This is a genomic window from Actinomycetospora sp. C-140 (assembly GCF_054796175.1).
The window spans coordinates 227,125-331,927 of sequence record NZ_JBTWNF010000006.1; the positions used below are offsets into that span (position 1 = coordinate 227,125).

The following is a 104,803-nucleotide window of genomic DNA, read 5'->3' on the forward strand; positions in this document are numbered from 1 at the left end:
ACTCATCCCCAACTCCGTGCCACGGGTGTCCCACGCAGGGTGATGTGCGCCCTAGCCTCACCCGGCGGGTGAGACCCACGCCACCTCCACCCGGGGTGGGGATGGTGGACCGGAAGGAGACATCGATGTCGACGCAGGAAGCCGACGCGCGCCCCGCGCCCGAGCCGGGCGGGTCCGGCGGGACGGCCGGGTCGGGGCGCCGCGGGGTCTGGGCCCAGCTCTGGTTCTGGGTGGTCATCGGGATCGCGGCCGGCGTGGTCGTCGGCCTGGCGGCGCCGGACTTCGCCTCGGACCTCAAGTTCCTGCCCGACATCTTCATCCAGCTGATCAAGATGATCACGGCACCGGTCATCTTCTGCACGGTGATCGTCGGGATCGCCTCGATCGGCCGCCTCGCCACCGCCGGCGGCATCGCGGTCCGGGCGCTCGTGTACTTCCTGCTCATGACGCTGGTCGCGCTCGGGCTCGGGCTGATCGTGGTCAACCTCGTGCAGCCCGGCGCCGGCTTCCCCGCGATCCCGCCGGACCCGGCGACCCTGGCCGAGGCCCAGGCCGACGTGGCCAGCGGCAGCGAGGGCGGCGGCGCGCTCGACTTCATCGAGAACACCCTGCTGCCCGACAGCTTCGTCGGCCCGTTCGTCGAGAACGAGATCCTGCGGGTCCTCGTGCTCGCGATCCTGGTCGCCATCGCGACCTCGATGCTCGCCCTGTCGCTGCGCAAGCGCGTCGTCGGCGGCATCGACCTCATCGCCAAGGTCATCTTCGGCATGATCCGCCTGATCATGTTCCTGGCCCCGATCGCGGCCTTCGGCGGCATCGCCTACACCGTCGGTGCGCTCGGCGGCGAGAGCCTCGGCAACCTGCTCGCCCTGATGCTGACCTTCTGGGGCACGTGCGCGATCTTCGTCGTGGTCGTGCTGGGCGGCGTCGCGGCGTTCTCCGGGTTCAACATCTTCAAGCTGATCCGGATGATCAAGGACGAGATCCTCATCATCGTCGGCACGTCGTCCTCGGAGACGGTGCTGCCGCGCCTGCTCGCCAAGCTCGAGTCGGCCGGCGCCTCCCGCTCGACGGTCAGCATGGTGCTGCCGACCGGGTACTCGTTCAACCTCGACGGCACCTGCATCTACCTGACGATGGCGGCGCTGTTCATCGCCCAGGCCGGCGGCCAGGATCTGCCGTGGGGCGTCCAGCTCGGGCTCGTGGCGCTGATGCTGCTGACGTCCAAGGGCGCGGCGGGCGTCTCCGGCGCCGGCCTGGTCACCCTCGCGGCGTCGCTGCAGGCGTTCGGCGGCGAGTTCTACACGACCGAGTCGATCGCCATCGGCATCGCGATCATCGCCGGCATCGACCGGATCATGAGCGAGGGACGCGCGCTGACCAACGTCATCGGCAACTCCGTCGCCACCATGGTCGTCGCGGGCTGGTGCGGCGAGCGCGACGACGAGCGCTTCCAGGCCGCGCTCGACGACCCGTCGCTCGTGCGCGACGCGATCGAGCAGGAGACCCACGGCGCGGACGACGGTGACTCCGACGAGAGCCCGACCTCGACCGACCGCACCCCGGCCGCCGCCGGCGCGCACTAGACCGCCCGCGCACGGCGGCTACGCCGAGCGCCGACACCCCCGAGAAACGAACGGCGCTCTCGCTGCTTCGGTAGCAGCGAGAGCGCCGTTCGTTCGTTCCGGGCGCGCGCGCACAACGTCGCGACGCAGCGCCCTGGACCCTGTGGCTCAGTACGTGGGCAGCGAGGTGTCGACCTGCTGCGCCCAGCCCGTGACGCCGCCGCCGACGTGCACGGCGTTGGAGAAGCCGGCCTTCTGCAGCGCGGAGAGCGCCTCGGCGGAGCGCACGCCCGACTTGCAGTAGAGGATCGTCTGGCGGTCCTGCGGGATCTCCGCGAACGCCTCGCCCGACAGGATCTTGTCCTTCGGGACCAGCTTCGCGCCCGGGATCTTCACGATCTCCCACTCGTGGGGCTCACGGACGTCGATCAGCTCGAACTTGTCGCCCGCGTCGATCTTCTCCTTGAGCTCTACCGGCGTGATGGTGTGGCCGGCGGCCGCGGACTGGGCGTCGTCGGAGACGGTGCCGCAGAACGCCTCGTAGTCGATCAGCTCGGTGACCGGCGTGGCGTTCGGGTCGCGCCGGATCTTCACCTCGCGGTAGTCCATGTCCAGCGCGTCGTAGATCTTCAGACGGCCGAGCAGGGTGTCGCCGATGCCGGTGATGAGCTTGATGGCCTCGGTGACCATGATCGAGCCGATCGACGCGCAGAGCACGCCCAGCACGCCGCCCTCGGCGCACGACGGGACCATGCCCGGCGGCGGGGGCTCGGGGTAGAGGTGCCGGTAGTTCAGGCCCTGGCCGTTCGGGGCGTCCTCCCAGAACACCGAGACCTGGCCCTCGAACCGGAAGATCGAGCCCCACACGTACGGCTTGCCGAGCAGCACGGCCGCGTCGTTGACGAGGTAGCGCGTGGCGAAGTTGTCGGTGCCGTCGAGGATGAGGTCGTAGTCGCGGAAGATGTCCAGCGCGTTCGACGAGTCCAGCGGCGTCTCGTGCAGGTTCACCGTCACGAGCGGGTTGATCTCGGCGACCGACTCCTTGGCCGACTGCGCCTTCGACTTCCCGATGTCCGACTGCCCGTGGATGACCTGGCGCTGCAGGTTCGACTCGTCGACGACGTCGAAGTCGACGACCCCGAGCGTGCCGACGCCGGCCGCGGCCAGGTACAGCAGCGCCGGGCTGCCGAGGCCGCCGGCCCCGACCACGAGCACCTTGGCGTTCTTCAGACGCTTCTGACCGTCGACGCCCACGTCAGGGATGATCAGGTGGCGGCTGTAGCGGGCGACCTCGTCCTTGGTCAGCTCCGCGGCCGGCTCCACCAGGGGCGGCAGGGATGCCATGACGGCGCTCAACTCCCGAGTGTTGTTCTCACTGGTCCTCACGGCGCACAACCACCGCGCGGCCCGCCATGTTCCCCGACGTGACGCGCCTCGTCAGCCCGCGGGCGGCACGGCGCCCTGTGGGTACGGCCACGCGTTGGGCTGGCACGTCTTCCCGTCGCGCGGGATCTGCGTGCCCTGCGGGTTCTCCTCGGTGAGCTGCGCGAGGTAGTCGTTCGCGGTCCCGAAGCTCTGCTGCATCATCACCGGCGCCAGGGCCCCGTTCTGGGGACACGGCACGTGCCGGTTGTCGAACACGTGGCCGACCTCGTGGTTGATGGCGTACTGCCGGTAGAGCCCGAGCTGCCCGTCGAAGGCCGCGGCGCCCCGCACCCAGCGGGAGCCGTTGATGAGCACCCGCCCGATGTCGGACTTCCAGCACGACGCCTCGTAGCGGATGTCGTAGCCGCACTGCTGCCGGTCGGTCATCTGCGAGGTCAGGCTGACGCGGAAGTCGGGCACGCCGGTGTCGACGCGGCGGACCGCGATCTGGCCGGAGCCGACCCAGCTGCGCGGGTCGGTGAGCGTCGCGTCGACCGCCGTGGCGAACGCCTGCTCCCCCTCGGGGATGACGGCGCCGTCCTCGACCTCGACCGAGTACGTGTAGACGCGGCCGGTGCCCGCCTGCGGGGTCGTGCCGGGCACGACGTGCCAGGTGCCCGCGCCGGTGACCGGGAACTCGCCCCCCGCGGGCAGCTCGGCGGTGGGGATGTCGACGTTCTGCCCGACGCCGGGCGGGGCCTCGGTGACCACCGGCGAGGAGCTCTGGGGCGGCGCGAGGAGCGGCGACGCCGAGCCGGCGTCCCCGCCGGGCGACAGGGCCTCCACCACGGCGAGCACGGTGAGCACCACGAGCCCCGGGATCACCCACAGGCGCCAGGACCGCAGCACCGAGGCGCCCGCCGAGCGGCGGGGCGGGGGCGGCCAGGCGCGTCCCGGGGGCGGCCCGGACCGTCCCCCGGACCGTCCTCCCGGGCCCTGACCAGGACGGGACGGGCGTCCGCGCGGGGGTTCGGCACGGCGCCGGGACGGCGCCTCGTCCGACGGGAGATCGGGGCGGTCAGCGAGGTCGGAGTCCTCGTCGGCAGCACGCCGGACCGGCCGGGTCACACGGGAACTGTGCCATACGCGCCCCGTCCCGCCGCCGCGACGCCCGGGGCGAGGCGATCAGGGAGCCGGCTCGCGGAGGTGCTCCGCCACCGGGTGGGGGCCGGGGCGGGCGCGCCCGGCCAGGACCCGTCGGCCGCGGCGTCGAGCATCCCGAGCACGGCCCGGGCGACGGTCTGGGGGCGTTCGATCTGGGCGACGTGCCCCACGTCGGGCAGGCGGAGCAGGCGCCCTGCCGGGAGCGCCGCCGCGGTCCGCGCGGCGCGGTACACGCCGACGAGACGGTCGACCTCGCCCCACACGACGAGGCTCGGCACGGTGACCTGCGCGGCCGCGGCCCACAGCGAGCGCTGCGACGGGGCGAACCACGTGCCGAGCAGCCCGACGAACGAGCGGTGCAGGGCCTCGGGCGCCCAGTCCAGCCCCGCGCGCTCCTCGGCCTCCTCGGCGGCCATCGCGAACGCACGCGGGCCGACGCGCTCCGGGTCGGCGTGGCAGAGCGCCATCGTGAACGCGAGGCGCTCGCGCGGCGTGCGGGCGTCCTGCTCGGCCCGGGCGCGCCCGCCGACCACCGGCAGCAGGGCCAGCGCCGCCCGCCTGCCGCCGAGGCGCGAGGGCAGCGGACGCAGGTCGGGCATCGCGGGGCTGACGAGGGTCAGCGTCCGGACGAGGTCGGGCCGGGCCGCGGCCGCCAGCAGCGATACGGCCCCGCCCAGCGAGTTGCCGAGCAGGTGCACGGGCCCGCTGCCCTTCCGGCGCAGGTCCTCGAGGAAGGCGGTGAGCGTGGCCGCGTGCGCCGTCGGCCGGTAGTCGCCGGTCGCCGGCGGCGGGGTGCGCCCGAAGCCGGGCAGGTCCACCGCGAGCCCGCGGCAGCGGGCCGAGAGCGCACCGGCCAGCTCGGTCCAGTTGTTCGACGAGCCGCCCAGGCCGTGGACGTAGACGGCGGTCTCCCCCGCCGGGCCCGGCGTCTCGCGCACGTGCAGCGTCGACTCCCCGACCGTCACCTCGCGCCCGGGCCAGTACGGCGTCGGGGCCGCGGCGTCCCCCATCGGGCCCAGCGCCGACACCGAGGCGAGGGGAACGTCGGTGGGAGCGTCACCGTGATCGCGGGGATGGCCGACGGGTGACGGTCCGGTGGACGGCACGGGGCGGCGGATGATCACGGGCACCATGATGCGGTAGCGAGGTGACGGCGTCACGGTGACATCCGGATGAACGCGGACCGACGGGTGACGACACGCGTGGCGGGACCGGCGCGGTCGTCACCCGATGGGTAGGGTCATCCGTCCGAGGCGGTCGAGAACCGTGCCGCCGCGCGAAGGGTGTCTGGGGGCGGGGGAATGAACGGGCAGGCGAGCCCTCCGGAGAGCCCGGGCGTCGCCGCGGGGCGGCCGCGGATGACGCGGTCCGCGCGCCGGGCGCAGCTGCTCGAGGCGGCGCGCGAGGTGTTCGGCGGCCGCGGGTACCACGCGGCGGCGATGGACGAGATCGCCGAGCGGGCCGGGGTCAGCAAGCCGGTCCTCTACCAGCACTTCCCGGGCAAGCTCGACCTCTACCGGGCGCTGGTGCAGGGCGCGGCCGACGACATGGTGCGCACCGTGCGCGCGGCGATCCGCTCGACCACGGACAACAAGGCCCGCGTGCAGGCCACGATCCAGGCCTACTTCGACGTCGTGTCGTCCCGCGACGGCGCGATGCGCCTCGTGTTCGAGACCGACACCCGCGCGACGCCCGAGATCGCGGGGGTGGTCGACAAGGCGACGTCCGACTGCATCGACGCGGTCACCGAGGCCGTCACCACGGACGCGGGGCTCGAGCCGGAACGGGCCCGGCTGCTCGCGGTCGGGCTGGTCGGCCTGTCGACCACCGCGGCGCGCTACTGGCTCGACGCCGGGCTGCAGCCGCCGCGCGAGGACGCGATCACGCTGATGTCCCAGCTCGCCTGGCGCGGCATCGGCGGGTTCCCCCGCCAGGAGGGGTGAGTGCCGGGGCGGGTCGGACCCGCCCCGGCGTCGTTCCCCGGCACCGTCACCGGCACCGTCCCCGGCGCAGCGCTCAGGCGCCGACGCCGAAGCCCACGCGGCGGCCCTCGCCGGGGCCGATCTCCACGTAGGCGATGCGGGCCGCGGGGATGATGTACCGGCGGCCCTTGTCGTCGGAGAGCGCGAGTGTGCCGCCGTTCGAGGCCAGCGCCTCGTCGACGAGGCCCTGCACCTCCTCGGGCGACTGGTCGCTCGCGACCACGAGCTCGCGGGGGCTCTCCGCCACGCCGATCTTGACCTCCACGCGTTCCTCCGCTCAGCACGTCCGTCGCTGCACTCGTCGCTGCAGCGCCCGCGCGAGGCTAGTCCACCGCGGCGACCGGCTGTGGCCTCCCGGGCCCGACCGGAGTGGGCCTACAGGCCCAGCGCGTTGATGCGCTTCGTGTGCCGCGACTTGAGGGCCTTGAACACGGTGGCGCGCGCCGTCCCGCCGAGCAGCGCCGCGGCGGCGTCGGGGTGCTCGTCGAGCACCTCGTTGGCCGCGGCGAGCGTCTCGCCGAGCAGGCGGCGCCCCCAGAGGGCGAGCCGGCCGCGGGTCTCGGCGTCGACGGCGACGTCGGCCACGGCGCGTTCGGCGAACGCGTCGAACCCGCTCTCGCCGGCCGCCTCGCGTCCGGCGTCGGGGCCGCGGAGCAGGTCACCGTCCTCACCGTCGCCCCCGGCCCCCGTCGCCGCCACCAGGTCGACCGCGAGGGTCCGGCTCACGTAGGCCCCCACCAGCGCCTCGCCCCAGTCGCGCGACGCGGTCCGGGCGGCGAAGGCGTCGAGGACGGCCGCGAAGGGCGTCATCGCGGTGACGAGGTCCACACCGCGCGCGGTGAGGTGGGCGCGGACCCGTTCGACGTGCGCCATCTCGACCGCGGCGAGCGCCGCCATCTCGGCGCGCCCGGTCAGGTCCGGGGCGAGGGCGGCGTCGGCGGCGAGGCGCGTGAACGCCGTGAGGGCGCCGTACGCGACCGCCCCGAGGAGGTCGGCGGGCGGGGCGGCGGGCTCCGTGGTCGCGGGTCCGTTGTCGCGCTCGGTCACGGCGGACCAGCCTAGGGGGCCGCGGGGCTCCCGCGGCGCGTTCCCACCGGCGGTGACGCGTCCGTCACGGGTCGCCAGGTACCATGAGGGCGTTCCGCGGTGCATGCACCGTCGCCGACCACCGAGGTCGCCGTCGTGCGCTGTGTGCACCGCAGAGCGCAACCGAGCGTGCGGGCGCCTCCACCGGCTCTCCCGCGTCCGGTGACGGTGGTCCGGCCCCGACGACGGGGCGGGTCACGCACCCCAGAGACGTGCACCGTCGCCGACCCCGACGTGGTCGAGCCAGCCGGCCCGCCTCGCGCGCACGAGCCGCGAGAGAGGCAGACCCCTGACCACCGTGACCACCGACTCCCCGTCCTCGCCCGAGGACACCGACGAGCCGGTCGCCGAGCCGCTGCACGCCGGCGCCCCCGTCGACGAGGAATCCCCCACCTTCGCCGAGCTCGGCGTCGACCCGAAGATCGTCTCGGCGCTGACCCGCGCCGGCATCGAGCGCACGTTCGCCATCCAGGAGCTGACGCTGCCGCTGGCCCTGGCCGGCGAGGACGTCATCGGCCAGGCCCGCACGGGCACCGGCAAGACCCTCGGCTTCGGCGTCCCGCTCCTGCAGCGCCTGGGCACGCCGGGCGACGGCACGCCGAAGGCGCTGGTCGTCGTCCCGACCCGCGAGCTGTGCGTGCAGGTCGCCAAGGACATCGAGGGCGCCGCCGCCGACGTGGGCACGCGCGTCGTGTCCATCTACGGCGGACGGCCCTACGAGAACCAGATCGCCGCGCTGCAGCGTGGTGTCGACCTCGTGGTCGGCACCCCCGGCCGGCTGCTCGACCTCGCCCAGCAGGGCCACCTGGTGCTCGCCAAGGTCGCCGGGCTGGTGCTCGACGAGGCCGACGAGATGCTCGACCTGGGCTTCCTGCCCGACGTCGAGCGCATCCTCGGCATGCTCCCCGAGAAGCGCCAGACGATGCTCTTCTCGGCGACGATGCCCGGCCCGATCATCACGCTGTCGCGCACCTTCCTGACCCAGCCGACCCACATCCGGGCCGAGCAGGTCGACGCGAGCGCGATCGGCGAGAAGACCGCCCAGTTCGTCTACCGCGCCCACGCGCTCGACAAGGTCGAGATGCTGGCGCGCACCCTCCAGGCCACCGACCGCGGCGCCACGATGGTGTTCACGCGCACCAAGCGCACCGCGAGCAAGGTCTCCGAGGAGCTCGCCGAGCGCGGGTTCGCGGTCGGCGCCGTCCACGGCGACCTCGGCCAGGGCGCCCGTGAGCACGCCCTGCGCGCCTTCCGCGACGGGCGCATCGACGTGCTGGTCTGCACCGACGTCGCCGCCCGCGGCATCGACGTCACCGGCGTCACGCACGTCATCAACTACCAGTGCCCGGACGACGCGAAGACCTACATCCACCGCATCGGGCGCACCGGCCGGGCCGGGCGCACGGGCGTCGCGGTGACGCTGGTCGACTGGGACGAGATCCCCAAGTGGAAGACGATCTCCGACGACCTGGGCCTCGGTGCCCCGGAGCCGCCGGAGACCTACTCCAGCTCGCCGCACCTCTACGCCGACCTCGGGATCCCCGCCGACGCCCGCGGGCGCGTCGCGCGGCGTCGCCGCCCGGCCGAGGAGGAGGCCGAGGACGGCCCGAAGCGCGAGACCCGCGAGACCGGCGGTCGCCGGTCGTCCGGCCGCTCCCGTTCGCGCGGCCGCGGCGGCTCCGGCGGGGACGACGAGACCGAGTCGTCCGACGGCGAGGGTCCCGGACGCCGCAGCCGGCGCTCGCGCACCCGCCGGCGCAGCGGCGAGGTCGTGGCCGGCGGCGAGGACACCGCCGAGGGCTCTGTCGGCTCTGTCGACTCTGTCGGCTCTGTCGGCTCTGTCGGCTCTGTCGGCTCTGTCGGCTCTGTGGGCTCTGTGGGCTCTGTGGGCTCTGTGGGCTCCGAGGACTCCGGGAGCACCGACGCCGCCGCGGAGCGCACCGAGGAGGCGTCGGGCACCGCCGACAACACCGACACCGCCGAGAGCTCCGACGGCAACGGCCGTCGTCGCCGGCGCCGTCGCGGCGGCCGCGGTGGGTCGCGCTCGGGATCGGGTGAGGCCACGGAGACCCCGGCCGACGCGACCGAGCCGGCCGCCGCCTCGGCGGGCGAGTAACCCGGCGCCGGTGGGCTCACCGACGTCGACGGAGCCGGACCCCGCCGCCTCCCCGGAGCCGGAGGGGCGAGCCTGGTTCCCGCCGGCCGAGCGGCGCCGTCGCGGCGACCTCGTGGCGATCGCGCTGATCGCGGTCGCCGCGGTCGTCGGCACGCTGCTGGTGCTGGCCTCCGGCGACGCCGAGCACACCGAGGACCGGGTCGCGACGCCGCCGCTGGCGGCGCTGCCGGACGGGCCGCTGCCGACGGCGCTGGCCGAGGCGTGGCGCGCCGAGAGTCCGGCGACGCCGGCGCCGCTGGCCGTCGGACCCGCGGTGGTCACCGCGGGTCCCGACGGCGTCGTCGGCCACGACCCCGTCACCGGCCGCGAGGCCTGGAGCTACCGCCGCCCCGAGCCGCCCTGCACGGTCGGCTCGGGGTTCGGTGACGTCCTGGCGGTCTTCCGCACGCAGGGCGCGCTGGGCACCTGGTGCTCCGACGTGGCGGCCCTCGAGCCGGACACCGGCGCCCGCGGCCCCGCCCGCAACGCCGACCTGCGCGACGGCACGCGCCTGCTCGCCGACCGCGACCACGTCACCGGGACGGGCACCGACCACGTCGAGACCTGGCGCTCCGACCTCGTGCTCACCACCGAGGTCGGGCGCATCACCACGCCGGTGCAGCCCCCCGACGCCCAGCCGCGCGCGGGCTGCACCAACGGCTCCGTGGCGGTCGGCGGCGGCACGGTCGGCATGATCCAGCGCTGCCCCGGCGAGGACTCCGATCGCCTCACGGTCGTCGACGCCGACCCCCAGAGCTCGGAGAAGCCCGAGGAGCGCTCCTCGCAGCTGCTCGGCGTGCGCGGCGCCCGGCTCGTCGCGCTCACCGACCAGCGCGCCGCGTGGGCCGCGCCGGACGGCACGCTGCACGTCGTCGGGACCTCGCCCGACACCGTCGACCTGCCCGCCGCGGTGATCCCGCTCGGGGCGGCCGCCGGGCCGACGACGGACCCGCCCGGACTCGCGGCGACCGTGCGCCCGGTCGGCCCGGTGCTGCTGTGGTGGACGGGCACCGCGACCGTCGCCCTCGACGGCGGCGACCTCACCCCCCGCTGGACCGTGCCGGGCGCGCTCGGCGCCGGCGCCGCCTGGCCGGGCAGCGCGCCGGCCACGGCCGCCCTCGTGCCGGTGGCCGAGGGGCTCGCCGTGCTGGACGCGACCACCGGCGCCCCCCGCGCGCCCGTCATCCCCGTCGCCCGCGGGCTGCCGGCCGGCACCCCCGTCAGCGTGGCCACCACCGGCACCGTCGTGGTGGAGCTGCGCGGGTCGACGGTCGTCGCGCTGCGCCCGCCGGGCTGAGGCCCGTTCGGCGACCCGGAGTGTCGCGGGATGGGGCAGACTGACCGAGGTGGGACGCCCCGACACCCCCGAGCGCGCCGGCGACCCAGCGCCCGCGTCGGCCGCCGGATCGAACGGCGTGCCGGCGGCGCGTGCGCCCGACGCCACGCCGGCGGCGGTCCCGGCCGGGCGCAGCGAGGCGCAGTGCCACCCGCACGCCGCCTACGGGGTGACGATCCGCTCGGAGCTCGGCCCGCTGGCGGCCCTGCGCGCCGACCCGGACGCCGACGCGGCGGTCGGGGGCACGCCGGCGACGGCAGTGCTCGTACCCGGGTACTCGGGCTCCAAGGAGGACTTCGCCCCGCTCATCGACGCGATCACCGCGGGCGGCATCGGGGTGCTGGCCCTCGACCTGCCCGGGCAGTACGAGTCGCCGGGGCCGGAGGCCGAGACCGACTACCACCCCACGCGGCTCGGGCCCGTGATCGCCGGGGTCGTCGCCGACGAGGAGGCCGCCGGACGGCGCGTGCTCCTGCTCGGGCACTCCTACGGCGGGCTCGTCGCGCGGGCCGCGGTGCTCGCGGGGGCGTCGGTGCGGGGCCTGACCCTCATGGACACCGGTCCCGGCGAGCTGCCCATGGGCCGGCGGCGCACCCAGCTCGACGTGCTCGAGCCCGTGCTGCGCCGCCGCGGGATCGACGCGGTGATCGCGCTGCGCGACGCGGGCGGCGAGTGGTCGTCCACCGATCCCCAGGTGGTCGCGCTGCTGCGCGAGCGCCTGCGGCGCTCGACGGTCGCCGGGCTGCTCGGGATGGGCGACGCGCTGCGCGCCGAGCAGGACCGCACCGCCGAGCTGGTCGCCGCCGTCCGCACCCGCCGCGTGCCGTGCCTCGTGGTGTGCGGGCTCGACGACGACGCCTGGCCGGTGAGCATGCAGCGCACCATGGCCGACCGGCTCGAAGCCGAGTTCGCGGCCGTCCCGCGCGCCGCGCACGCCCCGAACGTCGAGAACCCGGCGGCGCTGCTCGACGTCCTCGTACCCACGTGGCGGACCTGGCTGCGGGACGACATCCTCGGGTGATGCGCCCGCACGACCCGGCCGACGGCTACTTCGGGCCCGGCAGCGTGACCTGGCGGGTGCTCGCCGACCCCGCCGCCGGCCCGGGCGGGCTCTCGGCGCTCTTCCTGCAGGCCCTGCACCCGCTCGCGATGGCCGGGGTCTCGGAGCACTCGGACTTCGACACCGCCTTCTGGCCCCGGATGCAGCGCACCGCCGAGTACGTGATGACGGTGACGTACGCGGGCCGCGACGACGTCGACGCCGCCGCGGCCCGTGTGCGCCGCGCCCACGAGTTCGTGCGCGGCACCGATCCCGTCACCGGGCGGCCCTACGCCGCGGGCGACGCGGACCTCCTGCGCTGGGTGCACGTCACCGAGGTCAGCTCGTTCCTCGAGGCGGTGCGCCGCGCGGGCGCGCCGATCAGCGACGCGGAGGCCGACGAGTACTACCGCGAGCAGGTCGTCGCCGCCCGCCTGCTCGGCGCGACGGACGTCCCCGCCAGCCGGGCCGAGGTCGCCGACTACGTCGCCGACGTGCGCCGCCGCGACCTGCGCGCGTCGCCCACCAGCCGCGCCGCCGCCCTGCGCCTGCTCGTGCCCCCGATGTCGCTGCGCACCACGTTGACCACCCCGGCCCGCCCGGCGTGGACCGCCGTCGCCGCCCTCGGCTTCGCCCTCCAGCCGCGCTGGGCGCGCCGGATGCACGGCGTGCCCGTCCTGCCGACCACGGACCTCGGCGCGACCCTGACGATCCGCGCCCTGCGCGCCGCGGTGCTGCGGCTGCCCGAGGACTGGCGCCACGGCCCCCTGGCGCGCGAGGCCCTCGCGCGGGAGCGCACCGCCTCCTGAGCCCCGAGGTCGCAGCGAACGCCCTATCGGCGTGCTCATTAGGATGTTCGCTGCTTCTACGCGCGCGAAGTCCCCGTTCGCGCTCGATCCTCAGGCCCACCAGACGAGGCTGAACAGCACCACGAGGATCACCGGCACCGCCGCCGCGGCGAGGACCGCGGCCACCGGACCGGTGCGCCGGTGGGCCGCGACCGCCGTGGCCGCGACGGCACCGCCGCCGGCCAGGAGGTGCGCGACGACGGTGTCCGCGCCCGGTCCCGGCCCGCCGAGCAGGTACGGCGCCGCGACCACGACGACCGCGAGCACCACGAGCCCGCCGGCGAGCACCCGGGCGACGGCGACGAGGCGGCGCCGGGTCCGGACGAGGCGGTCGGGACGGTCCGGGCGGGCCGCCGGGACGCCGGCGGGCGGGGTCGGCCGCCCCGTCGAGCGCCGGGCGCGCTCCCGCCGGTCCGCGGCGCGCGGCACGCCGGACGGGGTGGTCCAGGTGCCCGTCGCGACGAACGAGCCCGTCTCCGTGACGCCGCGCGGCTCCGGCGCGGCCCCGTGCGGCGGGGTCGGCGCCTCGCCGGACGACCAGCCCTGGGGCGGGGTCGGGCCGGTCTCGGGGCCGTACGCCCAGGCGTAGCCGGAGCCGTCGTCGGGGTCGGGCTCGTCGTCCGGGCGCGGGCGCGCCTGGCTCACGGCGCGAGCCCGGCCCACGCCGGGTCGGCGGGCGCGGCGGCGCGGCCCTCGGGGCAGTGGCGGCGCACGTCGCACGCCCCGCACCGGGGTCCGGGTGCCGGCGGGAAGAGGGTCTCGGCGACGCCGGGATCCGCCGCGAACGCGTCGGCCGCGGCCCCGAGCTCGGCTGCCGCGCCACCGGCGCGCTCGCGGTGCCGGGCCAGGGAGTCCTCGTCGTGGTCGGCGGCGGCGATGGTGCCGCTGGGCAGGTGGTGCAGCTCGACGCGCCGGCACGGGCGGCGCAGCGTCCGGCGCGCGGCAAGGGCGTAGAGCGCCAGGGCGGGCGAGCGGCGGGCGTCCTCGGCGTCGGGCACGCGGCGGCCGGTCTTGTAGTCGACGACGACGATGTCCCCGTCCCGCTGGTCGAGACGGTCCGCACGTCCCTCGGCGACCATGCCGCCGACCGGGGCGGAGAGCCACCGCTCGCGCCCGACGGTCTCGCCCAGCGGCTCCGGCGCGTCGGCGACGGCGTGGCGCTCGACGTAGTCGGCGACCCAGCTGCGGGCGCGCTCGCGGTACGTCGCGGCCTGGGCGTCGTCGCGGAACCCCTCCGACGACCACTGGCGCTCGACGAGGGCGGCGGCACGGTCGCCGCCGCGCCGGCGGGCCGGCTCGGCGTACACGGCGTGCAGCACGGTGTGGACCACGGCCCCGAGCGTGCTCGCCGCCCGCGGCCCGCCCCGCGGCGGCGCGGGGCGGTCGAGGTAGGTCAGGCGGTACCGGCGCGGGCAGTCCTGCCAGGTGGCGAGGCGCGACGGTGTCACGCGCACCAGGCGGTCGGGCATGCCCTCCAGACCCAGCTGCATGCTCATCACCGTCCACCCTAGGCCCGAGGACGACAGCGTCGACGGTCCGGCTCCGCTCCGCTCCGCGTCCTCAGCCCGCGAGCACCTCCGCGCCCCTCGCGCGCCGGACGAGCGCGTCGAGGACCGGCGTCGCGGTGGTCTCCGCGGCGATCGGGGTCGTCTTGTTCGTGCCGTGGTAGTCACTCGAGCCCGTGACCAGCAGGCCCTCCTCGGCGGCCAGCGCGCGCAGGGCGGCCCGGTCGTCGGCGTCGTGGTCGGGGTGGTCGACCTCGACCCCGTGCAGGCCCGCCGCCGCGAGATCGCGGATCACCGCGGCGTCGACGCACGGCCCCCGGCGACGGGCGAACGGGTGCGCGAACACGGCCACCCCGCCCGCGGCCGCGATCATGGCGATCGCCGCCGCGATGGGGGTGTTGTACTTCTCGACGTAGTACGGGCCGTCCTTGCGCAGCAGCTCCTCGAAGGCCTGCGGCACCGAGCCCACGACGCCGGCGTCGACGAGTGCCTGCCCGATGTGCGGCCGCCCGGCCGGCGAGTCGGCCGGCAACCGGGCCAGCAGGGACTCGCCGTCGATGCCGGTGTAGTCAGCACCGATCCGGTCTCCCATGGCACGCACCCGGTCCCGCCGCGACCCCCGGACCCGCTCCTGCTCGGCCACGATGTCGGGGTCGGCGGGGTCGAACAGGTAGCCGAGCAGGTGCGCGGTCACCGTGCCGCCGTGCCCGTCGGGGCTCACGGTGGAGAACTCCGCGCCGCGCACCAGCCGCATGCCCGGCGAGCCACTCGCGGAGCCTGCGGAGCCGAGTCCGGACAGCGCCGCGGCGGCCTCGTCCCAGCCGGCGGTGGTGTCGTGGTCGGTCAGCGCCAGCACCGTGACACCGGCGGCCGCCGCCGTCACGACCAGCTCCGTCGGGGTGTCCGTGCCGTCCGAGACCGAGGAGTGGGTGTGGAGGTCGATCACACCCCGCAGTATCGACGGGTCAGCGACGACGCCCGCGCGCCCCGCCGAACCCGGACCCCGGCAGCGTGTACGAGCGGGTCTGGCGCTTGTCGCCGAACACCAGCTCGGAGATCGCCTCGTAGACCTCTTCGGGGTCGGGCAGGTAGTGGATCTGGTTGAGCGCCTGGATCTGGCCGGCCGACTCGATGACCATCGTGCCGTAGCCGAGCAGGCGGCCGTTGAACGTGCGCACGAAGCTGAGGTCGGTCACCTTCGTCAGCGGCATCATGCCGACGCTGTGCGTGAAGATTCCCTTGGTGAGCATCACGCGCTTGTCGGTCACGACGACCTTCTCGACCCACCACTCGCTGACCTTGTAGCTGCTCTTGAGCAGCACCAGCAGCGCGCCGTACCAGAAGAGGTTGTCCAGCACGACGTTCTGCGGCAGGAACGCGGCACCCAGGGCGAGCAGGACGAACAGGACCACGGCCTGCAGGACCTCGCCGACGATCACCGCCCAGTGACGCCGGAAGCGGATCACCCGCCGCTCGGTGGGCAGGACGTACTCGTCGACCTCGCGGGGTGCCAGCACGTCGGACCTCCCGGCCTAGGTGAACAACGCGCGCACGAACTCGACCACGGCGGCCGCCGCGTTGCCCAGGATCGTCAGGATACTGAGCACGAGGTCCGCAGAGTTCTGAGGCTGCGAGATGACGAAGAACAGCGCGAACGCGACGCCCACGATGATCCCGACCTTCTTCGCGTTCACTCGGTTTCCCTCGCGTGGTTCGGGGTCGACGTCCGGTCGTCGGCAGTATGGGCTCGTCCGGGCCGGGACGGCTATCCGGCTCACGGTGATACTAGTGTGATCCAGTGTGACGACGTGTGATCCCCGGGGCGATCCCGGCGCGTCGCCGTCACCTGATGCGGTCGTGCTGTGCGTCGGGGGGATCGTCACCGACGCCGACGGCCGCCTGCTGCTCGTCCGCCGTGCCCACGACCCCGAGGCCGGACGCTGGTCGCTGCCGGGCGGGAAGGTCGAGCCGGGCGAGACCACGGCCGACGCGACGGCCCGCGAGGTCGCCGAGGAGACGGGGCTCGCCGTCGCCGTCGGCGAGGAGGTCGGGCACGTGCGCCGGCCCGCTCCGGGCGGTCGTGTCTTCGCGATCCACGACTTCCGCTGCCGGCCGGTGGACGCGGACGCCGTCCCGCGCGCCGGCGACGACGCCGCCGACGCGCGGTGGGTGGACGCGGCCGCCTACGCCGCGCTCGACGAGGCCGGGGACCTCGTCACCGGCCTGACCGACGCCCTGCGCGGCTGGGGCTGCCTGCCGGACTGATCAGTCGCGCTGCGGGACGGGGCGGCGGGGCTGCTCGGCCTCGAAGCCCTCGTCCGTGCCCTCGGGCGCCGGACGCTTCGGCACCATGACCTTGCGCCGGTAGATGCAGACGACGACGCCGTCCTGGTTGTAGCCGATCGTCTCGACCTGGACGACGCCGCGGTCGTTCTTCGACGACGACTCCTTCTTGTCCAGCACGGTCGACTCGCCGTAGATCGTGTCGCCGTGGAAGACCGGCTTGACGTGGCGCAGCGACTCGACCTCGAGGTTGGCGATCGCCTTGCCCGAGACGTCGGCCACCGACATCCCCAGCAGCAGCGAGTAGACGTAGTTGCCGACGACGACGTTGCGCCCCTGCTGCGTCCCCTCGGCGTAGTGGGAATCGAGGTGCAGGGGGTGGTGGTTCATCGTGATGAGACAGAAGAGGTGGTCGTCGTACTCGGTGACCGTCTTGCCCGGCCAGTGCTTGTAGGTCGCCCCGACCTCGAACTCCTCGAAGTACCGCCCGAACTGCACGGATCCGCCTCCTGAACATCGTCGGTCGTCACGCCGTCGGGGCCTCCTCGATCCGACGGCGTCGAACAGGGCAGCTAGGATGGCCCATCGGCCGACGTCATGTCGCACGAGGCGAGGGAGGTGAGACGTGGACGACTCCACGAGGAGGGCGGACAACACGCCCCCCAGTACGGGCCGCGTCTCCTCCCCGGTGACGCCCACGCGCTGAGGAGTCGCGCGGTGGCCCGGGAGGGACGCGGAGGCACAGCGGTGCCATCTGCCCCCGTCACACCGTCCGGTCCCCGGAGGTCCCCATGCCCAGCCTGCCCACGCTGCGCAACGCCGGTTCCCGCGTGATCCGCCCCGGCCGTCCCCGCCCGCAGGACCCGCGGGTCCCGCACGTCCCGCTGTCGGCGTTCGTCGTCGACTGCGCGGTCTACGTCGACGGCAAGCGCCTCGAGGGCCGGTGGAACCACCGCGACGCGATCGCCGAGGTCCGCCGTCGCGAGGAGGGCTTCGTGTGGATCGGGCTGCACGAGCCCGACGCCGAGCAGATCCAGGACATCGCCGAGGTCTTCGGCCTGCACCCGCTGGCCGTCGAGGACGCCGTGCACGCCCACCAGCGCCCGAAGATGGAGCGCTACAGCGGCACGGGCTCCGGCGCCGCGGGCAGCGGCGACATGCTGTTCTCGGTGTTCAAGACCATGCGCTACGTCGCGCACGCGTCGCCGACCACCGCGAACGAGATCGTCGAGTCGGGCGAGCTCATGGTGTTCCTGGGCCGCGACTTCGTCGTGACGGTGCGGCACGGCCAGCACTCGGGGCTGCGCCGCGTGCGCCACCAGCTCGAGGCCGACCCCGAGCACCTCGCCCAGGGTCCGGCCGTCGTCCTGCACGCCGTCGCCGACCACATCGTCGACGCCTACCTCGAGGTCTCGCAGAGCGTCGAGGGCGACATCGACACCATGGAGACCGAGGTCTTCGCCCCCTACAGCGAGGTCGGCGCCGAGCAGATCTACCTCATGAAGCGCGAGGTCCTCGAGCTGCGCCGCGCCGTGACCCCGCTGGTCACGCCCATGCGCCGGCTCACCGAGGGCTACTCCCCCCTCGTGCCGGCGGAGGTGCGCAGCTACTTCCGCGACGTCGACGACCACCTGACGACGGTGGCCGAGCGCGTCGGCTCGTTCGACGAGCTGCTGACGACGCTGGTCGACGCCGTCCTCGCCAAGATCACGCTGCGCCAGAACAACGACATGCGCAAGATCACCGCCTACGCGGCCCTGCTCGCGGTGCCCACCATGCTCGCCGGCATCTACGGCATGAACTTCGACTACATGCCCGAGCTGCACTGGCAGTTCGGCTACCCCGCCGTGATCGTGGCGATCCTGCTGATCTGCGCGGTCCTCTGGCGGACATTCCGCCGCAACCGCTGGCTGTAGTCGACATCCGGACAAAACAGCCCTGACATCGGCCGTTTTCGTCCTTTTCGCGGTCGTTGCGTCCGGAAAGTACCGGAATCTCTGATCACTCTGCGTCAGTTCGAGCTGTGACCGCTCGGCTACGAAGAGGTATTTCCGCAGCCCATGGCGGTGCCCCTGTGACTAGAGTCCCCCGAGTTGTGAACGCTCGGTGACACGGGAGGTGCCATGACGACGCAGTACCCATCGCCCGCCCAGGAATCGGTCCGGAGCCTCATCCCGGCCCGCATCGACAGACTCCCGTGGTCTCCCTTCCATACGCGGATGGTGCTCGCGCTCGGGTCCTGCTGGATCCTCGACGGGCTCGAGATCACCATCGCGAGCAACGTCGGCGAGAAGCTCTCGGGGGCCGACCGGCTGGGCATCTCGACCACCGCGGTCGGCCTGCTCGCCACCGTCTACCTCATCGGCCAGGTGGTCGGCGCCCTCGTGTTCGGCCAGATCTCCGACCGGCTCGGGCGCCGGAAGCTCTTCTTCATCACCCTGGCGATCTACTTCGGCGGGAGCGCCCTCACCGCGCTCACCCTGGGCTCCGGGGCCGCGTCGATCACGTTCCTCTACCTCACCCGGTTCATCGCCGGCGCCGGCATCGGCGGCGAGTACGCCGCGATCAACTCCGCCATCGACGAGCTGATCCCCGCGCCGTACCGCGGCCGCACCGACATCATCGTCAACGGCACCTACTGGGCGGGCGCGGCGATCGCGGCCGTCATCCAGATCCCGCTGCTGTCCGGGGCGATCTCCCCCGCGCTCGACTGGCGCCTCGCGTTCCTCATCGGCCCGGTGCTGGCGATCGTCATCATCTTCCTGCGCCGGTCGGTGCCCGAGAGCCCGCGCTGGCAGATCATGCACGGGCGCGGCGCGGAGGCCGAGGAGTCGATCAAGTTCATCGAGCACGAGGTCGAGACGACCACCGGGAAGCACATCGACCCGGTGGACGAGGGGAAGGCCATCGAGATCCGGCCGACCCCGCAGGCGGGCTACCTCACGCTGCTGCGGATCCTGTTCCGCGAGTACCCGGGGCGCTCGACGCTCGGCGCGACGCTGATGATCACGCAGTCGTTCCTCTACAACGCGATCTTCTTCTCGTACGCGATCGTGCTCACGCACTTCTACCTCGGGCCGGACGCGGACACGTCGATCTACTACATCCCGTTCGCGATCGGGAACTTCCTCGGCCCACTCCTGCTGGGACGGCTGTTCGACACGGTCGGGCGCCGGCAGATGATCGCCGGCACCTACCTGCTGGCCGGCACGCTGCTCATCATCACGGCGTTCCTGTTCCAGGCCGGGGTGCTCAACGCGCTGACCCAGACGATCGCCTGGTGCATCATCTTCTTCTTCGCCTCGGCGGGCGCCAGCGCGGCGTACCTGACGGTCAGCGAGATCTTCCCGATGGAGGTCCGGGCGAAGGCCATCGCGGTGTTCTTCGCGATCGCCCAGATCTTCGGCTCGGTGGCTCCGCTGATCTACGCGGTCATGATCGGCAGCGAGGACAACCCGAGCACCTCGGGCCTGTTCTGGGCCTACATCCTCGGTGCCGTCATCATGATCATCGGCGGCATCGTCGCGGCGGTGCTCGGTGTGGCGGCCGAGCAGAAGTCGCTCGAGGACATCGCCACCCCGCTGTCGGTCGTGCGCGCGACCGGCGTGGGCGGCGTCGGGACCTGACGCCGGCGTGACGTCACGAGGCCCTCGTCCGCTCCTGCGGGCGGGGGCCTCGTCGTGCTGCACACCTCGACGACGCCGACCGCACATCGACGGGGCAGCTGACGCGTCGTGGCCGCATCGATCGGTGTCTCGGTGACGGAGGCACTCACATCTGACACCGATCGTCACCGAGATCGCGATCGAGGGTCGAGGTGCGCGACTGGCGCGGGCCGGCCCCGGCGTGTTCCGCCGAGCATGCGGATTTCCTGACGTCCAACGTCAGCGTGGCCGCCACGCTGACACCACGCCGTGCGTCAGCCGTCGGTGCCCATCGCGAGCTTGCCGAGCATGTCGCGCGCCTTCTCGGCGTTGCGGGGCTGGCACAGCACGTCGTAGCGCCCGGCCACGAGCTGGCTCTGCGAGGTGAAGTCGCGCCGGCCGCGGGAGGCGCCGTAGGTGATCGCGCCGGACACGACGCCGAAGACGATGCCGAGCACCAGGCCGGTGAGGATCGAGCCCAGCCCGCTGCCGACGGGCGCGAGCAGGGAGAGCACGAGGCCGACGAACAGCCCCAGCCAGGCCCCGGACGCGGCGCCGGTGGCGAGCACGCGGCCCCAGGTCAGGCGGGCGATGACCCGCTCGACGAGCATGAGGTCGACGCCGACGATGGTGACGTCGGCGACGGGGAACTCGTTGTCCGCCAGGTGGTCGACGGCCCGCTGCGCCTCCTCGTACTTCGCGTAGGAGCCCACCGGCCAGCCCGAGGGCGGCTCGGGGAGGTTCGGCAGCCCCGGCTGGGCGCCCGGGCGGTTCCCGGTGAACGGCGCAGTCACGACGGTCCCTCGCTCACTTCTTGACGATCTCGTCCTGTCCAACGGCGGACCCCGCCCGGGAGTGCCCGGGCGGGGAGCCGGTGTGACGAAGCAGTGTGACGGAGGACCGTACCGCGCTCAGCGCAGCTTGTAGTCCTTCAGCAGGCCGCGGCTGATGATCGTCTTCTGGATCTCCGAGGTGCCCTCGCCGATGAGCAGGAACGGCGCCTCGCGCATGAGGCGCTCGATCTCGTACTCCTTGGAGTAGCCGTAGCCGCCGTGGATGCGGAACGACTCCTCGGTGACCTCCTTGCAGTACTCCGAGGCGATCATCTTGGCCATCCCGGCCTCGACGTCGTTGCGCTCGCCGCGGTCCTTGAGCCGGGCGGCGTTGACCATCATGTGGTGCGCGGCCTCGACCTTGGTGGCCATCTCGGCGAGCTTGAACGAGATCGCCTGGTGCTGCGCGATCGGCTTGCCGAACGTGGAGCGCTGCTGGGCGTACTCGATGCCGAGCTCGAAGGCGCGGATCGCGATGCCGCAGGCGCGGGCGGCGACGTTGACGCGCCCGACCTCGACGCCGTCCATCATCTGCGCGAAGCCCTTGCCCGGCGCGGCGCCGAGCACCTGGGACTGCGGGATGCGGAAGCCGTCGAACACCATCTCGGTGGTGTCGACGCCCTTGTAGCCCATCTTCTCGATCTTGCCGGGGATGCTCAGGCCCTCGGCGACCTTGCCGAAGCCCCGCTCCTTGTCCACGAGGATCGTGGTCAGGTTCTGGTAGGGCTTCTCGGCGCCCTCGTCGGTCTTGACGAGGGCGGCGGTGAGGTTCGACGACCCGCCGTTGGTCAGCCACATCTTGGCGCCGTTGACGACGTAGTCGTCGCCGTCGGCCTTCGCGCTGGTCTTGATGGCCGCGACGTCCGAGCCGAGGTCGGGCTCCGACATCGAGAACGACCCGGTGATCTCCCCGGTCGCCATCTTCGGCAGGTAGTGCTGCTTCTGCTCGGGCGTGCCGTGCTGGCGCAGCATGTACGCGACGATGAAGTGGGTGTTGATGACGCCGGAGACGCTCATCCAGCCGCGGGCGATCTGCTCCACGACCAGGGCGTAGGTCAGCAGCGACTCGCCCAGACCGTCGTACTCCTCCGGGATCATGAGCCCGAACAGGCCCATCTCCTTCATCCCGTCGACGATGTCCTGCGGGTAGACGTCGTCGTGCTCGAGCTGCTGCGCGTGCGGGATGATCTCCTTGTCCACGAAGTCGCGGACCGTCGAGAGGATCTCGGTCTGCACATCGGTCAGGCCGGCGGTCTGGGCGAGGCGTGCCATGCGTGGTGCTCCTGGGCGTCTAGAAGTTACCGGCGAGTATCGACTCAGCTCTCCGGCGGCGTCCAGCGCTCGCCGCGGGACATGCCGGCGGCGCGCCCCTTGCCCGCGATGACCAGGGCCATCTTGCGGCTGGCCTCGTCGATCATCTCGTCGCCGAGCATCGCGGAGCCCTTGGCGCCGCCGGCCTCCGAGGTGAACCACTCGTAGGCGTCGAGGATGTTCTCGGCGTGGTCGTAGTCCTCCTGCGAGGGCGAGAACGTCTCGTTCGCGGCGTCGATCTGGCCGGGGTGCAGCACCCACTTGCCGTCGTAGCCCAGCGCCGCGGCGCGGTTGGCCACGCGGCGGAAGCCGTCGACGTCGCGGATCTGGAGGTACGGGCCGTCGATGGCCTGCAGGTCGTTCGCCCGCGCCGCCATGAGGATCTGCATGAGGATGTAGTGGTAGGCGTCGCCCTCGGTGTAGCCGGGGGGCTGCTCGCCGACCACCAGCGACTTCATGTTGATCGAGGCCATGAAGTCGGCCGGCCCGAAGACGATGGTCTCCAGCCGCGGCGACGACTCGGCGATCGCGACGACGTTGTTGAGGCCGCGGGCGTTCTCGATCTGCGCCTCGATGCCGATGGCGCCGACCTCGTAGCCCATCGTCTTCTCGATCTGGGTGAGCAGGAAGTCCAGCGCGTGGACCTGCTCGGGGGTCTGCACCTTCGGCAGCATGATCGCGTCGAGGTTGGCCCCGGCGCCCTCCACGACCTCGGTGACGTCGCGGTAGGTCCACTCGGTGGTCCAGTCGTTGACGCGCACGACGCGCGTCTTGCCCTCCCAGCCGCCCTCGTTGAGCGCCGCCACGATCGTCTTGCGGGCCTCGGGCTTCACCAGCGGTGCGCAGGCGTCCTCGAGGTCCAGGAAGATCTGGTCGGCGGGCAGGGTGCGGGCCTTGTCGATGAACTTCTGGCTCGACCCGGGCACCGCCAGACACGACCGGCGGGGACGGTTCTCCACACTCACGAGCTACTGACCTCCACGACAGGGTCCACGACTGGTCCGCGATGCTGACACGGGCTCGCGGGCCACATCGTCCGAGGTGGCGACCCTCTCACCGGTGACTCGATCCAGCCGCACGGGCTGCGCCGGTTAGCCTGCTGCGGTGACTACCGCCATGGCCAGGGTGTTCGTGGCCCGCATGGTCGGGCTGCCCGTCCTGGGCCCGGACGGCGAACGCATCGGGCGCGTCCGCGACGCCGTGTGCGCCGTGGCGGTCGGACCCCGCCCCCCGCGGGTGCTCGGGCTCGTCGTCACGGTCGGGTCGCGGCGGCGGATCTTCGTGCCGATGCTGCGGGTCACGTCGGTCGACGCCGCGGCCGTCACGCTGGCCACCGGGCAGGTCAACCTGCGGGCGTTCGCCCAGCGCCCGAACGAGGTGCTGGTGGTGGGCGAGATGCTCGACGCCCGGGTGCGCGTCACCGACCACGACACCGACGCCCAGGTGGTCGACGTCCTCATGGAGCACCAGCGCAGCCGCGACTGGCTGGTGACGCGCCTGGCCGTGCGCGAGCTGGTGGGCCGGCTCGGGCGCCGCGGCCCGGTGCAGGTGCTGCCGTGGGCGGCGGTCTCGGGGCTCTCGCTCTCCGAAGCCGGGCAGGGGACCGAGCAGCTGCTCGCCACGTTCGAGGACATGCGCCCCGCCGACGTCGCCCACGCGCTGCTCGACCTGCCGCAGCGGCGCCGCCACGACGTGGCCGACGGCCTCGGCGACGAGCGCCTCGCCGACGTGCTCGAGGAGCTGCCGTCGGCCGAGCAGCAGGACCTCCTGCGCCACCTCTCCTCCGACCGCGCCGCCGACGTCCTCGAGGAGATGGACCCCGACGACGCCGCCGACCTGCTCGCGGACCTGCCGGGCGCCGAGTCCGAGGAGCTCCTCGGCCTCATGGAGCCCGAGGAGTCCGAGCCGGTCCGGCGCCTGCTGACGTACTCGTCGGACACCGCGGGCGGCCTCATGACGCCCGAGCCGATCGTCCTGACCCCGGGCGCGACGATCGCCGAGGCGCTCGCCCACGTGCGCAACCCCGACATCACCCCGGCGCTGGCGTCGATGGTGTTCGTCTGCCGCCCGCCGACCGCGACGCCGACCGGGCGCTACCTCGGCTGCGTGCACTCCCAGCGGCTGCTGCGCGAGGCCCCGTCCGAGCTGGTCGCGGGCGTGCTCGACTCCGAGCTGACCCGCATCGGTCCCGAGGCGAGCCTCGCCGAGGTCACCCGCTACTTCGCCACCTACAACCTCGTGTGCGGCCCGGTCATCGACGACGGCGGGCACCTCGTCGGCGCGGTGACCGTCGACGACGTCCTCGACCACCTGCTGCCCGAGGACTGGCGCTCCCAGCCCGACCCGGAGCCGCCCGCCGCCGTACCGGGAGGTGCCCGTGCCTGAGGCCAGCTCCCGGCGCCGGCTCGACCAGCCCGCCGGCACCCGACGCTTCCGGCTCTCCGTCGACGCCGAGTGGTTCGCGCGGTTCGCCGAACGTCTCGCGCGCTTCCTGGGCACCGGCACGTTCCTGCTCTGGCAGACGGTCATCGTGACGGTCTGGATCCTGCTGAACGTCTTCGCGATCAGCCTGCGGTGGGACCCCTACCCGTTCATCCTGCTCAACCTGGCGTTCTCGACCCAGGCCGCCTACGCCGCGCCGCTGATCCTGCTGGCGCAGAACCGCCAGGACGACCGCGACCGCATCTCCCTCGAGGAGGACCGGACGCGGGCGGGCCGGCTCTCGGCCGAGACCGAGTACCTGGCGCGCGAGCTGGCGTCGATGCGCCTGCAGCTCGGCGAGGTCGTCACGCGCGACTACTTGCGCGGCGAGCTCGAGCAGGTCCGCGGCGTCCGCGACGGCACCCGCGACCCCGACGGCAGCGGCAAGCCCGACAAGGCCCTGGAGCGCGCGGTGGCGCGAGCCGTCGACCGGGCCGTGGACCGCGCGGTCGACACCCGGCTCGCCGCGGCGGTCGAGCAGGCCCTCGTGCGTGCGCTCGACCGGCACGAGGCCGGGCCGGGGGCCGGGGCCGGCGCGGGCACCGGCGCGGGCACCGGGGTCGACGGAGACGGCGACCAGCCCGGGTCGTCGAGCCGCACCAACGGGCGCTGACCCCCTCCCGGCCACCCCTCCGGCCACCCTCTGCCACCGGTCCCCTGCTCGGCGTGACGTGCGACGCCCGCCGTGCCGGAGACCCCGAGGTGACCGGCACGTAGAGTGGTGGTGAGCCGATGAGGGCCGTCTGCCCTCGTCCCCGGTCTCCCAGGCGGGCCGCACCGTGACAGCGACGTGGCCGCCGTGGGCGGGACCGGTGTCCCTCGGAGAGTCGAGAAGGGTCCGATGGCCGCAGCACCGTCCGTCGACGCGATCCGGTCCGCGCTGGCCGGCGTCGAGGATCCCGAGATCCACAAGCCGATCACCGAGCTGGGCATGGTCAAGGACATCCGCGTCCTCGACCACGGCAAGGTCGAGGTGGCCGTCTACCTGACCGTCGCCGGCTGCCCGATGAAGGACACCATCACCCAGCGCGTGACCACGGCCGTCTCGGCGGTGTCGAACGTGACGGCCGTGTCGGTCGAGCTCGACGTCATGGACGACGAGCAGCGCCGCGAGCTGCGCCAGAAGGTCCGCGGCGACGCCGACGAGCCGGTGATCCCGTTCGCCCAGCCCGGGTCGCTCACCCGCGTCTACGCGGTCGCCTCGGGCAAGGGCGGCGTCGGCAAGTCGTCGGTGACGGTGAACCTCGCGGCCGCGATGGCCGACAAGGGCCTGTCGGTCGGGGTGGTCGACGCCGACATCTACGGTCACTCCGTGCCGCGGATGCTCGGCACCGACGACAAGCCGACCAAGGTCGACGACATGATCATGCCGCCGCAGAGCCACGGCGTGAAGGTCATCTCGATCGGCATGTTCACGCCGGGCAACACCCCGGTCGTGTGGCGCGGGCCGATGCTGCACCGCGCGCTGCAGCAGTTCCTCGCCGACGTGTTCTGGGGCGATCTGGACATCCTGCTGCTCGACCTGCCCCCGGGCACCGGCGACATCGCCATCTCCGTCGCCCAGCTGGTCCCGAACGCCGAGCTGCTCGTCGTGACGACGCCGCAGCAGGCGGCCTCGGAGGTCGCCGAGCGCGCCGGCGCGATCTCGCTGCAGACCCGCCAGCGCCTGGCCGGCGTCGTCGAGAACATGTCGTGGATGGACATGCCCGACGGCTCCCGCATGGACCTCTTCGGCTCGGGCGGCGGGCAGATCGTGGCCGACTCGCTGACGAAGTCGGTCGGCGGCACCGTGCCGCTGCTGGGCCAGATCCCGATCGACACCCGTCTGCGCGAGGGTGGCGACGCCGGCATGCCGCTCGTGCTGACCCAGCCCGAGTCCGCCGCCGGCGCCGCCCTGCGCGCGGTCGCCGAGAAGCTCTCCGTGCGCTCGCGCGGCCTCGCCGGGATGTCGCTGAACATCAGCCCCGCCGGCCGCTAGGCACCGAGGTCGTGCAGCGAACGCCCTATCTGCGTGGTCAGTAGGACGTTCGCTGCGTCATCTCAGTGGCCCCGCGCCCGGTAGGCGGCGCGCTGGTCCTTCGTGACCTGCTTCCACCGCCCGCGACGCTGCGCCGCGAGACGGGCGTCGGTGCGCGCCGCCGCCCACTCGTCCTCGCGTTGCAGCTTGCGGTAGCCCTCCCGGCGGCGTGCCGGGAGCTCGCCCGCCTCGACCGCCGCCCGGACCGCGCAACCGGGCTCGCGGTCGTGGGCGCAGTCGGTGAAACGGCACCGCTCGGCGAGGTCGACGACATCGGCGAACGCCCGGTCGATGCCCTCGGCGGCGTCGCGGACACCCACGGCGCGCAGCCCCGGGGTGTCCACGAGTACCCCGCCTCCCGGCAGCGGCAGGAGCTCCCGGTGCACGGTGGTGTGGCGGCCCTTGTCGTCGACGGCGCGGACCTCGCCGACGGCCAGCACGTCCTCGCCGAGCAGGGCGTTCGCCAGCGTCGACTTGCCGGCACCCGAGGGACCGACGAGCACGGTGGTGCCGCGGGCGGCCGCGGCCACCTCGGCGAGACCGTCGCCCGTCACGGCGCTGACCGGGACGACCTCCACGCCCGGCGCCGCGACGGCGAGGTCGGTGAGGGCGGCGACCAGCGACGTGCCGTCGTCCCGGTCGATCTTCGTGAGGACGACGACGGGCGTCGCGCCGCTCTCCCAGGCGAGGGCGAGCAGCCGTTCGGTCCGCCCCGCCCGCAGCGCGGACTCCAGGGCGACGGTGACGAGCACCGTGTCGACGTTGGCGGCGAGCACCTGGCCCTCGGAGCGTCCGGAGGACGACGCGCGGGTCAGGGCGGTGCGCCGCGGCAGGAGCGCGGCGACCGCGACCGGGTCGGTGGGATCCACCAGCACCCAGTCGCCGACGGCGAGGGCCCGGCGCCGGGAGTCGGCGCGCCGCCGACCCCCGTCGGTGAGGACGTCGACCCGGCCGCGGTCGACGCGCGCGACGCGGCCGGGCACGCACCCGGCGGGGACGTCGAGAGTGGGAGCGAGCTGCTCCCAGGACGGGTCCCAACCGAGGCCGGTCAGGACGGAGACGTGCGGAGAAGCGGGAAACACTGCGGGGTACGACCCTTCGGGCAGGACGCCGCGCCGCTGATCAGTGCAAACGGGGGCGTCACCGTGTGATGGCGTGACGGCGCCGGTCATGGCGCCCGCTCCGGGCGGCCATGGCGTTCACTCCTCGAAAGTCGTCCCCGGGGACCTCTCCCCGGACGGGACCGAGCATGCCCATCAGGAGCCGGGTCGCGCCAGCCCCTTTCCCGTGACGGTCAGGCCACCTGCAGTGAGCGCCGCGAGAGGCCCCACATCATGCCGTCGATGGTCGTCGTCACCGGGGCCTCGGGATCGGTGGCCGCGCCGAGGGTGACGAACAGCGGGACGAAGTGCTCGGCCGTCGGGTGCGCGTAGGGCATGCCCGGGGCGTCGCGGAAGCGGTGCAGCGTCTCGAGGTCGCGGCGGTCGAGGGCCTCGGCGGCCCAGGCGTCGAAGTCCCCGGTCCAGCCCGGCGTGTCCTGGCCGGCGAGCATCTCGCGGGTGAGGAACGGCAGGCCGTGCGTCATGAACCCCGACCCGATCACCAGCACGCCCTCGCCGCGCAGCTCGCGCAGCCGCGCGCCGATGGCCAGCAGCCGGTCGGGGTCCTCGGTCGGCAGGCTCATCTGCAGGACGGGGACGTCGCCGAGCGGGTACATGACCTTCAGCGGCACCCAGGCGCCGTGGTCGAGCCCCCGGCGCGACGTGTGCGCCGGCTGACCGTCCGGCAGCGTTGCGGCGACGCGGGCGGCGAGCTCCGAGGCGTCGGGGGTCGCGTAGGTCATGCGGTAGAAGCGCTCGGCGAACCCGCCGAAGTCGTACACCAGGGGCGTGCCGGCCTCCGCGCTCGACAGCGTCAGCGGCGCGGACTCCCAGTGCGCCGAGACGATGAGGATCGCCTTCGGGGTGGGCAGGCGGTCGGCCCACTCTCCCAGGCGCGTCATCCACTCGGTGTCGTCGAACAGCGGCGGCGCGCCGTGGCTGACGTACAGCGCGGGCAGGGGGCCGTCCTGCGGCGTCCAGGGCGTGCGGCGCGCGGCGCGCTCGCGGGCCCCCGGCTCGAAGGCGTCGAACGCCGCTCCCGGGTGGGCGGTGGCGAACGGGTCCATGGCGTCTCCCTGCACGAAGTTGATCCTTCAACTCCGAACGGTACCTGCTCGGAGTTGAAGCATCAAGTAATGTGGTCTCCATGGACGACACGCGGTGGCTGGACGCCGACGAGCAGCGGGCGTGGCGGCGCACGGCCGCGGTGATGACGCTGCTGCCGGCCGCGCTCGACGCCCAGCTGCAGCGGGACGCCGGGCTGACCCAGTTCTCCTACCTGACGCTGGCCATGCTCTCGGAGACGCCGGGCCGCACGCTACCCATGAGCGCGCTGGCGGCCACGGTGAACTCGTCGCTCTCGCGGCTCTCGCACGTGGTGGCCCGGCTGGAGCAGCAGGGCTGGGTGACGCGGGAGCCGTCGCCCGAGAGCGGGCGCGTGACCGTCGCCCGGCTCACGGACGCGGGCCTGGACAAGGTGCGGGAGACCGCTCCCGGCCACGCCGCGGAGGTCCGGCGGCTCATCTTCGACGCCCTCGACGCCGAGGGCGTCGCGTCGCTCGCCGACGTCACCGCGGCGGTCCTCGGCCGGCTCGACCCGTCCGGGAAGATGCGCGCGAACCCGCTCAGGCGGGAGAACGCCGAGCTCGACTGCGATCCACCCGCCACGGCGTGATGTCGCGGGGCACGCCCTTGCCGCGACGGTGGCGGTGCGGCCGGACGGCGAAGCGACCGGTCTCGAGGTGCGCGTGGGTCGTGCTCGACACGCACACCTCGCCCGGCCCTGCCGCGTCGGTGATCCGCGCCGCGATGTTGACGTCGCGGCCGTAGAAGTCTCCGCCGAGCTGGTGCGGGGTCCCGACGTGGACGCCGGCGCGGAGGTGCAGACGGTGCCCGTCGACCTCCAGCCCCGCCACGGCGTCGCGCGCGGCCAGCGCGGCCTCGACGGCGTCGTCGGCCTCGGGGAACACCGCCATCAGCCCGTCGCCGAGCCGCTTGACCACGCGACCGCGCCGGCGCACCAACGGCTCGACGGCGACTCCGACGCGTCGCAGCGCGCGCACCGCGGTGTCGTCGCCGACCTCGAGCGTCCAGTCGGAGAAGCCGGCGAGGTCGGTGAAGAGCACTGCGACGACCTCGTCGCCGGTGCGCTCCTCGGTCCCGGCGTGCGCCTGCCACACCTGGAGCGCCGTGAGCCCGACCTCGCGCAGGACGCTCGGCCGCGTGGCCGCCAGCGGGGCGAGCTGGGCGGCCACGCGCCCCGCCGGGTCGTCACCGGTGGACAGCGGGTCGCCGTAGTGCGCGTCGCCGGGCAGCCGGGACCGGGCCCATTCGAGCGCGGCGAGCAGCCACGGATCGCTGTCGAGCCGGCTGGCCGCGCCGCGGACCCGGCGGCGCACCGGCTCACTCGGGCGCACAAGCACGTTACCGACGGTAACAGTCACGGCGCGGCGCACCGAGCCGCGAGCCGGCCCTCGTGAGCATGCTCTCGCCGAAACAACGATCTCCGTGGGAGCGTGCGGTCCACCGCGTCGCGGTCGCCGGCGCCGTTCCCGGGAGTTGATGATGCAGGTCCCCTTCGAGATCCAGGACTTCCTCGACCGCGCCGAGATCGTCTACGGCGCGCGGACGGGGATCGTCGACGAGCCCGACCAGCCGGCCACACCGCTCGCCGAGCTGACGTACGCCCGGGTCGCGGCGCTGGCCCGGGCCCAGGCCGCGGGGCTGGACGCGATGGGGATCGGGTTCGGGGAGCGCGTCGCGATCGTGTCCCACAACAGCGCCCGCCTGCTGGTGTCGTTCTTCGGGGTCTCGGGCCACGGGCGCGTCCTCGTGCCGGTGAACTTCCGGCTGTCGGTCGAGGAGGTCACCTACATCGTCGAGCAGTCCGGGGCGAGCCTGCTGCTGGTCGACCCGGAGCTGGAGGAGCAGCTCAAGGGCGTCCCGTGCGCCCGCACGATCGTGCTCGGCGAGCAGGGCGACCAGGAGATGTACCGCTTCGGCGTCGACCCGGAGCCCTGGGAGCCGGACGAGGACGCCACCGCGACGATCAACTACACGAGCGGGACGACGGCGCGCCCCAAGGGCGTGGAGCTCACCCACCGCAACCTCTGGGTCAACGCCACCACGTTCTCGATGCACCTCGGCGTGAACGACCGCGACGTCTACCTGCACACGCTGCCGATGTTCCACGCCAACGGCTGGGGCATGCCGTACGGCGTCACCGGGCTCGGGGCGAAGCACATCGTGCTGCGCAAGGTGGACGGCGCGGAGATCCTGCGCCGGGTCGAGGCCCACGGGGTGACGGTGCTCTGCGCCGCCCCGGCCGTGATCAGCGCGGTGCTGGGCGCGGCCGCGGAGTGGAAGGGCGAGATCCCCGGGCGCGGGCGGGTCCGCATCGTGGGCGCGGGCGCACCGCCGCCCACGAGGACGATCGCCCAGGTCGAGGAGGTCCTCGGCTGGGAATTCGTGCAGATCTACGGGCTCACCGAGACCTCGCCGCTGCTGACGTTCAACCGCACGCGCGCCGAGTGGGACGACCTCGAGACCGACGAGCGCGCGGCCCGGCTCGGCCGGGCCGGCGCCCCCGCGCTGGGCGTCAAGGTCCGCATCTCCGACGACGGCGAGGTCCTCGCCCGCTCCAACGTGATCCTCAAGAGCTACTGGGAGCGGCCGGACGAGACCGAGAAGGTGCTGAAGGACGGCTGGTTCCACACCGGCGACGGCGGCACCGTCGACGGCGACGGCTACCTGACGATCAGCGACCGGCGCAAGGACGTCATCATCAGCGGCGGGGAGAACGTCTCGTCGATCGAGGTCGAGGACACGCTGTTCAACCACCCCGCGGTCGCCGAGGTCGCCGTCATCGGCGTGCCCGACGAGAAGTGGGGCGAGACGATCAAGGCGCTGGTCGTGCTCGCTCCGGGTGCCCACGCCGACGAGGCCGAGCTGATCGAGCACTGCAAGGCGCACCTGGCCCGCTACAAGGCCCCGACCTCGATCGAGTTCCGCGACGGCCTGGCCCGCACGGCCACCGGGAAGCTGCAGAAGTTCAAGCTGCGCGAGGAGTACTGGGAGGGCCGCGACCGTCAGGTCAACTGATCACGGTCGGGGCGGCTGACGACGGTCAGGGCCGTCCCGGCGACGAGGAGACGACTCGACAGCGCTCCTCCGTCGCGCTGCCGTGCCGTTCCCGCGCCTCAGGTCGCGTCGGGGTCCACCGGCGCGATCTCACCGGGCTTCAGTGGCGGCCCGCTGTCGGCACGCCCGGCGCGCGGCGTGCTCGGCGTGGCGGTCGACGGAGCGATCGCGGGGGTGCCGGCCACGGCCGGGGTGGCAGGGGCGGCCGGGGTGGCCGACCCGCTCCACGTGCCGTCGGCGGGCGGGTCGGTGAACAGGTGCTGGCGCACCGCCCGGCGGGGGTCGAGGTCGCGCACCGAGCGCAGGTCCTCGAGCGGCTTGCGGAGCTCGTCGAACTCGGGGCCGAGCTCCTGGCGCAGCTGGTCGCGCGCGCCGGTGGCGTAGTCGCGGATCGTGCGGACCGTGTTCGCCACCCACGCCGCGGCCGCCGGCAGGCGCTCCGGGCCGAGGACGAACAGGCCGACGAGGGCGAGGACCAGCAGCTCCGGCCAGCCGATGTTGTCGAACACCCCGACCTCCTAGAGCGTCACCTGCAGGGTCAACGGCCGTCCCTGGCGGACGACGCCCAGCTGGATCGTCTGCCCCGGAGGATGCTCCCGCACGGCCACGACGAGCTCGTCGGCGGAGGCGATCGGGCGGTCGTCGACCCGCAGGACCACGTCGCCCTCGAGCAGCCCGGCACGCGACGCCGGCCCGCCCTGGCGCACGTTGAGCACCTGCGCGCCGTCCGAGGTGCCGTCCGTGACCGACTTCGCGTTCACGCCGAGGTCGCTGTGGGCGTAGCTGCCGGTCCGGATGATCGACTCGGCGATGGTGCGGACGTCGTCGATGGGGATCGCGAAGCCGAGCCCGATCGAGCCGCCCTCGCCGCCGCCGAGCGTGCGGATGGCGGTGTTGATCCCGACCACGGCGCCGGACGTGTCGACGAGCGCGCCGCCGGAGTTGCCGGGGTTGATCGCCGCGTCGGTCTGGATGGCGTCGATGACGGGGTTCGCGTCGCTGGTCTCGGCGTCGAGGCGCACCGGGCGGTCCAGCGAGCTGACGATGCCCTCGGTGACCGTGCCGGCGAGCCCCAGCGGGGAGCCGATCGCGATGACGCCGTCGCCCACCCGCAGGTCCGAGGACCGCCCGAGCTGCGCGACGACCGGGTTCGCGATGTCGACCTTGACGACGGCCACGTCGGTCTGCGGGTCGCGGCCCACGACACGCGCCGGCGCCCGCAGCCCGGACGCGAAGACGGCCTCGAGCGAGGCCCGGGGGTCGTTGGCCGCCAGCTCGACGACGTGGTTGTTGGTGACGATGTAGCCGTTCGGGTCGAGCACGACGCCCGAGCCGGTGCCGCCGCTCGTGCCGGCCTGCAGCTCGAGGGAGACGACGGCGGGCGCGACACGACCGGCGATGTCGGCGACCGAGCCCGGCGGCCGCTCGTGACCCGCCGAGACCGGGCTCAGGGACGCGCCCGGATCGACGAGGCTGTCGGCGCCACCGGCGACCGCCCAGCCCACGATCCCGCCGACGCCGCCGATGAGCAGGGCCACCACCGCGAGCAGCGCGAGCGCGGTCGGCCGCACGCGGCGCCCGAGGACCAGCTCGCGCGCCGAGAGCCGCGGCCCGGTCGGTGGCGTCGCCGTCGCGCTGCGGGTGTCGCCCAGCGCGGGCCCGCCGAGCTCGGCGCCGGCGCCCGGGTCGCGCCACGGGTCGGCGCCGGCCTTCTCGTCGCCCTCCCAGAAGTCGTCGGGACGGTCGTCGCCGCGGTCGGCGGGACGCTCGGGGCGCTGCAGGGAGGTGGCGCCGGACGCCGTCGAGCCCTCGGGACGGCCGAACGCGGCGACCAGCGCCGGTGCCGGCGGGTCGCCGTGCGACGCGCGTGGGGCGGGCCCGTGAGACCCGACGCTCTCCGCGGTGCGGTCGCCGAAGCCGCCGGACACGCCGGCCGGACGACCGAACGCGGCGGCCAGATCACGGTCGCCGACGCCGTGCCCGTTCCCGGCGCCGTTGCTCACTCCGTAGCCCGTGCCGTTCGCGGCACCGCCGCCCGCGCCGTTCGCGGTGCCGTGGTCCGAGCCGTTCGCGGTGCCGTGGCCCGAGCCGTTGGCGGTGCCGTGGCCCGAGCCGTGGCCCGAGCCGTTCGTGACGCCGTGGCCCGAGCCGTGGCCCGAGCCGTTCGCGACGCCGTGGCCCGCGCCGTTGCCGGTGCCGTCGACGGTGCCGTCGACGTGGTGCGCGTCGTGACCGTTGCCGTGCCCGTCGACGCCCTCGGCCGGGCCGTGCGTGTCCGCACCGTCGGGGTACGCGGCGCCGTTCGCCGACCCCCCGTGCTCGCGGTCGTGGCCGGGCTCGGTGGGAGACGTGTCGGCCGGCTCGTGGGGCGGGCGGCCGCGCGGGTCGGTGCTCATCGCCCCTCCACCGTAGAGCCTCGGGGGGCGGGCCGCGTCGACACGGTCACAGCGTGCGACCGCGGTGGTGAAGGTCCGGTGTGCAGCGCCGGGTCGGGGCGTGCCGGGTCAGGGCGTGCCGGGACCGGGCAGCGCGGTGCCGGGTGCGGCCCCGCGCTCGCTGCGCACCGACAGGTCGGCGGCCGCGGCGGTGGTGGGCAGCGGGCGTTCGGCACGTGCGGTGCTGCCGGGCGGGGCGGGCGCCGGGGTGCCGGCCACGACGACCGGGCCGGTGAGGGCCGCGAGGGCGGCCGCGCCGACGACGACACCGGAGCTCACGGCCACGGGCACCGCGAGGGCGCGCCGGCGACCGCGGCGCCGGCCCCGGCGCTCGGCACGGGGGGCGTCCGACGCGTCGGCCGGCACGACGAACTGCCCGTCCGCGTCGACGGCGAGCCCCGCGGGCGGGCCGGGCAGCGGCGCGGCGTCGGGGATGGAGCACAGGGCGCTGAGCAGGGAGCTCGGCGCGGCCGGGTCACCGGCGGCGCGGACCCGGCGCCGGGCCTGCCGCTGGGCGGCGACCTCGGCGGCGCAGGACAGGCAGCGGTCGACGTGCATCGCGGCGCGGTGCGCCGGTCCGGGCGGCAGCTCGTCGTCGACGAAGGCGACGACGGCGTCGAGCGCGAGGTGGCCGGCCTCGGTGAAGCGCTCGGACCACCACCCCGAGCCACCGCGACCGGAGATCATGCCTGGTCCCGGAGAGGTGTCCGCTCGGCGGCGCGGGACTCGAGAGCGGCGCGCAGCGACTGGCGCCCACGGTGGATGCGGCTTCGCACGGTCCCCAGTTTGACACCGAGCGTCGCCGCGATCTCCTCGTACGACAGACCTTCCACGTCACAGAGCACGACCGCGGCGCGGAACTCGGGGGCGAGGGCGTCGAGCGCAGCCTGCAGATCGGGGTCGAGGTGCGCCTCCGACCAGACCTGCTCCGGGTCGGGACCGCCGCCGGGCAACCGGTCGGTGTCCTCGGGCAGACCCTCCATCCGCAGGCGGGCGCGGCGGCGCACCATGTCGAGGAAGAGGTTGGTGGTGATGCGGTGCAGCCAGCCCTCGAAGGTGCCGGGCTTGTAGCCCGCGAGCGACCGGAACACGCGGATGAACGTCTCCTGCGTGAGGTCCTCGGCGTCGTGGGCGTCGCCGGTCAGGCGGAAGGCCAGGCGGTAGACGCGGTCGGCGTGCAGGCGCACGACGTCGTCCCACGTCGGGGGCACCCACACGTCGGCCGCGTCGAGACCGGACTCGGCGTCCTGGAAGGCCTGGTCGCGAGCCGTGGTGTCGGGGCGGTCGAGGACCGCGGCGGAGGCGGAGGTGTCGGGCATCGGGGTGCGGGCTCCTCGGCTCGTCCTGGCGGCGCCGGTCGGGGGTGCCGGCGACGTGACACCACTCTGGCGCGCCGTGATGTCACAGGGGTGAGGTCGTGCTGAGAGACCGCTGAGTTTCCGCGTGCGGCGGAGATCCACCGGTGGTGGGCGCGACCCCGACCGTGTGGTCGGCGTGTCGGCGCGGCACGCCGACCGGGCCCCGTTCTCGATCTAGCCTGCTCCCATGGCGACGGGACGCCCGGGCGGGCCGGGCGGTCGAGGCGGTGGCGTGCGCGGCGCGCAGCGCCCGTTGCGCGCCGTCCGCGCCCCCGGTGCCGCGGCGGGCACCGCCGCGCCCGGCGCCGACACCGCCGTGGACGGGTCCGCCGGGGCCGACGGCGCCGCCCGCGCGCGCACCCGGATCGCCGACCGCGCGGACGCGTTCCTCGCCGAGGACGAGCTGCTCACCCGCCTGCGCACCCGCTCCACCGAGCAGGGCGTCGTGGCCGTCTCCCCGGCCACCGCGGCGGCGCTGACGTTCCTCGCGGCCTCCACCCGGGCCCGGGCCGTCGTGGAGATCGGCACCGGCCTCGGCCTGAGCACCGTGGCGCTGTTGCGCGGGATGCCCGCCGACGGCCTGCTCACGAGCATCGACCCCGACGGGTCCCGGCAGGCCCAGGCCCGCGCGGCGTGCGTCGAGGCGGGGTTCGGGCCCGGGCGCGTCCGGATGATCACGGGCTCGTCGCGCCAGGTGCTGCCGAAGCTCTCGGACGCGGGCTACGACCTCGTGCTCGTCGACGGCGTGACCACCGACTTCCCCCGTGACCTCGAGGCCGCGATGCGCCTGCTGCGCCCGGGCGGGGTCGTGGTGCTCGACGACGTCCTCTGGCAGGGCCGCATCGCCGACCCGGTGCGCCGCGAAGCGCTCGCGGGTGCCCTGCGCGAGACCGTGCGGACCGTCCGCGAGGACGAGCGCCTCGTCCCGCTGATGCTCCCCGTCGCCGAGGGCCTGCTCTGCGCGGCCCTCCGGGACGCCTCAGCTCCCTGAGGACCGGCGGGCGCAGAACTCGACGAGGGTGCGCGCGGCGAAGCCGGTGGCGCCCTTGGCGACCTCCTCGTGCTGGCCGTCGCTGCGCGCGGGCCCGGCGATGTCGAGGTGGAGCCAGGGCCGCCCGTCGGTGAAGCGGCGCAGGAACAGCGCCGCCGCGATGCCGCCCGGCCCGCCGGGCGCCTGGCGCACGTCGGCGATCGTGGAGTCGACGTCGGGGTCGAGGTCCGCGGACAACGGCATCGGCCACCAGGGCTCCCCCGTGGCCGCGCCGGCGTCGACGAGCGCGTCGCACAGCGCCGGCTCGCTGCCGAACACGCCGCCGGTGCGCACGCCGAGGGCGACCTTCATCGCCCCGGTGAGGGTGGCGACGTCGACGACGACGTCGGGTGCGAGCGTGTCCAGGGCGTAGGCGATCGCGTCGGCGAGGACCATCCGGCCCTCGGCGTCGGTGTTGGTGACCTCGGTGGTCGTGCCACCGCGGTGCCGCACGACGTCGCCGGGCCGGTAGGCCGAGCCGGAGACGTGGTTCTCGGCCAGCGGCACGAGGCCGGTGACGCGGACCGGAGTGCCCAGCCGGGCCAGCGCCCGCAGCGCCGCGACGACCGCGGCGCCGCCGGAGCAGTCGGTGCGCATGTCCGCCATCCCGGCGTTCGGCTTGATCGAGATGCCGCCGGTGTCGAACGTGATGCCCTTGCCGACGAGGACGACGTGGTCGGTGCCCGCGTCGGGGGGCGACCAGGTCAGCTCGAGCAGGCGCGGCGGGCGGGACGACCCGCCGCCCACGGCGAGCACGCCGCCGAAGCCCTGCTCGGCGAGCCACTGCTCGTCGCGGATCGTGACCCCGAGCCCGTCGGCGTCGGCGACGAGCTCGGCGGCGGTCGCGGCGAACCACGCCGGCGACTTGGTGCCCGACGGCGTGTCCGCGAGGTCGCGGGCGCGGGCCGTGGCGGTGGCGAGCTCGACGGCACGGTCGACGGCGCGGTCGACGGCGGTCCGGTGCTCGGCGGGGATGTCGAGGTGCACCAGCAGGGCGGGGCGGTCGCCGGAGCGGACGAGGAACCGGTGCGAGCCGAGCACCACGCCGAGCGCGAGCGCGGCCCAGCCGTCGGCGTCGTCGGGGACGTCCTCGGGACGGTCCGGTCGCAGGACGGCGACGCGGGGAGCGGGCAGGTCGGCGCCGTCGGCGCCGTCGGTGCCGTCGGTGCCGGGATCGGGGACCACGGCGCCGGCGGGCGCGTCGCGCAGTGCCCGGGCCGCGGCCGCGCCCGCCGCGCGCCAGTCCTTCGCCTCGCCCCCGCCGGCGCCGACGAGCCACTGGCCGGGCGCCGGCCCGGGCAGCGCGGCCACCGCGCCGGCGGAGGGCCGCCAGCCCGGTGGGGCGCCGTCGATCGGGGGGTCGGCACCGGCACCGGCGTCGGCACCGGCGTCGGCATCGGGGCCGGCGTCGGGCTCGGCTCCGGGGTCCGAGGGCTCGTCGGGCGGCTCGGAGCGGCGTCGCCACCGCAGGACGGCGACGCGCTCCGGCGCGGGCTCGGTGGTGAGCGCGGCGAGCGGGGTGGGGAGCGCCGGGGCCGCGAAGGCCGCCCCGTCGACGTCGGCCGGGCCGACGGTGCGGTCCCCCGCTCCAGCGGCGGACGTCGGGGTGCTCAGCCGACCACGCCCTGCAGGGCCTCCCGCAGGTCGCCCGCCTCGTCGGCCGTCATCTCGACGACGAGGCGCCCCCCACCCTCGAGAGGCACGCGCATCACGATGCCGCGCCCCTCCTTGGTGACCTCGAGGGGACCGTCACCGGTCCGGGGCTTCATGGCCGCCATAGCGTGCTCCCTCCACGAGCTGGTCGTCTTCGTCCCCCGGAGTGCCCGTGTGGGCGGCCGGAGAGCGAGCGCCGTGTGTCAGGTGACGATTCTTCCCTATGGGCCCGACCGGCACGACACCGGAGCGATCATCCGGGCGTGTCCTCCCCGGTCAGGCCGCGTGTCGGCCCGCGGTCCCGTCGTGTCGGGCCCGCCCGCGGGGTCAGCCGGCGTCGATCGCGCGGAAGCATCCGGCGACGTGGTCGTCGACCATCCCGGTCGCCTGCATCATCGCGTAGCACGTCGTCGGGCCCACGAAACGGAAGCCGCGGGCGCGCAGCGCCTTCGCCATCGCCGTCGACTCCGGCGTCGTCGCCGGGACCTCCTCGAAGCCCGCCGGCGGCTTCTCCCGCGCGGGCGGCGCGAACGACCACAGCAGCGTGTCGAGGTCCTCGCCGCGGTCGGCGAGGCCGAGGACGGCGCGGGCGTTGGCGATCGTCGCGTCGATCTTCGCGCGGTTGCGGACGATCCCGGCGTCGGCGAGCAGGCGGGCGACGTCGTCGTCGCCGAACGCGGCGACGGCCTCCGGGTCGAAGTCCGCGAACGCGGCGCGGAAGGCGGGCCGCTTGCGCAGGACCACCAGCCACGAGAGGCCGGACTGGAACGCCTCGAGGCTGATCCGCTCGTAGAGCGCGTCCCGGCCGCGCAGCTCCCGGCCCCACTCGGCGTCGTGGTACTCCGCGAGCAGGTCGTTGCCGGTGCCCCAGGGGCAGCGGCCGACACCGTCGTCGCCGACGACCGCGACCGTCACGAGATCACCGTGCTCATCGCGCGGACCGCTCGCAGCGCCGGGCCAGCTCGTCGAGCGAGCGCCGCAGCCCCCAGGCGAAGGCGGGCTTGACGACGGGCCAGCCGAGCGCCCCGAGCGGGCCCAGCGGCAGGTCGAGCTGCTCGCTCCACACGAACGTCGAGCCCTCGCGCCCGTCGGCGGTGCGGCGCTCGACGACGCTGAACACGCCGCTGCCGCGCACGACCCGCCCGGTGTGCCGCACGGTCGCGCGGTGCGGCGGGTCCCAGCCGACGATCTCCATGGTGTCGGTGACGCCCAGGGGGCCGACCCCCGTGGTCGCCGCGAGCTCCGAGCCGACGCTCGTGCCGTCACCACGGGTGACCTTGACGCTCGTGCCGAGCATCCACTCGCCCTGCGACTCCCAGTCGGTGACCTCGCCCCAGACCGTCTCGACCGGGGCGTCGACGTCGACCGACAAGGTGATCTCGCGCCGTGCCATGCCCGCTGCTCCGCCTCTCGTGGTGCTCGCCTCGTGGTCCGGCCGGGGCTACCGCGCCAGGCCGTCGACCCCCGACGTTCCCCGCGGCGCGTCCACCGACGCGCCCTCGCCGCGGACGGTCGGGTCGGTGGGCGACGGGTCGGCGACGTCGGCCCTCCCCGCGGCCGCCGCGTGGCCGTTGGTGTGGGCGACCGGGGAGGCGTTCTCCTCGGGTTCCTCGGGGCCCTCCATCGCGTCGACCCGCGCGCGCAGGGCGTCGACCTCCGCGGCGAGGCGCTCGAGCGCCCAGTCGACCTCGCTGCACTTGTAGCCGCGCAGGGCCTGCTGGAAGCGCAGGTCGCGCACGTCGCCGCCGGTCAGGTCGCGGGCCGGCAGCCGCGTCGGGGTGGCGCCGGGGGGCATGGGGGCGAGCTCCTCGCCCCGGCCGAAGACGAAGGCCACGAGCAGGTAGACCGCGGCGGCCACGAGGCCGACCACGATGACGTACACCAGCGCGCTGCCCATGGGGTCCGATCGTAGGTGGGACCCCCGACGACCGGCGTCAGCTCCCGGGGGTGCCCCTGTTCGATCGGAGCGTGGCCAGGGGCGGGCGGTCGGCGGTGGCGACCGCCTGTTCGTCGGGGAGCCAGTCGCCGTCGACCGGGACGAACTGGGTGAGCGGGTCGCTGCCCGGGTGGCCGGGCACGCAGCGGCGCAGGACGGCGTCGAGCACCTCGGCGGCCGTGGCGCCCAGGGCACGCAGGCTGCGGTGGCGGTGCTTGCGCACCCCGAGGTCGACCTGCGCGATCGCGTCGAGCCCGCGCTCGCGGTGGGTGTCGAGCAGCAGCCCGATCTCGACGCCGTAGCCCGCGGCGAACGGCAGCGACTCGAGCAGCTCGCGGGTCGCGGCGTACTCGCCGCCGAGCGGCTGCACGACGCCGGAGAGCTCGGGGCGCAGCGCGGCGAGGGCGGGCCGGGCGGTGAGCTCGGTGACGCGCCCGCCGCCGGTGAGCGCGGCGTCGTGGTCGGACATCCGCAGCGGGCGGTGGTAGAAGCCCTTGACCAGCGCGACGCCGTCGACGGTGAGCAGCGGGCCGAGCAGGTGGACGACGAAGTCCGGGCCGAGGTCGACGAGGTCGGAGTCGAGGAAGACGACGACGTCGCCCGACGTCGCGGCCAGCGAGCGCCACAGCACCTCGCCCTTGCCGGGGCGCACCGGCACCTCGGGCAGGACCGCGTCGCGCGGCACGACGCGCGCGCCGGCCGCCCGTGCGCGCTCGGCGGTGGCGTCGATGGAGCCGGAGTCGACGACGACCAGCTCGTCGACCAGCGTGCCGAGCAGCGGGCGCACCGCGGCGACCACGCCCCCGACGGTCTCCTGCTCGTCGAGCGCGGGCAGCACGACCGACACCGTGCGCCCGCGCTTGGCGGCGGTCAGCTCGTCGGCGGTCCAGTCCGGGCGCGCCCACGTCCGCCGCGCGAACCAGTCCTCGGTCTGCGCCCTCACGGTGCGCTCCGCGCATGTGAGCACTTCGGAGTGCTGGAGCACTCCGAAGTGCTCACATGCCGCAGGCACCTCATGCCAGGGCCCGGACGGTGCGGATGGGGGCGCGGTCGCCGCGGATCGCCGAGACCATGTCGACGACGCGACGGGTCGCCGCCACCTCGTGGGCGCGGAACATGCGCGCGCCGCCCCAGGCCGCGACGGCGGTGGCGGCGAGGGTCCCCTCGAGGCGCTCGGTGACCTCGGTGGTGCCGAGGGTCTCGCCCACGAAGTCCTTGTTCGACAGCGCCATGAGCACCGGGCGACCGAGGGCGACGAGCTCGTCGAGGCGGCGCAGCAGCTCGAGCCCGTGGAACGTGTTCTTGCCGAAGTCGTGGGTGGGGTCGACGAGGATCCGCGCGGGGTCGACGCCCGCCTGCTCGTGGGCCTTCGCCTGCCGCGAGACCTCGGCGATCACGTCGGCGACGACGTCGCGGTAGCGCACGCGGTGCGGGCGGGTGCGGGGGACGGCGCCGCCGGTGTGGGAGCACACGATGCCCACCCCGAACTCCGCGGCGACCTCGCCCAGCTCCGGGTCCACGCCCGCCCACGTGTCGTTGATGAGGTCGGCGCCCGCCGCGCAGACCTCGCGGGCGACCTCGGCGCGCCACGTGTCGACGCTGATCGCGACGTCGGGATGGCGCGCCCGGACGGCCTCGACGGTCGGGAGCACGCGGCGCAGCTCCTCGGCGGCGTCGACGCCCGGGCCCGGGCCGGCCTTGACCCCGCCCACGTCGACGACGTCGGCGCCCTCGGCCACCGCGCGGTCGGCCGCGTCGAGGGCCGCCGACGGGTCCCAGGCGGCGCCGCGGTCGTAGAACGAGTCCGGGGTGCGGTTGACGATCGCCATCACCGCGATCCGCCCGTCGGCGGGCAGCAGCGGACGGTGATGGGTGGTCATCACCCCGATCCTGGCACGCTCCGCGCGGTGGACGCCGGGTCGAGCGCGTCGAGGGCCGCGCCGACGGTGGTGGTGCGCACCACGCCCGCCATTCCCCGGTCGGAGACGAAGCCCGTGCCGCGCAGGCCGTCGAGCCAGGCGAACAGCGGGTCGTAGTGCCCGTCGGGATCCAGCACGACGACGGGCTTGTCGTGCATCCGCAGGGCGTGCGACGTCCACGCCTCGAACAGCTCCTCGAGCGTGCCGAGACCGCCCGGCAGGGCCAGGACCGCGTCGCTGCGCGCGTCCATCTCCCCCTTGCGCGTCCGCATGTCGCCGACGACGACCAGCTCGTCGGACTCGTCGTCGGCGACCTCGTGGGCCACCAGGGCCTCGGGGATGACGCCGACCGTGCGCGCGCCGCCCTCGCGCGCAGCCCGGGCCACCGCGCCCATCATCGACACGCGCCCGCCTCCGGAGACGAGGCTCCAGCCGCGGGCGGCGATCGCCGCCCCGACCTCGCCCGCGAGGGCGATGAAGGGCTCGGGGACCGCCCCGGAGGCGCAGAAGACGCAGACGGCGTGGGGTCGCGTCACGACCCGACCGCCTCGCGGAACCCCTCCTCGACGATGGTCACCACCTCGTCGATGTCGTCGGTGAGGTGCACGAGGTCGACGTCGCGGCGGCTGATCGTGCCCGCGTCCAGCGCCGGTCCGGCGAGCCACTCGAGCAGCCCGCCCCAGTAGTCCCGCCCGAGCAGCACGACCGGGAACCGCGTGACCTTGCCGGTCTGGACCAGCACCAGCGCCTCGAACAGCTCGTCGAGCGTCCCGAAGCCGCCGGGCAGGCACACGAACGCCTGGGCGTACTTCACGAACATCGTCTTGCGGGCGAAGAAGTAGCGGAAGCCGACGCCGAGGTCGACCCAGGGGTTCAGCCCCTGTTCGAAGGGCAGCTCGATGCCGAGGCCGACCGAGAGCCCGCCGGCCTCGGCGGCCCCGCGGTTGGCCGCCTCCATCGCGCCCGGTCCGCCGCCCGTGATCACCGCGTAGCCCGCCCGCGCGAGCGCGCCGCCGAGGTCGACGCCGCGCTGGTACTCGGGGTGTCCCTGCGGGGTGCGCGCCGAGCCGAACACCGTCACGGCGCGGGGGATCTCCGCGAGGACGCTGAAGCCCTCGACGAACTCCGCCTGGATCCGCTGGACGCGCCAGGCGTCGGAGTGCACCCAGTCGGCCGGGCCGCGCGAGTCGAGCAGGCGCTGGTCGGTGGTGGAGCTGAGGCGGGCCGGGTCGCGGTGCTCGGGACGCCGGCGGTCGATCGTCGTGGGCCGCGGCGCGGTGGCGTCCTGACCGGCCGGGTCGTCGTGGAGCATGCGGACGAGCCTAAGGACCCCACACGAACGGGGTCCGAACGCGGGGTTGTGGCGCGGGTCGTCGTTTCGCGTCCGCCGGACCCAGGGGACCCGGTGGTTGAACGAGCAACCGTTCTCGACCCCAGGAGGCTCTCGTGGCCACGGTCACCCCGAAGGTGGCGATCATCTACTACAGCTCCACCGGCACGATCCACGCGCTGGCGCAGGAGTACGCCAAGGGTCTGGAGGGCGCGGGCGCCGAGGTGCGCGTCCGCAAGGTGCACGAGCTGGCGCCGCCGGAGGCCGTCGCCGCGAACGAGGCGTGGCAGCAGCACGCCGACGAGACGGCGAACGTCCCCGAGGCGACCGCCGACGACGTGCTGTGGGCCGACGCGGTCGTGTTCGGCACGCCGACGCGCTACGGCAACGTCGCCGCGCAGCTCAAGCAGTTCATCGACACCCTCGGGCCGCAGTGGGCGCAGGGCCAGCTCGCCGACAAGGTGTACTCGGGCTTCACGTCGACCGCCACGGCCCACGGCGGCCAGGAGTCGACGCTGCTCGCGCTCTACACCACGATCCACCACTTCGGCGGCGTGATCGTGACGCCGGGCTACACCGACCCGATCCAGTTCCAGGTCGGCAACCCCTACGGCCCGTCGCACGTCGACGGCCAGGGCTCGATCCCGATCTCCGAGGAGACCCGCCAGGCCACGCAGTACGCGGGCCAGCGGATCGCGACCGTCACCCGCCAGCTCGTGGCGGGGCGCAGCGAGGTCGCGGCCCTCTGAGCGCGGTCCCCCGGAGACGAACGGCGCTCTCGCTGCTCGCGAAGCAGCGAGAGCGCCGCTCGTTCTTCACCTCGCGCGGCACCCGGGCGAGCGAGCTGCTCCGGACGGACTCAGGCGCGCGTGAGGTAGGCGCGCAGGACGTCGCACGCCTCGGAGATCGCGCCGACGGGGACCGACTCCTCGCGGGTGTGGGCGAGGTTCGGGTCGCCGGGCCCGAAGTTCAGCGCCGGGATCCCGAGGGCGGCGAAGCGGGCGACGTCGGTCCAGCCGTACTTGGCGACCGGGACCGTGCCGGTGGCCCCGACGAAGTCGGCCGCGGCGGGCGCCGAGAGCCCCGGCAGCGCGGCCGGGGAGGCGTCGGTCTCGGTGAGGTCGAAGCCCGCGAACACCCCGGCCACGTACGCGCGCGCGTCGTCGAGGGACCGGTCGGGGGCGAAGCGGAAGTTGACGGTGACCTCGCACGCGTCGGGCACGACGTTCCCGGCCACGCCGCCGGCGATCCGCACCGCCTGCAGCCCCTCGCGGTAGACGCAGCCGTCGATGTCGACCTCCCGCGCGACGTGCGCGGCGAGCCGGTCGAGCACGGGCGCGGCGGCGTGGATCGCGTTCTCCCCCAGCCACGACCGCGCCGAGTGCGCCCGCCGCCCGCTGGTGCGCACGACCACCCGCAGGGTCCCCTGGCACCCCGCCTCCACCTGGCCGGACGTCGGCTCGCCGAGCAGCGCGAGGTCGGCGTCGAGCCAGTCGCGGTGCTCGCGCTCGAGGCGCCCGAGACCGTTGCGGGACGCCTCGATCTCCTCGCAGTCGTAGAGCACGAGGGTCACGTCGTGCGCCGGCTCGGCGAGCGCCGCCGCGAGGTGGGTCATCACCGCCACCCCGGACTTCATGTCGCTGGTGCCGCAGCCGTAGAGCGTGCCGCCGTCGCGGCGGGACGGGACGTTGTCGGCGATCGGCACCGTGTCGAGGTGCCCGGCCAGCAGCACCCGGCGGGGCCGGCCCAGCCGCGTCCGGGCGAGCAGCGCCTCCCCCGAGCGCAGCAGCTCCAGGTGCGGCGCCTGGACCGCCAGGGCGGCCTGCACGGCGTCGGCGAGCGCCCGCTCGTCGCCCGACACGCTCGGGACGTCGACGAGCGCCGCGGTCAGCGAGACGGGATCGGCCAGCAGGTCGAGGGTCACGGGAGGGGCGCTCACGCGGCCCGAGGTTAACCGGGGGTTCGGTCGGTTGAGCCGGGAGTCGGCGACTCACCCGGACGGGTGCCCGCCACCCGCGCGCGGTCGCGCCGTCCGAGCGTTCCCAGCGCCGCGACCAGCAGGAGCACCGCCAGCACGGGCACCGACCACCGGGCGACCCCGAGCAGCAGCGCCGCGACGGCCGCGGCGAGGACGAGCGCGCCCAGCTGGCGCAGCGCGACGACCCGGCCCCGCGACCCGCCGGCGACGAGGGCCGCGAGCCCGCCCGTGAGCGTGCCCGTGAGGTAGGTCGTCGACTCCCCGAGCCGCAGCGCCGTGCTGCTCTGCCCGCCCATCGCGAGGGCGGCGGCGCCGAGCAGGACGAGAACCACGGCACTGCGTGGCCCCGTGACGGCCCAGGCGACGGCCAGGGCGACGAGCACCCCGAGCTCGACGAGCAAGGGGGCCCCGACGGCGTGCGGTCGGCCCCGCCACGCGAACGACCAGATCGCGACCCCGACCGCGAACCCCAGCACCGCGACCAGCGGCGGCCACAGCGCCGAGAGGTCACCCCGCCCGGCCGCGCCGCCTGCGGTGACGAGGTTGCCGGTGACGACCCCGGCGAACGGCCCGCCGAGGCTCGTCACCGCCCACAGGTCGACGACGCCCGCGACGGCGGCGAGCAGCGTCGACGCGGTCGCCACCCGCCCCGCTGACCTGCCGATACCGCGCCCGGCCGCCGGTTCGCCCACGCCCGCTAGCCTGGCGGACGATGAGCACCCCCGCGCACCCGTCCCGCGCCCTCGGCGTCGGCCTGGCCACGGTGGCCACCGACGGCACCGTCCTCGACACCTGGTACCCGCTGCCCGAGCTGGCGGACGCGGGCGACGGCATGGCCGAGGAGCCGGGCACCGTGGTCGTGCCGGCCGGCGAGCTCGAGCCCTCGCTGGTCGACGCGCTGGGCCCCGACGAGGCCCGCGGCGTCGAGGTCGTCGCGGTGCGCACCGTCGCCGACCTCACCGGGCCGCCCGCGTCGGCCTACGACGTCTACCTGCGCCTGCACCTGCTCTCGCACCGGCTGGTCCAGCCCCACGGCGTCGACCTGACGGGGATCTTCGGCCACCTCGCCAACGTCGTGTGGACCAACCACGGGCCGTGCCCGGTGCCCGAGTTCGAGCGGGTTCGGGCGCGGCTGCGCGGGCGGGGTCCGGTCACCGTCTACGCGGTCGACAAGTTCCCGCGCATGGTCGACTACGTGATCCCCTCGGGCGTGCGCATCGGCGACGCCGACCGCGTGCGCCTCGGCGCCCACCTCGCGAGCGGCACCACCGTGATGCACGAGGGCTTCGTCAACTTCAACGCCGGCACGCTCGGGACGTCGATGGTCGAGGGCCGGATCTCCGGCGGCGTCGTCGTCGGTGACGGCTCGGACGTCGGCGGCGGCGCGTCGATCATGGGGACGCTCTCGGGCGGCGGCAAGGAGGTCATCGCGATCGGCGAGCGCTGCCTGCTCGGCGCCAACGCCGGCATCGGGATCTCGCTCGGCGACGACTGCGTGGTCGAGGCCGGCCTCTACGTCACCGCGGGCACGCGCGTGACCCTCGAGGACGGCAGCGTCGTCAAGGCCGCCGAGCTCTCGGGGCGCTCGGGCATCCTGCTGCGCCGCGACTCCGTGTCCGGCGCCGTCCACGCCCTGCCGCGCACCGAGGGCGCGAAGGTCGAGCTGAACGCCGCCCTGCACGCGAACTGAGGTGCGCCTGCGGCGCTCGTGACCCGCCCGCGCCCGGTATGACGATGATCGCCCCCGCCCGCCGTGCGTGTCCGGAACGGCCTCGTAGGGTGGCGGTGTGGACGTCGAGGTCACGCGGCTGCCGGGGATCGGCACCAAGCAGGAGTTCGACACCGCGTCGGGGCGGCGGATCGGGGTGCTGACGCATCGCGACGGGCACCGCGAGCTGCTGGTGTCCGGGCGCGACGACCCGGACGCGTGCACCGCGTCGGTGGCGCTGTCCGACGCCGAGGGCCAGGCCCTGGGCACGTTGCTCGGCGCGCCGAACCTCGTCGCGCAGCTGCAGGACCAGCAGCGCGAGGTCGAGGGCATCAGCACCGCGCAGTTCCCCGTCGGGGCCGGCTCGCCCTACGACGGGCGCACGCTGGGCGACACCGCGATGCGCACGCGCACCAGCACGTCGATCGTCGCGGTCGTGCGCGACCACGTGGTGTCGCCGTCCCCGGGCCCCGAGTTCGCGTTCCGCGCGGGCGACCTCGTCGTGGTCGTCGGCACGGGCGAGGGTCTCGGCCAGGCCGCGGCGATCCTCGAGGACGGCTGAGCCCGCCGGATTGGATGGCTCAGTGCACTCGACCGCCCTCTCGCTGATCGAGCTGGGCGCGCTCTTCTTCGGGCTCGGCGTCCTCGGGCGCACGGCCGGCCGCCTCGGCATCTCCCCGGTGCCGCTCTACCTGCTCGGCGGGCTCGCGTTCGGCGCGGGCGGCTTCGTGCCGCTCGAGGGCATCGAGCCGTTCACCGGCGTCGCCAGCGAGGTCGGCGTCGTGCTGCTGCTCCTGCTGCTCGGGCTGGAGTACTCGGCGTCCGACCTCGTCGGGGGCCTGCGGCGCTCGTGGCTGGCCGGGATCGTCGACATGGTCCTCAACGCGGCACCGGGCGCGATCGCCGCGCTGATCCTGGGCTGGGGACCGCTCGGGGCGTTGGCGATGGCCGGGGTGACGTGGGTGTCGTCGTCCGGGATCGTCGCGAAGGTCCTCGAGGAGCTGGGGCGGCTCGGTAACCGCGAGACCCCGGCGGTGCTCTCCGTGCTCGTCATGGAGGACCTGGCGATGGCCCTCTACCTCCCGATCACCACCGCGGCGCTCGCCGCGCTCGGGTTCGCCGCGGGGCTGCGGACCGTGGCCATCGCGGTCGGGCTGCTCGTCGTCGTGCTCGTGGTGGCGCTGCGGTTCGGGAACGTGGTGTCGGCGATCGTCGAGTCGCCGAGCTCCGAGGTGTTCCTGCTCCGCGTGTTCGGGATCGCGCTGCTGGTCGCCGGCATCGCCTCGGAGCTGCAGGTCTCGGCGGGCGTCGGCGCGTTCCTGCTCGGCATCGCGATCTCCGAGGACACCGCGGAGAACGCGACGCGCGTGCTCTCGCCGTTGCGCGACCTGTTCGCCGCCGTGTTCTTCGTCGTGTTCGGGCTCAACACCGACCCGGCGCAGATCCCCGCCGTGCTGCCGGCGGCGATCGCGCTGGCGATCGTCTCGACCGCGACGAAGATCGGCGCCGGCTGGTTCGCGGCCCGGCAGATCGGGGTCGGGCGTCTCGGACGGTGGCGCGCCGGCGCCGCGCTCGTCGCGCGCGGGGAGTTCTCGATCGTCATCGCCGGGCTGGCGCTCACCACGGGCTCGGTCGACCCGGGCCTCGCCCCGCTGGCGACGACGTACGTGCTGCTCATGGCGATCCTCGGCCCGGTCGCCGCGCGCGTCGTGGAACCGGTGCACGCCGCCGTCACGCGTCGGCTGCGGCCTGCCCCGTCGTGAGGCGGTCCCGCAGCACGTTCTTGCGGATCTTCCCCGAGGCCGTCACGGGCATGACGTCGACGAGGTGCCAGCTCGCCGGCGTCTTGAACGCCGCCAGGCGCGCCCGGCACCACGCGTGCAGCTCCTCGCCCGTCGGCGTCGCGCCCGCGGCGGGCCGGACGAACGCCGCGACGGTCTCGCCCCAGTGCGGGTCGGCCCGGCCGACGACCGCGACCTCGGCGACCGCGGGGTGGGTCTGGAGGAGCTCCTCGATCTCGCGGGGGTAGATGTTCTCCCCACCCCGGATGATCATGTCCTTGATCCGGCCCTCGACCCGCAGGCGGCCCTGCGCGTCCATCGAGGCCAGGTCGCCGGTGTGGTACCAGCCGGCGGCGTCGAGCACGGCCGCCGTCGCCTCGGGCTGGTCGTAGTAGCCCTCCATCACGAGGTAGCCCCGCGCGCACAGTTCGCCGACGTCACCGACGGGCACGGCCTCGCCGGTCACCGGGTCGGCGATCTTCACCTCGGTGTGCGGCAGCGGCGCCCCGAGCGTCCCGGTCCGCACGTCCTCGGGGTCGTCGGGCGCGGTCGCGGTGATGATCGGCGAGGTCTCGGTGGTCCCGAACACGATCGACATCCGCCCGCCGAGGCGCCGCTCGACCTCGCGCGCCACGTCCACGGGCACCGGGGAACCGCCGGAGAACAGGCAGCGCAGGGACGACGTGTCCCGGGCCTCCAGGTCGGGGTGGGCGAGCATCGCGATGAGCATCGTCGGCACGCCGCCGGAGATCGTGGCCCGCTCGGTCTCGATGAGCTCCAGCTGCAGCGCCGGGTCGAACGCCGTGACGTAGACGATCGTCGCCCCGGTCGTCAGCGCGCCCAGCACGCCCATCCCGCAGCCAGCGGTGTGGAACAGCGGCATCGGCCAGACGCAGACGTCCTCGGGCCCGACGCCCATCCGCCGCAGGGTGAGCCGCGCGTTCTCGAGCATCCCGTGGTGGCGCAGCAGCACGCCCTTGGGGAAGCCGGTCGTGCCGGACGTGTACTGGATCTGGACCCGGTCGTCGGGACGCACCGCCGGCAGCGCGGTCGCGGGGTCGCCGCCCGCGACGAAGGCGTCGAGCTCGGCGAGGTCGACGACCTCCCGCAGGTCGGGCAGCTCGCCGCGCACCTCGGCGACGATCTCGGCCATCGGGTTGCCGCGGTGGCTCGCGACGTGGAACAGCCCGGCGCTGCGCGACTGGCGCAGGACGTAGGCGAGCTCGGCGGGCTGGTAGGCGGGGTTCACGGTGACGAGCACCAGCCCCGCGAGCGCGGCGCCGTACTCGACGACGATCCACTCCAGCGAGTTGGGCGACCACACGGCCACGTGCTCGCCGGGCCGGAAGCGCGCCAGCAGCGCCCGCGCCACCTCCTCGGCCCGCACCAGGAGCTCGGCGTAGGTCAGGGTGCGCCGCGCGGAGGGCGCGCCCTCGACCACGGCGCGCCGATCCGGATCGGCCGCCGCGGCGAGACGCAGCGCGTCGCCGATCGTCTGCTCGGGCAGCGGCACCGTCGCGTCGCCGCTGCGGTGGGACGCTCCCGCACCGACCGTGGTCATGGCGGCCCCCTTCGCTCGTCCGGGGGACCACGGTGCTCGGTCGGGACGCGCGGTGTCACGCGCCGTCGAGGCGGATCGACCGATCGGCCCAGGGGGCCCGCAGCGAACGTGGCGTTCGCTGCTTCTCCGCGCGCGGAGTCCCGTTCTCGGCGGGCGGCTCAGCCGGCGAGGCGCTGCGCGGCGGCGGCGATCCGCTCGTCGGACGCCGTGAGGGCGACGCGGACGTGGGCGGCGCCGGCGGGGCCGTAGAACTCGCCCGGCGCGACGAGGATGCCGCGGGCGGCCAGGCGGTCGACGGTGGCGCGGCAGGGCTCGTCGGCGGTCGCCCAGAGGTAGAGCCCCGCCTCGGAATGCTCGATGCGCATCCCCGCCGCCTCGAGCGCCGGACGCAGGACGGCGCGGCGCGCGTCGTAGCGCTCGCGGGTCTCGGCGACACCGACGTCGTCGCCGAGGGCCGCGGTCATGGCCTCCTGCACGGGGCGGGGCACGATCATCCCGGCGTGCTTGCGGACCTGCAGCAGGCCGGCGACGAGGGCGGGGTCGCCGAGCACGAGGCCGGCGCGGTAACCCGCGAGGTTCGAGATCTTCGACAGCGAGTGCACGGCGAGGAGGCCCTCGAGGTCGCCGCCGTGCACGACGGGGTCGAGCACCGAGGTCGCGACCACGCCCGGGCCGGGCAGCCCGAGGTAGCACTCGTCGGCGGCGACGACCGCACCGAGGGCGCGCGCCTCGGTGACCCGGGACGCGAGCGCCGCGGCGTCGAGGACGCGCCCGGTCGGGTTGGACGGCGAGTTCAGCCAGACCAGGCGCGCGTCGGCCGGCAGCGGCTCGTCGTCGCCCACGCGCACGGGACGGGCCCCGGCGAGCTGGGCGCCGACCTCGTAGGTGGGGTAGGCGAGGTCGGGGAACGCCACGACGTCGCCGTCACCGAGGCCCAGCAGCGTCGGCAGCCACGCCACCAGCTCCTTGGAGCCGACGGTGGGCAGCACGGCGTCGGGGTCGAGGCCCTCGACGGCCGAGCGCCCCGCGCCGTGGCGGCGTCCCAGCGCCGCGGCCGCGGCCTCCCGCAGCGCGGGCGTGCCCCAGGTCTGCGGGTAGCCCGGGGAGTCCCAGGCGGCCCGCAGCGCCTCACCGACCGCCTCGGGCACCGGGTCGACGGGGGTGCCGACCGACAGGTCGACCACCCCGTCGGGGTGCCCCCGCGCGACGGCGGCGGCCCCGGTGAGGCTGTCCCACGGGAAGTCCGGGAGCGCCGGGAACCGCACCCCCGCCCCCGTGGTCGTCACTCGCCCTGTGGCGGCAGGCTCGGGACGGGTCCGGCGTCACGATCGACCTTGCCGACCTTGGCGGCACCGCCGGGCGACCCGAGCTCGTCGAAGAAGTCGACGTTGGCCTGGGTGTAGACCGACCACTGGTCGGGGACGTCGTCCTCGTAGTAGATGGCCTCGACCGGGCAGACCGGCTCGCACGCCCCGCAGTCGACGCACTCGTCGGGGTGGATGTACATCATCCGGCCCCCTTCGTAGATGCAGTCGACGGGGCACTCCTCGATGCAGCCCTTGTCGAGCACGTCGACACACGGTTCGGCAATCACGTACGTCACGTCTGCTCCTGCTCCTCACTCGCGTCGTCCGGCTCCCCGGACCTGGCTGTGGTGGTGTCACACGGTCACCAGGGGCGCCTGCGGCGAGTATTCCGTCCGTTGCCGCGTCACGCCCGTGCGGGGGCGCCCAGATTGCCCGACACGGGCATGTCGGGCGTCACATCCCGGTCACGTCACCGGTCCCGGGCCCGTCACGATCGGCCCTGCTCCCGGGCCACCCACCGCGCCGCGGCCCGGGCGGCCCGCTTGAGGCCGGAACGCTCGCTGCGGTAGCTCGCGACCGCCCCGACCACGGGCAGGTTGGCCAGTGTGCGCCAGAAGCGGCTGCCCTGCGGGCGCCGGTCGAGCTCGGACTGCAGGCCCCACAGCGTGCTCCCCATCCGCCAGACCGCCCGGGCCAGGGCGGAGAGCCGGCCCCGCTCCTCGCGCTGGGTGCCGACGCTCCCGGCCAGCTCGCCGGCCTCCCGCTCGACGTCGGCGCCGTGCGGGTCGCCGTGGCGGCTCGGGTCGACGTCCCGGCCGAACAGCACGGACGCGAGCAGGCGCACCTGCGCGTCGCGTCCGTCCATCCCGTGCTCGCTGGCGATCGCGCAGACCACGAGGCCCTGCGCCGCCAGCCCGAGGATGTCCGAGACCGGCAGCCGGCGGGCGAGCGCGCCGCCGATGCCCGGGATCGAGGCCACCGCCGAGGTGAAGCGCCCCACCCGGGACACCCACCACTGGTCGCGTTCGCCAGGGCTCATCGCCTGCCAGCGCGGGGTGCCCGGCAGCTTCGAGGTGGCCAGGCGGTCCAGTGCTCGGGCGCGCCCGGTCCGCACGGCGCGGCCGACCTTCCCGCGGCGTGTCGTGGCCGGCGACTCGGGCTCCCGGCCGTGCTCGGACAGCTCGACCGCCCGGCGCTGGGCGAGGCGCCCGAGACGGAACGGGTCGGCGTCGCGCAGACCGCGCAGGACCGGTCCGGTCGCGGCGACGAACGGGCGCAGGACGCGGACGACGTGCTCGTCGGGGATGGCGGGCATGGCCGCACGGTTCCCGACCGCCGCCCCGCTCAACCCCGGCCGGGCTTCAGCGGGCCTTCAGACCCACCGGGCACCGTCCGCGGCGTGAACGCCTTCCCCCGCCCGGCCCTCGTCCTGGCCCTCGCGCTCGCCCTCCTCGCGGCGGCGGGCTGCGCGGGGTCGCGCCGCGCCGACCCGTCCCCCGGACCGGAACTGCCGGGCCCCGACGTGCCGCCGGCGTCGCCCGTGGGGCACCCGAACGTCGTCCTCGTCCTCACCGACGACCTCGACACGAGCCTGCTGCGCTTCATGCCGCACGCGCAGCAGCTCGCGGCCCGGGGCGCGTCGTTCGCGGACTACTCGGTGAGCGACACGCTGTGCTGCCCGAGCCGGTCGTCGATCTTCACGGGCCAGTACCCGCACGACACGGGCGTGTTCACCAACACCAGCCCCGACGGCGGCTATGACGTGTTCCACGGACGCGGCCTCGAGCAGCGGACGTTCGCGACGACGCTGCAGGCGGCGGGCTACCGCACCGCGATGATGGGCAAGTACCTCAACGGCTACGAGCCGACCTCCGACGGCGTGCCGCCGGGCTGGAACGAGTGGGACGTCGCCGGCAACGGCTATCGCGAGTACGGCTACGACCTGAACCAGAACGGGCAGGTCGCGCACCACGGTGACGCGCCGGAGGACTACCTCACCGACGTCGTCTCGGCGCGCGGCCAGGACTTCGTGCGCACCCACGCCGGGGCCGGCCAGCCGTTCTTCCTCGAGATCGCGACGTTCGCGCCCCACGGTCCGTCCACGCCCGCCCCGCCGGACGTGGACGCGTTCCCGGGGCTCACCGCGCCGCGGGACCCCTCGTTCAACACCCCGGACGCCCCGGGCGCGCCGGGATGGCTGCGGTCGCTGGCGCCGCTCGACCAGCGCCAGGTCGACCGGATCGACGCGCAGTACCGCAAGCGCGCCCAGTCGGTGCAGGCCGTCGACCGCATGCTCGGCGACCTGCAGACGACGCTGGCGCAGACCGGGCAGCTGGCGAACACCGTGGTGATGTTCAGCTCCGACAACGGCTTCCACCTGGGCCAGCACCAGCTCGCGGGCGGCAAGCAGACCGCGTTCGCCACGGACCTGACGGTCCCGCTGATCGCCGCCGGGCCCGGCGTCACGCCGCGCACGGTGCCGCAGCTCGCCCAGAACGTCGACCTCGCGCCCACGATCGCCGACCTCGCCCACGCGCCCGGGCTCCCCGAGGCCGACGGCCGCTCGCTCGTCCCGCTGCTCGCCGGGACCGACCCGCCCGACTGGCGCACCGCCGCCCTCGTCGAGCACCACGGCCCCAACGACGACCCGTCCGACCCGGACCGCGCGCCGGGCCGGAACCGGTCGAACCCGCCCTCGTACACGGCGATCGAGACGGCGGCCGGCACCTACGTCGAGTACGTCACGGGCGAGCGGGAGTACCACGACCGCGCGACCGACCCGTTCCAGCGGACCAACGCCGTCGCGGCGCTCCCTCCGGACCGCGCGGCGGCGCTGCACACCACGCTCACGGCGCTCGCGGCGTGCCACGGACCGGTCGCCTGCGCCGCGGCCGGTCGGGCGCAGCCGTGAATCAGCCCCCGCCCGACTCGGCGGCGCGGGCCCGCCGGCGCCCCGTGCTCCACGACAGCACGACAGCACCGGGCAGCACGCCCGCAGCGAGCAGCAGGATGGCGCGCCAGTCGGCCGGGAGCACCCCGGCCCCGGCGGGGCTCCACAGACCGGCGACCAGCACGGTCAGCGTCCACACCGCGAGCGGCACGAGCGGGGCCCGGCTCGTCGGCGACGTCGGCAGCACGGCGTCGGCGGCGAGCACGAGCACGGGCGTCGTCAGGGCCGCGACCAGCGCGGACAGCGGCAACGGGATCCCGGCGTCGACGGTGCGCAGCGTCAGCCACGCCATCTCGGTCCACGCCAGCAGCACGGCGTCCAGGCTCAGCACGACGAGCACGAGGACGGCGAGGACGGTGGTGCCGCGGGTGGTGGAGCGAGGGTCGCCCTCGCTGCTCGCGCCGGCCTCGGGTGCCGCGGGCTCGTCGGCGGTGCTCACGGCGCCGGGAACAGGTCGTCGGGCGCACCGGCAGGGCCCCGTAGGTGCACGAAGCACTCGGTCGGCAGCACCGGCTGGGCGAGGTCGTTGGACAGCGCGAAGGCCGGGGGCTCGCGGCCGTCGTCGTAGACGCTGATCTGCGTCGCGTGCGCGCGCAGCGCGGCGAGCTTGGCGACCCGCGCGCCGCCGAGCGCGACGCGCGTGGTGATCGTCGCGTCGGGGACGGTGGGCAGGTCGTCGACGGGCGGCACCGGCACGCCGAGCCACGCTCGGCGCCGGAGCACGGCCAGGCCGGCGTCGACGTCGTCGTGGGGCGCGGCGGTGGCGGCGACCGAGATCGCGGTGGCGGCGGGGTCGACCACGGCGACGGCGGCCAGGGTGACCTCATGGGCGCGGACGTGGTCGGGGTGGCCGTAGCCGCCGCGCTCGTCGTAGGTGACCACCACGCGGGGCGCGACCTCGCGCAGCACGGCCACGAGCGCCTCGACCTGCGCGTCGAACCCGTCGGGGGCGGCGAAGGCGCCGGCGTCGAGCGACGCCGGTGCGGCGGCGCGGATGCCCGCGCCGGCGAGCACCATCCCCGAGTCGTGCCAGCGGCCCGCGTGGCCCAGCCAGCGATGGTCGGTGACGCCGAGCGCCGCGCAGGCCCGGGCCAGCTCGCCCTCGCGGAACTCGCCGAGCGCGTCGCCGGTGAGGTGCCGCAGCTCGGGCGGGATCACCTCGCCCTGCTCGCCGCGCGTGCACGTCACCAGCGTCGTCGGGACCCCCGCCGCGGCGGCGAGCGCCATGACCCCGCCGCAGGTGATCGTCTCGTCGTCCGGGTGGGCGTGGACGAGCAGCAGGGGGCCGGTGCTCACCCGGGGCACCGTAGGCCGTCCGGCGGCATGCGGCTCCGCGGGTCCCGGTGATCGAAGTCCCGATACGGACGCTCAGCGTCTGCGACGGCACTTCGCTGACAAACCCCGCTACTCCGCGCGGACGAGGTGCGGGGGTGCGGCGAAGTGGCAGGCGGCGGGGTGGTCGGTGCCGTCGCGGACCTCGAGGGCCGGCGGGTCCTCCGCGCACACCGGGGCGGCCTTGGGGCACCGGGTGCGGAAGCGGCAGCCCGAGGGCGGGTCGGCCGGGCTCGGGACGTCGCCCTCCAGACGGATCGCCTCCCGGCGCCCGCGCAGCGAGGGATCGGGCACGGGCACCGAGGACAGGAGCGCCTGCGTGTACGGGTGGCTCGCGCGGGTGTAGATCTCCTCGGCGGTGCCCGTCTCGACGATCGAGCCGAGGTACATCACGGCGACGCGGTCGCAGAGGTGGCGCACGACGCCGAGGTCGTGGGCGATGAACAGGTACGCCAGGCCGAACTCGCGCTGCAGGTCCGAGAGCAGGTTGAGCACCTGGGCCTGGATCGACACGTCGAGCGCCGAGACCGGCTCGTCGCACACGATCACCTTGGGCCGCAGCGCCAGCGCGCGGGCGATGCCGATGCGCTGGCGCTGCCCGCCGGAGAACTGGTGCGGGTAGCGGCGGATGTGCTCGGGGTTGAGCCCCACGACCTCGAGCAGCTCCTGCACCCGTCGGCGGCGGTCGCCCTTCGGCGCCACCTCGGGGTGGATGTCGAAGGGCTCGCCGACGATGTCGCCGACCGTCTTGCGGGGGTTCAGCGACGTGTACGGGTCCTGCAGGACGATCTGCATGTCGCGGCGCCACGCCGTGAGGTCGGCGCCGCGCTTGGCGAACAGGTCCTGGCCCTCGAACTCCGCGGTCCCGCTCGTCGGCGGGGTCAGGCGCATCAGCACCTGCGCGAGCGTCGATTTGCCGCACCCCGACTCGCCGACGACCCCGAGCGTCTCGCCGGGGTACAGGTCGAGCGAGACGCCGTCGACGGCGCGGACGTGCCCGATGGTCCGGCGGAACACCACGCCGCGGGTCACCGGGAAGTGCTTGACCAGGTCGCGCACCTGGAGGATGGGCTCGCTCACCGGGACACCACCTCGTGCGTCGTCGGACGGTCGGGATCCTCGGCGACGAAGCGCTCGGCGAAGTGGCACGCGGCCTGGTGGTCGCCCCCCAGCTCGCGCAGCAGGGGCACCTCGGCGGAGCACACGTCCTCCGCGTGGGCGCACCGCGGGTGGAACGGGCAGCCCGGCGGGATCGCGGACAGGCTCGGCGGCAGGCCCGGGATGGGGCGCAGCGCCGCGCCCGCCACGTCGTCCACGCGCGGCACCGAGTCCATGAGCCCCCGGGTGTAGGGGTGCCCGGGGTGCGCGTAGAGCGTCGCGGCGTCGGCGTGCTCGACGATCCGGCCCGCGTACATCACCGCGATCCGGTCGGCGACCTCCGCGACGACGCCGAGGTCGTGGGTGATGAGGATCAGGCCCATGCCCCGCTCGCGGCGCAGCTCGTCGAGCAGCTCCATGATCTGGGCCTGGACGGTGACGTCGAGCGCCGTGGTCGGCTCGTCGGCGATGAGCAGCTCGGGGTCGAGCGCGAGCGACATCGCGATCATCGCCCGCTGCCGCATGCCGCCCGAGAACTGGTGCGGGTACTCGCGGACGCGCTGCTTCGCGTTGGGGATGCGGACGAGGTCGAGCATCTCGGCCGCGCGGACCATCGCGTCCCTGCGCGACATCCCGCGGCGGAAGCGGAACTGCTCGGCGATCTGGAACCCCACCGAGTAGACGGGGTTCAGCGCCGACAGCGCGTCCTGGAAGATCATCGCCATCGACTCGCCGCGCAGCATCCGCCGGCGCTCGGGGTCGGCGCCGAGCAGCTCCTCGCCGCGGAAGCGCACCGAGCCGCCGGTGATCCGTCCCGGCGGGGTGTCGAGGATGCCCATCACCGTCTGCGCCGTGACGCTCTTGCCCGAGCCCGACTCGCCGAGCACGGCCAGCGTCTCGCCCTCGTCGACGTGGTAGCCGACGCCGTTGAGCACCGACGCCGTGTCGCGGCCCTGGCCGAACTCGACGTGGAGGTCCTCGACCTCGAGCAGAGGACTCATGATCACCGCCCCCGCGGGTCGAGCGCGTCGCGGACCGCGTCCCCGAGCATGACGAACGCCAGCACGGTGACGACGAGGAAGCCCGCCGGGAAGAGGATCGCGTGCGGGATCTGCGCGACGCGGTCCTGGGACTCGGCGATCATCACGCCCCAGGAGACGACCGGGTCCTTGAGCCCGATCCCGAGGAACGACAGCGTCGCCTCGGCCCCGATGAACGCGCCCAGCTGGATCGTCGCGTAGACGAGCACCGGCGCGAGCGTGTTGGGCAGGATGTGCCGGAAGACGATGCGCAGCGGCCCGGCACCGAGGGCCCGGGCGGCCTTGACGTAGTCCTGCTCCCTGGCCGTGATCGTCGCCGCACGCATGATCCGCATCGCGATCGGCCAGGACAGCACGGTGATCGTCGTGACCACCTGGAAGATCAGCCTGCCCTCCGGGACGAGCTCACCCGGGGGGTTGAAGGTCGTGAGGATGACGATGCCGCCGAGCACGAACGGCAGGCCGGCGAAGATCTCGGCGAAGCGCGAGAGCAACGAGTCCGGCCACCCGCCGCGGAACCCGCCGAGCAGGCCCGCGAGGGCTCCGATGACCACCGTGCCGAGCGTCGAGAGGACGCCGACCGCGAGCGTCGGGCCCGCCCCGTAGACGGCGCGGGCGTACACGTCGTGGCCCTGCAGGTCGCGCCCGAACGGCGCGTCCGGTCCGGGTTCGGCCCCGGACCCGGCCAGGTCGGTGGTGCGCGGGTCGACCGAGGTGAAGAGCGACGGGAAGAACGCCATCACCAGCAGCACGAGGATGATCGCCGAGGCGATCCAGAACAGCGGGCGGCCACGCAGCTGGCGCCACGCGTCGGTCCAGAGGCCACTGACCTCCTCGGCGGTCGGCTCCGGTTCCGGTTCCGTGTCCGCCGGGTGGGCGGCGAGCAGCGGTTCAGTCATAGCGGATCCTCGGGTCGAGCACGGCGTAGAGCAGGTCCACGACGAGGTTCGCGATCAGGTAGACGATCACCAGCAGGACGACGATGCCGACGACGGTGGCGGTGTCCTGCTGCAGGATGCCCTTGAAGACGAGCCCGCCGATCCCCCGGATGTTGAACACGCCCTCGGTGACGATCGCGCCGCCCATGAGCGCGCCGATGTCGGTCCCGAGGAAGGTGATCACCGGTATCAGCGAGTTCCGCAGCATGTGCACGCCGACCACCCGCCGGCGCGGGAGCCCCTTGGCCACGGCCGTGCGCACGTAGTCGGCGCGGGTGTTCTCGATGAGGCTCGTGCGCGTCAGCCGGGCGACGTAGGCCATCGACAGGCTGCCGAGCACGAACCCGGGGACGAGCAGGTCGACGATCGACGGGTCGTTGGGCACCGACGTCCGGATGATCCCGAGCTCGACCCCGAGCACCTGCTTGAACACGAGGCCGGTGACGAACACCGGCAGCGAGATGAGGAACAGCGTCGAGACGAGCACGAGCGAGTCGACGAACCCGCGGCCGCGCAGGCCGGAGACGATGCCGGCGAGGATGCCGATGACGGCCTCGATCGCGACGGCGACGAGCGCCAGCTTGATCGTGGTGGGGTACGCGCCGGCGATGAGGGCGGAGACCTCGGTGCCCGAGAACGTCTGGCCGAAGTCGCCGGTCAGCACGGCGCCGAGGTACTTCAGGTACTGGACGATGATGTTGTCGTCGAGGTTGTAGCGCTCGGTCATCGTCGCGATGTAGGCGGGTGAGCAGGCACGCTGCCCGCACTTGCCGGCGAACGGGTCGTCGGACAGCCCCCACACCAGCGCGTAGACGATGAACGTGGTCCCGATGAACACCGGGATCAGCTGCAGCAGACGCCGCAGGGTGTAGCGGCCCACGGACTACCTCCTTCGGGGCCCCGACCCGCGGCCCGTGACCGCGCGACGGTGCGCGGTCACGGGCCCGGTGGTGGTGGTCGCCTCCCGGAAGAGGTCAGCCCTGCGGGTTGAGCCGGTAGGTGCTGGTGTCCTGCCGGTTCAGCGGGTTCTGCTCGGCCTGCGCCACCCGAGACCCGTTGCCGTAGACGATCGGACGGCTCCAGAGCGGGATGCTCGGCATGTCGTTCAGCACGAGGCGTTCCGCCGCCGCGTAGCCCTGGTCGGCCGCCTGGACGGTCGGGGCCTGGTCGGCCGCGGACAGCGCCGCGTCGACGGCCGGGTTGGAGTACCCGTAGTCGTTCGACGAGGCGTCGGTGCGGTAGAGCTGGGTCAGGAACGTCTCGATGTCCGGGTAGTCGCCCTGCCAGCCGGCCCGGAAGAGGCCGGTGAACTGCTTGGCGTTCGCGAGGCGGCGCTGCTCGGAGAACGACGGCACCGGCGCGTAGCGGACGTCGATCCCGAGGGTCTGCCGGATGCTGTTGGCCACGGCCTGCATGTACGGGTCGTGCCCGCCGTCGGAGTTGGCGGTCAGGGTCAGCGGACCCTGGAACCCGCCGGCCTGCGCGAGCAGCTGCCGAGCCATGTCGGGGTTGTAGGTGCAGTACACGCCGCACTGGTTCGGCTCGTAACCCTCCGCGGCGGACGTCGCGTAGCCGGTGGCGGGGGTGTACACGCCGCCGAAGATCTGGTTGACGATCGTCTGCCGGTCGATGGCCATCGAGATCGCCTTGCGCAGGTTCGGGTTGGCGAAGCGCGGGTCGTAGAGCGGGACCCCCAGGGAGTCGGTGACCAGGCCCTCCTTCTGGCGGGCGCCGGCGCCGAGGTCGGTCTTCCACCGGTTGCCGGCCAGGGCCGCGCTGGGGATCGCGCGGATGTGGTCGAGGTTGCCGGAGACGACGTCGTCGTACGCGGTCTGCAGCTCGCCGTAGACGCGGAACTCCAGGCGCTGGGCCTGCGGCTTGTCGGTGCCCGCGTACTGGTCGTTGCGGACCAGCGTCAGGTTCTGGTTCGGGGTGCGGGACTCGAAGCGGAACTCGCCGTTGCCCACCGGCGCGGCCTCGTAGCCGGCGCGGTCGGTGAAGAACTTCTGGGGCAGCGGGTAGTACGCCGAGTACCCGAGGGTGACCGGGAAGATCGTGAACGGCTGCTTGAGCGTCACCGTGAACGTCTGCGGGTCGACCACGCGCAGCCCGCGCATCGTCTGCGCGGTCGGCGCCTCGGTGGAGACCTCGTCGTACCCGTCGATCTTCTCCATGAACGACTGCGCCTGGGCGGCGTTGGTGCCCAGCGCGGTCCAGTTCCAGGAGTCGACGAAGTTCTGCGCCGTCACCGGGGTGCCGTCGTGGAACGTCCAGCCCGGCTTGATCTTGATGGTGAAGGTCTTGTTGTCCGTCGTCGTGATCGAGTCGGCCATCTCGTCGGACGGCTGCCCGGTGTTCACGTCGTACTTGACGAGCCCGGTGAACAGCGCGTCGATGGCGTCGCCACCGTTCTGCTCGGTGGTGTTGCCCGGGATGAGCGGGTTCTCCGGCTCGGCCCACTCGATGCTGATCGTCTGGGCGGACTGGTCGCCGCCCCCTGAACCGCCGCACGCGGTGGCGACCAGTGCCACGGCGAGCATCCCGGCCACGATCGCGGCCAACCGACGCAACGACAACGTTCCTCCTCGGGGGTGTCAGGACGTGGTGTCCCCCGCGCGGGTAACTGACCGGATACGGCCCGTCACGCGGCCGCAGGCAACCTAAGCGTTTCCTTTGAATGCGGCAAGACTTCCGGGAACGTTCACGTGAACTGTCACGCGGTCGTCAGGCGCGACGTCAGTTGATGCCGTCGTCGCCGCGCTGGCTCGCCGGCGGCGGGGTCCACCGGTCGGCTCCCGCGAACGGGCTCTCGGGCAGCGGCGGGACGACGACGTCGGTGCGGTCGGCCGGGCCGACGAGCACGGAGGCGGCCTGGAAGAGCGGGATCGTCGGCAGCGAGCTCCACAGCGCGGGCTCGGCGAGCGCGAGAGCGGTGTCCGGCGAGACCGTCCCCGCCGACGCGGCGTCGAGCAGCGACTGCATCGCGGGGTCGCAGAACCCGGTGGGCGTCAGCGCCTCCGAGGCCTGGGGCTCGGTGAGCTCCTCGGTGATCTCGGCGAGCTCGTCGGCGTCGGGCGCGGCGCCGGTCGTCGTCGCTCCCGGCGCGACGGTCGACGTCGGGGCGGCCCCGGTGGCCGAGGCGGCCGGTGCCGCGCTCGTGGGCGCCGAGGTGCTCGTGGGCGCGGCCGGGGTGCTCGGTGCCGTCGACGTCGCCCCCGGGGCGGCCGCGGGCGTCAGGTCGGAGGCCGCGACGTCGGAGGCCGGGTCGGACAGGGTGCGCCCGGAGGTCGACGGCGCGCGCCCGCCGGGGCAGCCGACCACCGAGGCCAGGTCGGTGATCGGGTCGGTCCCGACGGGCAGCGCCTCGAGCGCGACGTCGGCGACGGCGAGATCCGAGGGCGAGTCCGGGGTCGGCGGCACGGTCGTCGTGGTCGTGCCCGGCCCGGCCGACGTGCTCGTGGAGCCGGCCGGCAGTGGGGTGGGCGTGCCCGTCGGGGTCCGGGCCGGCGTGGGCGAGCCCGGGGTCGGCACCGGCGTCGGCTGGGCCGGGGTGCCCGTGGACGTCGTCGAGGCGGGGCCGCGTCCGGGCAGGAAGCCGGCGTCGCCCCCGTCGGCGACCACCACCGAGGCGATGCCCGCGGCGCGCAGCTGCGTGGCGAGGGTGCCGAGCAGCCGTCCGTACGGCGCGACCTGCGGCGGCGCCGCCAGGCGCAGCACCAGCGGCTGCCCCGCGCGGGCCCAGATGCCGTCCTCGCCACGGGTGTAGCCGGCGTCGGTGAGCAGCCGCGCGGCCTCGTCGAGGTCGCGCCGCGCGGCCGGCGAGTCGGCGGGCAGGGTCGGCCGGTAGCCCGGCTGGGACGGCGCGCGCGCGAACGCGTCCGCGGGCAGGTCGGCGCTCGGTCCCCCGTCGGTGCCCACGGAGCGCAGGGCCGTGCGATCGATCGACGCGGCCAGGGCGCGCCGCACCCGGAGGTCGGCGAGCGGGCCGTCGTCGCTGCGCAGCGCCAGCTGTACGAGCGCCGGCTCGGGCAGGGGGCGCACGGTCAGCCCGGGGCCGGCGGCGGCCAGCGCGGCGAGGTCGTCGCCGGTGGCGCGGAACTGGGTGGCCTGGACGTCGCCCGACCGCACGCGATCGATGAGCGACGTGGCCTCGGCGGCCTGGAAGACGACCTCGTCGGGGACCCCGGGCGTACCCCAGTAGCGGTCGTTGCGGGCCAGCGTCACCTGGCCGCGGATGCGGTCGACGACGCGCACCTGGTACGGCCCCGCCGACACCGGGATGCTGTCGGTCAACCCGCCGCCCCACGACCCGGGCGCGTCCTTGAGCAGGTGCGCAGGCAGCAGGTGGTCGAAGAGCGTCTGCCAGGCCGGGAAGGGCCGGTCGAACACCACGTCGACGGCCTTGCCGCCGGCCCGGGAGCGCACGTCGCTGACCGCCCGGTACCCGGCCGCGCCGACGGTGCCGGGCTGGCTGCGCATCTGCTGCCACAGGTAGACGAAGTCCTCGGCGGCGACCGGGGCGTTGTCCGACCACGTCGCCGCCGGGGCGATCTCGTAGGACACCGTGAACGGCTGGGTCGCGCTGACGCGCGCGGACGTCACGACGGAGGTGTCGAGACGCGGCTCGCCGTCGGGCCCGGGGCGGAACGCCGAGGGAAGCACGAGTGCGGCCATCCCGCGGGAGACGGGGGTGTCGTCGGCGACGCGGTGGGGGTTGAAGCCCACCCCGAGATCGTCGACGCCGAGACGGAGCTCGGTCGGGTCCGGCTCGAGCTGCGGAGTCGGCGCGGGCGCCGGGGAGGGGACCTGCCCGACGACGGGCGGCGGCGCGCCGGAGCAGGCCGCCAGGACCGCGAGGGCGAGCAGGAGGGCGGGGAGGACTCCGACGGCACGTCGGGGACCAGTCACGCCTTCGTCCCGGCCTCTCTTCCTCGGGGGACCGCCCTGGGCTTCCGGCACCGGCGCGTCCGCGTGACCCGCCGGACCGGCGAACTCATCGTGGCACGGTGCGCGTTGCACCAGGTCGACGGGTCTGGTCCTGGGACCCCGTCGGAGGTTAGCCTCACCTCATGGGCAAGGGAGCCAAGAAGGACAAGGAGGCCGCCTCCTCGAAGGCCACCAAGTCCTCCAAGGGCACGAAGGTCCCCCTGCACCTGGCCCACTACGCGCACGCCGCGACGCTCACCGGCGCCAAGAAGATCAAGAAGAAGTGCTGCCGGTCGACCCCCCGCTGCAAGGGCTGCCCGGTGGTGCTCATGCGCGCCGCGCGGCTGCAGGAGTCCGGCGTGGAGGGCAAGGACCTCAAGAAGGCGCTGAAGAAGGCCCGCGCCGCCTGAGCAGCGTCGCGAGGGCGGGCAGCACCTCGCGGTCGGTGTCGAGCCAGTCGAGGCCGTCGAGCTCGTCGGGACCCACCCACCGCAGGGCGTCGTGCTCGAGCGCGGTCGGCTCCGCGTCCGTGCGGCACACCCGGATCCGCAGGACCTTCTCCCCCGGCAGCGCCACCTCGGGCCCGAGGCGTTCGCCGACACCCACGTCGGCGAGCGCCAGCTCCTCGCGCAGCTCTCGGGCCAGCGCCGTCGCCTCGTCCTCGCCCGGCTCCACCGCACCGCCCGGCAGCTCCCAGCGGCCGGCGGCCGCCGCCGGCCGCGTGCGGCGCGCCGCGAGCACCCGCCCGTCGCGCACCACAGCGGCCCCGACCACCACACCGGTCATGCTGATCAGTGTGGGTCATCGGCACGCGTGTCAGGATGCGGCCATGGCTGAACTCCTGGACGAGAGCGCGATCGCCGAGGCCCTGGAGAAGCTGCCCGGCTGGCAGCGGGAGGACGACGCCACGATCGTCCGTTTCGCGAAGCTGCCGAGCTTCCCCGAGGCCGTCGCGGCGGTCGACGAGGTCGCCGAGCTGGCCGAGGCGGACAACCACCACCCGGACATGGACATCCGGTACAACAGCCTGAAGTTCAAGCTGTCCACGCACTCCGAGGGCGGCCTCACCGCCAAGGACACCGATCTCGCCGCGAAGATCTCGGGGGTCCTCGACCGCCGCGGCGCTTCCTGACCACCGGCCGGGCCCCGGAGCCTCTCTGGACCGTCCCGTTCGTCGCGGTCCTCGTCGCGACCGTGCTGGCCTTCGGCGGCTACGCCCTGCTGCTGCCGGTGGTGCCGGTGCACGCGGCGGCCGGCGGGGCCTCCCCCGCCGCGGCGGGCGCCACGACCGGCGTCTTCATGGCGGCGACGGTCGCCGCCCAGCTCACCGTCCCGGCCGTCCTGCGACGCGTCGGCGCGCGGACCGCGCTGGTCGTCGGCGTCCTGGCGCTCGGGGCGCCCGCGGCGCTGCTCGTGGCGACCGCGGCGCTGCCGGTGCTGGTCGGTGTCGCGGTCGTCCGGGGGCTCGGCTTCGGGCTGGTGACGGTGACGGGCGCGGCCGTGGTCGCCGACCTGGCCCCGGCCGCGCGCCGCGGGCGCGCCGTCGGGCTCTACGGCCTCGCCCTCGGGCTCCCCCAGCTCGCCCTGCTCAGCGGTGGGGTGTGGGCGTACGCGGCGCTCGGACCGGTCGTCGTGATGCTCGCGGGCGCCGTGCTGCCCGTCGCCGCCGCCCTCGTGTGCGTGCGGCTGCCGGCACGGACCGCACCGCCGGCCGCCCCCGCCCCCGGGCGCGCCCTCCCGCTGTCCGTCGTGGCCGGGCCGTGGACGGCGATGGTCGTCTCGGCGGCCGCGGCCGGTGGTGTGATCACGGTGCTGCCGCTGTGGACGCCCGGCACCGGGGACCCGGCGGGCCTCGCGGGCGGGACCACCACCGCGGCGATCGCGCTCGCCGTCCTCACCGCGGGCCAGCTCGCCGGGCGCAGCCTGGCCGGCGAGCTCGCGGACCGCCCGGGAACGCGTCGGACGCCCGTCGTGACCCTGCTCGGGCTCGCCGCCGTGGCGGCCGGCGCCGCGATCGTGGCCCTGGGCGGCACGGCCGTCGCCGCCCTCGTGCTCGCCGGGGCCGCCCTCGTCGGCCTCGGGTTCGGCGCGGTGCAGAGCGACACGCTCGTCGACCTCTTCGCCCGCGCCGGGCCCGCGCACTCCGGCGCGGCCAGCACCTGGTGGAACACCGCCTACGACGCCGGCACCGGCCTCGGGGCCGCGGTGCTCTCGGCGATCCTCGGCGCCGCCGGCGCGCCGGAGGCCTTCCTCGTCGCCGCTCTCGCCTGCGTTGTCGTCGCGCCGATCGCGCCGGCCCTGGCGCGCCGCCGGGCCTGAGCGTTCCGGGCCGGCCTCGAGGACGCTGGGCATGATCAACGGGCGTGGCGGCCTGCCGCCCGTGCCGGTCGTGTCGACCACGGGTCCCGCCGACGGGCTCCGCACCCCGCCGAAGCCCGCGGCCGACGTCTGAGGACAGCGGTGCGTCCGACCGGTCGCGGAGATCGCCCGTCCGGCCTCTGACGATCTCCGTGGGTGGACGGTGCGCGTCCTCACGGGTGATCTCGCGCCGCGTTCGGGCGAGACGGCGTTCCGGCGGGTCACGGGTGTGGTGTCGCCCGCGATGTCCGCCTGTGCCCGACCCGTCACGGTTCCGGGTCCCGCGGTGACGGAGGCCGGCGTGGTGAAGAAGCTGCTGCTCGCGGCGCTGTTCGGTGCCGTGGTCATGCTCGGGTCGGCGCAGGCCGGCTACCTCACGCCGGCGACGCAGCCGGAGCCCGCGGACCCGGGCGCCGCGCCGGCGCTGTCGACCTCGGCGACGCCGGCGGGTCCGGTGCCCGGTGGCCCCGGGGCACCGCCGGTCCCGGCCGGCCCGGGCGTGCCGGTCGTCCCCGGTGCGCCCGCCGGTCCGGTGGCGGTGGCGACCGCGGGGAACGCGACCGCGGACCCGACAGGACGCGCGTCGTCGGGCAGCAGCGCACGCTCCGGGGGGTCGGGCAGGTCGGGGGGCTCGAGCGGCTCCGGGGGGTCCGCGGGCTCGGGTGGCTCGGGTGGCTCGGGTGGCTCGGGTGGCTCAGGCGGCTCCTCCGGGCACTCGTCGGGCTCGTCAGGCGGCTCGTCGGGTGGCTCGGGGTCCGGCGGCTCGTCGGGAGGCTCGTCCGGCGGGTCCTCGGGCGGTTCCGACGGGTCGGGCGGCGTCGGCGTCGACGCGTGCGTACTGCGGGCCGTCTGCGTCGGCGTCGGGCTCGGTGGCTGACCTCCGGCGGGTACCCCTGGCGGGCCGCTCCGTGATCGCGATCTCGGTGACGTCCGCACTCACATCTGCAGGGGTTCGTCACCGAGTTCGCGATCAGGCCCGACCCGGCGTGTCGCGCAGCGAGGACGTGGCGATCCTGGCGTCAGACGGCCAGGAAAGCCGCAGTGCTCGAACACGGGGCCGCGGCGGACCGGGTCCCCGGAGGACTCAGACGTGCGACGGCTCGACGACGAGCGGGGCGCCCGACCGCTCGACGCGCTCGGCGCGCTCGGCGCGCTCGGCGCGCTCGGCGTCGCGGACCGCGGCGATGGTGTCGTCGAGGAGCCCGATGAGCATCCGGTCGCGCGCGTCGGCGTCGAGATCGGCCACGCGGGCGGCCACGAGCAGGTGGGCGCAGGCGTGGTTGACCGGGCCGACGTGCAGCAGTGTCGCGAGCCGCCCGCCGTTCCCGTTCTCGCCCCGTCCCGGGCGACGCGGGGCGACGGACTCCCGCCGCTCGAGGCGGCGCTGCAGCCGCGGGAAGAAGCGGTTGCCCGGGTCGACGGCCAGGCCGGCCCTGGCGATCGTCGCGAGCACGATCGGGCGGACCTCGACGCCGGGCTCGCGGCCGAGCCCGATCAGGGTCACGGCGCGGGTGGCGAGCTGCTGGCGGGAGGTCGACGACACCGCGTCGTTGACCTGCCAGGCGACCGCCGCCAGCGCGGGATGGGTACAGCTCGGCCGGTCGGTGAAGCGTTCACCGGCGAGCACGGAGACGTACTCCATGAGGCAGCTGCCGGCCTCGGCATCGCGGTGCGCGCCGGCCTCGAGCACCGGCAGGCCCTCCGGAGGGCGGGTCGACGTCATGGGAAGCCCCCTTCCCCGGCCCCGGGCTCTCTCGCCCGGTCGGATGCCCTACCGTAGACCGATTCCGGCCCGAGAACAGGGGGTCCGGTCGAGGGAATCGCGAGCGACGGGGCCGCCCGGGGGCGATCACTGCTCCGAATCGATCAACCCGCGACGATCAGACACGGTGGATCATCGCGAGATCGGGTCGGGACGGGCCCGAGGTCAGCGCTCGGAGCCGATGACGGTGGTGGCGGTGAGCGCCGCGAGGACGGCGCCGACCGTCGGCGAGACCAGCCGGCGGATGTCCTGGGCGACCCCGAGCGACACGTGCCGACCGTCGGCGACGGCCCGCGCGCGCCGGGTCGACCCGGTGACGTCGACCGGGGTCAGGCTGCGCACCCGGCGACCGTGGTGGAGCAGCACGATGAGCATCGCGACCGCCTCGTCCGGGTCCTCCTCGCCGTCGAGGGCGGCGCGGACCACGGCCCGGTCGTGGTGCAGCGCGTCCACCTCGTGCACCCGCAGGGCCGACCCGAACACCGGCATGGCGACGTAGCCGAACACGCGGCGCGGCTCGCGGGCGGCCAGGCCGCGCTCGACGAGGCGGTCCATCGTGCGGCGGATCATCTGGGCCCCGCGCTGGCCGGTGACGGCGTGCTGCAGGTCGGACTTGGCGCCGCCGTGGCCGAGCAGACCGTCGGCGACCCAGGCGAGCAACGGGTCGGTGGGCTCGACGGGGCCGCGCCGGTAGGAGGTGCCCGCGTCGAGCAGCGAGGCGTCGAGCAGCAGCTCCACCATCGCGGCCGCCACGAGCAGGCCGGCCGGCTCGGTGAGGGTCGACAGGGGGCGGCCCTCGTCGTCACCGAGGACCCAGGCCACCCGCTCGGGCAGCGTCAGATCCGCGGTCCGGGACGACCACCGCTCCGAGCGCACGGAGACAGACTAGGCACGATCGTCCCCCACCCGAGCGAGCAGTCCCCGGACGGCGGCACACGGCGTCGAGCGGTGCGCCCGCGCGGGTGATCGAGGGCGACCGACCGGCCCGCGGTCCCGTCGCCGCGCGTGAGCCCACGCTCGTCCGTGCCCGTCCCACCGCCGGTCCGTGCTCGCGGACGTCGTCGCTGTCGGGCGCAGCGGGCAGACTGCCCGTCCATGAGCGAGAGCCTCACCGCCGCGCCCGGGGACGACCTCGACCGGGCGCGCGCGGGCGACGACGCGGCCTTCGACCGGCTGGTCGCGCCGCTGCGCGGCGAGCTGCACGCCCACTGCTACCGGATGCTCGGCTCGGTGCACGACGCCGACGACGCGCTGCAGGACGCCCTGGTGCGCGCGTGGCGGGCGATCGGGCGGTTCGAGGGCCGCTCGGCGCTGCGGTCGTGGCTCTACACCGTGGCGACCAACGCGAGCCTCGACGCCATCTCCCGGCGCGGCCGGCGCGCGCTGCCGATGGACCTCGGCCCGTCCAGCGAGGCCCCGGGCGACGACCCTCCGCGCACCGAGATCGCCTGGCTGGGCCCGTACCCCGACGACCCGGACGCCACGGTCGCCCAGCGGGAGTCCGTCGAGCTCGCGTTCGTCGCCGCGCTGCAGCACCTGCCGGGCAACCAGCGCGCCGCCCTGCTGCTCATGGAGGTCCTCGGGTTCTCGGCCGCCGAGGTCGCGGCGATGATGGCGACGTCGGTCGCGTCGGTGAACAGCGCGGTGCAGCGGGCCCGGGCGACGGTCGCGGAGAAGGTGCCGGGCCCGAGCCAGCAGCGCACCCTGCGCGGCCTGCCCGACGCCGAGCTGGCGGCCACCGTCGCGCGCTACGCCGCGGCGCTCGAGGCGGGCGACGCCGACGCGCTGGTCGGGCTGCTCACCGCGGACGTCACGTGGTCGATGCCGCCGAACGCGGCATGGTTCCGGGGCACCGCGGCGGTCACCGCGTTCCTGCGCGCCGCGCCGTTCACCGTGGCGTGGCGCCACGTCCCGGCGCGGGCCAACGGTCAGCTCGCGGTCGGCTGCTACACGTGGGACGACGGGGACGGGATCTGGCGCGGCCAGGTGCTCGACGTGCTCGCGCTCGCCCCCGACGGCCGGATCGCCGAGGTCACCGCCTTCATCGGGCCCGAGCACCTCGCCCGGGTCGGCCTGCCGGCGACACTGCCCGCCGACGCGCCGCTCACCCGTTCCTGATCACGTCGTCGGTCTCGTCCTCGGCGGCCGCGAGGAACGCGCCCATCTGGGCGAGCACCGGCGCGTCGGCTCCGGTCAGCAGCGCGGCCAGCCTGGCGTTGAGGGGCTCGTAGAACGCCCCGATCCGCGCGATCGACGCCGGCTCGGGCTCGACGAGCACGCGGCGGCGGTCGGCGGGATCGGCCACGCGGCGCACGTGCCCGGCGGCGTGCAGACGCTCGACCACCCGCGACGCGGACCCGGTGGTGAGGTTGAGGCGCCCCGCCAGGACCCCCGGCGTCGCCGGACCGTGGCGGGTGAGCTCGTAGAGGCACTGGAGCTCGGTGGCGCCGACACCGAGGTGCCCCGCCACGAGCCCGTTGAACTGCACGAGCCGCACGCTCCACGCCGCCAGGGCGGCGACCACGTCCTCCGGGGACACCGGACCTCCGTTCTCTGCACGGTGCAGCAATTGTGTGTCACAGTATCTGCATGACGCAGCAATCGTCGCACGGCGCCTGCCCCTTCGTCGCCGGGACCCGCCGCCCGGAGGAGCCCTACCCGGGCCGGGAGGCGCTGCGGGCCGCCGGTCCGGTGGCGGTCGTCGAGGCGCCCGCGGGCGGGCCGGTGGCGGTGGTGACCACCGCGGCGCTGGCCCGCGCGGTGCTCGGCGACCCGCGGATCGTCAAGGACACCGCGCTCGCCCCGTCGCACTGGGACCCGCACGCGGCGGGCCTCGAGCCGGCCGCGGCGCAGGCGCTGTCCTTGACCACGGCCGAGGGCGCGACCCACGCCGCCCTGCGCCGCGCCCACGCGCCGATGCTCTCGCCGCGGCGGATGCGGGCCCTCGCGCCGGCCATGCGCGAGACCGCCCGGGCGATGCTCCGTGCCGCCGGACCCGGCCCCGTCGACCTGCTCACGGACTTCACCACCCGCTACCCGCTCACCGTGGTCGGCGACCTGCTCGGGGTCCCGCGGGCGATGCTCGACGACGCGGTGACCGCGTGCCGGCAGATGTTCGGCGACGCGACCGAGGGCGCCGCGGCGATGGCGGCGTTCGCCCGCCTGGGCGCGGCGGCGATGGCCCACGACGGGCTCGCCCGCGAGCTGCGCGAGCGCCTGCCGCCGGAGATCTCCGACGACGAGGTGCACTACCTGCTGTTCGCGCTGATCTTCGCCGGGCAGCTCACCACCGACACCGCGCTGGGTTTCCTCGTCGCGCGGGTCCTCACCGACGGGCCGCCGGACGACGCCGGCGCGCTCGTCGACGACGTCCTGCGCCGCGACCCGCCCGCGCCGTTCACGCTCTGGCGCTTCGCCGCCGAGGAGGTGGTGCTCGACGGGGTCGTGCTCGCGCCGGGGACGCCGGTGCTCGTCGACGTCGCCGGGCTGGCCGACGACCCGGCCGCGGGCCCCGGCGCCGGGCTCGCGTTCGGTGCCGGGCCGCACGTGTGCGCGGGTCCGCACCTCGCCCGCGCCGAGCTCGCGGCCGTCGTCGACGTCCTGGTCGCCGACTTCCCCGACGCCCGCCTCGCCGTGCCCGCCACCGACCTGCGCCGCGTCGACCCCGGGACGGTGGGCGGCAGCCGGCTGGCGTCCCTGCCGGTGGAGGGCCTGACCTAGGGCAGTCCCGCGTGCGGGACGTCGACGCGGCCGGCGAGCAGTACCGCCTCCCGGACCGGGCGCCGCTCGTGCTCCGCGAACGACGGCGCCGCGCACGCGTAGAGCGTCCGGCCGTCCTCGCCACCGAGCATGCAGGCGTAGACGCCGAGGTTGCCCGTGCCCCGCTCCTCGAGGATCGTCCCGCCCTCGGCGACGCGCACGACGCGCTGGTGCAGGGCGTCCGCCACCCAGATCGCGCCCTCCGCGTCGCCGCCGATGCCGTCGGGGGCCACCGCCAGCGCGCCGAGGGCCTCGCCGACGTCGTCGGTGATGGGCGGCGCCGAGAAGCGGGCCCAGTCCCGCCGGCGGGCCAGGCCGCCGTCGGCGGCGACGTCGAACGCGGTCAGCCGGGCGCCGAAGGTCTCGGCGACGACCAGGACACGGTCGAAGAGCACCATGCCGTTGGGGAAGAGCAGGTCGTCGGCGATGGTGCGCGCGGTGCCGTCGGGGGCGACGTGCGTCAGCGTCGTGCGGGCGATCGGGGCGCCGCTCATGAGGTCGAAGCCGAAGTTGCCGACGTACGCGCCGCCGCTGGTGTCGACCAGCATGTCGTTGAGGTGGTGGCTCACCAGGCCCGACAGGTCGGCGTGCTCGACCAGCGACCCGTCGTGCTCGCGGCGCAGGATCCGGTGGTCGCGCATCGAGACGATCAGGGCCCGCCCGTCGGGCAGGAACCCGAGCCCCGAGGGCTGCTGGGGGACCTCGGCCATCACCTCGTGGCCGCCGTCGGGGTCGATCGCGACGACCCGCTCGGTGTAGAAGTCCGAGACCCACAGCCGGCCCTCGTGCCAGCGGGGGCACTCCAGGTACGACCATCCGTCGGACACCACGTCGAAGTCCTGCTGCCCCACGGTGGGCTCCTCCTCGAGTCGACCGGGCCTGATCGTCCGCGCACGCTCGACCTCCGGCCGACCGGTGTCAAGGCCGGGTGATCAGCAGGTCGTGTCCGACCCCGGCAGCTCGCCGTCGACCAGCCACGCGACGGTGGCGTCGGTCGCGCACCGGTTCCGGCCGAGCACCCCGTGCCCGACGTCGCCGGTGGTGATCATGACCGCGCGCGAGCCGAGGGCGTCGCGGACGTGGCGGGCGCCCTCGAGCGGGGTGGCCGGATCGGCACGGTTCTGCAGCATCAGTGCCTGCGGCGGCCCGTCGTGGCCGGCGTCGGTGAGCGTGGGGAGCGGGTCGCGCGGCGCGGCAGGCCAGAACGCGCACGGGCGGATCGTGGCGCGGGCCCCGGAGCTGACCGGGTGGGCCGCGCGGTCCTCCTCGAAGGCGCGGCGGTAGTCGGCGGGGTCGCGGGACCACGACGGGTCGGCGCACTGCACGCCGAGCCCCGCGGCGACCGCCCGGTCGACCCGGGCCTGGCGCGCCGCGTCGGGCGGCGAGGCGCCGACGCCCAGCCGGGCGGCGAGGTCGTCCTCCCGGGGCGCGCCGGGCGTCCGGGCGTCGACGGCGAGCAGGGCGGCCAGGTCGTCGACGTACGCCCCGCCGCCGCGCAGCGCGTCCTCGAGGACGAGGCGCAGCCCGCGGACCTCCACGGGCGACCCGGCGAGGACGACCTCGCCCCGCGCGGCCCGCGCCCGCAGGTCGAGGTAGCGGGCCCGCACGTCGTCGGCGGTGCCGAGACCCCATCGCGGGTCGGCCGCGATCGTCGCGGCGACCGCGGTGAAGCTCGCGTCGGTCCCGGCGTCGGACAGGCGGAAGCGCTCCTGCCAGCCGACGGTGTCGTCGTCCACGCTGTCGAGGACGACGCGGTCGGTGTGGTCGGAGAACACCGACGAGTACGCGGTCCCCAGCGAGGTGCCGTACGAGGTCCCGTAGAACGACAGGCGTTCCTCGCCGAGCGCGGAGCGCAGCACGTCCATGTCGCGGATCGCGTCGGCCGTGCTGAGGAACGGCCACAGGTCCGCGCCGGCGCGGGCGCAGGTCGCGGCGATGTCGCGGGCGGCGGCCGCGTCGGCGTCGAAGTCGAGGGCGGTGGGGTCGCCGGTCGCGAGCCGGAGCAACGGGTCGGTCAGCCCGCAACGCGCGGCGGGAGTGCTCGCGCCGACGCCACGGGGGTCGAGGCCGACGAGGTCGTAGCTCCGGCGCAGCGCGTGGTCCGTGAGGGCGTCGACGCCCAGCGTGTTGTACCGCGCCTCCGCGCCGGGCCCGCCGGGGTTGGTCAGCAGTACCCCGCGGCGCTGCTGCGGGTCGGTGGCGCGCAGCCGCGTGACGGCGAGGGTCAGCGTCGGCGAGGCCGGATCCCGGTAGTCGCGGGGCACGGGGAGATCGGCGCACTCGACGCCGGGCTCGGGGGCGTCGGGGCAGGGCCGCCACGTCAGGATCGGCGGCACCCGCCCGTCGGTGAGCCGGGCGACGCCCGCCGCGGCGGGGTCCGGTCCCGTGCCCGGGGCGGTCGGGCCGGAGCAGGCGAGCAGGACCAGCCCGACGAGCGCCAGGACGGCCGGGCGGAGCATTGCTGGCGATCATCGCCGATCGAGGCGTGGTCCGGAATGCCTCGGTGCGGTGCGATGTTGGTTGAAACGTGAAGAAGATTGGGTTCCTCTCCTTCGGGCACTGGTCGCCGTCCCCGCAGTCGATGGTGCGGTCCGCCCAGGACGCCCTGCTGCAGTCGGTGGAGCTGGCCGTGGCGGCCGAGGAGGCCGGCGCCGACGGCGCGTACTTCCGCGTGCACCACTTCGCCCGACAGCTCGCGTCCCCGTTCCCGCTGCTGTCCGCGGCCGCCGCCCGGACCAGCCGGATCGAGCTGGGCACCGGGGTGATCGACATGCGCTACGAGAACCCCCTGTACATGGCCGAGGACGCGGGCGCCGCCGACCTCATCTCCGGTGGACGGCTGCAGCTCGGCATCAGCCGCGGGTCCCCCGAGCAGGTCATCGACGGCTACCGCTACTTCGGCCACGTGCCCACCGAGGGCGAGACCGACGCGGACATGGCCCGCCACCACACGCAGCTCTTCCTCGACGTGCTCTCCGGCGAGGGCTTCGCCCAGCCCAACCCGCGGCCGATGTTCGCCAACCCGCCCGGGCTGCTGCGCCTCGAGCCGTACTCGGAGGGGCTGCGGGACCGCATCTGGTGGGGCGCGGGCAGCCGTGCCACCGCCGAGTGGACCGCCGAGCAGGGGATGAACCTCATGAGCTCGACACTGCTCACCGAGGACACCGGGGTGCCGTTCCACCGCCTGCAGGCCGAGCAGATCCAGCGCTTCCGCGACGCGTGGGCCGCCGCCGGGCACGAGCGCGAGCCGCGCGTGTCGGTCAGCCGCAGCATCTTCCCGATCGTCAGCGAGCTCGACCGCCAGCTGTTCTGGCGCGAGCGGCACTCGACCGACCAGGTCGGCCACCTCGACGGCGGCGACGCGCGGTTCGGCCGGACCTACGCCGGCGAGCCGGACAAGCTCGTGGCCGAGCTCGCCGAGGACGAGGCGATCGCCGCGGCGGACACGCTCCTGCTCACCGTGCCCAACCAGCTCGGCGTGGACTACAACGCCCACGTGATCGAGAGCGTCCTGACCCACCTCGCCCCGGAGCTCGGCTGGCGGTGAGCCCATGATGGGCGCGTGGGACATCACCTGGTCGCGATCCCGATCCTGCCGGTCCGCGAGATGGCGGACGCCGTGGCGTTCTGGTCGCGGGTCCCGCACCTGACGGTCGACGAGTACGCCGGCGGCGGCTACGCGTTCGTCCGCCACGACGGAGCCGAGGTCGTCCACCTCGGCCTCGTCTCGGATCTCGACGTCGCCGGGAACGCCGCGGGCTGCTACTTGCACGTCGACGACGCCGATCGCCGGCGCGCCGAGCTGGCCGACGCCGGGCTCCCGGTGTCGGAGGTTCGCGAGGAACCGTGGGGGTTGCGGGAGTTCCGCTTCACGGACCCGAGCGGCAACGTCGTCAGGCTCGGGTCACCGGGCTGAGGACCGTCATGGGCCGAACACCGTGTCGAGGTGGTCGTCGAAGGCCGCCTCGGCTGCTTCCGGCGTGCACTGCTCGGTGAGGACGTGTGCCGCGAGCCCGTCGACCAGCGCCGTCAGGGCGACGGCGGCGGCCTCCGGGGCACCGACCCGCCCGGCGGCCAGTAGACGGTCGGCGACGAAGGCGCGCATCTGGTCCATCCCCTCGCGCACCCACCGTGCGATCTCCGGTGAGACGGCCGCACGGGCACCGAACGCGAGGGCGACGTGGGCCTCCACGCGGCGCTCCTCGTCGAGAGGCAGCAGCTCCACCAGCAGGGCGCGCACGGCCTGGCGCGGCGTGCCGTGCTCGATCTCCGCCCCGCGGCGGGCGAGCCGCGCCTGCCCCTGCTCGGCCACCACCTCGAGGGCGAAGCGCAGCATCTCGTCCTTCGTGCGGAACCAGTGCTGCACCAGCCCGGCGGAGACGCCGGCCTCCGCCGCGACGTGCCGCAGGCTCACCTCGTCGAGTCCGCGACCGGCGATGACGCGATGCAGGGCCCGGGCGATCTCCGCCCGGCGCTCCTGTGGGTCGACCTTCTTCGGCACGCGCGCATCCTGACACGATGCAACTGTATTGCGATCGCGGGTGCCGCCGTGTGACGATGCAGCTGCATCGCCACGCTAGGGGGTCGCCGTGCCCGACACGCTCCACGACCGACGCCTGCGGCGGGGACGCCGCTGGTGGGACCTCGTCAGCCCCGTCCACGGGTCGGCCGGCGGCCAGACGACCCGCGTCGCCGAGCTCGCCCTGACGCACCTGGCGCTCGGACCCGGTGCCGCGGTGCTCGACCTCGGGTGCGGCAGCGGAGCCGCACTGCCGACCCTGAGCGCGGCCGTCGGCCCGGCGGGCCGGGTGGTCGGCATCGACAACAGCCCGAAGATGCTGGCCCGCGCGGAGGCGGTTGTGCGCGGGCACGGTCTGGAGAACGTCGAGCTCCGGCACGCCGACGCCACCCGTGCCGAGATCGAGCACGGCGCGTTCGACGCCGTGTACGCCTGCTCGTCGATCAGCGCCATGCCCGACGTCCCCGGGGCTCTCGCCGCGGTCCGGACGGCACTGCGCCCTGGCGGACGGCTGTTCGTCTTCGACATGCGGCTGGTCCCGCGCGGGTGGTCGATGCCGGTGATCCTCCTGCTGCGGGGCGTCTACGCGGCCAGCGCCGGCTTCGCCGGCGTCGACGTGCTCGACACGGCCCGGGGCGTGTTCGACGACGTCGAGCTCCCGGACTTCCCCGGCCAGGAGGGGCGGCGCCGGCCCGACGGGGGCTGGCCGCCGCTGACGATGTTCGTCGCCCGGACCGCCGTCAGCTCTGGGTCAGCTTGGTGACGGTGGCGGCGAAGTCCTCGTACCGGCGCAGCGCCGTGACCGTGATGTCCACGAACTGACCCATCTCGATCATGATCGGGAGGGTGAAGCAGATCTCGTCGAGGGTGTCGTGACTGTCGACGTCGAGGATGGCGATCACCCGCCGCTCCCCGGCGGCCTTCCAGAGGTCGACGACGACCCCCGCCTGCTTGGCGCCGAGCGCCGCCTCCGCCTCGCGGGTCCAGATACCGAAGAGGTCCTGCTGGCTCATCGTCGCGCCGTAGTCGACGTGGAAGTCGAGGTGGAAGAGCATCGACGGTCCTCCTCAGGATCGGGTGATCCGGACCCTAACGGTGCCGATCATGCGCCAACAACGGTCCGGAACACCCCTCACGTGCGGGTCGGCGACGCCGGGTCCGGCTCCCGGGCGTCGTCGGGCAGCGCGGGCCCGTTGATCGCGCGGTCGAGCAGGTCCCGGAACGCCTCGCTCTCGAAGTCCATGCTCGGGGGGGCCGCGCCGGGCAGGCGGCCGGCCGCGTTCATCCGCCCGATCTCCTGGTTGGCCTCGACGAACGGGCGCATCCGCCGCTCGTGGGCGGCGAACGCGGTCTCGGGGTCCCAGTCCGCGGCGGCCAGGTCGCCGGCCAGCAGGTGGGCACCCACGAGGGCGATGCTCGTGCCCTGCCCGGACATCGGGGACGAGCTGCAGGCCGCGTCCCCGAGCAGCCCGACCCGCCCGCTCGACCAGCGGTCCATCAGCACCTGGGCGACCTGGTCGAGGTAGAAGTCCGGGCTGTCGTCCACGTGCTCGAGGATGCGGGACGTCCACCAGCCGAAGCCCGCCATCCGCTCGCGCAGCAGGCGCTTCTGGGCCGCGACGTCGCGGAAGTCGACGTCGACGTCGGCCGCCGGGAACGAGAACATCGCCATCCCCTGCGTGGCGTCCTGGATCGGCCGCAGACCGGCCGACCGTCCGGCCTCCTGGTACTCGATCAGCCAGCGGTCCAGCCCGAACTCGTTCGGCACGCTGTAGAAGGCGAGCACGTGCCCGAGGTGGCGCACGAACCGCTCCCGGGGCCCGAAGACCATCTCCCGCAGGTTCGAGTGCAGGCCGTCGGCACCGATCACCAGGTCGTAGCGCCGCCGGTCGCCGCCCGCGAACACCACGTCGACGCCGTCCGCGTCCTGGGCCAGCTCGGCGATCCGGTCGCCGAAGACGTACTCGACGTCGTCCCGGGTCGCGTCGTAGAGCACCCGGGACAGGTCCCCGCGCAGGATCTCGATCTCCGCGATGAACCCGTCGCCCTCGTCGTCGTCCGCGCGGTAGGTCTCGAGGACGGTGCCGTCCGCGTCGACGGAGTACGCCCCGACGGTCCGGGTGCACGCCGCGCGCACCTCGGCGTCCAGCCCCATGCGTCGGATGACCTCCTTGGCCACCCCGCGGGCGTCGACCGCCTGCCCGCCCGGACGCAGCCCGGGGGCGCGCTCCACCACGGTCACCTCGGCGCCCCGCCGGCGCAGCCCGTGGGCCAGCGCCGGCCCCGCGATGCTCGCGCCGGCCACCAACACCCTCGTACCGCTCACCGTGCCCCCTGGTCACTCGGTCGTCGATGCGGAACTCCACCGATCTCTGCCGCCGACGTCAACGGCGCGGTGGTGGGATGTCGTCCGCCCGCGGCACGAGTGTGGTCAGCTCGGGCAGCTCCCGCGCCAGACCCTCGTCGAGGGTGGCCAGTGTCGCCTCGCGGCCCTCGGCCGCGAGACCCGCGAGGTAGGCGTCGGCCACCTGGCGATGCCCCCGAACGTGACCGAGTCGTGCGTCCGCGTAGGACAGCGAGTCGGACCAGAACTCACATCCGGGGAGGGCGTGCACGCCACGCAGCACGCTCGTCGCCACCGACGGCGTCTCGCCGGCCCAGATCAGGAACCTGAGGAGCGCTCCCTCGACGACGGGGCAGACCGCGAACCGCCGGATCCCGGCGGCCCACGTCGACGCCCGATCGTGGTGCTCGTGCTCGGCGACGGTGAGCGCGATGAGCACGTTCGCGTCGAGGAGGTAGGTCGTCACTCCTCGTCCAGCGCGCTCGCCACGTCGTCCGAGGTGATGCGGCGCCCGACGCTGACGTCCGGGAAGCCCGACCGCCCGTCGGTGGCGATCACGGCGGGCTCGTCGAGCTGGATCAACCCGCGTGCGGCCAGCTCCGCGATCACGGCCGACAGCGACAACCCGCGGCGCTCCGCGATCTCCTTGGCCCGCCGGTGGACGGCCGGGGGGAGATCGACGGTGGTGCGCACCCCGGCATCATCGCTGCATCACCCGCGATGCAGAGGCGCCGATCACACGTTGAAGCGGAACTCCACCCAATCACAATCTCGAAGACCATGTCGAGACGGCGGTCGCTGAACGGCGCCGATCAGATCGTCGTCACGGGCTGGCGTAGTTGGTCGTGTCCTCGATCGACCTGTACTCAGCCTCGCTCACGTAGTGACACCACGGGAGCTGTGAGCTAGCGAACCGTATGCGGTTCGCGCCCGTCCAGGAGGCGATCTCAACGTGTCCCAACTTGCGCTGCACGACAGTCTCGATCGCGGGGAGGAGGTCAGTGTCGGAGCTGAACAGGATGGCAGCGTCGTAGCCCCCGTCCAGCCCCATCGTCACGAGGTCCAGCGCCAGCGTCACGTCGATGCCCTTCTCCGAGGCCGGCGTCGTGGGCCAGTCACACGGGTACAGCAGCGGCCGACGCACGACTGTGACGAGGTTGCTTCGCTCCCACTCTGCTGTCTGACGATCGTTCGCTGCTGCTGCCTTCGCCTGGTGCACAGGGAGCGGCCGCCCCCGGTAGACCCGAACGCCGCTGAGGGACGAGGGGCGCTTGCGGCGCCCGACCAGAAGACGTGCGAGCCGAAGGGGGTCGACGTGCCCGGCCGCCGGGTGCGCGTTGACCGGCTGGAACTGGCGACGGGCCCAACCATGCATGTTCTGGTAGTCCATGAACACGACGACCCTGTCGGGGCCACCGGCAGCGTTTCCGCTGCTCAACGCCGACGTCTTCACGCATGACCTCCTGCTTAAGCCATAAAAAAATCCCCGCCAGTCCCGGAGGACGACGGGGAGTAATGCCAAGAGCGTAGCACCGCTTTGGACCGTCCGCCCAGCACCCTCGCCGACCTGATGGTGGACGAACTCACCAACGAGTTACGACGTGGTGCAACACTGTACCGGTGACGAGTGCGGCGCTCTACCTCCGCGTGTCCCTCGACGCAACGGGCGAGCAGCTCGCCGTGAGTCGCCAGCGGGAGGACTGCCGACGGATCGCGGCCGAGCGCGGCTGGGCGATCGTCGAGGAGTACGTCGACAACTCGGTATCGGCGTCGAAGGCAGGCGTGAAGCGGCCCGCGTATGACCGCATGGTCGCCGACTACGCGGCCGGTCGGTTCGCCGCGCTGGTGTGCTGGGACCTCGACCGGCTCACCCGCCAGCCGCGCCAGCTCGAGGACTGGATCGACGCGGCTGAGCAGCGCGGGCTGCTCCTCACGACGGCGAACGGCGAGGCGGACCTCTCGACCGACGGCGGCCGGTTGTTCGCCCGGATCAAGGCGTCGGTCGCCCGCGCCGAGGTCGAGCGCAAGAGCGCGCGCCAGAAGGCCGCCGCCGCGCAGCGTGCCGAGCATGGCCGGGCACCCCGGGGAGTCCGGCTTACGGGCTACACGGTGGCCGGCGAGATCGTGCCGGACGAGGCCGAGGTCGTCGCGCAGGTGTTCGCGCGCTTCGTCGCCGGCGACTCCCTCCGGGGCATCGCCGCCTGGCTGCCATCCGTGGCCCCGACGCGCAACGGCCGAGTGTGGAACCCGTCGACGGTGCGCACGATCCTGGTGAACCCTCGCTACGCGGGACGTGCCGTCTACCGCGGGCGCACCACGGGCAAGCGCGGCGACTGGGAGGCCATCGTCGACGACGCCACCTTCGACGCCGCGCAGGAGATTCTGAGCGACCCGCGCCGGATCGCGAACCGGAAGGGCACCGACCGCCGATACCTCGGGTCGAGCATCTACCGCTGTGGAGTGTGCGCACAGACGGTGCGCTCCCACAGCGGGAACCGGTACCGCTGTCCCGAGGGCGGCCACATCACGCGCATGGCGCCCAGCATCGACGCCTTCGTGCGGGGCGTCATCAGGGAGCGCCTCTCCCGACCGGACGTCTCGGACCTGTTGACGGAGCCGGACAACGGCGAGGCGGTCGAGCTCGCCCAGGAGGTCGCCGAACTTCGCGGCCGGCTCGTACAGGTGGAAGCCGACTACGACGCAGACCTAATCGACGGTCGACGCTACGCCGTCAAGACAGAAAAACTCCGCGCCCAACTCGCCGCCGCAGAAAGCGCCCGCGGTCGCGCCCTTGGCAATGCCGGGCTGATGTCCGTAATGGGCGCCTCCAACCCGGCCCTCGCCTTTGACGATGCCCCTCTCGGCGTTCAGCGGGCCATCCTCGAAGTTCTCGTCTCAGTTACCCTGTTGCCCGCCAAACGAGGTTACAAGTTCGATACGAGCTCGATTTCAATTGCATGGGGGGCGTAAGGAATGAGCGATAGCGAGCACCCTACATCGTATGAGGGCACGTGGTGGGCACCAGCATTCGATCTCCCTCCGGTAGGCGGAAGCTATACACCGAGCCAAGTCGACGGGCTTAGAGTCTTTGGGTCGCTTCTGCCCGCGGGTTACGAAAGGCTCTTCTGGGATTCTTCCCCCATTCTTGGAAATTCAGCGGGGCGAAAGATAACCTTGCTCGGCTGCACACTTGGCGGTACGCGAACAATTGGACGCACGGTTAGCGAAACGAAGGTCCACGCGTCGACCGCCGTGATCGGCGCACATTTCGAGGATGAGGATGCTGCAAAGTTTCACGCCGCATCGCTTGATCTTGACGGCCTAGCAATTCTGGCTGACTCACCGGAGTTCGACTGGGATTACACCGACGAGGAGTCCGAGACAGTTGCCTTCCAGCGAGCTCCGGACCACGTTGCGAACCTACCTGAGGGTGGCAAGGTCACCCTGCGGGACGGAATAGTCGGTCGCCGAACACTATGGCTCGTTGACTGGCGTCGGCGCCCGAATCTCCATGTAGAGTTCGGCAGAGACTTGTCGATTGAGGAGATCGAACACGGTCTTATCCGACCTCTACGCTATTTAGTTTCGTTGGCATCCGACCGCGAGTCACTGGTCACCAGCTTCGCAGTCTTCCATCGTGATCATCGATATGAGCACATAGATCACGAGATACCGCTAACGGTACGCGGCTACGGCGAGAAGACTGAGAACTCCAGTGTTGACAACGACCGTCATCGGCGAGTAATCGATATTCAGGAGATGCCCTTTGATAGATTGATTCCCAAATGGTTCCGGCTTTCGACGCGACTCGGTCCGGTGCTGGATCTAATCTTCTCATCTGACGGCGCATCCGGGTACATTGAAAATCAGTTTTTCGATCTCGCGACAGCAGTAGAAGGATTCTACGAGGTAGAACTCCGGCGTAAGACCGATGCGCTCCGCCCTGAGGAGGCCGCCGTTATGCGGGAGCTCATAGAAGCAGCGCCCCCCGCACACAAGGAATGGGTCAAGCGAAGACTGCGCCGGGTCGAAGATGTCACTTATGCGGAGAAGGTTCAAAGTCTCATCGAGTATTGCGGCACCTGGCTCTACAGCCACATAGGCTCATCGGGGTCATGGCAAAACGCAGTTGCGCGGAAACGAAATAGCTTCGCGCACCCCACTAGCGATGACAGTCTCTTCGCCGACCATATCCTTACGGGCCGACTTCGCGCGAACTTGACTGTCATTCTTCGCCTTGCACTTCTCCGACTTCTCGGAGCGTCCCAAAATAAATGCGAGGAGTACTTCCGCGGGACGTTCGCCTGGCGTGACTCGTTTGCTGTAGGCCCACGCGACTTCCCGGAAATTTACACTTAGCCCGATCAATCAGAGACGACGTCCTTGAAGAACTGTCGGCACTCAGAAAGCAGTCTTGGAACGTCATCTCCAAGCGTAAGTACACGGCCACCGTAGCTCACTGCCTCCTCCGTCAGGAGCCTGGGGTGATCGAAAATCGTCAATGCTTCAGCGGGGCTCTGCCGACGCGCACGGCCAGTCGCCCGCTCGTCAATGTGCTCGAAGGCGTCGCGAATCTCTTTGAGAGCGTCAGCCTTCGCCGCGACCAAGGTGGGGATGGCCCGCTGAGCACTGGATGAACTAGGTAAGGTTCGTCCACACCATTGAACCATGTGCACGAGCCTTCCAAGCGCGATCATGAGACTCTCGACTCGAGAGATCAACCGGAAACTCAATTGTCTCCGCACGGGCGCGCCCTCGGCGTCGTGGAGTTCGTCGAGGTCGTCCAGCACTTGAGCGAGGAGATCGAGCGCAATATCGTGTCGTCGGGCTGCGGCGAGGACGTACCGCTCGCGAGCCTCGAGACTTTGATCGCAGAAACGAAGCCAAGTCCAAAGCACCGGCGTGAGCGGAGTCGGGCCGACTCGATCTTGCCTCTCGAAGTCGTCGATGGCGTCAAGCTCGATGACCACGGCGCCGTCCTCGAAGGTCACGTCCCCACCAGGAATCGGATGGACGCGACGCCCGTCGTCGTACTCGCCATGCCCGAGCGTGCGAGCATAGACAGTGTCACCCTCCTCTCGAACCTGAACGATTCGCTGAGGGAATAGGTAGCCGTCGTCACCTACCGCGGTCATGTGGTGGGACGTGTGACTCAGGGCAAGCATAACCACGGGCGGCTTGTCGCCCTCGAACACTTCTACAGGGGGCGGATCGGCGTCACATGGGTCGACCTGACGCACCAAAGCGTAATCGTCCATTCGTCGATGGAGCATTACGCGGACCGATGCTCCATCGACCTCAGCCGAGTCGAAATACCCGATAACCTGCCTGTTTGCCGACACGGTGGCCCCGCTCCCTCGCCTACGTCGCCGGCAGCTCGTAGTGCAGCTCCCAACGGTCACCGACTGCCGTGATGAAGTTGACCTCGACAGGCGCCGGCTCGGGCCGCCCCTCACTCGTGGCGTAGGCGACGCGGCGGATCAGCAGCACGTTGTCCTTGAAGCCGATGCGGAGCAGGCTCGCCTCGTCCTCCGCGGCTCGCCCGATGCGGACCACCTCGGAGTAGCTGGTCATCGTGTAGCCGGCCTCTTCCAGCCGTCGGTACATGCCGCCGGGCCCGGTGTTGACCTCCTGGATGGCTGGCACGTCGTCGGCGACCTCGCCCGGGATGTAGCTCGTCGCCAGCTGGGCCGGCTCGCCGTCCATGAAGTGCACGCGGTCGCGGATCAGCACGGGATGGCCGGGCTCGACGCCGAGAAAGCCGGCGACCTCCTCGGTAGCTGTGCCGACGGAGACCTCGGTTTCGGACCAGTGGCGTTCGGTCTCGGCGTGGGTGTCGGCTGGCGTGTCGTAGGCGTCGGAGCTGAACGTCCCGCGGCCGGCGTCGCGCTCGGCCTTGCTGAGGCGGTTCCGGGACATGCGTCGGATGGGCCGGACGGTGCGGACGTACCAGCCTGAGCGGGGCAGCGGGTAGACGAGGCCTTCGACCTGGAGCTCGTGCATGGCCGCGGCGATGGTGCGGTCGGCGGACTTGAGCTCGTCGACGAGCTGGCGGCGCCCGGGCAGACGCGAGCCCGGGGCGTACTGACCGCTGAGGATGCGCTCGCGCAGGGTCTGAGCGACCTCCTGCCATGCCCACTGGTCGAGCGGCTTGTTCTTGCTACTCACCACTCCACGCTATCTCCGACTGGTGCCCACCAGTTCACACCGGGCCATACGGATCGCCTGGTTGACACCAGTTGTGCTAGTCTGGTTGACACCAGATTGAAGCGCCTGAGGAGAACAGCCGATCATGATCCGCACCCTTCCGATCGCCGCCGAGATGCTGAACCTCGTCTCGGCGGGACAGCCCGAGCCCGTCATGGTCTGGGAGGACCAGAACGGTCGCCGCGTCCTCACCGACCGGCAGGAGCACGACAGCGAGACCGGCGAGCCCATCTGGACCTGCTACGTCATGCCGATGGGCACCGAGCGTCCCGAGGTGCTCCAGCTCCGCGTCCCCGCTCGCCAGCAGCCAGTCCTGACGCAGTTCGGCCCGGTTGCCGTCGACAACCTCACCGTGAACGTCCGCGTGGACCGTGCGGGCAAGCTCGCCCAGTACTGGTCCGCCGCCGGGATTCGCGACGCTGCCCAGCCTGGGAAGCGCAACGGCCACGCGGAGCACAAGCAGCCCGAGGGGCAGTCGGCATGACCGCCTCCCCGCCGCGGCCGCGGGGCGCTCGACGCGTCGAGGTGGCGATGGACTCCCGCCGTGTCGTGCTGACGCGTTCCGGCGGCCCAGCGATGGCGTCGGGCAGCTCGGTCGCCTACACGGTCAACCTCGACAGCCGCTGGGTCGGCTGGGTGTACGACGAGCGCCCCTGGCTCGGGCACACCCACGGCGGCCGCCGCTGGTGCGCCGCATGGCGCGAAGTCGACGACACCGCCGCCCGTTGGCGCGGCGAGGACTACCGCACCCGGGCCGCCGCCCTCGCTGCGCTCCTCGACGTCGCGGGCATCGCCTGACACGCCCTTCCCCACCCACGGGCCCCGGCCGTCTTCCCCTCGGCCGGGGCCCGGCTCCACCGGCTCCGGAGGTCGGCCGTGGCTCTGCTCTCGCGACGCCGTGAGGCACGCTCGGAACTCTGGCTCGCACGTGATCGGCTGAGCGGGTTCGCGCCGGCCTGGCGCTCGGCGTGCGAGGGCGCTGGGCTCTCACAGTCGGTCGACACACCGTCAGGCACGACCGTCAGCATCCCGACCCTCTGCGACGTCGGAGCCGGCGCGGAGCCTGTGCTGACCGTGCGCCTCCTCCCCGGGCAGCTCGCCGCGGACGTCACCGCTGTCGCGCCCCGCCTCGCTCCCGCCCTCGGTGCGGCTCGCCTCGTGGTCGAGCCGCGGGGGCTGATGTACATCCGCCTGCACCTGCTGAGCGCCGATCCGCTCGACGAGGTCGTGACGCTGGTGCCGTCGGCACCGCCCGGCCTCGTCGGCTACAGCGAGCACGGCCAGGCCGTCGTCGAGCCCGTCCATCGCCGGCCCCACGCGGTGTGTCAGGGCCAGACCCGGTCCGGCAAGTCCATGTGGACGTATGGCCAGCTCTCGGCCATCGCCGGGACTCCGGACGTCCTCGTCGCTGGCATTGATCCGACCGGCCTGCTCTGGCGTCCCTGGTCCGACTCACGGCATGCGGAGTGGCAGGTCTCAGGGCTCTCCGAGGACCTGGGCGAGCATCTCGACCTGCTCGTCCGGCTCTGCGCCGAGATGGACCGCCGGCTGTCGGTGATGCCGGCCGGTCACGACGTCCTGCCTCTCGACGCGGACACTCCGGCCGTCGTCGTCGTGCTCGAGGAACTCGCCGGGCTCTACCGCGTCGCCGACATGCAGGACCGCAAGACCGGCACTCGCATCCGGATGCTGGTCGGACGGCTCCTGGCCGAGGGCCACAAGGTCGGCTTCCGCTGTCTGCTGATCGTCCAGCGTGCCGACGCCGCGGTGATCGACGGCCTGTCGCGGGCTCAGTGCGGGCTGCGCGTGAGCTTCTCGGTCTCGGACGCGGAGGCCGTGCGGATGCTGCACCCGGCTGCGGTCGACGTCTCCGACGTCCTTGGGGCGCTGCCCGGCGTGGGGCTCCTGACCGCTCCCGGTGTGTCGCTGCTCCGCTTCCGGGCTCCGCTGCTCTCCGGCGGGTACGGCGAGTACTGCGCCCGGGTGTCCGAGGCGGTGGGCCGTGCCTGAGCCCGTGCCGGTCGCTGACCTCTACGCCGACGTCATCGCCGCTCTGGTCGATGCGGCCCCGCCGCTGACCGGCGAGCAGCGCGACCGGCTCGCGTCCTTGCTGCGGTACCAGCCGCACGTCCCGGCTCCAAGGGCTCCCCGTTCCGTCGCGTCGGCGCGCTTGCGCTCGCGTGGGTTGTCGGCCGGGTCAAGCGCCACCCCGAGCCCGTCGGACGACCTCATGACCAAGCGGGGCGCTTGACGTGGCCGGCGTTCCGCGCGACCCCTCGGGGGCCGACGTGACGGGGCGGGGAGACCGCGCCGCTCCTCCCCCATTCCGGAGCGAGCGCCCCCCGGAGGGTTCTCGTGGTTCACCTGGTGGCACGCCGACCTGCCCGGCTCGTCCTGAGGCGGCGCGCGGCGGGCGCGGGTCGAAGACAGGAGCGCAGCGCCGCGCGCGCGGCGCCGAAGGCGCCGCCGCGGCCCCGTCCGGCACCGCTCTTGGTGGCTACGCAATTACCTCTTCCCGGGACGCTGACGACGGTGGTCGGGAGGGCGTGGATGCGGCTCTGAGCGCCCGCCTGCGACGTGCCGAACGGTGGTCGCTGCTGGAACGGGCCCGGCCGGTGTCGAGCCTCTCGCGTCTGCGTCAGTGCCGTCGGACGACCATCACGGGAACGGGCGGTCCGACCCTGCGGGTGTCGTCCCAGCGAGGGGCTGGCTACGCGGGACTGTCCACGTGCGGGAGCGTGTGGGCCTGCCCCTGCTGTGCCGCGAAGATCGCTTCTCGTCGCGCGGAGGAGCTGGCCGACGTCATGGCGGCCGTCCATCGCTCCGGCGGGTGCGCCTACCTCGTGACGTACACGATGCGGCACCACCAGGGCCAGCGTCTCGCGACCCTCTGGGACGCCGTCAGCGCAGCCTGGGGCGCGGTGACCTCCGGCAAGGCGTGGGTCGCGGACCAGCGCGGCATGCTCGGCTGGGCTCGCGTCGTCGAGATCACCCACTCCCGACGATCCGGTTGGCACGTGCACGTCCACGCGCTGCTGGCGTGGTCCGATGACATCGACGAGGACCAGGCCCAGCGCGTCGCCTTCCGTGGGTGGCAGCGTTGGGACCGCGCGCTGCGCCGTCGCGGGCTCGACTCGACGCCGGTCCACGGTGTCGACGCCCGGCGCATCCGGGTCGGCGCGGAGGGCCTCGGGGACTACTTCACCAAGGCGGCGCGGGAGGTCACCGCCGCATACGCCAAGGAGTCCACCGGCGGCCGGACGCCGTTCGCGATCCTCCGCGACGCCGTCGAGACGTACGCCGCTGACGACGTCTCGCTGTTGTGGGAGTGGGAGCAGGCCAGCCACGGCCGGCGCCAGCTCACGTGGTCGACCACCGAGCGGATGGACCTTCGCCGCTTCGCCGGGCTCCGGCGGGAGCAGACCGACGAGGAGATCGCCGCCGAGGACCAGGGCGGCGACGACATGATCGCTCTCGGCCCCGAGGCGTGGGACCACATCAGCCGCGCCGGTCAGGCGTCCGAGCTGCTCGACGTCGCCGAGATCGGCGGCATCAGCGGGGCGACGGCGTGGCTCGATCGTCGCGGCCTACCGTGGGCTCCTGCTCGTGCTGCCGACCGTCGCCGGTCGGAGCGGTTCCGGCCGCCGCGCTGGACCACCGAGGCGCGAACGCTGCTCGCTAAGAGCGAGATGGTGATCCGTGGCGGAACTCGACGACGTCGCCGTCGTGCATGACGTAGTCCTTGCCCTCCATGCGGACCTTGCCCGCGGTCTTGGCCGCGTTCATCGACCCGGCCACGACGAGGTCGTCGTAGGACACGATCTCGGCCTTGATGAAGCCCTTCTGGAAGTCGGTGTGGATCACGCCGGCGGCCTCGGGCGCGGTGGCGCCGATCCGGATCGTCCAGGCGCGCGACTCCTTGGGGCCCGCGGTCAGGTACGTCTGCAGGCCGAGGGTGCGGAACCCGGCGCGGGCCAGGGCGTCGAGACCCGGCTCCGGCTGGCCGATCGACTCGAGCAGCTCCAGCGCCGACTCCGTGTCGAGCTCGAGGAGCTCCTGCTCGACCTTCGCGTCGAGGAACACCGTCTCGGCCGGGGCGACGAGCTCGGCGAGCTCCTTGCGCCGCGCGTCGTCGGTGAGCACCGGCTCGTCGGCGTTGAAGACGTAGAGGAACGGCTTGACCGTCATGAGGTTCAGCTCGCGCAGCCGCGGCGAGTCGAGCCCCGCCGAGAAGAGCGTCCGGCCCTCGTTCAGCACGGACTGCGCGTGCTGGATCTCGTCGACGGCGGCCTTGGTCTCCTTCTTGACCCGCGCCTCCTTCTCGAGGCGCGGGAGGGCCTTGTCGATCGTCTGCAGGTCGGCGAGGACGAGCTCGGTCGCGATCGTCTCGATGTCGGCCGCGGGGTCGACACGCCCGTCGACGTGCACGACGTCGTCGTCGGCGAACACCCGCACGACCTGGCAGATCGCGTCGGCCTCGCGGATGTTGGCCAGGAACCTGTTGCCCAGCCCGGCGCCCTCGCTCGCCCCCGAGACGATCCCGGCGATGTCCACGAACGACACCGTCGCCGGCACGATCTTCTCCGACGAGAACATCTCCGCGAGACGGTCGAGGCGGGGGTCGCGCAGGGGGACGACGCCGACGTTGGGCTCGATCGTGGCGAAGGGGTAGTTCGCGGCGAGGACGTCGTTGCGGGTCAGGGCGTTGAACATCGTCGACTTGCCCACGTTGGGCAGGCCGACGATGCCGAGGGTCAAGCTCACGGGATCCCAGTCTGCCAGCGAGGGATCCGTGAGGGCCCCGGCGGCGTCCAACCAGGGTGACGACCGTTCTCACCCGGAGGTTCCCGTGCCCGCTCTCGCCACCGTGCCCACCGTGCTCGGCCCGTTCACCACCCTCGTCGACGACGAGGGCGTCGTCCTCGCGTCGGGCTGGACCGACGACGTCGACGCACTCCTGGCACCGGTCCACGCCGAGCTGCGGCCCACCGACCCCGCACGCCGCACCGACCTCGGCGACGTCACCCGGGCGGTCACCGCCTTCCACGACGGCGACCCCGCGCCGGCGGCCGCGGTACCGGTGCGCCAGATCAGCGGGCCGGCCACGACCGCGATCTGGGACCGGATGCGCCTCGTGCCGCCCGGTCACCCGACGACGTACGGCGAGCTCGCCGAGGCGGCCGGGCACCCGCGCGGCCACCGCCTCGCGGCACGGGCGTGCGTGCGCAATGCGGCCACACTCTTCGTGCCGTGCCACCGCGTGCTGCGCCGCGGCGGCGGGCTCGGCGGCTACCGCTGGGGTCTCGAGACCAAGGACCGGCTGCTCGCGATGGAGGCGTCCTGGCTTCCGGAGGCGTTGTCGGGGGTGTGATCCATCCTGCGTGACCATGACGGTGGACGGGGTGCTCGTCGGGCTCCTGCTGGGGCTGGCGATCGGCGCGGTGATCGGCGCGTGGGTGGCGCTGCGCCTGGCCCGGGCGTGGCGCGACGCGGCGGTCTCGGACGCGGTGCGCCGCGCCGGGGCCGAGGTGGCCGCCGCTCGCGCCGAGCTCGACGCCGAGCGTCGCGGGGCCGGCGAGCGCGAGCGCGCGCTGAGCCCCGCGGTCCGCGCGGCGTCGACGGAGGCGCTGGACCGCGTGCTCGAGCCGGTCGCCGCGACGCTGCAGCGCATGGAGCGGCAGATGGCCGGCGCCGAGCGCGATCGCGAGACGGCGTTCGCCTCGCTGCGCGAGCAGGTCGGCGCGGTCGCCGCCGGCGCGCAGGGCGTGGCGGGCGAGACGCGGGCGCTGGCCGGGGCCCTGCGCTCCCCCCACGTGCGCGGACGGTGGGGCGAGCTCCAGCTCGAGCGGGTGGTCGACCTCGCGGGCATGGTCGAGCACTGCGACTTCACGCGGCAGGCGCACGCCCGCGGCCAGGACGACGAGGGCGCTCAGCGGCCCGACCTGGTGGTGCACCTCGCCGGGGGCAAGCAGGTGGTCGTCGACGCGAAGGTCCCGTTCACCGCGTACCTCGAGTCCACCGAGGCCCGCGACGACGACGCCCGGCGCGAGCGCGTGGCGGCCCACGCCAAGCAGGTGCGCGCGCACGTCGACGCGCTGGGCGCCAAGGCCTACTGGCGCCGCTTCGACCCGTCGCCGGAGTTCGTCGTCATGTTCGTGCCCGGCGAGGTGTTCCTCTCCGCGGCGCTCGAGGCCGACCCGGCGCTGCTCGAGCACGCCTTCGGTGTGGACGTCGTCATCGCCACCCCGACGACGCTCATGGCGCTGCTGCGCACGGTGGCCTACGCCTGGCGGCAGGAGGCCCTGGCGCGCAACGCCGCCGAGGTCCACGCGCTGGGCCGCGAGCTGCACGGGCGGCTGGCGACCATGTCCGGTCACCTCGCGCGGCTGGGCCGCTCGCTCGACGGGAGCGTGCGCTCGTTCAACGAGACGGTCAGCTCGCTGGAGTCCCGGGTGCTGGTCAGCGCCCGGCGCTTCGCCGACCTGTCGGTGACGACCGCCGAACTGGAGGGCCCCGAGCAGGTCGAGCGCCGGCCGCGAGCCCCCGCGGAGACCGACTGACGGGGCCCGTCCGTCGTCCGACCCGGTGGTCCACGTCACGACCTCTGCGGGCGCCCGTGGCGGGATGACGGTCGGTCACCGAACGCCCGCTAGCGTTGAGGGGTGACCAGTACACGGGACGACACCGCGTCCCCCGGGGCGGTCGGCCCCGGGGAGCGCTCCGTCGTGCGGTCACTGCGGGGTCTGCGCTGGTGGGGCTCGCTCGCGCTGGCCGCCGTGCTCACGGGCGCCGGGATCGCCGTCGACATGCTGACCTCGGGCGAGCTCGGGGTCGTGTTCACCGCCTGTTTCGCCGGCGGGTGCATCCTCGCGACGGCCTGGGCACGGCGCGACTCGCTGTTCGTCCCGCTCGTGCAGCCGCCGCTGCTGCTCGCGGTGGGGGTGCCCGTCGTGGTCGCCGCGACCGGGGGTCTGTCCCGCGCGCGGGGCACCGCGTCGGCGCTGCTCGCCATCGGCGGGCCGCTCGTGAACGCCTTCCCGACCCTGGCGATCACCACCGCGGTCAGCCTCGCGCTCGGCTTCGTCCGCACCCGTCTCGAGCCCTACCGGCGCGCCGACGACGACCTCGACCCCGACGCCCGCCCCGCCCGCGACCCCCGGGACCGCGACCCCCGCGACCGCGACCGCGACCCACGCGACCGCCCGCCCCGCGATCGGCCGCCGCGCGAGCCCCGCGACCGGGACCCGCGGGACCGCGACGCCCGGGATCGCGACGCCCGGGACCGCGACCCGCGGGAGCGTCGACCGCGGGAGCCCCGCGACCGTGACCCGCGGGATCGGGACCCCCGCGACCGCGACCCCCGCGACCGCGACCCCCGGGACCGGGACCCCCGCGACCGCGACCGCGACCGGGAACCGCGCGACCGCGGCAAGCGCGTGCCCGTCGAGGCGCGTCCGGCCCGCGAGAGCCGCGACGGCCGGCGCCGTCCCTCACGCCCCGACGACCCGGACGACGAGTTCGGCCCCGGTGTCCGTCGTGTCCCCCGTCGCGTCGACGGCCCCGACACCCCGCGCTGACCCGTTCGTCACCGGCAAGATCTCGGTCTGGTGAGCGAACGCTCCGCTGAGCGGAACGATTGCTCACCAGGTCCGGATCTCACAGGCTCGGGCCAGGCCGCGGACATCACGAGCACCTCATCGACGCCGCGAGGTGAACCGGGGTGGATGGCGCGCTCCTGATCTCCGTCCGACTCTGACCCGCCCCGCCCCGCCCCGCCCCGCCCTGATGATCAACGGGGACTTCGCGCGCATAGAAGCAGCGAACAGCGCGTTCGCTGCATCCACGCCGACCCCGCATCCACGCCGACCCCGCATCCACACCGACCCCGCGCACACTCAGCAGCGCGCGTACTCGCGGCGGCGCAGGAGCATCGCGCCGAGCATGGTCAGGAACATCAGGACGTGGCCGCCCATCATCAGGGCCTCGCCGGAGATCGCGCCGAGCCCGTAGGGCACGAGCAGGACGACGAACGGCGCGACCATCGCCGCCGACATCTCGACGATCAACCGGGGTCGGTGGCGCCGGATCGTCATCCAGATGGCCATGCCGATCGTCATGTCCGCGGCCATGCTCAGGGCGTTGACCGCCTGGCTGATCGTCCACGCCTCGGGCACCAGGGGCGGGAGCAGCACCATGCCGACGATCATCGCGGCGACCATCTCGAGATAGTGGCCGGCGAAGCGGAGCACGGGGCGCCGGCGCGGGCCGGCGGTGGTGGTGGTGACGGTGGCGCTCATGGCAGGTCCTCCTCAACGGTCTGGCGACGAGGACGAGCATCGCGAGCCGGCGGGCCGGAGCCCCGTGCCGAAGGTCATGGCCCCGGGTCACGACCTACAGGAGGTCGAGGGCGCGGGCGCGCAGGGCGGCCTGGGTGCGGTCGCGGGCTCCGAGCTTGCCGAGCACGTTCGTCACGTGGTTCTTCACCGTGCCCTCGGCGAGGTACAGCATCCCGGCGATCTCCCGGTTGCTGCGCCCGTCGGCGAGCAGCCGCAGCACGTCGGCCTCGCGCTCGGAGAGCGGCACGACGAGCGGCTGGGGCCGCGGGCCCGGCTCGTCCGGGGGCAGCCGCGCGACGCGGGCGACCACCTTCGCGGCCACCGAGGGCTCGAGCACCGCTCCGCCCGCCGCGGCGGTGCCGACGGCCTCGACGAGCCGCGCCGACGAGACGTCTTTCAGCAGGTAACCGACGGCGCCCGCGCGCAGCGCGGCGAACACGTCCTCGTCGTCGTCGAACGTGGTCAGCGCGATGACGCGCACCGCCGGGTGCTCGAGGCGCAGCCGGCGCGTCGCCGCGACGCCGTCGAGCACCGGCATCCGCAGGTCCATGAGGACGACCTCCGGCGCCAGCTCGGCGACGCGGCGCAGGGCCTGCTCGCCGTCGCCCGCCTCGCCGACCACCACGATCTCGTCGTGCACCCCGAGCAGCGTCGCCAGCGCCTCGCGGAACAGGGCCTGGTCGTCGACGATCAGCAGGCGGACGGGGGACGCGCTCACGCCGGGATCTCCACGGTCAGCGTGCAGCCGCCCCCGGGCCCCGGCGCCAGCGACAGGCGCCCGCCGAGGTGCTCGGCCCGCTCGGCCAGCCCGAGCAGGCCCACCCCGTCGGACTCCGCCCGGGGCGGTCCGGCGCCGCGTCCGTCGTCGCGCACCTCCACCCGCACCGCCTCGGCGACGTAGTCGAGCACCAGCTCCGCGTGGTGCGCGCCGGCGTGCTTGCGGACGTTCGTCAGGCCCTCCTGCGCGGCCCGGAACAGGGCCTCGCGCGCGTCGTCGGCGACGCCCCGCTCGTCGCCGACCACCGTCAGCCGCGTCGGCAGACCGGCTGCGGAGCTCTCCTCGGCGAGCCCCTGCAGCGCGGTCGCGAGGGGCGGGACGACCCGCGGCTCACGCAGCGCCCCCACCGACCGCCGGACCTCCGCGAGCGCCTCCCGCGACTGGTCCTGGGCCTTCACCAACATCCCGTCGACGCCGTCGGGCGAGCCGCGCGACAGCAGCGCCCGCGCCGCCTGGAGCTGCATCGCGACGACGGTCAGCGAGTGCCCGAGCCCGTCGTGGATGTCGCGCGCGACCCGGTTGCGCTCCTGCGCGACGGCGAGGCGCTCGGCCTGTGCCGCCTGGTCACGCAGCTGCCAGTGGGCCTCGGTGAGCTCCGCGCGCATCGCCGTCTCCCGGCGCAGGAGCTCGGTGACGACGGCGGCGAACACCACCGCGACCAGCGTGCCGAGCCCTCGCGCAGCCCGTCCATGAACGGCATCCCGGTGTGCACCATCGGGACCATCGCGATGACGACGACCGTGACGGGCAGCGGCAGGAGCAGCACGCACTGGCTGACCAGCACGACGAGGAACAACGTCCCGCCCACGCCGGGTGCGAACGCGAAGACGACCGAGGCGAGCACCAGGCCGACCAGCACGTACGCCGCCGACCACCATCGCTGTCCACGGCGGCGGATCCACCAGAAGCCGAGCGTGGCCAGCACCGCGAACGCGACCCCGAGCGGGAGGACGACCACCGGGTCACCGCCGCCCACCACCCCGAGCACCAGGGTGAGCAGTGCACCCCCGGTGAGCAGGGACAGGGCCACGAGCACAGGGACACTGTGGAGCCCCCGCGCCCACGGGACAACGGTCCGTCACCGCACGGACTGCGGCGCCATGTCCCGTTTGAGCTCGCGGGGCAGCGAGAAGGTCAGCTTCTCGTTGGCCGTGGTGATCTCCTCGACGTCGGCGTAGCCGCGGTCGGCGAGCCAGTGCAGGACGTCGCCGACGAGGATCTCGGGCACCGACGCGCCGCTGGTGACGCCGACGGAGCGGACGCCGGAAAGCCACGCCTCGTCGATCTCGCCGGCGTGGTCCACGAGGTGGGCGTCGCTCGCACCGGCCTGCAGCGCGACCTCGACCAGGCGCACGGAGTTCGAGGAGTTGCGCGAGCCGACGACGAGCACGAGGTCGCACTCGGGCGCCATCTGCTTGACGGCGACCTGGCGGTTCTGCGTCGCGTAGCAGATGTCGTCGGACGGCGGGTCGGACAGCGCCGGGAAGCGCTCCCGCAGCGCCCGGACGGTCTCGAGGGTCTCGTCGACCGACAGCGTCGTCTGGGACAGCCAGATGACCTTCTCGGGGTCGCGCACGGTGACGTGCTCGACCGCGGACGGCCCGTCGACGAGCTGCACGTGCTCGGGGGCCTCCCCCGCGGTGCCCTCGACCTCCTCGTGGCCCTCGTGCCCGATCAGGAGGATGTCGTAGTCGTCGCGCGCGAAGCGCTTGGCCTCCTGGTGCACCTTCGTGACCAGCGGGCAGGTGGCGTCGACGGTGCGCAGCTCGCGGGACGCCGCCTCGGCGTGGACCGCCGGGGAGACCCCGTGCGCGGAGAACACGACGGTGGCGCCCTCGGGCACCTGGTCGGTCTCCTCGACGAACACCGCGCCGCGCTCGGCGAGGGTGTTCACGACGTGCCGGTTGTGGACGATCTCCTTGCGGACGTACACCGGTGCGCCGTAGGTCTCCAGCGCCTTCTCGACGGCGACGACCGCGCGGTCGACACCGGCGCAGTAGCCACGGGGCTTCGCGAGCAGGACGCGGAGGCCCTGCTCGCCGGAGTGCTCTGTGGACATGCGACCAGCCTACGGGCGACGAGCGTCACGGCCCGTCCGTGCGCACCCCGCCGTGGCCGTCCGCACACCGGGCGTCCGCGGCTGGCACCCTGTGGCGTATGAGTTCGCTCCCGTTCCCGGTGCGGGTCGCCGCTGGTCTCGTCGTCACCGCCGTCGAGGAGGCCAAGGATCTGCCGCGCACCGTCGCGGGCCTGCCCATCACCGCGGTGAGCCGCGTGCTGCAGCTCACGATGCGGGCCCAGCAGGTCGTGACCGAGCTGGCGATCAAGGGCGACGGCGCGCTCGACGGGGGGCGCCCGGTGGAGGAGGCCCCGTCCTGGGCCCGGTTCGACGACGACCTCCCCGAGGAGCTGCCCGCCCCGCGCGGCGCGTGGAGCCGGATCGACATCGACGACACCTCGCTCGAGCACTCCGAGCTCGCCGACACCCCCAAGCGCACCAACGGCCACGCGCCGGCGCTGGGCGTCGCGGGCGAGGGCGGCGAGACGGCGTCGGTGACCCCGGACGCGCTGCCGGGCTACGAGACGATGACGATCGCCCAGCTGCGCGGCAAGCTGCGCTCGCTGTCGGTGGAGCAGGTCGCGCAGCTGCTGGAGTGGGAGCAGGCGCACGGCGACCGCCCGCCGTTCGTCACGATGCTCTCCAACCGGATCGCGACGCTGAACGCCGAGTCCTGACCGCCCGCCCGTCACGGTGACCGCACCGCCGCCCACCAGCGCCGAGGAGCCCTGGCCGGTCCGCACCGTCGCCCGCAAGATCCAATCGTGGATCGACCGGCTCGGGGCGGTGTGGGTGGAGGGCCAGCTCACGCAGGTCACGGCGCGGCCGGGAACGGGCACGGCGTTCCTCGTGCTGCGCGATCCGGCCGCGGACGTCTCGCTCAACCTCACGGCGTCGACGGCGATGGTCCGCGGGGCCGTGCCGCCGCTGGCCGAGGGCGCGCGCGTCGTCGTCCACGGCAAACCGTCCTACTTCTTCGGCCGCGGCACGCTCTCGCTGCGCGTCGACGAGATCCGTCCCGTCGGCGTGGGCGAGCTGCTCGCCCGCATCGAACGGCTGCGCGCCCTGCTCGCGGCCGAGGGCCTGTTCGACGTCTCCCGCAAGCGGCGCCCGCCGCGCCTGCCCCGCTGCGTCGGCCTCGTCACCTCCCGCGCGAGCGCCGCCGAGCACGACGTCGTCACCGTCGCGACCTCCCGGTGGCCCGCGGTGCGGTTCCGCACCGTGAACACGCCGACCCAGGGCACGCAGGCGGTGCCGGAGATCCTCGACGCGCTCAGCGCGCTGGACCGCGACCCGGACGTCGACGTGATCGTCCTGGCGCGGGGCGGCGGGAGCGTCGAGGACCTGCTGCCGTTCTCCGACGAGGCGCTCTGCCGGGGCGTCGCCGCCTGCCGCACCCCGGTCGTCACCGCGATCGGCCACGAGCCCGACACCCCGCTGGTCGACCACGTCGCCGACGTCCGCGCCGCCACCCCGACCGACGCGGCGAAGCGGATCGTCCCCGACCTCGCCGAGGAGACCGCGCACCTCGCCCAGCTTCGCCGCCGCGCCCAGCGCGCCCTGCACGCGTGGGTGGAGCGCGAGGACGCCCGGCTCGCCGCCCTGCGCCGCCGGCCGGTGCTCGCCGACCCGCTCGGGCCGATCACCGCCCGCGCCGACGTGGTCGCACGGCTGCGCACCCGCGCCCGCCAGGTCGTCGAGACCGGACTCACCGCGCGCGAGGCCGACCTGCGCCACCGGCGCGCCTCGCTGACCGCCCTCGGCCCGGCCGCGACCCTCGCCCGCGGCTACGCGATCGTGCAGCACGGGGACGCCGTCGACGCGCCGGTCGTGCGCTCCGCGACCGCGCCGCTGCCCGGCGACGCCCTGCGCGTGCGGCTGGCCGACGGCGCCGTGCACGCGGTCGTGCGCGCCGATCCCGGGAACGACCCCGCCGACCCCGAGCACCGTCGGGGGTCCGGGGCAGGATGACGGACATGGCGCAGGACCCCGGCAGCGAGCCCGGTTACGAGGAGGCCCGCGACGAGCTCGAGGCCGTGGTCGCGAAGCTCGAGGCCGGCGGGCTGAGCCTCGAGGACTCCCTCGCCCTCTGGGAGCGGGGCGAGACGCTGGCGCGGGTGTGCGAGCGGCACCTCGCCGGGGCGCGCGAACGGGTCGAGACGGTGCTGCACGAGGCCGGCGACGCCGACGACGGGCAGTAGTCGGGCTCCAGCGGCGCCGTCGGCCGGGTGACGGCGGGCGACACCCGGGCGAGAACGACCCTCCGTGCGCGCGCGATGGAGCAGACTCGTCGGCCATGAGCAGCCCGTACACGCCCGGTGGCCCCGGGAGCCCCGCAGGCCCGGGCTCCGACGTCGACCGGGCGGTCTCCGGCGCCCACGCCGACTACCACCGCGAGATCCAGCAGCACACCGACCCGGACGGTCTCGTCGACGACGTCGTCACCTACCGGATGCTCGCGCCGCACCTCATGCGCACGCTGCTCTTCCTCGTCGCGCCGACCGTGCTGCTGCTCGTCAAGCTCGTCGTCGACTACCTCGCGTCGATGTCGTCGCCGGACGGCTTCACCGACGTCCTGTCGACGCTGCTCGGGCTGGTCGTCGTCGTCCTCTACCTCGCGGGGATCGCGTCGTTCTTCGCCCCCGCGAAGGAGCCGATCGCCGAGCACTCCCGGCTGCTGGAGAACCGTGGCGACGCGGCGACCGCCGCCGCCGAGTACGTCCGGCGCGCGGCCGAGGCCCGCCAGAGCCCCGCCGAGGTGCACCCGTCGACGGTGGCGGGCGTGCCGGTGCTGCTGTTCAGCCAGTACAGCGAGCGCGCCATGCTGCTCGTGCAGCCCTACGGGCGCGACCTGTACGTCGGCTGGACGATGTGGCGCTCGCGCTCGACCGCGACGCTGCTCGCGCACTTCCTGCGCGACACGTTCGGCCGGTTCGCCCCGGCGCCGCGCTTCTCCGCCGAGCTGCGCGCCGCGGCGACCCGGGCGCTGCGCGAGAGCGTGCACTCGCTGGCCCGCGAGGGCGTCGCGGCCGCGCTGACCGCGGGCGACGTCCCGGCCGCGCCGGACACCCAGCACCCGGCGCACGGCCCCCACCACGACCTCCGGTACGACATGCGCTCCGGCCCGATGCCGGCCGCGACCGGACCCTCGACCGCGGGCCGGGCAGCCGGGGCGCCGGAGACGCCCCAGCCGACCTACTCCCCGCCGCCGCCCGGACCCGGCCCGGCCTGGTGGGCGCCGAGCGACGAGCACGACGAGCACGACGGCGAGAGCGGCCGCGATGCTGGTCACGGGGCCGGTCGCGGGGCCGGTCGCGGCGACCCGCACCCGCCGGGTGCGCTCCCGGCGTCGACCGCCGACCACCAGGGCTGGACCCACGGCTGGCGCAGCCCCGCCCGCGGCGAGGATCGGGACGAGCGGGAGGACGAGCGCGTCGCGGTGCGGCGCGGCGGGGAGCGCGACAGCCCCGACGACGCGCGCGGCGCCACCCGCCGGGACCGCGACGATCACCCGCCGGTCGAGGCCGACGACGGCTGGGGGCCGCCGCCGCGCGACCGCTGGTGAGCCGACCGGCCGAAGCGCCGCCGTCGAGCGGCCGACACCGGTCACGGTGCCGCACCGATCCACCGGTGTGAGACGTCGTGCGTGACGGGCCCGCGGCCTGCCGGTTCTGCGAGGATGGCGGGCCCGACGGGCCGGGTAGCCCGAGCCGAATCCAGCAGGTCGGCCTCGCCCGACCCGATCCGACCCGCCCACGGAGGTGCACCCGGTGAGCTCGCAGGAAACCGTCCGGTCCCCCGAGCGGCCCGACCGCAACCTCGCGCTCGAGCTCGTCCGGGTCACCGAGGCCGCCGCGATGGCGGCCGGACGCTTCGTCGGCCGCGGTGACAAGAACGGCGGCGACGGTGCCGCGGTCGACGCGATGCGCAAGCTCATCGGCTCGGTGTCGATGCGGGGCACGGTCGTCATCGGGGAGGGCGAGAAGGACGAGGCCCCGATGCTGTTCAACGGCGAGGAGGTCGGCAACGGCGACGGGCCGGAGGTCGACGTCGCCGTCGATCCCGTGGACGGCACCACGCTGATGGCCAAGGGCATGCCGAACGCCCTCGCCGTGCTCGCCGTCGCCGAGCGCGGCGCGATGTTCGACCCGTCCGCCGTCTTCTACATGTCCAAGCTCGCCGTCGGCCCCGACTGCGCCGACGTCGTCGACATCGACGCGCCCGTGCGCGACAACCTGCGCGCGGTCGCCCGGGCCAAGGGCGTCAACGTCGCCGACGTGTCGGTGGTCGTGCTCGACCGACCGCGCCACGACCAGCTGGTGCAGGACATCCGCGACGCCGGCGCCCGCATCCGCTTCATCTCCGACGGCGACGTCGCCGGCGCGATCGCCGCGGCCCGCCCGGGCAGCGGGGTCGACATCCTGCTGGGGATCGGGGGCACGCCCGAGGGGATCATCACCGCGGCCGCGCTCGCCTGCATGGGCGGAGAGCTGCAGGCCAAGCTCTGGCCCAAGGACGACGCCGAGCGGGAGAAGGCGCTCGCCGCAGGCCACGACCTCGACCGCGTGCTGCGCACCGGCGACCTCGTGCGCGGGGAGAACATCTTCTTCTGCGCCACCGGCGTCACGAACGGTGACCTGCTGCAGGGCGTCCACTACCGCGCGGGCGGGGCGTCGACGCAGTCGCTCGTCATGCGCTCGAAGTCCGGGACCGTCCGGATGATCGACGCGTGGCACCGCCTCCACAAGCTGCGCGAGTACTCCAACGTCGACTTCGGGGCCGGCGACGAGGACGGCGCCGTCGCTCCGCACTGGGGGCAGGCGCACTCGACGCTGTGACGCGGCGCGTCGCACGGTCGGACTAGCACGCCACTGGGATGATCCCGCGTCACTCGGGGTAATCCGATGTGACCAGATCTTCCTCGGAGGCTCTCGTGTCGTTCCACGCGCGTCGGTCCACCCCGGCGGCCGCCGTCCTCGCCGTCCTGGCCTGCGTGCTCGGGGCCCTGATCGTGGGCGCCGGGAGCGCCGGCGCCGCACCGGGCGACCCGAGCCCGTCCGGGCCGGCGCCCGCGCGCCCGGTGGCCGACGCCCCCGCGCTCGGTCTGCTGCCGACCACCACCGCCGGGACGCCCTGCGACGCGGACGTGGATGCCTGCGTCGACCTCTCCGAGCAGCGCGCGTGGCTCACCGACGGCGCCGGGAACGTCACGTACGGGCCGGTCGGGGCGCTCGGGGGCACCCGCAAGTACCCGACGCCGACCGGCACGTTCTCGGTGGACTACAAGGACGCCGACCACGTCAGCAACCTCTACGACGCGGAGATGCCGAACTCGGTGTTCTTCGCGCCGGCCGTGGCGTTCCACCGCGGGAGCCTCTCGGAGCGCTCGCACGGCTGCATCCACCTCGGGCGCTCGGCCTCGCAGAAGTTCTTCACCGAGCTCTCGTCGGGGGACACCGTGCAGGTGGTCCCCTGAGCCCGGTGCGGGACCTGCCCCGGTGAAAGACTGCCGGGCATGACCGAGGAGCAGGAGTACCGGACCGAGCACGACACGATGGGTGAGGTCCGGGTGCCGGCCGCGGCGCTGTGGGCCGCGCAGACCCAGCGGGCCGTGGAGAACTTCCCGATCTCCGGCCGTCCCATAGAGCCTGCCCAGATCCGGGCCCTCGGCCTGGTCAAGGGTGCCTGCGCGCGGGTCAACAAGGACCTCGGGGTGCTCGACGCCGCCGTCGCCGACGCGGTCGCCGAGGCCGCCGACGAGGTCGCGAGCGGCGCGCACGACGGCGAGTTCCCGATCGACGTGTTCCAGACCGGGTCGGGCACCAGCTCGAACATGAACGCCAACGAGGTCATCGCGACGCTGGCCTCGCGCGCTCTGTCCGATGCCGGGGCTGGGCAGAAGGTCCACCCGAACGACCACGTCAACGCCTCGCAGAGCTCGAACGACGTGTTCCCGACGACGATCCACGTCGCGGCCGCCGAGGCGATCGTGCGCGACACGATCCCCGCGCTGGACCACCTCGGGGCCGTGCTCAACCGCAAGGCCCAGGACTGGCGGCACGTCGTCAAGTCCGGCCGCACGCACCTCATGGACGCCGTGCCGATCACCCTCGGCCAGGAGGCCGGCGGCTGGGCGAGCCAGACCAGCCACGGCACCGAGCGCCTGCGCGCCGCGCTCCCCCGCCTCGCCGAGCTCCCGATCGGCGGCACGGCCGTGGGCACCGGGATCAACACCCCGGAGGGCTTCGGCGGGAAGGTCGTCGAGCAGCTGCGCCAGGCCACCGGCATCCCCGAGCTCTCCGAGGCGCGCGACCACATCGAGGCCCAGGGCGCCCGCGACGGGCTCGTCGAGGCCTCGGGCGCGCTGCGCACCGTCGCCGTCAGCCTCTACAAGATCGCCAACGACGTCCGCTGGCTCTCCTCGGGCCCCTCGACCGGCCTCGCCGAGATCCGCATCCCGGACCTCCAGCCCGGCTCGTCGATCATGCCGGGCAAGGTCAACCCGGTGATCTGCGAGGCGACGATGATGGTCGCCGCCCAGGTCATGGGCAACGACGCGACCGTCGCGTTCTCCGGCAGCCAGGGCAACCTCGAGCTCAACGTCATGATGCCGGTGATGGGCTACAACGTCCTCGAGTCGTGCCGCCTGCTGGCCGCCGCCGCGCGCCTGCTCGCCGACCGCGTCCTCGAGAACACCGAGCCCGACGAGGATGCGTGCCGCCGCTACGCCGAGTCGTCGTCGGCGATCGTCACGCCGCTCAACCGCCTCATCGGCTACGAGGAGGCCGCGAAGATCGCCAAGCAGGCGATGAAGGAGCGGAAGACGATCCGCGAGGTCATCGAGGCCGAGGGCTACGTCCAGGACGGTCGGCTCACCCAGGAGCAGCTCGACACCGCGCTGGACGTGCTGGCGATGACGCGCGTGGATCAGTAGTGACCCTGCTGGGTGAGGTCGTCGCCGCGTCCGGCGAGGTGGCGGCGACCCGCTCGCGCAAGGCGAAGACCACGGCGCTCGCGACGCTGCTGGCGTCCCTCGACCCCGACGAGATCCGGCCCGCGACGGCCTGGCTCGCCGGCGAGATGCTCCAGGGCCGGACGGGCATCGGCTGGCGGACGCTGCAGGGGGTGTCGCCGGAGCCGGCGGAGACCTCGACGCTGACGGTCACCGACGTCGACGCGGCGCTCGACCGGCTCGCCGCCCTGGCCGGCTCCGGCACCGGGGTCGGGGCGCGGCGGGCCGAGGAGCTGGGGGCGCTCTTCGGCGCGGCGACCGGGGACGAGGGCCGCTTCCTGGTGCGCCTGCTGGGCGGCGAGCTCCGCCAGGGCGCGCTCGAGGGGATCATGATCGAGGCGGTGGCCGCGGCGGCGGAGGTGCCCGCCGACGCCGTGCGCCGCGCGTTCATGCTCTCCGGGCGGCTGCCGACCACCGCGTACACGGCGCTGACGGGGGGTGACCTGGGTGCCGTCGGGCTCGAGGTCATGCGCCCCGTCCGCCCGATGCTCGCCTCCCCCGGCGACTCGCTGGACGCGGCCCTGGCCGAGCTCGGGGCGCCCGACGGCGAGCCGGGCGTCGTCGTCGAGCACAAGCTCGACGGCGCCCGCGTCCAGGTGCACCGCCGCGGCGAGGAGGTCCGCGTCTGGTCCCGGACGCTGCACGAGATCACCGACGCCGTGCCGGAGATCGTGGCGCTGACCCGCACGCTGCCCGTGGAGACCGTCGTCCTCGACGGCGAGACCCTGGCCGTCGCCGAGGACGGGCGGCCCCGGCCGTTCCAGGAGTCGATGAAGGGCCTGGGCAGCGGCGCGATGCAGCCGTGGTTCTTCGACTGCCTGCACCGCGACGGCACCGACCTCGTCGACGAGCCCCTGTCGGTGCGCCGCGAGGTCCTCGCGGAGGTCGTCGGCGAGCGCCTCATCCCCGGCGTCGTCCGCCCGACCGTCACCCAGGCCGAGGCCGCCGTCGCCGACGCCCTGGCCGCCGGGCAGGAGGGCTCGATGGTCAAGGCCCTCGACTCGACCTACACGGCGGGTCGGCGCGGGCGCTCGTGGCAGAAGGTCAAGCCGTCGCACACGCTCGACCTCGTCGTGCTGGCGTGCGAGTGGGGCTCGGGCCGGCGGCGGGGGTGGCTGTCGAACATCCACCTCGGCGCCCGCGGGGCCGACGGGGACTTCGTGATGATCGGCAAGACCTTCAAGGGCATGACCGACGCGACGCTGACCTGGCAGACCGAGACGTTCCCACGGTACGAGACCCACCGCGACGCGCACACCGTGTACCTACGCCCCGAGATCGTCGTGGAGATCGAGCTCGACGGCGTCCAGACCTCCACCCGCTACCCCGGCGGCGTCGCCCTGCGCTTCGCCCGCGTCGTGCGCTACCGCGACGACAAACCGGCCTCGGAGGCCGACACGATCGACACGGTCCGGGACCTGCGGCTGTGAGGTGTTGCAGCGAACGTGGCGTTCGCTGCTTCTAGGCGCCGAAAGTCCCCGTTGATCTGTGAGCGTGTCGGTCAGCGGTTCCGGTCTGGTCCGCTACCAGGCTCG

The 104,803-nt window shown here is 74.1% G+C and carries 107 protein-coding genes and 2 pseudogenes; 46 read left to right on the forward strand and 63 right to left on the reverse strand.

Annotated features, from left to right (window positions below; translation table 11 throughout):
- Positions 1 to 125 precede the first annotated feature (125 nt).
- Entirely contained in the window at positions 126 to 1,586 is a 1,461-nt protein-coding gene (locus ACR9E3_RS12695) for a cation:dicarboxylate symporter family transporter (RefSeq protein ID WP_460380635.1), read from the forward strand.
- Between the two features lie 147 nt (positions 1,587 to 1,733).
- On the opposite strand, the gene moeZ is transcribed toward ACR9E3_RS12695, so the two are convergent.
- The 3 genes from moeZ to ACR9E3_RS12710 all read right to left on the reverse strand — a co-directional run bounded on the left by moeZ (position 1,734) and on the right by ACR9E3_RS12710 (position 5,218).
- Positions 1,734 to 2,909: an adenylyltransferase/sulfurtransferase MoeZ gene (gene moeZ / locus ACR9E3_RS12700; RefSeq protein WP_460380636.1), complete on the reverse strand. Its 1,176-nt coding sequence runs from the start codon at positions 2,907 to 2,909 to the stop codon at positions 1,734 to 1,736.
- A gap of 93 nt (positions 2,910 to 3,002) precedes the next feature.
- Complete coding sequence (locus ACR9E3_RS12705) at positions 3,003 to 4,058, reverse strand: DUF3152 domain-containing protein (RefSeq protein ID WP_460380637.1); 1,056 nt, start codon at positions 4,056 to 4,058, stop codon at positions 3,003 to 3,005.
- Positions 4,055 to 5,218 (reverse strand): alpha/beta fold hydrolase, encoded by a 1,164-nt coding sequence (locus ACR9E3_RS12710; protein WP_460380638.1) that lies wholly within the window; start codon positions 5,216 to 5,218, stop codon positions 4,055 to 4,057. The genes ACR9E3_RS12705 and ACR9E3_RS12710 overlap by 4 nt, the downstream gene beginning before the upstream one ends.
- 234 nt (positions 5,219 to 5,452) lie before the next feature.
- Here ACR9E3_RS12710 and ACR9E3_RS12715 point away from each other — a divergent pair, with 234 nt between their 5' ends.
- On the forward strand, positions 5,453 to 6,037 hold the full coding sequence (locus ACR9E3_RS12715) for a TetR/AcrR family transcriptional regulator (RefSeq protein WP_460380639.1): 585 nt from the start codon (positions 5,453 to 5,455) through the stop codon (positions 6,035 to 6,037).
- A gap of 73 nt (positions 6,038 to 6,110) precedes the next feature.
- Here ACR9E3_RS12715 and ACR9E3_RS12720 read toward each other — a convergent pair whose 3' ends face one another.
- Both ACR9E3_RS12720 and ACR9E3_RS12725 read right to left on the reverse strand, forming a co-directional pair.
- Positions 6,111 to 6,341 carry a DUF3107 domain-containing protein gene (locus ACR9E3_RS12720; protein ID WP_285659424.1) on the reverse strand — a complete coding sequence of 77 codons (231 nt, stop codon included), beginning with the start codon at positions 6,339 to 6,341 and terminating at the stop codon, positions 6,111 to 6,113.
- A gap of 110 nt (positions 6,342 to 6,451) precedes the next feature.
- Complete coding sequence (locus tag ACR9E3_RS12725; protein ID WP_460380640.1) at positions 6,452 to 7,123, reverse strand: ferritin-like fold-containing protein; 672 nt, start codon at positions 7,121 to 7,123, stop codon at positions 6,452 to 6,454.
- 337 nt (positions 7,124 to 7,460) lie between these two features.
- Between ACR9E3_RS12725 and ACR9E3_RS12730 the strand changes: the two genes are divergently transcribed.
- The 4 genes from ACR9E3_RS12730 to ACR9E3_RS12745 are packed head-to-tail and all read left to right on the forward strand — an operon-like array spanning position 7,461 to position 12,501.
- A complete protein-coding gene (locus ACR9E3_RS12730) occupies positions 7,461 to 9,278 on the forward strand; it encodes a DEAD/DEAH box helicase (protein WP_460380641.1) in 1,818 nt (605 codons plus the stop codon).
- Between the two features lie 10 nt (positions 9,279 to 9,288).
- Positions 9,289 to 10,614 (forward strand): Rv3212 family protein, encoded by a 1,326-nt coding sequence (locus ACR9E3_RS12735; RefSeq protein WP_460380642.1) that lies wholly within the window; start codon positions 9,289 to 9,291, stop codon positions 10,612 to 10,614.
- Between the two features lie 49 nt (positions 10,615 to 10,663).
- Complete coding sequence (locus ACR9E3_RS12740) at positions 10,664 to 11,674, forward strand: alpha/beta fold hydrolase (RefSeq protein WP_460380643.1); 1,011 nt, start codon at positions 10,664 to 10,666, stop codon at positions 11,672 to 11,674.
- The gene (locus ACR9E3_RS12745) at positions 11,674 to 12,501 is read left to right on the forward strand and encodes an oxygenase MpaB family protein (RefSeq protein ID WP_460380644.1); all 828 of its coding nucleotides are present in this window, start codon (positions 11,674 to 11,676) and stop codon (positions 12,499 to 12,501) included. The genes ACR9E3_RS12740 and ACR9E3_RS12745 overlap by 1 nt, the downstream gene beginning before the upstream one ends.
- A 90-nt stretch (positions 12,502 to 12,591) precedes the next feature.
- Here ACR9E3_RS12745 and ACR9E3_RS12750 read toward each other — a convergent pair whose 3' ends face one another.
- From ACR9E3_RS12750 to ACR9E3_RS12770, 5 genes are all read right to left on the reverse strand, one after another.
- Positions 12,592 to 13,185, reverse strand: a complete 594-nt coding sequence (locus tag ACR9E3_RS12750; protein WP_460380645.1) for a hypothetical protein — start codon at positions 13,183 to 13,185, stop codon at positions 12,592 to 12,594.
- A complete protein-coding gene (locus ACR9E3_RS12755) occupies positions 13,182 to 14,036 on the reverse strand; it encodes a RecB family exonuclease (protein ID WP_460380646.1) in 855 nt (284 codons plus the stop codon). The genes ACR9E3_RS12750 and ACR9E3_RS12755 overlap by 4 nt, the downstream gene beginning before the upstream one ends.
- A 64-nt stretch (positions 14,037 to 14,100) precedes the next feature.
- Positions 14,101 to 14,991, reverse strand: a complete 891-nt coding sequence (locus tag ACR9E3_RS12760) for a PHP domain-containing protein (protein WP_460380647.1) — start codon at positions 14,989 to 14,991, stop codon at positions 14,101 to 14,103.
- 19 nt (positions 14,992 to 15,010) lie between these two features.
- Positions 15,011 to 15,562 (reverse strand): PH domain-containing protein, encoded by a 552-nt coding sequence (locus tag ACR9E3_RS12765; protein WP_285659432.1) that lies wholly within the window; start codon positions 15,560 to 15,562, stop codon positions 15,011 to 15,013.
- Positions 15,563 to 15,577: 15 nt separating this feature from the next.
- Entirely contained in the window at positions 15,578 to 15,739 is a 162-nt protein-coding gene (locus tag ACR9E3_RS12770) for a hypothetical protein (protein ID WP_285659433.1), read from the reverse strand.
- Between the two features lie 163 nt (positions 15,740 to 15,902).
- Between ACR9E3_RS12770 and ACR9E3_RS12775 the strand changes: the two genes are divergently transcribed.
- Positions 15,903 to 16,310 carry an NUDIX hydrolase gene (locus ACR9E3_RS12775; protein ID WP_460380648.1) on the forward strand — a complete coding sequence of 136 codons (408 nt, stop codon included), beginning with the start codon at positions 15,903 to 15,905 and terminating at the stop codon, positions 16,308 to 16,310.
- Here ACR9E3_RS12775 and ACR9E3_RS12780 read toward each other — a convergent pair whose 3' ends face one another.
- The gene (locus ACR9E3_RS12780) at positions 16,311 to 16,826 is read right to left on the reverse strand and encodes a MaoC family dehydratase (RefSeq protein WP_285659436.1); all 516 of its coding nucleotides are present in this window, start codon (positions 16,824 to 16,826) and stop codon (positions 16,311 to 16,313) included.
- Positions 16,827 to 17,119: 293 nt separating this feature from the next.
- On the opposite strand from ACR9E3_RS12780, the gene ACR9E3_RS12785 reads away from it, so the two are divergent.
- Positions 17,120 to 18,244 carry a magnesium and cobalt transport protein CorA gene (locus tag ACR9E3_RS12785; protein ID WP_460380649.1) on the forward strand — a complete coding sequence of 375 codons (1,125 nt, stop codon included), beginning with the start codon at positions 17,120 to 17,122 and terminating at the stop codon, positions 18,242 to 18,244.
- Positions 18,245 to 18,547: 303 nt separating this feature from the next.
- On the forward strand, positions 18,548 to 19,954 hold the full coding sequence (locus tag ACR9E3_RS12790; protein WP_460380650.1) for an MFS transporter: 1,407 nt from the start codon (positions 18,548 to 18,550) through the stop codon (positions 19,952 to 19,954).
- A 293-nt stretch (positions 19,955 to 20,247) separates the two neighbouring features.
- Here the strand turns inward: ACR9E3_RS12790 and ACR9E3_RS12795 are convergent, their stop codons facing one another.
- The 3 genes from ACR9E3_RS12795 to ACR9E3_RS12805 all read right to left on the reverse strand — a co-directional run bounded on the left by ACR9E3_RS12795 (position 20,248) and on the right by ACR9E3_RS12805 (position 23,081).
- Positions 20,248 to 20,766, reverse strand: a complete 519-nt coding sequence (locus ACR9E3_RS12795; protein WP_285653198.1) for a YflT domain-containing protein — start codon at positions 20,764 to 20,766, stop codon at positions 20,248 to 20,250.
- A gap of 117 nt (positions 20,767 to 20,883) precedes the next feature.
- Positions 20,884 to 22,077: an acyl-CoA dehydrogenase family protein gene (locus tag ACR9E3_RS12800; protein WP_460380651.1), complete on the reverse strand. Its 1,194-nt coding sequence runs from the start codon at positions 22,075 to 22,077 to the stop codon at positions 20,884 to 20,886.
- Between the two features lie 44 nt (positions 22,078 to 22,121).
- A complete protein-coding gene (locus tag ACR9E3_RS12805) occupies positions 22,122 to 23,081 on the reverse strand; it encodes an HpcH/HpaI aldolase/citrate lyase family protein (RefSeq protein ID WP_285653204.1) in 960 nt (319 codons plus the stop codon).
- A 151-nt stretch (positions 23,082 to 23,232) separates the two neighbouring features.
- On the opposite strand from ACR9E3_RS12805, the gene ACR9E3_RS12810 reads away from it, so the two are divergent.
- The 3 genes and pseudogenes from ACR9E3_RS12810 to ACR9E3_RS12820 all read left to right on the forward strand — a co-directional run bounded on the left by ACR9E3_RS12810 (position 23,233) and on the right by ACR9E3_RS12820 (position 26,575).
- On the forward strand, positions 23,233 to 24,501 hold the full coding sequence (locus ACR9E3_RS12810; protein ID WP_460380742.1) for a magnesium transporter MgtE N-terminal domain-containing protein: 1,269 nt from the start codon (positions 23,233 to 23,235) through the stop codon (positions 24,499 to 24,501).
- Positions 24,494 to 24,943 (forward strand): annotated as a pseudogene (locus tag ACR9E3_RS12815) (DUF1003 domain-containing protein); the annotation flags it as partial. The gene ACR9E3_RS12810 and the pseudogene ACR9E3_RS12815, both read left to right, overlap by 8 nt.
- A gap of 495 nt (positions 24,944 to 25,438) precedes the next feature.
- Positions 25,439 to 26,575, forward strand: coding sequence for an Mrp/NBP35 family ATP-binding protein (locus ACR9E3_RS12820; RefSeq protein ID WP_460380652.1), 1,137 nt, complete (start codon positions 25,439 to 25,441; stop codon positions 26,573 to 26,575).
- A gap of 62 nt (positions 26,576 to 26,637) precedes the next feature.
- Here ACR9E3_RS12820 and rsgA read toward each other — a convergent pair whose 3' ends face one another.
- Together rsgA and ACR9E3_RS12830 are read right to left on the reverse strand one after the other, a co-directional pair.
- The gene (gene rsgA, locus ACR9E3_RS12825) at positions 26,638 to 27,597 is read right to left on the reverse strand and encodes a ribosome small subunit-dependent GTPase A (protein WP_460380653.1); all 960 of its coding nucleotides are present in this window, start codon (positions 27,595 to 27,597) and stop codon (positions 26,638 to 26,640) included.
- A gap of 311 nt (positions 27,598 to 27,908) precedes the next feature.
- Entirely contained in the window at positions 27,909 to 28,781 is an 873-nt protein-coding gene (locus ACR9E3_RS12830; protein WP_460380654.1) for a dioxygenase family protein, read from the reverse strand.
- Between the two features lie 80 nt (positions 28,782 to 28,861).
- Here ACR9E3_RS12830 and ACR9E3_RS12835 point away from each other — a divergent pair, with 80 nt between their 5' ends.
- Entirely contained in the window at positions 28,862 to 29,389 is a 528-nt protein-coding gene (locus ACR9E3_RS12835) for a MarR family winged helix-turn-helix transcriptional regulator (protein WP_460380655.1), read from the forward strand.
- On the opposite strand, the gene ACR9E3_RS12840 is transcribed toward ACR9E3_RS12835, so the two are convergent.
- Complete coding sequence (locus ACR9E3_RS12840; RefSeq protein ID WP_460380656.1) at positions 29,340 to 30,137, reverse strand: adenylate/guanylate cyclase domain-containing protein; 798 nt, start codon at positions 30,135 to 30,137, stop codon at positions 29,340 to 29,342. The genes ACR9E3_RS12835 and ACR9E3_RS12840 overlap by 50 nt on opposite strands.
- Positions 30,138 to 30,279: 142 nt before the next feature.
- On the opposite strand from ACR9E3_RS12840, the gene ACR9E3_RS12845 reads away from it, so the two are divergent.
- On the forward strand, positions 30,280 to 31,815 hold the full coding sequence (locus tag ACR9E3_RS12845; protein ID WP_460380657.1) for an AMP-binding protein: 1,536 nt from the start codon (positions 30,280 to 30,282) through the stop codon (positions 31,813 to 31,815).
- A gap of 98 nt (positions 31,816 to 31,913) precedes the next feature.
- Here ACR9E3_RS12845 and tatB read toward each other — a convergent pair whose 3' ends face one another.
- From tatB to sigE, 4 genes are all read right to left on the reverse strand, one after another.
- Positions 31,914 to 32,363 carry a Sec-independent protein translocase protein TatB gene (tatB, locus tag ACR9E3_RS12850; RefSeq protein WP_460380658.1) on the reverse strand — a complete coding sequence of 150 codons (450 nt, stop codon included), beginning with the start codon at positions 32,361 to 32,363 and terminating at the stop codon, positions 31,914 to 31,916.
- A gap of 9 nt (positions 32,364 to 32,372) precedes the next feature.
- The gene (locus ACR9E3_RS12855; RefSeq protein ID WP_460380659.1) at positions 32,373 to 34,250 is read right to left on the reverse strand and encodes a S1C family serine protease; all 1,878 of its coding nucleotides are present in this window, start codon (positions 34,248 to 34,250) and stop codon (positions 32,373 to 32,375) included.
- A 108-nt stretch (positions 34,251 to 34,358) separates the two neighbouring features.
- Complete coding sequence (locus ACR9E3_RS12860) at positions 34,359 to 34,976, reverse strand: zf-HC2 domain-containing protein (RefSeq protein ID WP_460380660.1); 618 nt, start codon at positions 34,974 to 34,976, stop codon at positions 34,359 to 34,361.
- Positions 34,973 to 35,608 carry an RNA polymerase sigma factor SigE gene (sigE, locus tag ACR9E3_RS12865; RefSeq protein WP_460380661.1) on the reverse strand — a complete coding sequence of 212 codons (636 nt, stop codon included), beginning with the start codon at positions 35,606 to 35,608 and terminating at the stop codon, positions 34,973 to 34,975. The genes ACR9E3_RS12860 and sigE overlap by 4 nt, the downstream gene beginning before the upstream one ends.
- 226 nt (positions 35,609 to 35,834) lie before the next feature.
- On the opposite strand from sigE, the gene ACR9E3_RS12870 reads away from it, so the two are divergent.
- Positions 35,835 to 36,638 carry an O-methyltransferase gene (locus ACR9E3_RS12870; RefSeq protein WP_460380662.1) on the forward strand — a complete coding sequence of 268 codons (804 nt, stop codon included), beginning with the start codon at positions 35,835 to 35,837 and terminating at the stop codon, positions 36,636 to 36,638.
- On the opposite strand, the gene ACR9E3_RS12875 is transcribed toward ACR9E3_RS12870, so the two are convergent.
- The 9 genes and pseudogenes from ACR9E3_RS12875 to ACR9E3_RS12915 all read right to left on the reverse strand — a co-directional run bounded on the left by ACR9E3_RS12875 (position 36,627) and on the right by ACR9E3_RS12915 (position 43,497).
- On the reverse strand, positions 36,627 to 37,988 hold the full coding sequence (locus tag ACR9E3_RS12875) for a leucyl aminopeptidase family protein (RefSeq protein ID WP_460380663.1): 1,362 nt from the start codon (positions 37,986 to 37,988) through the stop codon (positions 36,627 to 36,629). The genes ACR9E3_RS12870 and ACR9E3_RS12875 overlap by 12 nt on opposite strands.
- Positions 37,989 to 38,287: 299 nt before the next feature.
- The gene (locus tag ACR9E3_RS12880) at positions 38,288 to 38,455 is read right to left on the reverse strand and encodes a DUF3117 domain-containing protein (RefSeq protein ID WP_133827309.1); all 168 of its coding nucleotides are present in this window, start codon (positions 38,453 to 38,455) and stop codon (positions 38,288 to 38,290) included.
- A gap of 202 nt (positions 38,456 to 38,657) precedes the next feature.
- Positions 38,658 to 39,245, reverse strand: coding sequence for a DNA-3-methyladenine glycosylase I (locus tag ACR9E3_RS12885; protein ID WP_460380664.1), 588 nt, complete (start codon positions 39,243 to 39,245; stop codon positions 38,658 to 38,660).
- A 13-nt stretch (positions 39,246 to 39,258) separates the two neighbouring features.
- Positions 39,259 to 39,723 carry an SRPBCC family protein gene (locus ACR9E3_RS12890; RefSeq protein WP_460380665.1) on the reverse strand — a complete coding sequence of 155 codons (465 nt, stop codon included), beginning with the start codon at positions 39,721 to 39,723 and terminating at the stop codon, positions 39,259 to 39,261.
- A gap of 204 nt (positions 39,724 to 39,927) precedes the next feature.
- A pseudogene (locus ACR9E3_RS12895) lies at positions 39,928 to 40,227 on the reverse strand (DivIVA domain-containing protein); the annotation flags it as partial.
- A 37-nt stretch (positions 40,228 to 40,264) separates the two neighbouring features.
- Positions 40,265 to 41,209, reverse strand: a complete 945-nt coding sequence (locus tag ACR9E3_RS12900; RefSeq protein WP_460380666.1) for a glucosyl-3-phosphoglycerate synthase — start codon at positions 41,207 to 41,209, stop codon at positions 40,265 to 40,267.
- 70 nt (positions 41,210 to 41,279) lie between these two features.
- Positions 41,280 to 42,146: a dihydropteroate synthase gene (gene folP / locus ACR9E3_RS12905; RefSeq protein WP_460380667.1), complete on the reverse strand. Its 867-nt coding sequence runs from the start codon at positions 42,144 to 42,146 to the stop codon at positions 41,280 to 41,282.
- Complete coding sequence (locus tag ACR9E3_RS12910; RefSeq protein ID WP_460380668.1) at positions 42,146 to 42,721, reverse strand: LOG family protein; 576 nt, start codon at positions 42,719 to 42,721, stop codon at positions 42,146 to 42,148. The genes folP and ACR9E3_RS12910 overlap by 1 nt, the downstream gene beginning before the upstream one ends.
- Positions 42,718 to 43,497, reverse strand: coding sequence for an LOG family protein (locus ACR9E3_RS12915; protein ID WP_285653247.1), 780 nt, complete (start codon positions 43,495 to 43,497; stop codon positions 42,718 to 42,720). Before ACR9E3_RS12915 ends, ACR9E3_RS12910 begins: the two co-directional genes overlap by 4 nt.
- A gap of 134 nt (positions 43,498 to 43,631) precedes the next feature.
- Here ACR9E3_RS12915 and wrbA point away from each other — a divergent pair, with 134 nt between their 5' ends.
- On the forward strand, positions 43,632 to 44,264 hold the full coding sequence (gene wrbA, locus ACR9E3_RS12920; RefSeq protein ID WP_460380669.1) for an NAD(P)H:quinone oxidoreductase: 633 nt from the start codon (positions 43,632 to 43,634) through the stop codon (positions 44,262 to 44,264).
- A 110-nt stretch (positions 44,265 to 44,374) separates the two neighbouring features.
- Here wrbA and dapE read toward each other — a convergent pair whose 3' ends face one another.
- Together dapE and ACR9E3_RS12930 are read right to left on the reverse strand one after the other, a co-directional pair.
- Entirely contained in the window at positions 44,375 to 45,454 is a 1,080-nt protein-coding gene (gene dapE / locus ACR9E3_RS12925; protein ID WP_460380670.1) for a succinyl-diaminopimelate desuccinylase, read from the reverse strand.
- An 11-nt stretch (positions 45,455 to 45,465) separates the two neighbouring features.
- A complete protein-coding gene (locus ACR9E3_RS12930) occupies positions 45,466 to 46,137 on the reverse strand; it encodes a YoaK family protein (protein ID WP_460380671.1) in 672 nt (223 codons plus the stop codon).
- Between the two features lie 68 nt (positions 46,138 to 46,205).
- On the opposite strand from ACR9E3_RS12930, the gene dapD reads away from it, so the two are divergent.
- From dapD to ACR9E3_RS12945, 3 genes are all read left to right on the forward strand, one after another.
- Positions 46,206 to 47,183, forward strand: coding sequence for a 2,3,4,5-tetrahydropyridine-2,6-dicarboxylate N-succinyltransferase (dapD, locus tag ACR9E3_RS12935; RefSeq protein ID WP_460380672.1), 978 nt, complete (start codon positions 46,206 to 46,208; stop codon positions 47,181 to 47,183).
- Between the two features lie 97 nt (positions 47,184 to 47,280).
- Positions 47,281 to 47,763, forward strand: a complete 483-nt coding sequence (locus ACR9E3_RS12940) for a cation:proton antiporter regulatory subunit (protein ID WP_460380673.1) — start codon at positions 47,281 to 47,283, stop codon at positions 47,761 to 47,763.
- Between the two features lie 22 nt (positions 47,764 to 47,785).
- Positions 47,786 to 48,964 carry a cation:proton antiporter gene (locus ACR9E3_RS12945; protein WP_460380674.1) on the forward strand — a complete coding sequence of 393 codons (1,179 nt, stop codon included), beginning with the start codon at positions 47,786 to 47,788 and terminating at the stop codon, positions 48,962 to 48,964.
- Here the strand turns inward: ACR9E3_RS12945 and ACR9E3_RS12950 are convergent.
- The 4 genes from ACR9E3_RS12950 to ACR9E3_RS12965 form a co-directional block, all read right to left on the reverse strand.
- Positions 48,933 to 50,543 carry an AMP-binding protein gene (locus ACR9E3_RS12950; RefSeq protein WP_460380675.1) on the reverse strand — a complete coding sequence of 537 codons (1,611 nt, stop codon included), beginning with the start codon at positions 50,541 to 50,543 and terminating at the stop codon, positions 48,933 to 48,935. The genes ACR9E3_RS12945 and ACR9E3_RS12950 overlap by 32 nt on opposite strands.
- Positions 50,544 to 50,701: 158 nt before the next feature.
- Positions 50,702 to 51,829 (reverse strand): succinyldiaminopimelate transaminase, encoded by a 1,128-nt coding sequence (dapC, locus tag ACR9E3_RS12955; RefSeq protein WP_460380676.1) that lies wholly within the window; start codon positions 51,827 to 51,829, stop codon positions 50,702 to 50,704.
- On the reverse strand, positions 51,826 to 52,146 hold the full coding sequence (gene fdxA / locus ACR9E3_RS12960) for a ferredoxin (protein WP_285653268.1): 321 nt from the start codon (positions 52,144 to 52,146) through the stop codon (positions 51,826 to 51,828). The genes dapC and fdxA overlap by 4 nt, the downstream gene beginning before the upstream one ends.
- 191 nt (positions 52,147 to 52,337) lie before the next feature.
- Complete coding sequence (locus tag ACR9E3_RS12965) at positions 52,338 to 53,165, reverse strand: hypothetical protein (protein ID WP_460380677.1); 828 nt, start codon at positions 53,163 to 53,165, stop codon at positions 52,338 to 52,340.
- 84 nt (positions 53,166 to 53,249) lie between these two features.
- Here ACR9E3_RS12965 and ACR9E3_RS12970 point away from each other — a divergent pair, with 84 nt between their 5' ends.
- A complete protein-coding gene (locus ACR9E3_RS12970) occupies positions 53,250 to 54,761 on the forward strand; it encodes a sulfatase family protein (RefSeq protein WP_460380678.1) in 1,512 nt (503 codons plus the stop codon).
- 1 nt (position 54,762) lies between these two features.
- On the opposite strand, the gene ACR9E3_RS12975 is transcribed toward ACR9E3_RS12970, so the two are convergent.
- The 8 genes from ACR9E3_RS12975 to ACR9E3_RS13010 all read right to left on the reverse strand — a co-directional run bounded on the left by ACR9E3_RS12975 (position 54,763) and on the right by ACR9E3_RS13010 (position 64,116).
- The gene (locus tag ACR9E3_RS12975) at positions 54,763 to 55,239 is read right to left on the reverse strand and encodes a hypothetical protein (protein ID WP_460380679.1); all 477 of its coding nucleotides are present in this window, start codon (positions 55,237 to 55,239) and stop codon (positions 54,763 to 54,765) included.
- Positions 55,236 to 56,096: an N-acetyl-1-D-myo-inositol-2-amino-2-deoxy-alpha-D-glucopyranoside deacetylase gene (gene mshB, locus ACR9E3_RS12980; protein ID WP_460380680.1), complete on the reverse strand. Its 861-nt coding sequence runs from the start codon at positions 56,094 to 56,096 to the stop codon at positions 55,236 to 55,238. The genes ACR9E3_RS12975 and mshB overlap by 4 nt, the downstream gene beginning before the upstream one ends.
- A gap of 108 nt (positions 56,097 to 56,204) precedes the next feature.
- A complete protein-coding gene (locus tag ACR9E3_RS12985) occupies positions 56,205 to 57,212 on the reverse strand; it encodes an ABC transporter ATP-binding protein (RefSeq protein ID WP_460380681.1) in 1,008 nt (335 codons plus the stop codon).
- Positions 57,209 to 58,231, reverse strand: coding sequence for an ABC transporter ATP-binding protein (locus ACR9E3_RS12990; protein WP_460380682.1), 1,023 nt, complete (start codon positions 58,229 to 58,231; stop codon positions 57,209 to 57,211). Before ACR9E3_RS12990 ends, ACR9E3_RS12985 begins: the two co-directional genes overlap by 4 nt.
- A 2-nt stretch (positions 58,232 to 58,233) precedes the next feature.
- The gene (locus tag ACR9E3_RS12995) at positions 58,234 to 59,169 is read right to left on the reverse strand and encodes an ABC transporter permease (protein ID WP_460380683.1); all 936 of its coding nucleotides are present in this window, start codon (positions 59,167 to 59,169) and stop codon (positions 58,234 to 58,236) included.
- A complete protein-coding gene (locus ACR9E3_RS13000) occupies positions 59,162 to 60,088 on the reverse strand; it encodes an ABC transporter permease (protein ID WP_460380684.1) in 927 nt (308 codons plus the stop codon). Before ACR9E3_RS13000 ends, ACR9E3_RS12995 begins: the two co-directional genes overlap by 8 nt.
- 94 nt (positions 60,089 to 60,182) lie before the next feature.
- The gene (locus ACR9E3_RS13005) at positions 60,183 to 61,784 is read right to left on the reverse strand and encodes a peptide ABC transporter substrate-binding protein (RefSeq protein ID WP_460380685.1); all 1,602 of its coding nucleotides are present in this window, start codon (positions 61,782 to 61,784) and stop codon (positions 60,183 to 60,185) included.
- A 160-nt stretch (positions 61,785 to 61,944) separates the two neighbouring features.
- A complete protein-coding gene (locus ACR9E3_RS13010) occupies positions 61,945 to 64,116 on the reverse strand; it encodes an ABC transporter family substrate-binding protein (RefSeq protein WP_460380686.1) in 2,172 nt (723 codons plus the stop codon).
- Between the two features lie 161 nt (positions 64,117 to 64,277).
- Between ACR9E3_RS13010 and ACR9E3_RS13015 the strand changes: the two genes are divergently transcribed.
- Entirely contained in the window at positions 64,278 to 64,544 is a 267-nt protein-coding gene (locus ACR9E3_RS13015) for a hypothetical protein (protein ID WP_285653288.1), read from the forward strand.
- On the opposite strand, the gene ACR9E3_RS13020 is transcribed toward ACR9E3_RS13015, so the two are convergent.
- The gene (locus ACR9E3_RS13020; RefSeq protein WP_460380687.1) at positions 64,510 to 64,920 is read right to left on the reverse strand and encodes an NUDIX domain-containing protein; all 411 of its coding nucleotides are present in this window, start codon (positions 64,918 to 64,920) and stop codon (positions 64,510 to 64,512) included. The two genes, ACR9E3_RS13015 and ACR9E3_RS13020, sit on opposite strands and share 35 nt — an antisense overlap.
- A 43-nt stretch (positions 64,921 to 64,963) precedes the next feature.
- On the opposite strand from ACR9E3_RS13020, the gene ACR9E3_RS13025 reads away from it, so the two are divergent.
- The 3 genes from ACR9E3_RS13025 (at position 64,964) to ACR9E3_RS13035 (ending at position 67,369) form a co-directional block, all read left to right on the forward strand.
- Positions 64,964 to 65,266 (forward strand): 4a-hydroxytetrahydrobiopterin dehydratase, encoded by a 303-nt coding sequence (locus tag ACR9E3_RS13025; RefSeq protein ID WP_285653294.1) that lies wholly within the window; start codon positions 64,964 to 64,966, stop codon positions 65,264 to 65,266.
- A gap of 62 nt (positions 65,267 to 65,328) precedes the next feature.
- Positions 65,329 to 66,453, forward strand: a complete 1,125-nt coding sequence (locus ACR9E3_RS13030; RefSeq protein ID WP_460380688.1) for an MFS transporter — start codon at positions 65,329 to 65,331, stop codon at positions 66,451 to 66,453.
- Positions 66,454 to 66,793: 340 nt separating this feature from the next.
- The gene (locus ACR9E3_RS13035) at positions 66,794 to 67,369 is read left to right on the forward strand and encodes a hypothetical protein (RefSeq protein WP_460380689.1); all 576 of its coding nucleotides are present in this window, start codon (positions 66,794 to 66,796) and stop codon (positions 67,367 to 67,369) included.
- Between the two features lie 207 nt (positions 67,370 to 67,576).
- On the opposite strand, the gene ACR9E3_RS13040 is transcribed toward ACR9E3_RS13035, so the two are convergent.
- Positions 67,577 to 68,215 carry a hypothetical protein gene (locus tag ACR9E3_RS13040; protein ID WP_460380690.1) on the reverse strand — a complete coding sequence of 213 codons (639 nt, stop codon included), beginning with the start codon at positions 68,213 to 68,215 and terminating at the stop codon, positions 67,577 to 67,579.
- Positions 68,216 to 68,419: 204 nt separating this feature from the next.
- Entirely contained in the window at positions 68,420 to 69,130 is a 711-nt protein-coding gene (locus tag ACR9E3_RS13045; protein ID WP_460380691.1) for a GPP34 family phosphoprotein, read from the reverse strand.
- Positions 69,131 to 69,349: 219 nt separating this feature from the next.
- On the opposite strand from ACR9E3_RS13045, the gene ACR9E3_RS13050 reads away from it, so the two are divergent.
- Entirely contained in the window at positions 69,350 to 70,372 is a 1,023-nt protein-coding gene (locus tag ACR9E3_RS13050) for a sigma-70 family RNA polymerase sigma factor (RefSeq protein WP_460380692.1), read from the forward strand.
- On the opposite strand, the gene ACR9E3_RS13055 is transcribed toward ACR9E3_RS13050, so the two are convergent.
- Positions 70,359 to 70,793: a MarR family winged helix-turn-helix transcriptional regulator gene (locus tag ACR9E3_RS13055; protein WP_460380693.1), complete on the reverse strand. Its 435-nt coding sequence runs from the start codon at positions 70,791 to 70,793 to the stop codon at positions 70,359 to 70,361. The two genes, ACR9E3_RS13050 and ACR9E3_RS13055, sit on opposite strands and share 14 nt — an antisense overlap.
- Before the next feature lie 50 nt (positions 70,794 to 70,843).
- Between ACR9E3_RS13055 and ACR9E3_RS13060 the strand changes: the two genes are divergently transcribed.
- The gene (locus tag ACR9E3_RS13060; protein ID WP_460380694.1) at positions 70,844 to 71,974 is read left to right on the forward strand and encodes a cytochrome P450 family protein; all 1,131 of its coding nucleotides are present in this window, start codon (positions 70,844 to 70,846) and stop codon (positions 71,972 to 71,974) included.
- On the opposite strand, the gene ACR9E3_RS13065 is transcribed toward ACR9E3_RS13060, so the two are convergent.
- Positions 71,971 to 72,864 carry an SMP-30/gluconolactonase/LRE family protein gene (locus tag ACR9E3_RS13065; RefSeq protein ID WP_460380695.1) on the reverse strand — a complete coding sequence of 298 codons (894 nt, stop codon included), beginning with the start codon at positions 72,862 to 72,864 and terminating at the stop codon, positions 71,971 to 71,973. The genes ACR9E3_RS13060 and ACR9E3_RS13065 overlap by 4 nt on opposite strands.
- A gap of 81 nt (positions 72,865 to 72,945) precedes the next feature.
- Positions 72,946 to 74,472: an alpha/beta hydrolase gene (locus ACR9E3_RS13070; protein WP_460380696.1), complete on the reverse strand. Its 1,527-nt coding sequence runs from the start codon at positions 74,470 to 74,472 to the stop codon at positions 72,946 to 72,948.
- Between the two features lie 68 nt (positions 74,473 to 74,540).
- On the opposite strand from ACR9E3_RS13070, the gene ACR9E3_RS13075 reads away from it, so the two are divergent.
- Positions 74,541 to 75,560 (forward strand): LLM class flavin-dependent oxidoreductase, encoded by a 1,020-nt coding sequence (locus ACR9E3_RS13075; protein WP_460380698.1) that lies wholly within the window; start codon positions 74,541 to 74,543, stop codon positions 75,558 to 75,560.
- A 15-nt stretch (positions 75,561 to 75,575) separates the two neighbouring features.
- Positions 75,576 to 75,929, forward strand: coding sequence for a VOC family protein (locus tag ACR9E3_RS13080; RefSeq protein ID WP_460380699.1), 354 nt, complete (start codon positions 75,576 to 75,578; stop codon positions 75,927 to 75,929).
- Between the two features lie 6 nt (positions 75,930 to 75,935).
- Here the strand turns inward: ACR9E3_RS13080 and ACR9E3_RS13085 are convergent, their stop codons facing one another.
- Positions 75,936 to 76,514, reverse strand: a complete 579-nt coding sequence (locus ACR9E3_RS13085; protein ID WP_460380700.1) for a TetR/AcrR family transcriptional regulator — start codon at positions 76,512 to 76,514, stop codon at positions 75,936 to 75,938.
- Positions 76,515 to 76,602: 88 nt separating this feature from the next.
- Here ACR9E3_RS13085 and ACR9E3_RS13090 point away from each other — a divergent pair, with 88 nt between their 5' ends.
- Positions 76,603 to 77,295 carry a class I SAM-dependent methyltransferase gene (locus ACR9E3_RS13090; RefSeq protein WP_460380701.1) on the forward strand — a complete coding sequence of 231 codons (693 nt, stop codon included), beginning with the start codon at positions 76,603 to 76,605 and terminating at the stop codon, positions 77,293 to 77,295.
- Here the strand turns inward: ACR9E3_RS13090 and ACR9E3_RS13095 are convergent.
- The 5 genes from ACR9E3_RS13095 to ACR9E3_RS13115 form a co-directional block, all read right to left on the reverse strand.
- Positions 77,273 to 77,587 (reverse strand): muconolactone Delta-isomerase, encoded by a 315-nt coding sequence (locus tag ACR9E3_RS13095; RefSeq protein WP_460380702.1) that lies wholly within the window; start codon positions 77,585 to 77,587, stop codon positions 77,273 to 77,275. The two genes, ACR9E3_RS13090 and ACR9E3_RS13095, sit on opposite strands and share 23 nt — an antisense overlap.
- A 77-nt stretch (positions 77,588 to 77,664) precedes the next feature.
- A complete protein-coding gene (locus ACR9E3_RS13100; RefSeq protein ID WP_460380743.1) occupies positions 77,665 to 78,843 on the reverse strand; it encodes an FAD-dependent monooxygenase in 1,179 nt (392 codons plus the stop codon).
- A gap of 73 nt (positions 78,844 to 78,916) precedes the next feature.
- The gene (locus tag ACR9E3_RS13105) at positions 78,917 to 79,342 is read right to left on the reverse strand and encodes a TA system VapC family ribonuclease toxin (protein WP_460380703.1); all 426 of its coding nucleotides are present in this window, start codon (positions 79,340 to 79,342) and stop codon (positions 78,917 to 78,919) included.
- Positions 79,339 to 79,569 (reverse strand): antitoxin, encoded by a 231-nt coding sequence (locus ACR9E3_RS13110; RefSeq protein WP_460380704.1) that lies wholly within the window; start codon positions 79,567 to 79,569, stop codon positions 79,339 to 79,341. Before ACR9E3_RS13110 ends, ACR9E3_RS13105 begins: the two co-directional genes overlap by 4 nt.
- A 130-nt stretch (positions 79,570 to 79,699) precedes the next feature.
- Positions 79,700 to 80,329 (reverse strand): NYN domain-containing protein, encoded by a 630-nt coding sequence (locus ACR9E3_RS13115; protein WP_460380706.1) that lies wholly within the window; start codon positions 80,327 to 80,329, stop codon positions 79,700 to 79,702.
- Between the two features lie 167 nt (positions 80,330 to 80,496).
- Between ACR9E3_RS13115 and ACR9E3_RS13120 the strand changes: the two genes are divergently transcribed.
- Positions 80,497 to 81,846 (forward strand): recombinase family protein, encoded by a 1,350-nt coding sequence (locus ACR9E3_RS13120; protein ID WP_460380707.1) that lies wholly within the window; start codon positions 80,497 to 80,499, stop codon positions 81,844 to 81,846.
- A gap of 3 nt (positions 81,847 to 81,849) precedes the next feature.
- Entirely contained in the window at positions 81,850 to 83,235 is a 1,386-nt protein-coding gene (locus ACR9E3_RS13125; RefSeq protein ID WP_460380708.1) for an ApeA N-terminal domain 1-containing protein, read from the forward strand.
- A gap of 5 nt (positions 83,236 to 83,240) precedes the next feature.
- On the opposite strand, the gene ACR9E3_RS13130 is transcribed toward ACR9E3_RS13125, so the two are convergent.
- Positions 83,241 to 84,071 (reverse strand): hypothetical protein, encoded by an 831-nt coding sequence (locus ACR9E3_RS13130; RefSeq protein WP_460380709.1) that lies wholly within the window; start codon positions 84,069 to 84,071, stop codon positions 83,241 to 83,243.
- Between the two features lie 166 nt (positions 84,072 to 84,237).
- On the reverse strand, positions 84,238 to 85,044 hold the full coding sequence (locus ACR9E3_RS13135) for a GntR family transcriptional regulator (protein ID WP_460380710.1): 807 nt from the start codon (positions 85,042 to 85,044) through the stop codon (positions 84,238 to 84,240).
- 124 nt (positions 85,045 to 85,168) lie between these two features.
- Between ACR9E3_RS13135 and ACR9E3_RS13140 the strand changes: the two genes are divergently transcribed.
- The 4 genes from ACR9E3_RS13140 (at position 85,169) to ACR9E3_RS13155 (ending at position 88,817) form a co-directional block, all read left to right on the forward strand.
- Positions 85,169 to 85,567 carry a hypothetical protein gene (locus ACR9E3_RS13140; RefSeq protein WP_460380711.1) on the forward strand — a complete coding sequence of 133 codons (399 nt, stop codon included), beginning with the start codon at positions 85,169 to 85,171 and terminating at the stop codon, positions 85,565 to 85,567.
- Between the two features lie 47 nt (positions 85,568 to 85,614).
- The gene (locus ACR9E3_RS13145; RefSeq protein ID WP_460380712.1) at positions 85,615 to 85,881 is read left to right on the forward strand and encodes a hypothetical protein; all 267 of its coding nucleotides are present in this window, start codon (positions 85,615 to 85,617) and stop codon (positions 85,879 to 85,881) included.
- 276 nt (positions 85,882 to 86,157) lie between these two features.
- Positions 86,158 to 87,093 carry a hypothetical protein gene (locus ACR9E3_RS13150; RefSeq protein ID WP_460380713.1) on the forward strand — a complete coding sequence of 312 codons (936 nt, stop codon included), beginning with the start codon at positions 86,158 to 86,160 and terminating at the stop codon, positions 87,091 to 87,093.
- Between the two features lie 728 nt (positions 87,094 to 87,821).
- On the forward strand, positions 87,822 to 88,817 hold the full coding sequence (locus ACR9E3_RS13155; RefSeq protein WP_460380714.1) for a protein rep: 996 nt from the start codon (positions 87,822 to 87,824) through the stop codon (positions 88,815 to 88,817).
- On the opposite strand, the gene ychF is transcribed toward ACR9E3_RS13155, so the two are convergent.
- Positions 88,762 to 89,847: a redox-regulated ATPase YchF gene (gene ychF, locus ACR9E3_RS13160; protein WP_460380715.1), complete on the reverse strand. Its 1,086-nt coding sequence runs from the start codon at positions 89,845 to 89,847 to the stop codon at positions 88,762 to 88,764. The genes ACR9E3_RS13155 and ychF overlap by 56 nt on opposite strands.
- Before the next feature lie 85 nt (positions 89,848 to 89,932).
- Between ychF and ACR9E3_RS13165 the strand changes: the two genes are divergently transcribed.
- The 3 genes from ACR9E3_RS13165 (at position 89,933) to ACR9E3_RS13175 (ending at position 92,660) form a co-directional block, all read left to right on the forward strand.
- On the forward strand, positions 89,933 to 90,454 hold the full coding sequence (locus ACR9E3_RS13165; RefSeq protein ID WP_460380716.1) for a methylated-DNA--[protein]-cysteine S-methyltransferase: 522 nt from the start codon (positions 89,933 to 89,935) through the stop codon (positions 90,452 to 90,454).
- 16 nt (positions 90,455 to 90,470) lie between these two features.
- Positions 90,471 to 91,643: a DNA recombination protein RmuC gene (locus ACR9E3_RS13170; protein WP_460380717.1), complete on the forward strand. Its 1,173-nt coding sequence runs from the start codon at positions 90,471 to 90,473 to the stop codon at positions 91,641 to 91,643.
- A 102-nt stretch (positions 91,644 to 91,745) separates the two neighbouring features.
- Positions 91,746 to 92,660, forward strand: coding sequence for a DUF6542 domain-containing protein (locus ACR9E3_RS13175; protein ID WP_460380718.1), 915 nt, complete (start codon positions 91,746 to 91,748; stop codon positions 92,658 to 92,660).
- A 318-nt stretch (positions 92,661 to 92,978) separates the two neighbouring features.
- Here the strand turns inward: ACR9E3_RS13175 and ACR9E3_RS13180 are convergent, their stop codons facing one another.
- The 4 genes from ACR9E3_RS13180 to ACR9E3_RS13195 all read right to left on the reverse strand — a co-directional run bounded on the left by ACR9E3_RS13180 (position 92,979) and on the right by ACR9E3_RS13195 (position 96,256).
- On the reverse strand, positions 92,979 to 93,380 hold the full coding sequence (locus tag ACR9E3_RS13180) for a hypothetical protein (RefSeq protein WP_460380719.1): 402 nt from the start codon (positions 93,378 to 93,380) through the stop codon (positions 92,979 to 92,981).
- A gap of 94 nt (positions 93,381 to 93,474) precedes the next feature.
- Complete coding sequence (locus tag ACR9E3_RS13185) at positions 93,475 to 94,137, reverse strand: response regulator (protein ID WP_460380720.1); 663 nt, start codon at positions 94,135 to 94,137, stop codon at positions 93,475 to 93,477.
- On the reverse strand, positions 94,134 to 94,850 hold the full coding sequence (locus ACR9E3_RS13190; RefSeq protein ID WP_460380721.1) for a sensor histidine kinase: 717 nt from the start codon (positions 94,848 to 94,850) through the stop codon (positions 94,134 to 94,136). Before ACR9E3_RS13190 ends, ACR9E3_RS13185 begins: the two co-directional genes overlap by 4 nt.
- 425 nt (positions 94,851 to 95,275) lie before the next feature.
- Positions 95,276 to 96,256, reverse strand: a complete 981-nt coding sequence (locus ACR9E3_RS13195; protein WP_460380722.1) for a 4-hydroxy-3-methylbut-2-enyl diphosphate reductase — start codon at positions 96,254 to 96,256, stop codon at positions 95,276 to 95,278.
- 98 nt (positions 96,257 to 96,354) lie between these two features.
- On the opposite strand from ACR9E3_RS13195, the gene ACR9E3_RS13200 reads away from it, so the two are divergent.
- The 8 genes from ACR9E3_RS13200 to ACR9E3_RS13235 all read left to right on the forward strand — a co-directional run bounded on the left by ACR9E3_RS13200 (position 96,355) and on the right by ACR9E3_RS13235 (position 104,698).
- Positions 96,355 to 96,933 (forward strand): lipid droplet-associated protein, encoded by a 579-nt coding sequence (locus tag ACR9E3_RS13200; RefSeq protein ID WP_460380723.1) that lies wholly within the window; start codon positions 96,355 to 96,357, stop codon positions 96,931 to 96,933.
- A 16-nt stretch (positions 96,934 to 96,949) separates the two neighbouring features.
- A complete protein-coding gene (gene xseA, locus ACR9E3_RS13205) occupies positions 96,950 to 98,227 on the forward strand; it encodes an exodeoxyribonuclease VII large subunit (RefSeq protein ID WP_460380724.1) in 1,278 nt (425 codons plus the stop codon).
- Positions 98,224 to 98,457, forward strand: coding sequence for an exodeoxyribonuclease VII small subunit (locus tag ACR9E3_RS13210; RefSeq protein ID WP_460380725.1), 234 nt, complete (start codon positions 98,224 to 98,226; stop codon positions 98,455 to 98,457). Before xseA ends, ACR9E3_RS13210 begins: the two co-directional genes overlap by 4 nt.
- A gap of 95 nt (positions 98,458 to 98,552) precedes the next feature.
- Entirely contained in the window at positions 98,553 to 99,821 is a 1,269-nt protein-coding gene (locus ACR9E3_RS13215) for a hypothetical protein (RefSeq protein WP_460380726.1), read from the forward strand.
- 205 nt (positions 99,822 to 100,026) lie between these two features.
- Positions 100,027 to 101,094, forward strand: coding sequence for a class II fructose-bisphosphatase (gene glpX / locus ACR9E3_RS13220; RefSeq protein WP_460380727.1), 1,068 nt, complete (start codon positions 100,027 to 100,029; stop codon positions 101,092 to 101,094).
- Between the two features lie 95 nt (positions 101,095 to 101,189).
- On the forward strand, positions 101,190 to 101,732 hold the full coding sequence (locus ACR9E3_RS13225) for a L,D-transpeptidase (protein WP_460380728.1): 543 nt from the start codon (positions 101,190 to 101,192) through the stop codon (positions 101,730 to 101,732).
- Positions 101,733 to 101,771: 39 nt separating this feature from the next.
- The gene (locus tag ACR9E3_RS13230) at positions 101,772 to 103,190 is read left to right on the forward strand and encodes a class II fumarate hydratase (RefSeq protein WP_460380729.1); all 1,419 of its coding nucleotides are present in this window, start codon (positions 101,772 to 101,774) and stop codon (positions 103,188 to 103,190) included.
- Positions 103,190 to 104,698 carry an ATP-dependent DNA ligase gene (locus ACR9E3_RS13235; protein ID WP_460380730.1) on the forward strand — a complete coding sequence of 503 codons (1,509 nt, stop codon included), beginning with the start codon at positions 103,190 to 103,192 and terminating at the stop codon, positions 104,696 to 104,698. Before ACR9E3_RS13230 ends, ACR9E3_RS13235 begins: the two co-directional genes overlap by 1 nt.
- Positions 104,699 to 104,803 lie beyond the last annotated feature (105 nt).

Excerpts from the sequence above, each read along its gene's own strand:
- ACR9E3_RS12695 (WP_460380635.1), top strand. The coding sequence starts at position 126 with ATGTCGACGCAGGAAGCCGACGCGCGCCCCGCGCCCGAGCCGGGCGGG.
- moeZ (WP_460380636.1), bottom strand. The coding sequence starts at position 2,909 with ATGGCATCCCTGCCGCCCCTGGTGGAGCCGGCCGCGGAGCTGACCAAG.
- ACR9E3_RS12715 (WP_460380639.1), top strand. The coding sequence starts at position 5,453 with ATGACGCGGTCCGCGCGCCGGGCGCAGCTGCTCGAGGCGGCGCGCGAG.
- ACR9E3_RS12745 (WP_460380644.1), top strand. The coding sequence starts at position 11,674 with ATGCGCCCGCACGACCCGGCCGACGGCTACTTCGGGCCCGGCAGCGTG.
- ACR9E3_RS12755 (WP_460380646.1), bottom strand. The coding sequence starts at position 14,036 with ATGAGCATGCAGCTGGGTCTGGAGGGCATGCCCGACCGCCTGGTGCGC.
- ACR9E3_RS12785 (WP_460380649.1), top strand. The coding sequence starts at position 17,120 with ATGCCCAGCCTGCCCACGCTGCGCAACGCCGGTTCCCGCGTGATCCGC.
- ACR9E3_RS12790 (WP_460380650.1), top strand. The coding sequence starts at position 18,548 with ATGGTGCTCGCGCTCGGGTCCTGCTGGATCCTCGACGGGCTCGAGATC.
- ACR9E3_RS12800 (WP_460380651.1), bottom strand. The coding sequence starts at position 22,077 with ATGGCACGCCTCGCCCAGACCGCCGGCCTGACCGATGTGCAGACCGAG.
- ACR9E3_RS12810 (WP_460380742.1), top strand. The coding sequence starts at position 23,233 with ATGGCCAGGGTGTTCGTGGCCCGCATGGTCGGGCTGCCCGTCCTGGGC.
- ACR9E3_RS12820 (WP_460380652.1), top strand. The coding sequence starts at position 25,439 with ATGGCCGCAGCACCGTCCGTCGACGCGATCCGGTCCGCGCTGGCCGGC.
- ACR9E3_RS12830 (WP_460380654.1), bottom strand. The coding sequence starts at position 28,781 with ATGGACCCGTTCGCCACCGCCCACCCGGGAGCGGCGTTCGACGCCTTC.
- ACR9E3_RS12835 (WP_460380655.1), top strand. The coding sequence starts at position 28,862 with ATGGACGACACGCGGTGGCTGGACGCCGACGAGCAGCGGGCGTGGCGG.
- ACR9E3_RS12845 (WP_460380657.1), top strand. The coding sequence starts at position 30,280 with ATGCAGGTCCCCTTCGAGATCCAGGACTTCCTCGACCGCGCCGAGATC.
- ACR9E3_RS12855 (WP_460380659.1), bottom strand. The coding sequence starts at position 34,250 with ATGAGCACCGACCCGCGCGGCCGCCCGCCCCACGAGCCGGCCGACACG.
- ACR9E3_RS12860 (WP_460380660.1), bottom strand. The coding sequence starts at position 34,976 with ATGATCTCCGGTCGCGGTGGCTCGGGGTGGTGGTCCGAGCGCTTCACC.
- sigE (WP_460380661.1), bottom strand. The coding sequence starts at position 35,608 with ATGCCCGACACCTCCGCCTCCGCCGCGGTCCTCGACCGCCCCGACACC.
- ACR9E3_RS12870 (WP_460380662.1), top strand. The coding sequence starts at position 35,835 with ATGGCGACGGGACGCCCGGGCGGGCCGGGCGGTCGAGGCGGTGGCGTG.
- ACR9E3_RS12880 (WP_133827309.1), bottom strand. The coding sequence starts at position 38,455 with ATGGCGGCCATGAAGCCCCGGACCGGTGACGGTCCCCTCGAGGTCACC.
- ACR9E3_RS12890 (WP_460380665.1), bottom strand. The coding sequence starts at position 39,723 with ATGGCACGGCGCGAGATCACCTTGTCGGTCGACGTCGACGCCCCGGTC.
- folP (WP_460380667.1), bottom strand. The coding sequence starts at position 42,146 with ATGACCACCCATCACCGTCCGCTGCTGCCCGCCGACGGGCGGATCGCG.
- ACR9E3_RS12915 (WP_285653247.1), bottom strand. The coding sequence starts at position 43,497 with ATGCTCCACGACGACCCGGCCGGTCAGGACGCCACCGCGCCGCGGCCC.
- dapD (WP_460380672.1), top strand. The coding sequence starts at position 46,206 with ATGAGCACCCCCGCGCACCCGTCCCGCGCCCTCGGCGTCGGCCTGGCC.
- ACR9E3_RS12950 (WP_460380675.1), bottom strand. The coding sequence starts at position 50,543 with ATGACCACGGTCGGTGCGGGAGCGTCCCACCGCAGCGGCGACGCGACG.
- ACR9E3_RS12965 (WP_460380677.1), bottom strand. The coding sequence starts at position 53,165 with ATGCCCGCCATCCCCGACGAGCACGTCGTCCGCGTCCTGCGCCCGTTC.
- ACR9E3_RS12990 (WP_460380682.1), bottom strand. The coding sequence starts at position 58,231 with ATGAGTCCTCTGCTCGAGGTCGAGGACCTCCACGTCGAGTTCGGCCAG.
- ACR9E3_RS12995 (WP_460380683.1), bottom strand. The coding sequence starts at position 59,169 with ATGACTGAACCGCTGCTCGCCGCCCACCCGGCGGACACGGAACCGGAA.
- ACR9E3_RS13015 (WP_285653288.1), top strand. The coding sequence starts at position 64,278 with ATGGGCAAGGGAGCCAAGAAGGACAAGGAGGCCGCCTCCTCGAAGGCC.
- ACR9E3_RS13020 (WP_460380687.1), bottom strand. The coding sequence starts at position 64,920 with ATGACCGGTGTGGTGGTCGGGGCCGCTGTGGTGCGCGACGGGCGGGTG.
- ACR9E3_RS13025 (WP_285653294.1), top strand. The coding sequence starts at position 64,964 with ATGGCTGAACTCCTGGACGAGAGCGCGATCGCCGAGGCCCTGGAGAAG.
- ACR9E3_RS13040 (WP_460380690.1), bottom strand. The coding sequence starts at position 68,215 with ATGACGTCGACCCGCCCTCCGGAGGGCCTGCCGGTGCTCGAGGCCGGC.
- ACR9E3_RS13050 (WP_460380692.1), top strand. The coding sequence starts at position 69,350 with ATGAGCGAGAGCCTCACCGCCGCGCCCGGGGACGACCTCGACCGGGCG.
- ACR9E3_RS13060 (WP_460380694.1), top strand. The coding sequence starts at position 70,844 with ATGACGCAGCAATCGTCGCACGGCGCCTGCCCCTTCGTCGCCGGGACC.
- ACR9E3_RS13070 (WP_460380696.1), bottom strand. The coding sequence starts at position 74,472 with ATGCTCCGCCCGGCCGTCCTGGCGCTCGTCGGGCTGGTCCTGCTCGCC.
- ACR9E3_RS13095 (WP_460380702.1), bottom strand. The coding sequence starts at position 77,587 with ATGCTCTTCCACCTCGACTTCCACGTCGACTACGGCGCGACGATGAGC.
- ACR9E3_RS13125 (WP_460380708.1), top strand. The coding sequence starts at position 81,850 with ATGAGCGATAGCGAGCACCCTACATCGTATGAGGGCACGTGGTGGGCA.
- ACR9E3_RS13140 (WP_460380711.1), top strand. The coding sequence starts at position 85,169 with ATGATCCGCACCCTTCCGATCGCCGCCGAGATGCTGAACCTCGTCTCG.
- ACR9E3_RS13145 (WP_460380712.1), top strand. The coding sequence starts at position 85,615 with ATGGACTCCCGCCGTGTCGTGCTGACGCGTTCCGGCGGCCCAGCGATG.
- ACR9E3_RS13170 (WP_460380717.1), top strand. The coding sequence starts at position 90,471 with ATGACGGTGGACGGGGTGCTCGTCGGGCTCCTGCTGGGGCTGGCGATC.
- ACR9E3_RS13180 (WP_460380719.1), bottom strand. The coding sequence starts at position 93,380 with ATGAGCGCCACCGTCACCACCACCACCGCCGGCCCGCGCCGGCGCCCC.
- ACR9E3_RS13195 (WP_460380722.1), bottom strand. The coding sequence starts at position 96,256 with ATGTCCACAGAGCACTCCGGCGAGCAGGGCCTCCGCGTCCTGCTCGCG.
- ACR9E3_RS13200 (WP_460380723.1), top strand. The coding sequence starts at position 96,355 with ATGAGTTCGCTCCCGTTCCCGGTGCGGGTCGCCGCTGGTCTCGTCGTC.
- ACR9E3_RS13210 (WP_460380725.1), top strand. The coding sequence starts at position 98,224 with ATGACGGACATGGCGCAGGACCCCGGCAGCGAGCCCGGTTACGAGGAG.
- ACR9E3_RS13215 (WP_460380726.1), top strand. The coding sequence starts at position 98,553 with ATGAGCAGCCCGTACACGCCCGGTGGCCCCGGGAGCCCCGCAGGCCCG.
- ACR9E3_RS13230 (WP_460380729.1), top strand. The coding sequence starts at position 101,772 with ATGACCGAGGAGCAGGAGTACCGGACCGAGCACGACACGATGGGTGAG.